Raw genomic sequence first — 114344 nt, 5'->3', positions numbered from 1 at the left:
AGTGCCGTCAGGAGCATAGCACCCCTGACGCGAAATCACTTCCTCAACGCGCACGACGCAAGCCTTGCAGCCATACGCCAGAAGTGAAAATGCCAGCCGAAGCGAAGCAAACGGCTGGCATTTAGATAACATTTGGTGCCGACGGCGAGACTCGAACTCGCACAGCTTTCGCCACTACCCCCTCAAGATAGCGTGTCTACCAATTTCACCACGTCGGCACTATATGCAATCCGGGAAAACAACTTGTAAAACCCGCGAATCGCTTCAAGACTTGAATTGTAACTTGTTTAAGCGGATTGTTCAACGCACAAGAGCACGTCTACCGAAAATTTATTTCGGCACGCCCGTCGCCGGAACCGACGCAGGCGAAGCCGGCGCTGCTACCGCCGGAGCCGAGCTCGCGGCTGGCACGGAAGCAGGCGAAGCCGCGACCGGAGCAGTAGCTGCCACGCCCAGCACGCCTGCCGACGGCTTCACGTGATACGCGCCAAGGTAAGTGAGCGCCAGCGTCGTTGCAAAAAACAGAGCTGCGAGCACCGCCGTGGTACGCGAGAGGAAGTTCGCCGAACCCGTCGCACCGAACAGACTACCCGACGCGCCGCTGCCAAAAGCAGCGCCCATGTCGGCACCTTTGCCGTGCTGCAGCAACACGAGTCCGATGACCCCGAGCGCCGACAACAACTGAACGACGATAATCAATGTTTTCAAATACAGCATCACACTCACCTGAGTCTTTATTTAACTGCGCCGCACACGGTGTGTTGCGCAAAATGGAGTCATCCTCGCCGAGACGCCCTGCTCAACCGGCCACGCTGGTCGCGGCGGCCGCTTTGCAGATCGCCAGGAAATCCTGATCTTTCAACGACGCGCCGCCGATCAGGCCGCCGTCGATATCGAGCTGACGGAACAGTTCTTCCGCGTTCTCCGGCTTCACGCTGCCGCCGTACAGCAACGGCACGTCCGCCGCGCCCTTTGCCGCGAGACGTGCGCGCAGGAACGCATGCACGGCCTGCGCCTGTGCCGCCGATGCGCTCTTGCCGGTGCCAATTGCCCACACCGGCTCATACGCTACGACAAGGCGTGCCGCCTCCTGAGCCGACACCTTCGCGAGCACTTCGTCGAGCTGGCCGCCGACGACCTGCTCGGTCGAACCAGCTTCGCGTTCTTCGAGCGTTTCGCCGACGCACACGATCGGCGTCAAACCCGCTTCGAGCACGCGCTGCGTTTTCACCGCGACCAGTTCGGCGCTTTCGCGGTGATACGCGCGACGCTCCGAGTGTCCGACGATCGCAAACGTGGCGCCGAAGTCGGTCACCATCGGCGCAGCCACTTCGCCGGTATAGGCACCGTGCGTGAACGCGGACACGTCCTGCACGCCCCACACGACCGGACTGCCTTTGAGTAGCGACTGCGCCTGCGCGAGATAAAGGCTCGGCACGCACACACCGACGCGCACATCGGCCGGCAATTCACCGGAGCCCTGCGCCACGGCCTGCAACAACGCGGCGTTCGCGGCGAGCCGCCCATGCATCTTCCAGTTACCGACTACCAGTTTGCCTCGTTGTTGATTCGACATCGTCTCGTGTTGTCCTGTCTTGCCAGTCCTGCCTGCTCTGCCGGCGGACTTCGGTTGCGCCTCGCTGCGGCTCGTTGCCCGTCCGGCGGATTGATCCGGCGCACGCAAAACGCGCAATTTTACTGCGTGGGGTGGATCGGGTCAAACCGACGACGTCAAGCCTCCTGACCCCACGTCAACACGATCTTGCCCACGTGCGTGCTGCTTTCCATCAGCGTGTGCGCCTCGGCGGCCTGAGCGGCCGGAAACACGCGATGCACGACGGGCTTGATGCGCCCAGCTTCCAGATGGGGCCACACGCGCTCCTTCAGTTGCGCGGCGATCTGCGCCTTGAACTCGATCGGCCGCGGCCGCAGTGTCGAACCGGTAACCGTCAGACGGCGGCGCAACACTTCGTTCAGGTTCAGTTCCGCCTTTGCGCCGCCGAGCAGCGCAATCAGCACGATGCGACCGCCATCGGCGAGCGCCGACAATTCGCGCGGCACGTAGCTGCCCGCCACCATGTCGAGGATCACGTCGACGCCGCGATCATTGGTCAGCGACTTGATGACTTCGACGAAATCTTCAGTCTTGTAGTTGATCGCCCGTTCGGCGCCGAGCGCTTCGCACGCTCGGCACTTTTCGTCCGAGCCCGCGGTGGCGAACACGCGGAAGCCGAGCGCGTGCGCAATCTGGATCGCGGTCACGCCGATGCCGCTCGAACCGCCCTGTACGAGCAGCGTTTCGTTCGCGCCGCCTTCGCCCTGGCCGAGTTGCGCGCGATTGAAGACGTTGCTCCACACCGTGAAAAACGTCTCGGGCAGCGAAGCCGCTTCAACATCCGACATGCCCGCCGGCACCGGCAGACATTGCAGCAACGGCGCGGCCGCATACTCCGCGTAACCGCCGCCCGCGAGCAGCGCGCACACGCGATCGCCGATCTTCAGACCGAACGGGTTGTTCTTCCCGTCGATGGTGCCGCCGACGATCTCGCCCGCCACCTCCAGCCCCGGCAGATCCGAAGCCCCCGGCGGCGGCGCATAGCCGCCCTTGCGCTGAAACACGTCCGGACGATTGATGCCTGATGCCGCCACCTTGATCAGCACCTCGCCCGCCTTGAGCTGCGGCGTCGGACGCTCCGCCAGCTTGAGGACTTCCGGCGCACCGAATTCAGTGATTTCGATCGCTTTCATCTGCGTCAACTCCAAGATTGGATTGCGTTGCCTACCCGTTGCAGCCGTCTGCCTTAGCGCCGCGCTGCGATTCGAATTCGCAACGCAATCCATCCTGCATGAAAAACGGCCGGCGTGCATGACACGGCCGGCCGTTTGTCCGTTACCGCATTACTGCGGTGTCGGTTCGCCTTGCGGCGCGTCGTTCAGCAATGCCTTCGCCGACAGACGCACACGACCCTTCTCGTCCGTCTGGATGACCTTGACCTTCACTTGCTGGCCATCCTTCAGATAGTCGTTGATGTCCTTGATGCGCTCGTTGGCGATTTCGGAGATATGCAGCAGACCGTCCTTACCCGGCAGGATGTTCACGATCGCGCCGAAGTCGAGCAGCTTGAGCACGGTGCCTTCGTACACCTGACCCACTTCGACTTCCAGCGTGATGTTCTCGATACGCTTCTTCGCTTCGGCCATCCCTTCGCTGCTCGTGCTCGCGATGGTGACGACGCCGTCGTCCGAAATGTCGATCGTCGTGCCGGTTTCTTCGGTCAGCGCACGGATCACCGAGCCGCCCTTGCCGATCACGTCGCGGATCTTTTCCGGGTTGATCTTGATCGTGATCATGCGCGGTGCGAACTCCGACAACTGGGTGTTCGCGCCCGACACCGCCGAGGTCATCTTGCCGAGGATGTGCATGCGGCCTTCCTTCGCCTGCGCAAGCGCGACCTGCATGATTTCCTTCGTGATGCCCTGGATCTTGATGTCCATCTGCAGCGCGGTCACGCCTTGCTCCGTACCCGCGACCTTGAAGTCCATGTCGCCGAGGTGATCTTCGTCGCCGAGGATGTCGGTCAGCACCGCGAAGCGGTTGCCTTCGAGGATCAGGCCCATCGCGATACCGGCGACGTGCGCCTTCATCGGCACGCCGGCGTCCATCAGCGCGAGGCAGCCGCCGCACACCGAAGCCATTGACGACGAACCGTTCGACTCGGTGATTTCCGACACGACGCGGATCGAGTAGCCGAATTCGTCGGCGCTCGGCAGGCACGCGACGAGCGCGCGCTTGGCGAGACGGCCGTGACCGATTTCACGGCGCTTCGGCGAACCGACGCGGCCCGTTTCGCCGGTCGCGAACGGAGGCATGTTGTAGTGGAGCATGAAGCGCTCGCGGTACTCGCCTTCGAGCGCGTCGATGTTTTGCTCGTCGCCCTTCGTGCCGAGCGTCGCGACCACCAGCGCCTGCGTCTCGCCGCGCGTGAAAAGCGCCGAGCCGTGGGTACGCGGCAGCACGCCGGTGCGGATTTCGATCGGGCGCACGGTGCGCGTGTCGCGGCCGTCGATACGCGGCTCGCCGTTCAGGATCTGCGTACGGACGATCTTCGCTTCGATGTCGAACAGCACGTTGCCGACCGACGCCTTGTCGGCCGCCACGGTGCCCGCTGCCGCAGCTTCTTCCTCGAGCTTCGCCGAGGTTGCCGCGTAGACTTCCTTCAGCTTGGTCGAGCGAGCCTGCTTGTCGCGGATCTGGTAAGCGGCGAGCAGATTGGCTTGCGCGAGTTCGGTCACGCGCGAGATCAGTGCTTCGTTCTTCGCGGCCGGCTGCCAGTCCCACTCGGGCTTGCCGCCTTCGCGGACCAGTTCGTGGATCGCGTCGATCGCGGTCTGCATCTGCTCATGACCGAACACGACGGCGCCGAGCATCACTTCTTCGCTCAGTTGCTGCGCTTCCGATTCGACCATCAGCACCGCGCGTTCCGTACCGGCGACGACGAGGTCGAGGGCCGACTCCTTCATCTGCGGACGCGTCGGGTTCAGCACGTATTCGTTGTTGATGTAGGCCACGCGTGCCGCGCCGACCGGGCCGTTGAACGGCAGACCCGACACTGCGAGCGCCGCCGACGCGCCGATCAGCGCGGGGATGTCGGCGGGGATTTCCGGATTCAGCGACAGCACGTGAATCACGACCTGCACTTCGTTGTAGAAGCCTTCCGGGAACAGCGGACGCAGCGGGCGATCGATCAGGCGCGAGATCAGCGTCTCGCCTTCCGACGGACGGCCTTCGCGGCGGAAGAAGCCACCCGGAATCTTGCCCGCGGCGTAGGTCTTTTCGATGTAATCGACGGTGAGGGGGAAGAAGTCCTGGCCCGGCTTCGCGGTCTTCGCGCCGACCACGGTGGCGAGCACCACGGTGTCTTCGACGTCGACGATCACCGCGCCGCCCGCCTGGCGAGCGATTTCACCGGTTTCGAGGCGAACGTTGTGCTGCCCCCACTTAAACTCTTTGACGATCTTGTTGAACATAGTCATTGCTTTTCCTCATCGTAATGCCGCGCGGACCGGAAGCGGCGCGGCAACGCCGGGGCCGGCGCCGCATGGGAAGAGTCGTGCTATGCCATTCCAGAGAGCCACGCGCTGCGTGTGCGCGCAAACCGCTGGAATGACACAAAACTCTGCCCTGAAGCCCGGCCATGTTTCTGTTACTGCCTGTTCTACTGCTATTTTGCTACTGCTACTGCGTTGCCCGTAGACGCCGCGCGAACCGGCATACGCCGCGGATCACAGGCGGTGCACGTGATACGAAGCGCGCCGCGCAAAAACAAAATGCCTGTATCAGCGAAACTGACACAGGCATCTTGCTGAACGACTGGCCGATTACTTACGCAGACCCAGCTTCTCGATCAGGCTGCGGTAACGGTCCGCGTCCTTACCCTTCAGGTAGTCGAGCAGCTTGCGACGGCGGCTCACCATGCGCAGCAGACCGCGGCGGCTGTGGTGATCCTTCGTGTGCTCCTTGAAGTGGGAGGTCAGTTCGTTGATGCGGGTCGTGAGCAGCGCGACCTGAACTTCGGGGGAGCCGGTGTCGTTAGCTGCGCGTGCGAATTGCGCGACGACTTCGGACTTCTTGCTTGCTTCAACTGCGGACATGTCGATTTCCTTGATAACTGGACAGGCGGTCACGGAAGAAAGGCCGTGCCGTGGGATACCCGTTTCACAAATTTACTGAGTCCCGTTCGTGGCTGAATTAGCTGAATCCGAACCCAGCCCAACAACGGGACGCGTATTGTAGCACAGCGCGCCCCGGCCGCGAACCCTGACCGGCAAGGCGAATCGAGCGTCGCTCGCGCTCGCTCAGGGCCGCCGCATGCGGCAGACCGACGGCAATACCGTGCGCTCGGCCGGTAGCGCCAGCACCGTGCGGAAGCCATAGCCAGAGCCTTCGTTATCGAAATGCACGCCCGGCGTACCGGCTTTGTCCATCTGCATCACATAAAGGGGCTGGATCAGCTGGTGATCATCGGCGCGCATCCACGATGCGTGGAAGCCGTTGTCGAAGCGGATGCCCTCGAGCGCTTTCGCGACCGCCGTCGGATCGGCACTGCCGGCGCGGTTCATCGCGGCGGCGAGCGTCTCGATCATCAGTGGCATGCGCAGCACCGGATAGTCGTCCTGCGCGGCCGGAAAGCGCGCGCGGAACGCCGCGTACCACGCGTCGGAGGCCGCGCCGCCGACGTTCGGATGCCACTCGGCCACCGCGATCACGTGACCCACGCCCGCGTCGCCGAGCGCGGCGGGCGCGCCGAGGCTGTTGCCGTAGAACGTGTAGAACTTCGTGTCGAGGCCCTGCTCGCGCGCGGCCTTTACCAGCAACGTCAGATCGTTGCCCCAGTTACCCGTAATCACGGCGTCCGCGCCGCTCGCGCGAATCTTTGCGATATACGGCGCGAAATCCTTCACGCGGCCGATCGGGTGAAATTCGTCGCCGACTACCGCGACGTCGGGGCGCTTCGCCGCGAGCGTCGAGCGCGCGAGGCTGCTCACGTCGTGGCCGAAGCTGTAATCCTGGTTCAGCAGATAGACCTTTTTCACCGCCTTGTCGTGCTCGATCACATCGGCGAGCGCGGCCATCCGCATGCCCGCGTGCGCGTCGAAGCGGAAGTGCCAGAAGCTGCAATCGGAGTTGGTGAGGGCGGGATCGTCCGCCGAGTAGTTGAGGAACAGTTCGCGGTTGTCGGGCTCGCGGCTGTTCTGCTTGTCGATCGCGCCGATCAGTGCCGCGGCGACCGCCGAGCTATTGCCCTGCAGGATGTAGCCGATATGGCGATCCGCGGCCGCCCGCAATTGCGTCAGCGCTTCCTCCGTGCTGCCCTTGCTGTCGAGCACGATAAGTTCGAACGGATGCGCGCCGTCCGCGAGCTTCACGCCGCCGTGCGCGTTGACCTGCTCGACACCGAAGCGCAGATTGCGCTCGACCGCCGCGCCCGCGTTCGCGAACGGGCCGGACATGCCTTCGATCAGCGCGAGCTGAATTGGCGTGCCGCTGGGCATGCCGGCCGGCAGGCTCGCGGGCTTGCTTGCGACCTTGCTTGCGGGGCTACCGGCCTGGCTTGCGGCCAGCGTGGCCGGGCGGCTCTCCAGCTTGCCGGTGGCCGGTTGCGCTGACGTTTGATTCCCGCCCGTCGCCGCCGGATTCGTCGCGGAACTCGCCGCCTCCGCAACGCCAACTCCCGCAGCCGCCATCGAAATTGCCGTCAGCGCAAGCGCCGCCGTCCGTTGCCACATCGCCGTCATGGTCGTCCCGCCTGAATCTTTGAAGCGCGGATCATAGGACGACGCGCAAGGAATAGGCAAGCCGGCGCATTCGTTACCGTTCGGAGGCGACGCGCGCTCAGGCAGCGCAATTGTTCGCCACAGCGCGTGTCAAAATAGCGCGTCTCGATGATAAGAACCGCTATTCAAACGCCATCGGAGGAATACATGTCGAACCGCCACCACCGCACGGCGGCCTCTTTCACGGGCCCGGCCGGCGCCAGTCTGCGCCGTGCCGCGCTCGTTTGCCTGAGCGCGCTCGCGCTCGCCGGCTGCGCGCAGCCGTGGCAACAGTATCAACCGGGAGCGGACGCATCGACGGTGATCGCGCGACTTGGTCCGCCGCGCGAAACCTATGACTTGCCCGACGGCGGCAAGCGTCTGATGTGGCCGACCCAACCGATGGGCGAGACCACCACCGCCGCCGACATCGACGCGGCCGGCAAGATCGTCGACATGCGCCAGGTGCTGCAGCCCACCGAGTTCTATCGCGCCGAGATCGGCAAATGGACGCGCAGCGACGTGCTGGTGAACTTCGGACGTCCGGTCGAAACGTCGTACTTCCCGCTGATGCGGCGCGAAGTCTGGACCTATCGCTATCTCGAAGACAACGTCTGGTACATGCTGTACAGCTTCTACTTCGACGACCAGGGCATCTTGCGCCTCACGCAGAAGACCCCCGACCCGCTGCACGACCCCGACCGCCGCAGCCTGTTCTGAGCGTTGAGCGCCGTCTTCGGCAGAAGCGCCAAATCTCAAAAAGCCGCCTTCCGTAGGCGGCTTTTTTATTCTCAAAGCATAAGGAAGAATTTTATCCTGTTTACGTCAACCATCCGACCAAAGAAAGGTTATTGTAAACACCCGTTCGGGCACCGGCTCGCGATCAACCGCGCAGTCGCGACTCAGTCGGATGCCTGGTCAATTGCCTTTACTACGGAGTTGCTACGATGAACCGACCCAAACACCTGCTGGTCGCCAACGTCGCGTGGGCGCATGAAACCGCGGCGGGCAATCCGGCATTTTTTCGCGACCTCGTGCGCGGACAGAACCCGCACATTCTGTGGATCGGCTGCGCGGACAGTCGCGTGCCTGCCGAAACGATCACGCGTTGCGAGCCCGGCGATCTTTTCGTCCATCGCAACATCGCCAACCTGTTTCATCCCGAAGACGACAACGCCGCGAGCGTCCTCGAATACGCGGTGCGCGTGCTCAAGGTCGGCCATGTGATCGTCTGCGGCCACTATGGCTGCGGTGGCGTGCGCGCCGCGCTGCTGCCCCCGGACCCGGCGCTGCCCCATGTGAATCGGCGGATCGCGCCGCTCTGCGCACTCGCGAAAACGCATCACGCGGAACTGGACGGCGCGGCAACCGGGCCGGATCGCATCAACCGCCTTGCCGAGCTGAACGTGCTCGAACAGGTGCGGCAGTTGCGGGCGAGCCCGATCGTGCGCGAGGCTGATCCGGCGCCGCTCGTGCACGGCTGGATCTTTGCGCTCGACGACGGACGCATCAAGGTTCTCACCTCCGGCTACACCTCCGACGACGCGATGACCTGCACGACCGCCGCGCACAGCGCGGCCTAGCAAAGCGCGATGCCGCCCCACTTGAACCGCGGACGAGCGCAAAGCGGACTTGCCTTCGAGCCACGCCCCGTTCGGCGCCCCACCTTTCGCTTTTCGACACCATGAATCCTCAAATCTCTTTCTCCGCACTCCAGCGCGACGTGCTCGCCGGCACGGCCGTTTTCCTGGTGGCCCTGCCGCTTTGCCTCGGCATCGCTCACGCATCGGGCGTCGACCCGTTCGCGGGGCTGGTGTCCGGCATCATAGGCGGGCTCGTCGTTGCCGCGCTGAGCGGCTCGCGCCTGAGCGTTAGTGGCCCGGCCGCGGGCCTCGTCGTGATCGTCGTCGACGGCATCGCGCGGCTTGGCGGCTTTCCCGCTTTCCTGCTGGCCGTACTGCTGTCGGGCGTCATCCAGTTCGGCTTCGGCATGCTCAAGGCCGGCCGCTTCGCCGCCTACGTGCCGTCGCCGGTGATCAAGGGAATGCTCGCGGCCATCGGCGTGCTGCTGATCCTCAAGCAGTTTCCCGTCGCGCTGGGCTTGTCCGGCATCGATCACGCCGTCCAGTCGGCGACCGTGGTCGCAACGCCGTTCGGCGCGATCTCGCTGACCGCCGTGCTGATCACGCTGCTGTCGCTCGCGATACTCGCCGGCTGGGAAACGCGCGCGCTGCGCCGCTTCGCTGTCGTGCGGATCATGCCTGCGCCGCTCGCGGTGGTGCTGCTCGGCATCGGCGCGACGCTCGCGCTGAATCTCGTCGCGCCATCGCTCGCACCGGCCGCCGAGCGACGGGTCGCGTTGCCGTCGCTCGAATCGTTCGCGGCACTGCAAGCCGCGCTCGCGTCGGCCGACTTCGGCCCAGGGTTCGCCCAGCTCATCAATCCCGACATTTGGCGCATTGCTATCACGATCGCGATCGTCGCCAGCCTCGAAACGCTACTGAGCCTCGAAGCGGTCGAGCAGATCGATCCGGAGCGCCGCCGCGCGCCTCCCGATCGCGAACTGAAGGCGCAGGGGGTGGGCAATCTGATCGCGGGTGCGATCGGCGGCCTGCCGATCACCGCGGTGATCGTGCGGAGCTCCGCGAACGTGCATGCCGGCGCAAAAAGCCGGCTCTCGGCAATCGTTCACGGCGTGCTGCTTCTCGTCAGCGTGTTCGCGCTCACGAGCGTGATCAACCTGATTCCGCTCGCCTGCCTGGGCGCGATCCTGATCTTCACCGGGTTCAAACTCGCCAAGCCGTCGTTGTTCGCCGGGCTCGCGCGGCAGGGATTCGCGCCGTTCGCGCCGTTCGTCGTCACACTCGTCGGTGTGCTCGTCACCGATCTGCTGATCGGTATCGTGCTCGGCATCCTGTGCAGCATGCTGTTTGCGCTATACGCAAACCTGCGCGGCCCGATCGTGCTCGCGCAGCATGGCGATCACTACCTGCTGTCGTTTCGCAAGGACGTGTCGTTTCTCGGCAAGGTGCCGCTCAAGCACTATCTGCAGCAGATTCCGGATGGCGCCACCGTGATCGTCGACGCAACACGCGCCGATTTTGTCGATCACGACGTGCGCGAGCTGCTGGACGCGTTCGCCGCCGATGCGCCCCGCCGCGAGATCAGCGTCGACGTCAGGTATCAGGTCCGGGAGCAGGCGCGCGCAACTCGCGGCTGGTCGCTGCGGCGCCCGACGGCGGAGTAGTTCCGCAGCATCTCGCCACCGCCCATGCGCGATGAAGGCGAAAAAAAGCCCCGCGTGTCAGCCACAGCGGGGCTTCTCCTTTCGATCCACAGTCGAGCTTGCGCGCTACTCCGAGCGTTGCGGATTCAGCTTGTCCGCATTCGAGTAGAGCTTGTTGAGCGCCGAGAAATACGCCTTCGCGGACGCCGCGACGATATCCGGATCCGTGCCTGTTCCGTTGACGATGCGCCCGGCCTTCGACAGCCGCACGGTCACTTCGCCCTGCGCCTGCGTGCCGGTCGTAATCGCGTTGACCGAGTACAGCAGCAGTTCGGAGCCGCTGCCCACTTCCGTTTCGATCGCATTGAGGGTGGCGTCGACCGGGCCGTTGCCGCGCGCTTCGCCGGTGATCTCTTTACCCTCTACCGAGAACACGACCTTCGCGTGCGGCGGCTCGCCGGTTTCCGAATGCTGCGACATCGACAGAAACTTGTAGTGCTCCTTCTCGTGCGCTTCCGCCGATTCCTCGTTGACGATCGCGATGATGTCTTCGTCGAAGATCTCCGCCTTGCGGTCGGCGAGTTCCTTGAAGCGCGCGAACGCGGCATTCAGTTCGGCTTCGCTGTCCAGCGCGATGCCGAGTTCCTGCAGACGCTGCTTGAACGCGTTGCGGCCCGACAGCTTGCCCAGCACGATCTTGTTCGCGGTCCAGCCCACGTCTTCCGCGCGCATGATTTCGTAGGTGTCGCGCGCCTTCAGCACGCCGTCCTGGTGGATGCCCGATGCGTGAGCAAAGGCGTTCGCGCCGACCACGGCCTTGTTCGGTTGCACGACGAAGCCGGTGATCTGCGACACGAGCTTCGAAGCCGGCACGATCTGCGTCGTATCGAGGCCGACGTCGAGTCCGAAGTAATCCTTGCGGGTCTTCACCGCCATCACGATCTCTTCGAGCGACGTATTGCCCGCGCGCTCGCCGAGACCGTTGATCGTGCATTCGACCTGGCGCGCACCGCCAATCTGCACGCCGGCGAGCGAATTCGCGACCGCCATGCCGAGGTCGTTGTGGCAATGCACGGAGAACACCGCCTTGTGCGAGTTCGGAATGCGCTCGCGCAGCGTTTTCACGAGTTGGCCATAGAGCTCCGGCACGCCGTAGCCGACCGTGTCGGCGATGTTAATCGTGGTCGCGCCTTCGGCGATCACCGCTTCCAGCACGCGGCACAGGAAGTCCATATCCGAGCGGCTGCCGTCTTCCGGCGAGAATTCGACGTCGTCGGTGAACTTGCGCGCGAAACGCACCGCCAGCTTGGCCTGCTCGAATACCTGCTCGGGCGTCATCCGCAGTTTCTTCTCCATGTGCAGCGGCGACGTCGCGATAAACGTGTGGATGCGGAAATGGTCGGCCGGTTTCAGCGCGTCGGCGGCCTTCTGAATGTCCTTGTCGTTCGCGCGCGCAAGCGAGCAGATCGTGCTGTCCTTCACGAGGCCCGCGATCGTATGGATCGCGTCGAAGTCGCCGTTCGAGCTGGCCGCGAAGCCCGCTTCGATCACGTCGACTCTCATCCGCTCGAGTTGCCTGGCGATGCGGATCTTCTCTTCCTTCGTCATCGACGCGCCGGGCGATTGCTCGCCGTCACGCAGCGTGGTGTCGAAAATGATCAGTTTGTCGGACATGTCGGGCCTCCTCGGGAGTCGTTCAGATGTGGGACTTGGTGTTGGAATGGGACGGTGGGCGCCGCCGCTGGCGAGGTAGGGCGATCGCGATGATCGCGGCCGGTGCGGACGGAACGCAAAAAGGCATAAAGGCGTGAACGAAGCATGTTGGCGCGGCGCAGCGAACGGTCTCGGCGACCCGGCAAAATCGGCCACGCCAACGCACTGATCCGACGACTATAGCGGCATTCCAGCCACCGCGCAATGCACGCCGGGTCGGCCTGGGGCGCGGTCCGAAGCGACCTCGTAATGGCACGCACCAACGAAAAACGGCAGCCCGTGGGCTGCCGTTTTTCGTACATCGCTGCGATGCAGCGCGGCTCAAATCGTCAACGGTCGTGCGACATCGAACGCGCCGGATTGGCCCTGCCGCGCACCGCCTGATACGCCCAGAACACGTAGCCGGACAGACCGTACAGCACGAATAGACCGAACAGCATCAACGGCGGATCGGACGACACGAGCACGAACGCGACCACCACCAGCAGGATCACGCCGAACGGCACGCGATGCCGTACGTCGAGCGCCTTGCCGCTATAGAAAGGCGCGTTCGACACCATCGTCACGCCCGCATAGATGGTCAGCACGAACGCGACCCACGGCAGCCAGACGAGCTTCAGCGGCACGCGGTTGTCGGTGGCGAGCCACACGAATCCGGCGATCAGCGCCGCCGCGGCCGGACTCGGCATGCCCTGGAAAAAACGCTTGTCGACTACGCCGATGTTCGTATTGAAACGCGCGAGCCGCAGCGCCGCGCCCGAGCAATAGACGAACGCCGCGAGCCAGCCCCATCGGCCGAGGTCTTTCAGGATCCACTCGTACATCACGAGCGCCGGCGCGACACCGAACGACACCATGTCCGACAGGCTATCGAACTGCTCGCCGAACGCGCTTTGCGTATGCGTCATGCGCGCGACGCGGCCGTCCATGCCATCGAGCACCATCGCGACGAAGATCGCGATCGCCGCGATCTCGAAGCGCACGTTCATCGCCTGCACGACGGCGAAGAAGCCGCAGAACAGCGCGGCCGTGGTAAACGCGTTCGGCAGCAGGTAGATGCCGCGTTTTCTGAGGAACTGCTGACGCTGCGCGCGCCGGCTGTCGGCGACCGGCGACTCCGTGACCACCGGCTTGTTGCGGCGAAACGGACGCGGCAGGGGTCCGCTGGTGCGGGGTCGACGCGGTTTGAATGCGGCCATTCGGACAACCTCCTGTATGCCGCTTTACAGCTCGGCGAGGATCGTGGACGACGCCGACACCTTCTCGCCGATCGACACGCGCGGACGGCTGCCCACCGGCAGATACACGTCGACGCGCGAACCGAAGCGGATGAAACCGTAACGCTGGCCGCGGGTCAACGGCTCGCCTGCACGGACGTAGCAAAGAATGCGCCGCGCGATCAGGCCGGCAATCTGCACCGACGTGACCGTCTGGCCGCCGGCCATTTCGATGACGACCGCATTGCGCTCGTTTTCGAGCGAGGCCTTATCGACCGCCGCGTTCAGATATGCGCCGGGGAAGTATTCGACCTTCGAGATCGCGCCGTCGACCGGCGAGCGCTGCGAGTGCACGTTGAACACGTTCATGAACACGCTGATCTTCAGCGCTTCACGATTCGCATAAGGGTCATGCGCGGTTTCCACCGCGACGATGCGACCGTCGGCGGGACACAGTACCGCGTTGGCCTGGGTCGGAATCGGACGCGCCGGATCACGGAAGAACTGCACGACGAAGATCAGGATCAGCCAGAAGAGCCACGCAATGCCGAACCCCGCGAAGGCGTGAACCAGTAATGCAACGACGGCCGCGATGGCGATAAACGGCCAGCCTTCTCGCGCGATGATCGGATGAGGGTAATTCATGGATGGCTTCTGTGTTTTTGTAAAACCGTAGGATAGCAAAAGCCGCCCAGGGTTCAGCACCCTTGGACGGCTTTTTGACTGGCCCGGCCGCCGCGCCGAAGCGCCGCGCCGGACCTCGTTACGTCGAGACGCTTAGTTCTTCGACTGGTCGACGAGCTTGTTCTTCGCGATCCACGGCATCATCGCGCGCAGCTTCGAGCCAACTTGCTCGATCTGGTGCTCGGCCGTCAGACGGCGACGCGATTGCAGCGTCGGCGCGCCAGCCTTGTTCTCGAGGATGAAGCTCTTCGCGTATTCGCCGGTCTGGATGTCGGTCAGCACGGCCTTCATCGCCTTCTTCGTTTCAGCGGTCACGATGCGCGGACCCGTCACGTACTCGCCGTACTCGGCGTTGTTCGAGATCGAGTAGTTCATGTTCGCGATGCCGCCTTCGTAGATCAGGTCGACGATCAGCTTCAGTTCGTGCAGGCACTCGAAGTACGCCATTTCCGGCGCGTAGCCCGCTTCGACCAGCGTTTCGAAGCCAGCCTTGATCAGATCGACGGTACCGCCGCACAGCACGGCCTGCTCGCCGAACAGGTCGGTTTCGGTTTCTTCGCGGAAGTTCGTTTCGATGATGCCGGCACGGCCGCCGCCGTTAGCCGCTGCGTACGACAGCGCGATGTCGCGCGCCGCGCCCGACTTGTCTTGCGCAACCGCGATCAGGTGCGGCACGCCGCCACCTTGCGAGTACGTGCCGCGAACCGTGTGGCCCGGTGCCTTCGGCGCGATCATGATCACGTCGAGGTCGGCGCGCGGGATCACCTGGCCGTAGTGAACGTTGAAGCCGTGCGCGAACGCGAGCGCGGCGCCCTGCTTGATGTTTGCGTGGACTTCCTTCGCGTACACGTCGGCGATCTGCTCGTCCGGCAGCAGCATCATGACGACGTCCGCGCCCTTCACCGCTTCCGCGACTTCCTTCACTTGCAGGCCAGCGTTTTCAGCCTTGCTCCACGATGCGCCGCCCTTGCGCAGACCGACCGTGATGTTCACGCCGCTTTCCTTCAGGTTCAGCGCGTGCGCATGGCCTTGCGAGCCATAGCCGATGATGGTGACCTGCTTGCCCTTGATGAGGGAGAGATCGGCGTCCTTGTCGTAGAAAACTTTCATGTCGGTTCCTTGGCTAGATTCGATGATTCAGAGAAATTCAGATACTGCGAATGTTGTTATTGCCGGCCGGGCGATGCCGCGTTGCCCGGCCTTTCGATCGTGACGTCAGACCTTCAGAATGCGCTCGCCGCGACCGATGCCCGAGCTGCCCGTACGGACCGTCTCGAGAATCGCCGTGGAATCGAGCCCCTCGATGAAGGCGTCGAGCTTGTCGCTCGCCCCCGTCAGTTCGATCGTGTAGGTCTTTTCGGTGACGTCGATGATGCGGCCGCGGAAAATGTCCGACATCCGCTTCATCTCCTCACGTTCCTTGCCGACCGCCCTCACCTTGATCAGCATCAGCTCGCGTTCGATGTGGGCGCCCTCGGTAAGGTCGACCACTTTCACCACCTCGATCAGGCGGTTCAGATGCTTCGTGATCTGTTCGATCACGTCGTCCGAGCCAACGGAGACGATGGTCATGCGCGACAGCGAACGGTCTTCGGTCGGAGCCACCGTCAAGGTTTCAATGTTGTAGCCGCGTGCCGAGAACAGACCCACCACGCGCGACAGCGCGCCCGGTTCGTTTTCCAGCAGGACGGAAATGATGTGTCTCATGTTTCGCTTCTTCCAGATGTAGTGTCGATGTCTGCGAGCGGAGCGGCGCCGCTTCGTCTGCCCTCGCCTTTTGTGAAGGCGCGCATCACGAAGCCAGCGCTGGATTTAACCAAACGCCCCGTCGTTAAAGATCTTCCGAACCCATGAGCATCTCGGTGATGCCCTTGCCGGCCTGAACCATCGGCCAGACGTTTTCGGTCGGGTCGGTCTGGAAGTCGAGAAACACCGTGCGATCCTTCAGGCGCAGCGCTTCCTTCAGCGCCGGTTCCACATCGGCCGTGCGCTCGATGCGCATGCCCACGTGACCGTACGCTTCGGCGAGCTTCACGAAGTCCGGCAGCGCATCCATGTACGAATGCGAATAGCGCTTGCTGTATTCGATCTGCTGCCACTGGCGCACCATGCCCAGATAGCGGTTATTCAGCGAAATGATCTTGATCGGCAGATCGTACTGCTTGCAGGTCGACAGCTCCTGAATGCACATCTGGATCGAGCCTTCGCCCGTGATGCACAGCACGTCGTCGTCCGGATGGGCCATCTTCACGCCCATCGCGGCCGGCAAGCCGAAGCCCATCGTGCCGAGGCCACCGGAGTTGATCCAGCGACGCGGCTTGTTGAACTTGTAGAACTGCGCGGCCCACATCTGGTGCTGGCCGACGTCGGAGCAGACGAACGCGTTGCCGTCGGTCAGCTCCCACGCCTTTTCGACCACGTACTGCGGCTTGATGATCTCGCTCTTGCGGTCGAACTTGAGGCAGTCTTTCGAGCGCCAGCCTTCGATATCCTTCCACCAGTCGGCGAGCGCCGCGGTGTCGGGGCCATGCTCGGCCGTCTGCAACTGCTCGATCAGTTCTTTCAGCACTTCCTTCACGTCGCCGACGATCGGAATGTCGACCTTGACGCGCTTGGAAATGGAGGAAGGATCGATGTCGATATGGATGATCTTGCGCGGCCGCGACGCGAAGTGAGTCGGATCGCCGATCACGCGGTCGTCAAAGCGTGCGCCGATGGCGATCAGCACGTCGCAGTGCTGCATCGCCATGTTGGCTTCGTACGTACCGTGCATGCCGAGCATGCCGAGGAATTTCTTGTCGCTCGAGCGGTAGCCGCCCAGACCCATCAGCGTGTTGGTGACCGGATAGCCGAGCAGATCGACAAACTGGTTCAGCTCACGCGACGCATCCGCGAGCACGATGCCGCCGCCGGTGTAGATATACGGGCGCTTCGCCGACAGCAGCAGCGATACCGCCTTGCGGATCTGACCGGAGTGGCCCTTCGTGACGGGGTTGTACGAGCGCAGCGACACGCTCTTGATCGGCTCGTATTGGCACGGTGCCTTCGACACGTCCTTCGGAATGTCGATCAGGACCGGACCGGGACGGCCGGTACGGGCGATGTAGAAAGCTTTCTTGACGGTGGCGGCGAGATCGCGCACGTCCTTCACGAGGAAGTTGTGCTTCACGCAGGGACGCGTGATGCCGACCGTGTCGCATTCCTGGAATGCATCCTGACCGATCGCGGCAGTCGGCACCTGGCCGCTGATCACCACCATCGGGATCGAATCCATATAGGCGGTGGCGATGCCGGTCACCGCATTGGTGACGCCGGGGCCGGAGGTCACGAGACACACGCCGACCTTGCCGGTGGAGCGGGCATAGGCGTCGGCAGCATGCACGGCGGCCTGTTCGTGGCGCACGAGCACGTGCTCGAACTTGTCCTGCTTGTACAGCTCGTCGTAAATGTAGAGTACCGAGCCGCCGGGATAGCCCCAGATGAACTCGACGTCTTCGTCGGCCAGTGCCTTCATGAGCACGGTGGCGCCGATAGAGTCTGCTTCGTGATGGGGGGTCGTATCCGACGTGGAGAATTCCGCGCTGGGCATATTCATTGATTCACCTTTCGAATTTTCGGCAAAAAATTGATCGGGTGCTCTCTGCCGGGCTCGTGACTCGGGTTCAAGCGGCGCGTCCAGTTGACAGGCGGGCTTCTTGGGCCGCACCTCAATTGAGACAACTCACTTATGTTGCGAACCAGCGACGATAGCTGCTGGCGCGCTCGCGGTCAAGAAAATATTGCCAGCGGCTCGCGCGTAGGAGCGGGCGATCGGACGGAATGTCAACCGTCAGAAAAATGCAAGCTCGCGCAGGTTTCGCCCCTATCGGAGCAAAAGTTTGTTAGCATCCGCCGAGTTTTACGACATTTTTCGACCGATTACGCGCACGCTTGCTGCGCCGACCCCACACGGATGGCATCAGACAAGGAACTCGCCGATTTTCTGGCGGGCGTCGAAAGGCGCGCGTTCAAGCAGACGGTCTACGCCGTGCGGGACGACGATGCGTCCCTCGACATCGTGCAGGACGCGATGATCAAGCTCGCCGAGAAATACGGCGATCGTCCGGCGGCAGAGCTACCGCTGCTGTTTCAGCGTATTCTGCAGAATGCGACGCACGACTATTTCCGTCGTGCCAAAGTACGCAATACGTGGGTCAGTCTGTTCTCGTCGCTCGGCAATGCCGACGACGACGAATTCGATCCGCTGGAAACCTTCGAGGCCGAGGCGGGTTCGGCTGGCTCCGAGAGCAACGAACAGAAGCTCGAACGCGAGCAGGTCCTTCAGTTGATCGACGACGAGATCCAGAAATTACCGGCACGTCAACGGGAGGCGTTTCTCATGCGTTATTGGGAGGATATGGATGTCGCCGAGACTGCCGCCGCAATGGGCTGCTCCGAAGGCAGTGTGAAAACGCACTGCTCCCGGGCCACCCACACGCTCGCGCAAGCGCTCAAGGCGAAAGGAATTACGCTATGAGCTCCCTCGAAAACACAGAAGTCGAGTTTGCGCGTCAACTGCGCCGCGCGCTCGACGAAAACACCGCCAGCCTCCCTTCCGCCACCGTCGACCGGCTCGCCGCTGCACGTCGCGCCGCGTTGGCGCGCAAAAAGCCCGAAACCGCCACCGCGCCGGTGTTCGTGCCCGCGTTCGCCGGCATGCCGGCCGGGATGGCGGCGCTGCCACAGGGAGGCCTCGAGCCGCGCCGCCGCTGGCCGCTGCGCCGCTTCGCGCTCGCGTGGCCGCTCGCCGCGCTGGTCGTGAGCCTGATCGGCATCGCCTACTGGGAAGACCACCAGCGCACCGCCGAGCTCGCCGATATCGATGCCGCCATGCTAAGCGACGACCTGCCGCTCAATGCCTATCTCGACCACGGCTTCAACGCGTATCTTTCACGCGCCCACTGAGCGGGAGATTCCTCGGGTGAGTTACAAGCGCGGCCTGGCCGTTGTTTTCGGATGCACGATCGCGGCCCTGGTGTCGTTTGTCGCGACCTATCCGCGCTTTCATCCGAGCCCATCGTCGGTGGGCAATCCGTCGCCCGGCGTCAACGTCGCCGCGCCCACGCCCGCTCCCGCACTTTCCGTCGATTTGCCCGGCCTGCCGGGCAGCAACAGCCCGCTCGCATGGTCGCGCCTGAGTGCGGCTGATCATGTCGCGCTCGCGCCATTCGAATCCCAGTGGGATTCGTTTAGCGACGAACGCAAGCGCAAATGGATCAAGATCGCGTCGCGATACGCAAAGATGTCGCCGGATGCGCAAAAACGTCTGCATGAGCGCATGAGCGAATGGGTGCGGATGACGCCCGATCAGCGCCGTGTCGCGCGAGAGAACTACCAGGTTTCGAAGGAGTTGCCGCGCGAAGCTCGCCAGAACGCGTGGAAAGCGTACCAGCAGCTGCCCGAAGAAACGAAGGAGCGGCTCGCCGCGAGCGAGCACAAGCGCCGCCCCAGCGTCGTCAGCGCGCCGCCGTCGGCTCGCAACGAGATCAGGGGCATCGACCGCCTTGTGAACGCGCGCGAGCACGGTGCCAGCGCTACCGCGGCGGCGAGCGCCGCGCCGGCTGCCTCCGCGCCGGCCGCGGCCTCGCTGCCGGCGCCGCCCGCGATTCCGGCGGCGGGCAGCTTCGTGCCGGCGACGCCGGTGCCGGTGTCGCCAGCCGAGGCGCCGGCGATCTTCCACGGCTCCTGATTCCGATCCCGAGCCCGTTACATGGCCCAGCCGCTCGTCCCCCCTGCTCTGCCCGCCGCCGTACCTGGCGGCACGGCGCCCACCGTCCGGCGGCGGCTGGCGGCATTGCTGTACGAAGCAGTTATTCTGTTCGGCGTCGTGTTTCTCGCCGGTTATCTGTTCAGCACGCTTACGCAGCAGCGCAACGGGCTTGCGCATCACAACCTGCTAGCCGCCTGGATCGGCCTCGTGGTTGGCGTGTATTTCGTCTGGTTCTGGACCCACGGCGGCCAGACGCTGCCGATGAAAACCTGGCGGTTACGGGTTGTTGGCGCTGATGGCGCGCCGATTTCTGGTGGGCGCGCGATTGGGCGGTATGTGCTCGCCTGGTTGTGGTTTTTGCCGCCGCTGGCGTTGCATCCGATGCTTGGGTTGCGGGTGCCGCAGACGCTCGTTATCGCGGGTGTCTGGTTCGTGGCGTGGGCCGCTAGTGGGCGTTTGGATCCGCAGCGGCAGTTTTTGCATGACCGGCTTGCGGGCACGCGGGTGGTAACGGTTGTGCGCTGAGCGCGCGGGGTTGTTGGCCCCCTTGGGCCGGGTCGGGCTCCTTTCGTTGTTCCGGCTTTCTTGGCCTTTCCTTGTTGTCTTATGGGTCTATTAGCGTTGCCCCTGTGCGGGGCGGCACCTACTTTCTTTGCTGCTGCAAAGAAAGTAGGCAAGGAAGACAGCTCAAACCGCTAACTCTTAAGCGGGTCCCTCGGTCTGCGCGAGGTAGTGGTGCATCTGGAATCCGTGCTCCCGCACATTCAGCACCCGTGACAAGGCCGTCATTCCTCCGGCGGCGCTACGCGCGCCGAATCCCCGTTCAAAAACCATCGGTTGTTCCGGCGCATCGCCGAGGCGTAGCCGACGGCCCCCGCTGCGCGGGCCAAATCACTGGTTTCCCTCGCGGACCCGTCCGCGACCCACGCAGTGCGGAGTGGGAGGGATGATGGCCTGGTCACGAACGGGGAATGTGCGGGGGCACGGATTCCAGATGCACCACTGCCTCATGCGGACCACGGGACCCACTTATGAGCTGGCGGTTTGAGCTGTCTTCTTTGCCTACTTTCTTTGCAGCAGCAAAGAAAGTAGGTGCCGCCCCGCACAGGGGCAACGCCAATAGACCGATAACAAAACAAGGAAAGGCCAACGCCGCAGGAACACAGACAAAAAAGAGGCGCCGCCCTGCCCAAGGGCAACGCCAATAGCCCGACAACCCAGCAAGGAAAGGCCAACCAAGCCAGAACAACGAAAAAACAGGCCCCACCAAGGCCCCTTGGTAATAAGAACTTCTCATGACTGTCACGCCGAAGTCACGCGCGCCCGGCCCAATACGGGCACCGCCACTCGACGCGTGAGCCATGGACCCAAATACGTCCGCGACTTCCCTGTTTCGTCAAACCGGTCCGAGCGTCGACTCCGTCGCGTTCCGGCCCGCCCCGGGTTCTACTCATCACGGCCTGCCGCTGCCGGCGACGCCATCTCTCGATGCCAACGCCGACCATCACGACGACGGCCACGACAATCCGCACCGCTATCGCACGATCTGGCTCTCGGATATCCACCTCGGTTCGAGCGGCTGCCAGGCAGGTTATCTGCTCGACTTCCTGCGCCACAACGAATCGGAGTACCTGTACCTCGTCGGCGACATCATCGACGGCTGGCAGTTGAAGAAAGGCTGGTACTGGCCGCAGGCGCACAACGACGTCGTGCAGAAAGTGCTGCGCAAAGCGCGCAAAGGCACCCAGGTCATCTACGTGCCCGGCAATCACGACGAAGCCGCGCGCCAGTTCTGCGACCTCGCGTTCGGCGACATTCACGTGCGCGGCGAAGCGTTCCACACGACGCTCGCCGGCAAGCGCCTGTGGATCGTGCACGGCGATCTGTTCGACGGCGTGATCCAGCACGCGAAGTGGCTCGCCTACCTCGGCGACACGCTGTACACGATGATCCTTGTGCTGAACCGCTGGTTCAACCGCATCCGCAGCAAGCTCGGCTTCCCGTACTGGTCGCTGTCGCAATACCTGAAGCATCAGGTCAAGAACGCGGTCAACTTCATCTCGTCGTTCGAACGCGTGATGACCGACGAAGCGCGTCGCCGCGGTTGCGACGGCGTCGTCTGCGGGCACATCCACAAGGCCGAGATGCGCGAGATCGACGGCGTGCTCTATTGCAACGACGGCGATTGGGTCGAGAGTCTGTCGGCGCTCGTCGAGACCTATGAAGGCGAGCTCAAGGTGATCTTCTGGACCGCGCTGCGCGCGCCCCAGGCGGGCACGCAAAAAGCCCGCGCCACTGCCTGAGCAGTTCCACTCTTCAATTCCAAAGGGCCCGCAGCGATGAACAACGCGATGAAGATCATGATCGTCACCGACGCATGGGAGCCGCAAGTCAACGGCGTCGTGCGCACGCTGAAGAACACCCGGCGCGAACTCACCGCGCTCGGCCATCAGGTCGATCTGCTGACGCCGCTCGAATTCCGCACCATTCCGTGCCCGACGTATCCGGAGATTCGCCTGTCGCTGCTGCCGCGCCGCCGGCTGCACGAGCGTATCGACCGTTTCGCGCCCGACGCGTTGCACATCGCGACCGAAGGTCCGCTCGGCATGGCCGCGCGCGCGTATGCGCTGAAGCACAAACTGCCGTTCACGACCGCGTATCACACGCGCTTTCCCGAGTACGTGCAGGCGCGCTTTCGCATCCCGCTCGCGGCCACCTACAAATTTCTGCACTGGTTCCATGGGCCGTCGCTCGCGGTGATGGCGCCGACGCCCGTCGTCAAGCAGGACCTCGAAAAGTTCGGCTTCACCAACGTCGTGCTATGGACGCGCGGCGTCGATCTCGAGATCTTCCGTCCGATGGACTCGAAGGTGCTCAACAGCGCGCGGCCGATCTTCCTGTACGTGGGACGCGTGGCGGTCGAGAAGAACGTCGAGGCATTCCTGCAGCTCGATCTGCCCGGCTCGAAGTGGGTCGCGGGTGAAGGTCCGGCGCTCGCCGAACTGAAGTCGCGCTATCCGCAGGTCAACTATCTGGGCGTGCTGTCGCAGGCCGAGCTCGCGAAGGTCTACGCGGCCGCCGACGTCTTCGTGTTTCCGAGCCGCACCGACACGTTCGGGCTCGTGCTGCTCGAAGCGCTCGCATGCGGCACGCCGGTGGCCGCCTATCCGGTCACCGGTCCGATCGACGTGCTCGGCGACGGCGGCGCCGGTGCGATGCACGAGGAGCTGCGCGAAGCCTGTCTCGAAGCACTGAAGATCGATCGATCGCATGCGCGCGCGTGGGCCGAGCGCTTCTCGTGGGCGGCGGCGTCCGCACAATTCGCCGCGCATCTGAAGCCGCTGCGCGGCCCGGCGTATCGTGAGGAAAGCGCCGCCGCGTGATGCGGCGCGCGCGGAGCTATCCATGCGAAGCAGTCGATCCAGCGCCGAAGGCGCGTCGAACGGCGCACTGCGCGCCGTCGAGTCCACCAGCGACACCACGAGCATCGAACCGTTCGACGACGTCCGCGAGCCGGGTGTGGCCGAGCATGCGGATACCGCGCATCGCGTGAACGGCGCGAGAACCATGAACGGCGGCGCCAACGTCGCGGGCGGCGCGCAACACGACGCCACCCACGACACCCATCGCGAGTCGACTCGCGACTCAACTCGCGACGCCCCCCACGAGCCGCTCAGCCCCGACGACCCGCTCGCCCCGCTGCCTTTCAACCCCTATAAAGGCAACCGCGGCCTCACGCGAGCATGGCACGCGATGAAAAACTCGCTGGCCGGTTTTCGCGTCGCGATTCGCGAGGAGAGCGCGTTCCGGCAGGAACTCACGCTGGCCGCGATCCTGATCCCGTGCGGCCTCGTGGTGCCCGTCGACCCCGTGTCGCGCGTGCTGCTGCTCGGCTCGGTGCTGCTCGTGCTGATCGTCGAGCTGCTCAATTCGAGCGTCGAGGCGGCAATCGACCGGATCTCGCTCGAGCGTCACGAGCTGTCGCGCCGCGCGAAAGATCTCGGCAGCGCGGCCGTGATGGTCGCGCTCGGCATGTGTCTGATGACGTGGGGGTTGATCGTCGGGCCGCTAGTGGTCGGCTGGATTCGCGCGTGGCTTTGAGGTTCGACGCGGGTTGAAGCGCGCGTATCGGCGCACGCTCCATGCGCGGCCAACGCGCTCGCGCCGGCACCTCCGCCGGAATGAAAATCCGCACAGCCGGTTGGGTATTAGAACGCTCGGTTTATAATCGTTTGACGGTCTCACAGGAAAACCGCTCGCGCAGTCGTTGCCGCGCCTCGCGTCATCCTGCCCTTTCGGGGGGCCCGCCGCATCGCAGCGGGTTCGGGAGAGCTCAAAATACCAACCGCATCCGGGTGGAACACGCAGCAGCGGCACGCCGCCGCGCGATCAGCCCGGCATAACCAGGGCCGGACGACATGGAAGCCAAACCTCCCCGCCGCACGCGCGAACGGATTCTCGAACTGTCGTTGAAGCTATTCAACGAAATCGGCGAGCCGAACGTCACGACGACGACGATCGCCGAGGAAATGGAAATCAGTCCAGGCAACCTGTACTACCACTTCCGCAACAAAGACGACATCATCAACAGCATCTTCAGCCAGTTCGAGCAGGAGATCGAAAAGCGTCTGCGTTTCCCCGACGACCATCGCGCGACCATCGACGAAATGTGGTCGTATCTGCAGTACATGGTCGATTTCACGTGGCGCTACCGCTTCCTGTACCGCGACCTGAACGACCTGCTCGCCCGTAACCGCACGCTCGAGACGCACTTCAAGCAGATCATCAGTCACAAGGTGCGCTTCGCGAGCCAGTTCTGCGAGCAGCTCGTCGCCGATGGCGAAATGGTCGCGACGCCGCAGGAAATGCAGGTGATCGCGACCAACGTGGGCGTGATCGGCACCTACTGGCTGTCCTATCAGTTCGTGATGAATCCGCGCAAATACAACGAGCAGGAAGCGATCCGCGAGGAGCTGCATCAGGTGAGCGTGCAGATCGTCTCGCTGATGGCGCCCTACCTGCGCGGCCGCTCGCGGCAGCTGTTCGACGACCTCGTATCGGGCACGCTGCCCAAGCGCGAGTTCTACGACTACCTGCCGCCGCGTGAAGGCGCCGCGCCTCGCAACGAATCGAAGGACAGTTGAGCATGAAGTCGGTGTGTGTCTATTGCGGCTCCTCGATGGGGGCCAAACCGTTGTATGCGCAGGCGGCGCGCGCGTTCGGCCGCGCGCTGGTCGAGGCCGATCTCGCGCTCGTCTACGGCGGCGGCAAGGTGGGGTTGATGGGCGTGATCGCCGATACCGTGATGGCCGAAGGCGGCCGCGCGGTCGGCGTGATTCCCGAGCTGCTGGTCAGCAAGGAAGTGGGTCATAACGGCCTGACGGAGCTGCACGTGGTGCCCGACATGCATCATCGCAAGAAGATGATGGCCGAGCTGGCCGACGCGTTCGTCGCGATGCCGGGCGGCGCGGGCACGCTCGAGGAGCTGTTCGAGGTCTTCACGTGGGCGCAGTTGGGCTACCACGGCAAACCGGTTGCACTCCTGAACACCGGCGGCTTCTACGAGCCGCTGATCCACCTGCTTCAGCACACGATCGACGAAGGCTTCTTGCGCAAGACCTATCTCGACATGCTGCAGATCGACGCCGATCCGGCCACGCTGATCGGCAAGCTGCAACGCTACGCGCCGCCCGCGCGCGACAAATGGGCGGCGGTGCAAAGCGACGCGATTTAACCCCCTGTCCGCCGAACCCGAGCGCGGCGCGCCGCGCGCGCATCACCCCAACCATGAGGATGCGATGACGAAAGCTGTTCTGATTACCGGCGGCAGCCGCGGCATCGGCCGCGCCACCGCGCGGCTGCTGGGCGCGCGCGGCTGGTGCGTCGGCGTGAACTACGTGCGTGATATCGCCGCCGCGCAGCAGACGGTCGCCGAGGTCGAACACGCGGGCGGCCGCGCCGTGCCGATCGCCGGTGATGTCGCGAACGAAGCCGACGTGATCGCCATGTTCGATACGCTGCAGCAAAGCTTCGGCGGCATCGATGCGCTCGTCAACAACGCCGGCATCGTCGCGCCGTCGAGCCAGCTCGCCGACATGGACTTCGCGCGTCTGAAGCGCGTGTTCGACGTCAACGTGCTCGGCGCGTATCTGTGCGCGCGCGAAGCGGCGCGGCGCATGTCGACCGAGCGCGGCGGCAAGGGCGGCGCCATCGTCAATGTTTCGTCGGCGGCGGCGCGGCTCGGTTCGCCGAACGAATACGTCGATTATGCGGGCTCGAAAGGCGCAATCGACACGATGACGCTCGGCCTCGCGAAAGAGCTCGGCCCGCAGGGCGTGCGCGTGAATGCGGTGCGTCCGGGCCTGATCGATACTGAGATCCATGCGAGCGGCGGCAAGCCCGAGCGCGCCGCGCAGCTGGGCGTGACCACGCCGCTCGGCCGCCCCGGCCGCGCCGACGAAGTCGCCGAGGCCATCGTGTGGCTGCTCAGCGATGCATCGTCGTATGTAACGGGCGCGCTGTTCGACGTCGCCGGCGGCCGCTGAGCGCATGTCGCCACCAAGTCTTGAACGCCAGGCGCGGCCCGCCACGGCCGCGCCGTTTTCAGCGTATTCCCCTCTCTCCTCTGCCGCCGCGAATCGCCGTCGATCCGTCATGAAACCGGCACAGCCGCGCATCAACTGCGCGCGCCTCTCTTCACCTGTAATCTTCAGTAATAATGCGGCGCTACAATCATGCGAATCCTATGCATCCGCAACCAATGTAAGCAAAACATAAGTACGAGGCCAACGCCGCCGCGTACGATGACCAGAGACTTCCATGCAAGACAAGCAGTCCGCGCGCTGGCGCACGCACGATGCCTACGCGACGGCCTCGAGCTCCTCCGCTCCCGCAGGCGGCGGGCATCAGGCCGCGCTTTCCGCCAGCAGAGCGGGCCCATTTAGCGGCCCGCAGACCCAGCCAGCCATCGGGGACACCGCAGCTTCGGCACCGGCGATCTACAACGCCGACTCCGCTCACGCGCCGGGCTCCCCCGTTTCCGCAGACCGCGCCACGCGCGGCCTGCAGCGTTGGCGCGCGCTCGCGGCGATCCGCCCACTGCTGTGGCTGGTCGCGCTGGCGATCCTGTGCGCGTGGCTGATGCCTGGCATTCTCGGCCACGAGCCGTGGAAGCAGGACGAAACCTACACGTTCGGCATCATCCAGCACATGCTCGATACCGGCGACCTCGTCGTGCCGACCAATGCCGGTCAGCCCTTCGTCGAAAAGCCGCCGATCTACGACTGGGTCGCCGCCGGCTTCGCGTGGATGTTCGGCCGCTATCTGCCGCTGCACGACGCGGCACGGCTCGCGAGCGCGCTGTTCGCGGGCCTGACGGTGTACTACACCGCGCGAGTCGCGCGTCGCGCGGTCGCTGCGTCGAGCTGGTTCGACCTGCGCGTGATCGGCACGCTCGCGCTGTTCGGCGGCACGCTGGTCGTCGTCAAACACGTGCACGACATGATGACCGACGTCGCGCTGATGGGCGGCGCCGCGCTCGGCTTTTGCGGACTATTCGAACTCGTGCTCGTGCATCTTCGCGACGACCCGCGCGCCGCGTCGTATTTTCCGCTGTATGCGCAACCGGCGACACAAGGCAAACCACTCGATGCCCGCGAGCGGCGCAACGCGATCATCAGCGGCGCGACGATGTTCGGCGCGGGCATCGGCGTGTCGCTGCTCGCCAAGGGCCTGTTCGTACCGCTCGTGTTCGGCGCCACCACCTGCGCGGCGCTGCTGCTCTATCCCGCATGCCGCAGCCGCAGCTTCGCCGGCGCGCTCTGCGTCGCCGCGCTCGTCTGCGCGCCGTTCGCGCTGATCTGGCCGATCTGCTTCTACCTGCGCTCCGAGGCACTCTTCAAGGTCTGGCTGTGGGACAACAACGTCGGGCGCTTCTTCGGTTTTTCGGTCGCCGAGCTCGGCTCCGAAAACGAGAGCCGCCTGTTCGTGCTGCGCACCGTGCTGAGCGTCGGCTTTCCGGTCGTGCCGCTCGCGCTGGCCGCGCTCGCAGGGGGTGCATGGCGGCGCTGGCGCGATCCGCGCGTCGCGTTGCCGCTGCTGTTCGCGGGCATCGGTTTCGCGGTGCTGCAAAGCTCGGCGACGGTCCGCGAGCTGTACATCCTGCCGTTCATCGCGCCGCTCGCGCTGGTCGCGATGCAGGGCGTCGAACGCTTGCCGGCGCGCCTGCATACCGGCTGGGACATGACGAGCCGCGTGCTGTTCGGCAGCGCGGCCGCGCTCGTGTGGATCGTCTGGTCGACCATGACGAGCCCCGCGAGCAACCGTGCATCGCTGCATCTGCTCGGCCGCTGGCTGCCGCTCGACTGGGTGCTGCCGATCTCGCCCGCGCTGATCGTCGGCGCGCTGCTGCTGACGATCGGCTGGCTGTGGCTGCTGCCGTCGTTCAAGCACGCAGGCAAATGGCGCGGCGCGCTCAGCTGGTGCGCGGGCGCGATGCTCGCCTGGGGGCTCGTCAGCACGCTGCTGCTGCCGTGGCTCGACTACGCGAAGAGCTACCGCTCGGTGTTCCGGGACCTCGGCGAGAAGATGAATATCGAATGGAACGACGGCGACTGCATGGCGAGCTCCGGACTCGGCGAATCCGAAGCGCCGATGCTCTTCTACTACACGGGCATCGTGCATCAGCCGAGCGAAGATCCGCGCACCACCGCCTGCACGTGGCTGATCCAGGAAAGCCGCCGCGACAAAGCGCGGCCGCCGGCCGGCGAATGGCGGCTGTTCTGGTCCGGCGCGCGGCCGGGCGATTCGGATGAGCTGTTGCGCGTATTCGTGCGCACGCCGGTGGCGGGCAAGACGCAAGGCGACGAGTAGCGCCGCGCAACGCGCCGCGCCGGCCGAGTGCCGCCCGCGCGCGTCCGCGTTGATTCAGAACGACGAACCAGGCTCGCGCAGAAACGCGATCTCCTCGTCGCTCGATTCACGCCCGAGCCAAACGTTGCGATGTGGATAGCGGCCAAACCGCTCGATCACTTTCGCGTGCAGCAGCGCGTATTGATAGTAGCCCTCGCCGCCCGGCTCCTGATCGAGCTGTTTGAACAGACGCAGCGACTCCTGCTGGCTCGCGAGCGTTTCATCGTGCTCGAACGGCAAATACGCGAACGCGCGATGGTGTACGTCCGGCAACAACCGATCGGCGCCGCTCGCGATCATCCGTTGCGCGGTTTGCAGCGCCTTGCCGTCGGTCGCGAAGGCGCGCGCCGTATGTCGGTGGCAGTTACGCGAAAACTGGTCCAGCACGATGACGAGCGCCAACGCGCCCAATGGCGTGGCCTGCCACGCGTCGAGCTCACCCGCGTACGCCGCATCGATCAGATCGCCGAAACGCTCGCGCAGCATCGTATCGAAGGCGTCGTCGCGCTTGAACCAGAGCTTGCGTTCCGTGCCGTGCTCCGCGGTGCCCGGCGCGCCGAACCAGCAGTCGAGAATCTCGCGCGCCCGCGGTGCGAGCGCCGCACGGTCGGCTTCGAGCGAGTACGGCGCCGGTGTGGCGTGCTGCGGCAGGTCAGCCATTGCGGTTGCGCATCCAGTCGGCGGTTTCGAAGAACGAGCCGAGCAGGCGCTCGCGCAGCGGCTCGGGCAAGCCGACATCCTCCATCGCCCACGCCATGCACCTGAGCCACTGGTCGCGCTCGCTCGACGCGATCGCGAACGGCAGATGCCGCGCGCGCAGACGTGGATGGCCAAAGCGGCTGATGTAGTGATCGGGGCCACCGAGCCAGCCGCACAAAAACCAGAACAGCTTGTCGCGCGAACCTTCGAGCGACGCCGGATGCAGCGAGCGAATCCCGGCGAAATCCGCCTCGAGATCCATCAGGTCGTAAAACCGGTCGACCAGTTCGCGCACGCGCGCCTCGCCGCCCACCAGTTCGAAGGCCGTCGGCTTGTCCGAGGACGCTTCGTCGTTCAAATCGCTCATACCCTGCTCAACAACAAAAAAGATCGGAAAGAAAACTCACGCGTCGCGCAGCGATTGCAGCGCGGGCCGCGCCAACACATGCCGCAGACTCAGCCATCCGCCGACGCCCGCACAGGCGACCCCGGCGGCTATGCCCGCAGGCAGCAGCCACGGATCGAAGTCCAGATAGAACTCGAACACGTGCGTGGCCAGCATCGAGCCGACGATCTGCGCGCCGACCGCCGCCATCAGGCCGGCCAGCGCGCCGACCGCGACGAATTCGGCCACCTGCACCGAGCGCACCTGACGATGCGATGCGCCCAGCGCGCGCAGCAGCGCGGATTCTCGCATACGCTCGTCGCGCGTGCCGGCGAGCGCCGCGTACAGCACCAGCACGCCGGCCGCGAGCGTGAACGCGAACAGGAACTGCACCGCGCCGATCACCTGCTGCAACACGCGCTGCACCTGCGCGAGGATCGGACCGGTATCGATCGCGGTCAGATTGGGATACGCGGCGATCAGGCTGTCGATCGTCGACTGTTTGTCCGCCGGCAGATGGAAGCTCGTAATGAACGTCGCCGGAAAATCCTGCAGCGAGACCGGCGGCATCAGCACGAAGAAGTTGACCTTGAACGACCCCCAGTCGAGCTTGCGCACGCTCGTGACCGGCGCCTCGACCGTGAGGCCCGTCACGTCGAAGCGCAGCACGTCGCCGGGCTTCACGTTGATCAGCTTCGCGAGACCCTGCTCGATCGAGATCTGCGGCTTCGTCGTATCGCCGAACCAGCTGCCCGCGGCGATCCGGTTGTCGTCGGGCAACTGCGTCGTGTACGACAGGTTGAATTCGCGGTCCACCAGTCGCCGCGCGTCCTCGCCCTTGAACGAGTCCGGGTTGACAGCCTTGCCGTTGATCGCGACGAGCCGCCCGCGCACCATCGGCGACAGCGCCGCGCCGGCGATGCCGTGCGAATCCAGATACTGCGTGACCGCGTCGCGCTGATCGGGCTGGATGTCGATGATGAACTCGTTGGGCGCATCGGGCGGCGTCGATTTGCGCCAGCCCTGCACGAGGTCGTTGCGCGTCATCGCGATCAGCAGCAGGCACATCAGGCCGATGCCGAGCGCGGTGATCTGCAGCGCGCTGGTGCTGCTGCGCCGCTCGAGCGACGCGAGCGCATAGCGCCAGCCGATGCCCGCATTGACACGCTCGCTGCGCACCACGCGCGCCGCGCCCCACAACGCGAGCCGCGCGATGCCGGCGAATACCAGCAGCCCGCCCGCGAAGCCGCCCGCAACGATGCCGCCGAGCTTCAACTCGCCGGCGGCGAGAATCAGCAGCCCCGCGAACAGTACGATGCCGAACGCGTAGGCGGCCCAAGCGGTGCGTCCCTCCTCGCCCCATTCACGCCGCAGCACGCGCACCGGCGGCACGCGCGTGAGCGGCAACAGCGGCGGCAGCGCGAAGCCGAGCAGCAGCACGAGGCCGGCCGCGACGCCTTCGAGCGCGGGCCACGGCGTCGGCTGCGGCAGCACCACGTCGATCAGGCCGCCGAGCCATGTCAGCAGCGCGAGATGGCCGAGGTAGCCGAGCGCCACGCCGAGCACGCCGCCGAGCCCGCCGAGCCCGACGAATTCGAGCGTGAACAGCGCGCGCAGCGCGGCATGGCTCACGCCCAGGCAGCGCATCGCCGCGCAGCCGTCGAGATGCCGGCGCATGTAGCGGTGCGCGGCCATCGCGATCGCGACCGCCGCGAGCAGCGCGGTCAACAGCGATACGAGCGTCAGGAAGTGCCCCGCGCGATCGAGCGTCTGACGCACCTGCGGCTGGCCGTCCTGCAGCGATTCGAGCGCGACGCCGCGCATCTTGCCGCCGTCGACGTGGTCATGCGCGAACCGCGCGAAGCGCGCGACCGTGTCGTCTGAACCGGCGACCAGCAGCCGGTACGTGACGCGGCTGCCGTACGCGATCAGGCCGGTCGACTGCACGTCGTCGGCGCGCAGCATCAGACGCGGCGAAAAGTTGACGAACGAGAAGCCGCGATCGAGTTCGCGCGTGATCAGCGCGGCGACCGTGAAGTTGCGACTGCCGACCTTCACCGCATCGCCGATCTTCAGCTTCAGCGCGTCGAGCAATTCCTGGTCGACCCACACGGTGCCCGGCGCCGGAATCGAGGTCGCCGGATGATCGGCCGCACCCGGTGCCGCCGCGATGCGCAACGCGCCGCGCAACGGATAACCCGTCGACACCGCCTTGACGGCGGCGAGCCGCGACGCCGGCTGCGCGCCGGTCGAATTGATCATGCTGGGAAAGATCGCCGTGGTGGCGGTGCGCAGGCCCAAGGCATGCGCCTCGGCGGCGAATTGCGGGTCGACCGGATGATCGGCGCGCACGATGAAGTCGGCGGCGATCATGCGCCGCGCATCGCGCTCGAGCCCCTGATGCAGCCTATCGCCCAGAAAGCCGACGCTCGACAACGCCGCGACCGCCAGCACGAGCGCGAGCAGCAGCATCGTCAGTTCGCCCGCGCGCCAGTCGCGCGCCGTCATCCGCATGGCCTGGCGCACCAGATCGATGCCGCCGAGCCGACGCGCCGGTCTCGTGTCGGCGCGCGTTCTTGAACCCGCGTCGGATCCTGGTAGTGCTTCGCTCAATCGTGCCTGCTCCTCGCAAATCGCGACACCATGTGCGTGGCCATGCCGCGGAAACCGCCCTGCACGCCGCGCCACAATCGCGGCAACGCCCATGCCGCGAGCAGCAGAAAGCCTACCATCAAGACCAGAAACGCGAGCGGCGCGAACAGCGAGAGCAGCACGCCGCCGGTGACAAGGCCGTCCTCGGCGGTCGACGTGACGACGTTCGACACCGGCTCCGGCGACAGATTGATCAGCGCGCGGGTGCCCGCCTTCGTCAGATGCGCGGTGCCGGCGAGCGTGCCGCCCGCGAGCGCGGCGACGGTCAGCAACGCCGGATCGGCGTGGCCGAGCGCGCCGGCGGCCAACACGGCGCCGGCCGGAATGCGGATGAAGGTATGGATCGCGTCCCACAGCGAATCGAACGCGGGGATCTTGTCGGCGAGAAATTCGGCCAGCGTCAGCACCGCCGCGGCGCCGATCACCCATGGCGACGACAGCGCGGACAACGTGTTCGGCAAATGAATCAGGCCCAGACGTTCGAACACGCCGGCCAGCAGGACCGTCAGGTAGAGGCGCAGACCGCTGCCCCACGAAAGGCCCGCTGCAAGCGAAAGTGATTCAAGCATGGCCGCCTCCACGCGCTTTGTGCGTGCCGGGCGCCGCGGCGGGTACGAGCGGGCGTTCCGCGCCGAAGCCGTCAGGCTCGCCAGGCCGGCCAACCAGGCCGCGCCAGCCTGGCCGGGGGCAATCTCAAGGTCGTTTCTGTCTCATTATAGCTACGTCAATTCGCAGAACGTAGAGCGGCGAAGCCTCGCTGTGGCTTTCCGGCAAAGGCCGTCGCTACCTGAGCGGCCCGGGCCGCGGGGTCAATGCCCCGACGACAGTTTCAGCCCGACCAGACCGATCACGATCAGCGACGCGCTGGCGACGCGCGCGACCGTCAACGCTTCGCCCATCATCACGACACCGAAGATGAACGCACCGACCGCGCCGATCCCTGTCCAGACGGCATAGGCCGTGCCGAGCGGCAACTGGCGCATCGCGAGCGCGAGCAGCACGAAGCTGCCGAGCGCGGTCACGACCGTGAAGACGGACGGCCAGAAGCGGGTGAAACTTTCGGAAGTTTTGAGACCGGCCGCCCACGCGACTTCGAGCAAACCGGCAATCAATAGAAGAAACCAGGACATCGAAACAGCTCCATGAAAAATGGGGCCGTCCCCGATGATTGATGCACGCGTAAGGTCGTCCTTACGTCGGGAGATTATAGCGGAGCGGCATCGCGGACGCGCTCACACCGCCCCCACCAGCCGGTACCCGACGCCCGTCTCCGTGACGATGTGCTCGGGCTGCGCCGGATCGCGTTCGAGCTTGCCGCGCAGATGCGCCATGTAGATCCGCAAATAGTGGTGGCTCTCGACATGCGACGGCCCCCACACGTCGCGCAGCAACTGCCGATGCGTGAGCACGCGGCCGGCGTGGCGCACGAGCGTCGCCAGCAGCCGGTATTCGATCGGCGTCAGATGGATCGCGGCGCCGTCGCGCGTGACCTGGCGCAGCGCGAGGTCGACGGTGACCGCGCCGAAGCGCACCTGCGGCGATTCGTTCGCGCCGCCGTGATTGCGCCGCCGCAGATGCGCGCGGATCCGCGCGAGCAACTCGGACACGCCGAACGGCTTGGTCAGGTAGTCGTCGGCGCCGGCGTCGAGCGCGGCGACCTTTTCGCTTTCCTGGGTGCGCGCCGACAGCACGATCACCGGCAGCTCGCTCCAGCCGCGCAGCTCGCGGATCACGTCGAGGCCGTCGGTGTCGGGCAGGCCCAGATCGACGATCACGAGATCGGGCTTGCGCGTCGCCGCTTCGACGAGCCCCTGCTTGCCGGTCTCGGCGTCGTACACGGCGATGCCCTCGCCTTCGAGCGCCGTGCGCACGAAGCGGCGAATCTGCTTCTCGTCTTCGATCAGAACGACGGTGATGCTCAGGTCACTCATGGGTGGGTCGGGTGAGCGGGTTGAGGTCGGCGGTGGCGCCGGTTGCGGCGCTGCCGGACTGGATGGCGGTATGCGCTTCGGGTTGCGCAGTGCCGGGCTCGACTGGCTCGGCAACTCGCGACGGCTCGACTTGCTGCGACGGCTCCCCGCCCGGATGCGGCTGCGCCTCGACCGCACCTTCGTCTTCGAGCGTATCGAGCGTATCGAGCGTATCGGGCGCCTCGGGCGGCGTCTTGACCGGCAACGTGAACCAGAAGCGCGCGCCCTCGACATGGCCATTCGCGCCGATCCGGTTGAGCGCGCCGATTGTACCGCCGTGTGCCTCGACGATCGCGCGGCAGATCGCGAGCCCAAGGCCAATGCCCGGTTTCGCCGACTCCTTCTCGCCGCGCGTGAACTTCTCGAACACGCGCGCTTCCATGCCGGCGGGCAGGCCGGGGCCGTTGTCGTCGATCGTGATGCGCACGAACGGCGCGCCGTCCGCGTCGATCTGCTGCGCGCCGATCGCGAGCGGCGTGCCGGACGCCGTGTATTTGGCCGCGTTCTCGAACAGGTTCGAGAACAGCCGCTCCATCAGCACCGCGTCGAGATGCAACAGCGGCAGATCGGCGGGCAGCGTGACCTGCACCGGACGCTCGGCGAGCACGCGCTTGCACGCGCGCAGCGCGGCGCCGACGGTCTCCTCGAGCAGCGTCCATTGCTGGTTCAGTTGCAGGCTGCCGGCCTGCAGGCGCGCCATGTCGAGCAGGTTCGTGACGATGCCGGTCATGCGCAGCGCTTCTTCGTGGATTGCGTCGACGAGTTCGTCGTCGCGGTGCGCGCTGGATTGCGCGTCGGGTTGCAGGTTCGACGCCGCTTCGCTTCGTGCGGCGGGCGGCGCCAGGGTCTCGCCCTCCACCCGCGCCCTCTGCCGCCCCTGCGCGAGCATCGACGAAAACCCGACGATCGTCGTCAGCGGCGTGCGCAGATCGTGCGAAATCGCCGACAGCAGCGAATTGCGCAGCCGCTCCGACTCCATGTTGACGAGCGCATCGCGCGCGATATCGACGTAATGCACGCGTTCGAGCGCGAGCGCGATCTGCGCGGCGAACGCATCGAGCATGCGCCGCTGTTCGGGCACGGTCAGCTCGCGCTCGTCACGCACGACCACCGCGAGCACGCCGCGCGTGCGCATCGGCGCCTTCAGCGGTAGATACAGCGCCGCGGCGGCCGGCAGCGTGTCGGTGCCGTGGCCGGCCGGCTTCTGCTGATCGTAGACCCACTGGCCGACGTCGAGATCGAGCGCGTCGCCCTCGAGCGTGATCGCCGCGTCGGGGTCCTCGATCTTCTGTTTGACCTGATCGACGCTGTCGGGCAGCAGAATCGCGACGCGCGCGCCGAACACCTCGCTCACGTGCCGACTGCCGATGCCGACGATCTGCTCGGTCGCGAGCGCCGCGGCAAGCTCGCGCGCCATCTCGTACATCGCGCCGGTGCGTTGTTCGCGGCGTTGCGCGACGCTCGCCTCGTGGCGCAGGCTCGACGTCAGATGGCTGATCACGAGCGACGTCAGCAGCATGCCGAAGAACGTCAGCAGGTACTGCGTATCGGAGACCGACAGTGACATGCGCGGCGGCACGAAGAAAAAATCGAACGCGGCGACGCTCGCGAACGACAGCACGACACCCGGCCCGCGCCCGAGCTTCACCGCGGTGAAGATCACGCCGAGCAGATACAGCATCACGAGGTTGGTCAGATCGATGCGGTCGATCAGCTGGCTCGACAGCAGCGTGATCGCCGCGCCGATCGCGAGCGCGAACGCGTACGCGCGCGGCGGCGAACGACGCTCGCGCGCCGCGCTCAACGCCTCGCGCCACGCGTTCGCGGTCGTGTTCAACAGCCGCCGCTGCTCGCCGCCGTCGCGCTCCGACGCGACGCGAATCAGCGTGAGATCGAGATCGCCGCTTTTCTCCGCGATGCGCTCGCCAAGCGGCCGGCGCAACCAGCGCCTGACGCCCGCGCGCGACGATGCGCCCGCCACCAGCTTCGATACGTTGCGCGCCTGCGCGTAACCGATCAATGCATCGAGCGCATCGGCGGCGGCGAGCGTTGCGGTCTCGGCGCCGAGTTCGGCGGCGAGCTTCAACGCGTTCAGCGTGCGTTCGCGTCGTGCGTCGGGCAGGCGCTGCAACGCCGGCGTTTCGACATAAACCGCCAGCCAGTCGGCCTTCAGGCTCGCGGCGAGGCGCGCCGCCGAGCGCACCAGCGCCGGCGCTTCGGGACCCGGACCGACGCACACCAGCAGCCGCTCGCGCGCCTGCCAGATGCGCTGGATCGAACGATCGGCGCGGTACTCGCGCATCTGCGCGTCGACGCGATCGGCGGTGCGGCGCAGCGCCAGCTCACGCAGCGCGATCAGGTTGCCCTTGCGAAAGAAGTTACGCACCGCGCGCTCGGCCTGCTGCGCCATGTACACCTTGCCGTCGCGCATGCGGTCGAGCAGTTCCTCGGCCGGCAGATCGACGAGCGTGACTTCGTCGGCATGATCGAACACGCGATCGGGCACGGTCTCCCACACGCGGATGCCGGTGATCTGGCCGACCACGTCGTTCAGGCTCTCCAGGTGCTGCACGTTGACGGTCGTGTAGACGCCGATGCCCGCGTCGAGCAGTTCGTAGACGTCCTGCCAACGCTTCAGATGACGGGCGCCCTGCACGTTCGAATGCGCGAGTTCGTCGACGAGGATCAGCTGCGGCTTGCGCGCGAGCGCGGCGTCGAGATCGAACTCGCCGAGCTTGCGGCCGCGATACTCAATCTGCGCGAGCGGCAGCACGTCGAGCCCCGCGAGCAGCGCGGCGGTTTCGCTGCGCCCGTGCGTTTCGGCGATGCCGACCAGCACGTCGACACCTTCTTCCATGCGGCGGCGCGCGGCCTGCAGCATCGCATAGGTCTTGCCGACGCCGGCCGACGCGCCGAAGAAGATTTTCAGCCGGCCGCGCTGGCGTTTCTCTTCGTCGCGCTGCAGTTTGTCGAGCAGTTCGTCAGGATCGGGGCGGTTCATGCTCAGTGATTGTCATGGTCGTGCGAGCGGCGGTGCCTGCATGGTGGCACGGCCCGTGCCGCTCCGCAAATGACGGCGCGGCGCCACGCGGACGCCGCTGTTCGTCGATGAGCCGCGAGCGCGGCCGGAGCTTTGCCGTGGCGTTCAGTGTCAACCGCGCTTCATTTCATCGAGCGCCAGATTGAGCTTCAGCACATTCACGCGCGGCTCGCCGAACACGCCGAACTGGCGGCCCGTCGTGTAGCGCTCGACGAGCGCCTGCACATCGCTCGGCGCGAGGTGGCGCGCCTGCGCGACCCGCGCGAGCTGGTACTCGGCGGCCGCCGGACTGATCTCCGGATCGAGCCCGCTGCCCGACGACGTGACGAGATCGACCGGCACCGGCTTCGACATGTCGGTGCCCGCGGCCTTCAGCGCGTCGAGACGGCCCTTGATCTCGTCGAGCAGCGCCGGGTTGTTCGGCCCGAGGTTCGAACCGCCGGAGCTCTGCGGGTTGTACGGCATCGGGCTCGTCGCCGACAGCCGGCCCCAGAAATACTGGGGCGCGTCGAACTGCTGGCCGATCAGCGCCGAGCCGACCACCTTGCCGTTCTGCTCGATCAGGCTGCCGTTGGCCTGTTCATGGAACGCCGCCTGGCCGAACGCGGTCATCACGGCGGGATAAGCGAGTCCGGTGAGCGCGGTCAGCACCGCGAAGATCACGATCAGCGGACGGAACAGATTTTTCATGATGGGTCTCTTTCCCTTTTCCTCAATCTCAAACCCAGCCGAACGCGGCCAGCACCATATCGATCAGCTTGATGCCGATGAACGGCACGATGATCCCGCCGAGGCCGTAGATCAGCAGATTGCGGCGCAGCAGGATCGCGGCGCCTAGCGCGCGATAGCGCACGCCCTTCAGCGCGAGCGGAATCAGCAGCACGATGATCAGCGCGTTGAAGATCACCGCCGACATGATTGCCGAGGTCGGCGTCGCCAGATGCATCACGTTCAGCGCATTCAACGCCGGATACGTCGACGCGAACGCTGCCGGGATGATCGCGAAGTACTTGGCGACGTCGTTGGCGATCGAGAACGTGGTCAGCGAGCCGCGCGTCATCAGCATCTGTTTGCCGATCTCGACGATCTCGATCAGCTTGGTCGGATTCGAATCGAGGTCGACCATGTTGCCGGCCTCTTTCGCCGCCTGCGTGCCGGTGTTCATCGCGACCGCGACGTCGGCCTGCGCGAGCGCGGGCGCGTCGTTGGTGCCGTCGCCGGTCATCGCGACCAGACGCCCTTCGGCCTGATGCGCGCGGATCGTCGCGAGCTTCGTTTCGGGCGTCGCTTCGGCGAGGAAGTCGTCGACGCCCGCTTCGGCCGCGATCGCCGCGGCGGTCAGGCGGTTGTCGCCCGTCACCATCACGGTCTTGATGCCCATCTTGCGCAACTCGGCGAAGCGCTCCTTGATGCCGCCCTTCACGACGTCCTTCAACTCGATCACGCCGAGCACGCGCGCGCCCTGCTCGCCCTTCTCGGCGACCACGAGCGGCGTGCTGCCGCGGCGCGCGACATCGGCGACCGCATTGCTGACGTCGGTCGGGAAACGGCCGCCGTTCGCTTCGACGTAGTGCTTGACCGCATCGGCCGCGCCCTTGCGGATTTCACGGCCATGCGTGCCGGCGGGAGTGCCCGGGGGAGACAGATCGACGCCGCTCATGCGGGTCTGCGCGGTGAACGCGAGAAACACCGCGTGCAACGAGCCCATATCGCGCTGACGGATATTGAAGCGCTGCTTCGCGAGCACGACGATGCTGCGGCCTTCCGGCGTTTCGTCGGCGAGCGACGACAGCTGCGCGGCATCGGCGAGCGCTTCTTCGCTCAGACCCGGCGCGGGAATGAACTGCGACGCCTGGCGGTTGCCGAGCGTGATCGTGCCGGTCTTGTCGAGCAGCAGCACGTCGACGTCGCCGGCCGCTTCGACCGCGCGGCCCGAGGTCGCGATCACGTTCGCCTGCATCATGCGGCTCATGCCGGCCACGCCGATCGCCGACAGCAAACCGCCGATCGTGGTCGGGATCAGGCACACGAGCAGCGCGGCAAGCGCCGTGATCGTCACCACGTGGCCCGCTTTCGCGGCTTCGACCGAGAAGATCGAGAACGGCAGCAGCGTCGCGGTGGCGAGCAGCATCACGATGGTCAGCGCGACGAGCAGGATGGTCAGCGCGATTTCGTTCGGCGTCTTCTGACGCTTCGCGCCTTCGACCATCGCAATCATGCGGTCGAGGAACGCCTCGCCCGGGTTCGCCGTAACACGCACGACGATCCAGTCCGACAGCACGCGCGTGCCGCCCGTCACCGACGAAAAGTCGCCGCCCGACTCGCGGATCACCGGCGCCGATTCACCGGTGATCGCCGATTCGTCGACCGACGCGACGCCGTCGATCACTTCGCCGTCGGCCGGAATCACGTCGCCGGTCTCGACCAGCACGACGTCGCCTTTGCGCAGATCGGTCGCGGTCGTGATGCGGATCGGCGACTTCGGATGCGGCTCGTTGAGCTTCTTGGCCATCACGTCTTTCTTCGCGCTGCGCAGCGACGCGGCTTGCGCTTTCGAGCGGCCTTCGGCGAGCGCCTCCGCGAAGTTCGCGAACAGCACCGTGAACCACAGCCACAGCGTGACCGCGAGAATGAAGCCCGCGGGCGCCTCCGCCTGACCGCCGAGCGCGGCGATCCACAGAATGGTGGTCAGAATGCTGCCGACGTACACGCAGAACATCACCGGGTTGCGAAACTGCGTGCGCGGCGTCAGCTTTTTAAAGGAGTCCACGATCGCCGGGCGCAGCAGCGCCGGGTCGAACATGGACCTCGTAGCGTTATGTTCAGTCATTGAATCCTCGAATATCCTTGTGCGCTTGCAGGCTTGCCGCGTGCAAGCGCCGGTTCGGTCGTTGGTGTCGTTGATCGAGGTCGCGCGTCAATGCACGCCGATCATCATCAGATGCTCGACGCCGGGACCGAGCGCGAGCGCCGGGACATAGGTCAGCGCGCCGACCAGCAGCACCGTGCCGAGCAGCAGCACGACGAACAGCGGTCCGTGCGTCGGCAGCGTGCCGCCGGTGACGCCGATACGTTTCTTCGCGGCGAGCGAGCCCGCGATCGCGAGCACCGGCACGATCGTGCCGAAGCGACCGAACCACATCGCGATCGCGGTGAGCCAGTTGTAGAACGGCGTATTCACCGAGAGCCCCGCGAACGCGCTGCCGTTGTTGTTCGCGGCCGAGCTGAACGCGTAGAGAATCTCGGAGAAGCCATGCGCGCCCGGGTTCGCGATGCCGGCCTTGCCCGCATCCGTGAGCACCGCGATCGAGGTGCCCACCAGCACGAGCAGCGGCGTGAGCAGCACCACGATCGACACCATCTTCATCTCGTAGGCCTCGATCTTCTTGCCGACATATTCAGGAGTCCGCCCGATCATCAGTCCCGCGACGAACACCGCGAGCAAAGCGAACACCAGCATCCCGTACATGCCGGAACCGACGCCGCCGAAGATCACTTCGCCGAGTTGCATCAGCAGCATCGGGTACAGGCCGCCGATCGGCGTCAGCGAATCGTGCGTGTTGGCGACTGCGCCGCACGAAGCCGCCGTGGTCGCGACCGTGAAGATGCCCGACTGCGCGATACCGAAGCGCGTTTCCTTGCCTTCGGCATTGCCGCCCGCCTGCAGCGCGTTGGCCGACTGATCGACGTTGAGCGCCGTGAACGCGGGGTTGCCGCTTTGCTCGGCGCTGATCTCGCCGAACACGCAGACACCGAACGCGATCGTCATCGCCGCGAGCACGGCCACGCCTTGCCGGCGGTCGCCGATCACGCGGCCGAACACGAGCGCGAGCGCCGCCGGGATGATCAGGATCGAGAAGATCTGCACGAAGTTCGAGAACGGCGTCGGGTTTTCGTACGGATGGGCGGAGTTGCCGTTGAAGAAGCCGCCGCCGTTGGTGCCGAGCATCTTGATCGCTTCCTGCGATGCGACCGGGCCCATTGCGATGGTCTGCGTCTTCACGGGCGTATCGACCGTCACCGGATTGCCCTTCGCGTCCTTCACCGGATTGCCTTGCGCGTCGAGTTTCGGCGCGGCGTAGGTGGTGGTCTGCAGCGTCGGCACGTCCTGATAGGCCTTGAAGTTCTGGATCACGCCCTGGCTCATCAGCAGCGCGGCGATGATCATCGACATCGGAATCAGCACGTACATCGTCACGCGCGTGATGTCGACCCAGAAGTTGCCGATCGTCTGCGCGGTATGACGCGCGAAGCCGCGGATCAGCGCGATCACGACGACGATGCCGGTTGCCGCCGAAAAGAAGTTCTGCACGGTCAGGCCGAGCATCTGCGTCAGATAGCTGACCGTTTGCTCGGGCGTGTAGTCCTGCCAGTTCGTGTTGGTCACGAAGCTGACCGCGGTGTTGAACGCGCTGTCGACCGACATCGCGCCGAACTGCTGCGGATTGCCCGGCAGCCACCCTTGCACACGCAGCAGCACATACAGGAATGTCATGCCGAACACGTTGAACGCGACCGTGGCGATCGCGTAGTGCTTCCAGCCCATTTCCTGCGATGGATCGACGCCGGCGATACGGTACAGCAGCCGTTCGAGCGGCGCGCCGAAGCGCACCACGCGCGAGCTGCCGTCCATCACGGCGCCGAGATAGCTCGCTACCGGCACGGCAGCGGCCAGTAGCACGACGATAAAAAGGCTCGCCTGCAGGACATCGTTCGTATTCATTCAATGTCCTCCGCGCGCAGCAGCGCATACACCAGATAAACGAACAGCAGCGCGGTGGACGCGCCGGCCAGCCATAGCATCCAGGTCATCAGCGCGCTCCCTGTCCGCGACGGAACTGCATCAGCTTCTCGCAGCCGCCGATCAGCCCAAAGGTCAGCACGGCAAACAGCGCCAGGCCCCCGACATACAGCACATCCATTTTTGTTCCCCATTTACGGATTTTGGATAGATAGAACGGTATGCCGATCCGCCTAAAGGGCTGGTCAAAGATCACGGGGCGCGCGTAAAAATCGCGTAAACGGACAAGGCCGTTTCATCTCGCGATGAAACGGCCTTGACTGGATGGATGGCGGTTAGCGCAGTCTGGGGCCGCGCTGTGATTTTTTACGGCAGCAGGATCGTCGAGCCCGTCGTGCGGCGCCCTTCGAGGTCCGCATGGGCCTGCCCGACGTCCGGTAACGCATAGCGCTGATTGATGCTGGTCTTGACCTTGCCCGAACTCAGCACGTCGAACAGTTCGGCCGACATCGCCTCGTAGTCGCTGCGTTTGGCCATATAGGTGAACAGCGTCGGGCGCGTAAAGAATAGCGAGCCGCGTCCCGCGAATTCCGACGAATCGATCGGCGGCAGCGGACCCGACGCGTTGCCGAAGCTCACGAACAGGCCGAGCGGCGCAAGACAGTCGAGCGACTTCTCGAAGGTGTCCTTGCCGATCGAATCGTAGACGACCGGCACGCCCGCGCCGTTGGTGATCTCGCGTACGCGCTTCGTGAAGTTTTCGCGCGTATAGACGATCGCGTGATCGCAGCCGTGCGCTTTCGCGATCTCGGCTTTTTCGTCGGAGCCGACCGTGCCGATCACCGTCGCGCCGAGCGCCTTCGCCCACTGGCACACCAGCAGACCGACACCGCCCGCCGCGGCCTGAATCAGGATCGTGTCGCCGGCCTTCACCCGATACGTGCGGCGCAGCAGATACTGCGCGGTCAAGCCTTGCAGCATCACCGACGCGGCCTGCTCGTCGCTGATCGCGTCGGGCAGCTTCACGACCTGCGCGGCCGGCAGCACGCGCTCCTGCGCATACGCGCCGGGCGGCCGCGCGACATAGGCAACCCGATCGCCGAGCTTCAGACCGGTCACGCCCGAACCGAGCGCGCTGACCTCGCCGGCCGCCTCCATGCCGAGACCACCCGGCAGCGGCAACGGATACAGACCGGTGCGGAAATACACGTCGATGTAGTTGAGGCCGACCGCCGTCTGGCGGATGCGGATCTCGCCCGCGCCGGGCTCGCCCACCTCGACGTCGACCCATTTCATGACTTCGGGGCCGCCGGTTTTGTCGAAACGGATTGCCTTGACCATCATGTCTCCTTGTTCTGTACGGATAGGGGCGCGGCGACCCGCGTGCTCACGCGTCGCCGGACAGGCGCAGCCTCAGCGCGTCGAGCACCATGCGCGCGGTCGAAATGTTCGTCGCGCACGGAATGTTGTGCACATCGCACGCGCGCACGAGCGCATTGATGTCCGGCTCGTGCGGCTGCGGCGTCATCGGGTCGCGCAGGAAGATCACCATGTCGACGCGCCCTTCGGCAAGCTGCGCGCCGATCTGCAGGTCGCCGCCGTGCGGGCCCGACAGCATGCGCTCGACCTTGAGGCCGTGCGCATCGCTGATGCGTCCGCCGGTCGTGCCGGTCGCGACGATCTCGCAGCGCGCGAGCGTGTCGACGAATTCGCCGGCCAGTTTGACGATGTCGTCCTTCTTGTGATCGTGCGCGATCAGCGCAATGCGGGTGCTCATGACGTAAGACTCCTCAAACCGTTGTGACTATCGTTGTTGTGGTGGGACGCGTGTCGTTTGCGAGCGGCGGATCGGTACTTCGTGCCCCGTGCTCAGTACGTGCCCGGATAGGCGCCGCCGTCGATCAGCCAGTTCTGCCCGGTGATGTAGCCCGCGTGCGTGCTGCACAGGAACGCGCAGGCGCGGCCGAATTCTTCGCGATTGCCGAAGCGCCCGGCGGGGATCGTCTTCATGCGCTGCTTGCGCGCTTCGTCGATCGAAATGTTGTGGGTCTTCGCCTGCGCCTCGAACGTGACCGCGATGCGGTCGGTGTCGAACAGGCCCGGCAGCAGGTTGTTGATCGTCACGCCGGTCGGCGCGACCTTGCGCGCGAGACCCGCGACGAAACCGGTCAGCCCGGAGCGCGCGCCGTTCGACAGACCGAGCACGTCGATCGGCGCTTTCACCGCGGAGCTCGTGATGTTGACGATGCGCCCGAAGCCGCGCGCGCTCATCGTGTCGATGGTCTGACGGATCAGCTCGATCGGCGTCAGCATGTTGGCTTCGAGCGCGCGGATCCAGTCCTCGTGCGTGAAATTGCGGAAATCGCCCGGCGGCGGGCCGCCCGCGTTGTTGACGAGGATGTCCGGCTGCGGGCAGGCGGCGAGCGCGGCGGCGCGTCCTTCGGGCGTGGTGATGTCGCATGCGACGGTCTTCACCTCGACGCCGCTTTGCTTGCGGATCGCCTCGGCGGTTGCTTCGAGCGTTTCGGCGGTGCGCGCGACGATCGTCAGGTTGACGCCCTCGGCGGCGAGCGCTTCGGCGCAGCCGCGTCCCAGACCCTTGCTGGCCGCGCAAACGAGCGCGGTACGTCCTGCGATTCCCAGATCCATGTGTATGCCCTCGTGGCGAAGTTTCCCCAGATTCTAGAAGAATCGGTGCCGGACTGTGGGGCGCCGCTGCAATCTCAGGTATCGCCGGGCGGCACTCTTTCGGTAAACTTGCGCGGTGGCGCGCTTTTCCGACCCTCCGCCCGGTTTCCGGCGGCGGACGAACCGACGGATGAGCGCGCCGAACCGATCCACCTTGCCGCCCCGCGCGAGCCCGCCATGACCCAGGACAGCCGTTTCCCCAATCTCTTCATCCTCGATCACCCGCTGATCCAGCACAAGCTGTCGCACATGCGCGACCGGGACACGTCGACGCGCACGTTCCGCGAACTGCTGCGCGAAATCACGCTGCTGATGGGCTACGAAATCACCCGCAACCTGCCGATGACCACACGTCGCATCACCACCCCGCTCGTCGAGATCGACGCGCCGGTGATCGCCGGCAAGAAGCTCGCGATCGTGCCGGTGCTGCGCGCGGGCGTCGGCATGTCGGACGGTCTGCTCGAGCTGGTGCCGTCGGCGCGGGTCGGCCACATCGGCGTGTATCGCGCGGAGGACCATCGGCCGGTCGAATACCTGGTGCGTCTGCCGGACCTCGAAGACCGCGTGTTCATCCTCTGCGATCCGATGGTCGCGACCGGCTACTCGGCCGTGCACGCCGTCGATGTGCTCAAGCGCCGCAACGTGGCCGCCGAGAACATCATGTTCCTCGCGCTCGTCGCCGCGCCCGAGGGCGTGCAGGTGTTCCAGGACGCGCACCCGGACGTCAAGCTGTTCGTCGCGTCGCTCGATTCGCATCTGAACGAGCATGCGTACATCGTGCCGGGTCTCGGCGACGCGGGCGACCGCCTGTTCGGCACCAAGAACTGATATGGCGCGGGCGGCCCGGCGGCGCCGCTGGCCCAAAGCCGGCCCCGCCCGGGACCGCATCCGGCCGTCGCGGCGACGCATCCGCGCCGCATCCATTTCAATTTCGCTTCGATTTCGCTGCATTTGCGGCCGGTTTCGCGCCGTGGCCCCCTCTGCCGCACCCACGCGGCGTGATAAAATTCGAATCCGCTCGACGAGCGGCTCGACCCGCACGATCACTCGCACCCACTGTCTGCAATTTCGACTGGCGGCCCGCGCCTTCGCATCAGGTCATGCGGCGCCTGGCCGCGCAAGCTGTCCGCCCCCCACCGCGCTGCCGCCCTGCGGCCCCGCCTGGGCAGCGGTCATGCATGAACCGGGACGAACGCCTGGCGACGGGCAAGCATGGAGCGACGGGCGGGAACGGCCAGACCGAGATCGGCGGCACAGGCGGCCGCCCAGACGGGCCCACCCGAGCAACGAGCACGAGCGGCCGGCAGCCTTTCACCTGACGGTTTGGGATCGGCACACAACAGGCGAGGCGCAACACGCGAGGCGCCCGACATTGCAACGACAATTGCACTATGCGTGCGCCCCGCTGGCGCGCGCGACGGAGAAAAGTATGGCGGGTCATTCGAAATGGGCCAACATCAAGCATAAGAAAGCAGCGGCCGATGCCAAGCGCGGCAAGGTCTGGACGCGGCTCATCAAGGAAATCCAGGTCGCGGCCCGTCTGGGCGGCGGCGAAATCGACTCGAACCCGCGTCTGCGGCTCGCGGTCGACAAGGCGTACGACGCCAACATGCCGAAAGACAACATCAACCGCGCGATCCAGCGCGGTGTCGGCGGCGCGGACGGCGCGAACTACGAAGAAATCCGCTACGAAGGCTACGGCATCGGCGGCGCGGCGGTGATCGTCGACACGATGACCGACAACCGCACGCGCACGGTCGCGGAAGTGCGCCACGCGTTCTCGAAGAACGGCGGCAACATGGGCACGGACGGCTCGGTGTCGTTCATGTTCGATCACGTCGGCCAGTTCCTGTTCGCGCCCGGCACCGCCGAAGACGCGCTGATGGAAGCCGCGCTCGAAGCGGGTGCCGACGACGTCCAGACGAACGACGACGGCAGTATCGAAGTGCTGTGTCCGCCGCACGATTTTTCGAAGGTGAAGGCTGCGCTCGAAGCAGCGGGCTTCAAGGCCGAACTGGCCGAAGTCACGATGAAGCCGCAGAACGAAGTGGAATTCACCGGCGACGACGCCGTGAAAATGCAGAAGCTGCTCGACGCGCTGGAAAATCTGGACGACGTGCAGGAAGTCTATACAAACGCGTCGATCGCCGGCGAGTGATAGCGCGCCGGACTCTGGCCTCGTTTGTCCTTGCTGTTGATGGTTTATTGCACGGCCGGGTACACCGCTCGGCCGTTTATGGTTTTTAAGTCTCGGGGATTCACATGAAGTTACTCGTCGTCGGTTCCGGCGGTCGCGAACATGCGCTCGCATGGAAGCTCGCGCAATCGCCGCGGGTCCAGCTCGTCTACGTCGCGCCGGGCAACGGCGGCACCGCTCAGGATGAGCGTCTGCTCAACATCGACATCACCGAGCCGGCCGCGCTCGCGGATTTCGTCGAAAAAGAACAGATCGCGTTCACGCTGGTCGGGCCGGAAGCGCCGCTCGCGGCAGGCATCGTCAACCTGTTCCGCTCGCGCGGTCTGAAGATCTTCGGGCCGACCAAAGAGGCCGCCCAGCTCGAAAGCTCGAAAGATTTCGCCAAGGCGTTCATGAAGCGCCACGGCATCCCGACCGCCGAATACGAAACCTTCGCCGACGTCGCCGCCGCGCACGCGTATCTGGACGCCAAGGGCGCGCCGATCGTGATCAAGGCCGACGGCCTCGCCGCCGGCAAGGGCGTGGTGGTCGCGCAAACGCTGGAAGAAGCGCACGCCGCGGTCGACATGATGCTGTCGGACAACAAGCTCGGCGACGCCGGCGCGCGCGTCGTGATCGAGGAATTCCTCGCCGGCGAGGAAGCGAGCTTCATCGTGATGGTCGACGGCAAGCACGTGCTCGCGCTCGCGTCGAGCCAGGATCACAAGCGTCTGCTCGACGGCGACCAGGGCCCGAACACGGGCGGCATGGGCGCCTACTCGCCCGCGCCGATCGTCACGCCGCAGCTGCATGCGCGCGTGATGCGCGAAATCATCCTGCCGACCGTGCGCGGCATGGAGAAGGAAGGTATCCGCTACACCGGCTTCCTGTACGCGGGCCTGATGATCGACGCGCAAGGCAACCCGAAGACGCTCGAATTCAACTGCCGGATGGGCGACCCCGAAACGCAGCCGATCATGGCGCGCCTGAAGGGCGACTATTCGAAGGTGGTCGAACACGCGATCGCCGGCACGCTGGATACGGTCGAACTCGAATGGGACCGCCGCACCGCGCTCGGCGTCGTGCTCGCCGCGCACAACTATCCGGACACGCCGAGGAAGGGCGACCGCATCAACGGCATCCCCGCCGAAACCGCGGATTCGGTCACGTTCCACGCCGGCACCACGCTGGCGGACGGCAAGCTGACCACCTCGGGCGGGCGCGTGCTGTGCGTCGTCGGTCTCGCGGATTCGGTGCGCAGCGCGCAATCGGCCGCATACGGCACGATCAACCAGATCGCGTTCGACGGCATGCAGTATCGCCGCGACATCGGCTATCGCGCGCTCAATCGCAAGCACGACGGCAAGTAAGCGGCGCTTGCGCCGGCCGCCGTGCGAACGGCGCCGCGCGCGCCGCGGGCTGCGCACTGCCGGGGCCACAGGCGCCGCATTGCGGGTCCGCGGGTCCGTTGTACGACGCGCGCTACACTGAATCTTTCGCGCTCGGCGCGGCAGACGGGCCCGGAGCCCGCGAATCGACCGAAGCGGCACGCCGCCTCCCACATTCGCCTTCGGCACCCACGCAATCCGAATGAGCGGTCCGGACACGAAGGCAGCCAGCCAGCCTGAGGCGAACGCGGCCATCACCCTCTTTCGAAGAACCCGCGGCACGACGAGCGTGCCGCCCTCAGCACCTGCATTCATGAGCAATTCGAGCTACGACGCACAAGCCGTGCGCAGCTGGCTGCAAGGCCTGCAATCGCATATCGCGGACACGCTCGGCGCCTTCGACGGCACCGCGTTCGCGACCGACGCGTGGCAGCGCGCGCCCGGCGAGAAGCTGCGTGGCGGCGGCGTCACGCGGATTCTCGAAGGCGGGCAGTTCTTCGAGCGCGCGGGCATCGGCTTCTCCGACGTCGCCGGCGACGCGCTGCCGGGCTCGGCGAGCGCCGCGCGGCCGCAACTGGCCGGGCGCGGTTTCGAGGCGATGGGGGTGTCGCTCGTGCTGCACCCGCACAATCCGCACTGCCCGACCGTACACATGAACGTGCGCCTGCTCATCGCGACGAAGGAAGGCGAAGAGCCGGTGTTCTGGTTCGGCGGTGGCATGGACCTGACGCCCTACTATGGCTACGAAGAGGACGCACGGCATTTCCATCAGGTGTGCCGCGACGCGCTCGCGCCGTACGGCGCGGACCTGTACCCGCGCTTCAAGCGCTGGTGCGACGAGTACTTCTTCCTGAAGCACCGCAACGAGCCGCGCGGCATCGGCGGGATTTTCTTCGACGATTTCTCGGCGCCGGGCTTCGACGAGTCGTTCGCGATGCTCAAAAGCGTCGGCGAGGGTTTTCTGAAAGCGTACATGCCGATCATCGAGCGGCGCCGCGACACGCCGTACGGCGAAGCCGAGCGCACGTTCCAGGCCTACCGGCGCGGCCGCTACGTCGAGTTCAATCTGGTCTTCGACCGTGGCACACTGTTTGGACTGCAGAGCGGCGGACGCACCGAATCGATCCTGATGTCGATGCCGCCCGTGGTGAACTGGCGCTATGACTGGCAGCCCGAGCCGGGCACGCCGGAAGCGCGTTTGTACAGCGACTTCCTCGTGCCGCGCGAGTGGGTATGACGCGCCCGGTCACGACAAAGGATCCTCACCTGAAGCCGAACGCTCATCCTGTCGCCCTGCCTCGCCGGATCGGTCTGCTGGGCGGCACTTTCGATCCGATCCACGACGGCCATCTCGCGCTCGCGCGGCGCTTCGCCGACGTGCTGCGGCTGACCGAACTGGTGCTGCTGCCGGCCGGCCAGCCGTGGCAGAAGACCGACGTGTCGCCCGCCGAGCATCGCCTCGCGATGACGCGCGCGGCGGCCGCATCGCTCGCGATTCCCGGCGTGACGGTGCGCGTCGCGACCGACGAAATCGAGCACGAAGGTGCGACCTACACGGTCGACACGCTGCAACGCTGGCGCGAGCGCGAAGGCGACGACGCATCGATCACGCTGCTGATCGGCGCGGATCAACTGGTGCATCTCGACACATGGCGCGACTGGCGGCGCCTGTTCGAGCTTGCGCATATCGGCGCGGCCACGCGGCCTGGCTTCGACCTCGGGTCGGTCGCCCCCGCGGTCGCCAAGGAAATCGCCGCGCGCCGTGCCCGCGCCGAGGTGCTGCAGGCTACGCCCTGCGGCCATCTGCTGATCGACACGACCCTCGCGTTCAACGTATCGGCCACCGACATTCGCGCGCATCTGCGCGAGCAGGTCAACCAGCGGCTCGCCCACGCGGGTGCGGGCAGCGCAACACAGGATCAGTCCGCGAGTCACGTCCCCGCCGCGGTGTGGGACTATATTCTTCAACATCATCTGTACCACCGGTAACTCCATGGATATTCGCAAACTGCAGCGCGTAATCGTCGACGCTCTCGAAGACGTCAAGGCGCAAGACATCAAGGTGTTCAACACCAGCCATCTCACCTCGCTGTTCGATCGCGTGATCGTCGCGAGCGGCACCTCGAACCGGCAAACCAAGGCGCTCGCGTCGAGCGTGCGCGAAGGCGTGAAGGAAGCCGGCGGCGAGATCATCAGCACCGAGGGCGAGGACATCGGCGAATGGGTGCTGGTCGATTGCGGCGACGCGATCGTCCACATCCTGCAGCCGGCGCTGCGCCAGTACTACAACCTCGAGGAAATCTGGGGCGACAAGCCGGTGCGCATCAAGCTGTCGACGCCGAATCCGTTCGGCGGCGCGCACGCCAGCGACGACGACGAGGAAGAAGAGGAAGCGCCGGCCGCAAAGCCCGCGCGCAAGACCTCGGCGCGCCGCAAGTAAGCGGGCGTGTCAGCCACACCGCTTCTTTCCTCGCGATGAAACTGCATATCCTCGCCGTCGGCCACAAGATGCCGGACTGGATCGCGACCGGCTTCGACGAATACGCGAAGCGCATGCCGCCCGAGCTGCGCATCGAGCTGCGCGAGATCAAGCCGGAGCAGCGCTCGTCGGGCCGTTCGGCCGAAAGCGTGATGGCCGCCGAGCGGCAGAAGATCGAAGCCGCGTTGCCGAAGAACGCGCGCATCGTCGCGCTCGACGAACGCGGCAAGGACTGGACCACGATGCAGCTTGCTGGCGCTTTGCCGGGCTGGCAGCAGGACGGCCGCGACGTCGCCTTTCTGATCGGCGGCGCGGACGGGCTCGATCCCGAGCTGAAGTCACGGGCCGATATGATGCTGCGCGTGTCGAGCCTCACGCTGCCGCACGCGATGGTGCGCGTGCTGCTGGCCGAACAGCTTTACCGCGCGTGGACCATCACGCAGAATCATCCGTATCATCGCGCGTGAGTGCTGGAGCCGGGCACGGCGACGCCTGGCATCCGTTCCCTGCTGAGCGCGCATCGCGGCTGCTCTGCTCGATGCGCGTGAACGTATCGCCGCGACTTCATGCGATGATGCGCCGCATCCATTGATCGCATCGATGCGATCGCGTCGCCGGGTCGACATCGCCCTGCCCACTCCTGCACGCCCCCACGCCATCCGTTTCCCGCTCGATCGAGACCCGTTCATGCTCACGCCCTCCGCTTCGCTGCATCCGTTCGTCTACCTCGCCTCGCAAAGTCCGCGCCGTCAGGAGCTGCTGCAACAGCTCGGCGTGCGTTTCGAGTTGCTGCTGCCGCGCCCCGATGAAGACGCCGAAGCACTCGAAGCCGAACGGCCCGGCGAAACCGCGCACGACTACGTGCAGCGCGTGTGCATCGCCAAGGCGCATGCGGCGCGCGAGCGGCTCGTCGCCGGCGGCCACGCCGCTCGGCCGATCCTCGTCGCCGACACCACCGTCACGATCGACGACGCGATTCTCGGCAAGCCAATCGATGCCGACGATGCGGTCGCCATGCTCACACGCCTCGCGGGCCGCACGCACGAAGTGCTGACCGCGCTCGCCGTCATCGATGCCGATGGCGCGCTGCTGCCCGCGGCGTTGTCGGTCTCGAAGGTGCGTTTTGCTGCAGTGCACGCAGACGCGCTGCGTCGCTACGCGGCGAGCGGCGAGCCGCTCGGCAAGGCGGGCGCTTATGGCGTGCAGGGACGCGCGGCGGAGTTTATCGAGCATATAGACGGGTCCTATTCGGGTATCATGGGTTTGCCGCTTTTTGAAACCGCTGCCCTCCTGCGTGCAGCGCGCATCGACTTCTAGAACAACACCATGAATGAAGAAATCCTGATCAATGTCACGCCGCAGGAAACGCGCGTCGCGCTCGTTCAACAGGGCGCCGTCCAGGAACTTCATGTCGAACGAACGCTGTCCCGCGGGCGCGTCGGCAATGTCTATCTCGGCAAGGTCGTGCGCGTGCTGCCGGGCATGCAATCGGCGTTCATCGACATCGGCCTCGAACGCGCCGCGTTCCTTCATGTCGCCGACATCTGGCATCCGCGCATCGCCGGCGAAGCGCCGCATCAAGCACCGCATCAGCCGATCGAAAAGATCGTCTTCGAAGGTCAGACGCTGATGGTTCAGGTCGTCAAGGACCCGATCGGCACGAAGGGCGCGCGGCTGTCCACGCAAGTGAGCATCGCCGGGCGCACGCTCGTGTATCTGCCGCAGGAGCCGCACATCGGCATCTCGCAGAAGATCGAAAGCGAGGCCGAACGCGAGGCCGTGCGCGCGCGTCTGACCGCCGTGTTGCCTACCGACGAGAAAGGCGGCTACATCGTGCGCACGATCGCCGAGGATGCGACGAGCGAAGAGCTCGCGGCCGACGTCGCGTATCTGCGCAAGACGTGGGCGACGATTCTGTCGCAAGGGCAGCGCATGCCGCCCACCAGCCTGCTCTACCAGGATCTGAATCTCGCGCAGCGCGTGCTGCGCGATTTCGTCAACGATGAAACGTCACGCATCCAGGTCGATTCGCGCGAGACGCATCAGATGCTCGCCGACTTCGCGGCCGAGTTCACGCCGGCGGTGTCGTCGAAGCTGCACCACTACACCGGCGAGCGGCCGCTGTTCGACCTGTACAACATCGAGGCCGAGATTCAGCGTGCGCTGTCGCGTCGCGTGGACCTGAAGTCGGGCGGCTATCTCGTGATCGACCAGACCGAAGCGATGACGACGATCGACGTGAACACCGGCGGCTACGTCGGCGCACGCAACTTCGACGACACGATCTTCAAGACCAACCTCGAAGCCGCGCACACGATCGCGCGGCAGCTGCGGCTAAGGAATCTTGGCGGCGTGATCATCATCGATTTCATCGATATGGAAAACGTCGAGCATCGCGACCAGGTGCTCGGTGAACTGAAGAAGGCATTGTCGCGCGATCGCACGCGGGTGACCGTCAATGGCTTCTCGCAACTCGGTCTCGTGGAGATGACGCGCAAGCGTACGCGTGAGTCGCTCGCGCATGTGCTGTGCGAGCCATGCCCGGTCTGCCAGGGCAAGGGGCAAGTGAAGACCGCGCGCACGGTTTGCTATGACGTGTTGCGCGAGATCCTGCGCGAGTCGCGGCAGTTCAATCCGCGCGAGTTTCGCGTGGTCGCTTCGCAGCAGGTGATCGATCTGTTTCTCGAGGAAGAGTCGCAGCATCTGGCGATGCTGATCGATTTCATCGGCAAGCCGGTGTCGTTGCAGGTGGAGTCGAATTTGAGTCAGGAGCAGTATGACATCGTGCTGATGTGAGGAGCTGGCTGCATTGGCGAGTTTCTGGTCCCGGCACGATGACGGGGCTATGACGGCACAGCCGTCTGCGAGACAAGGAAAGCCGACCCGTGAGGGTCGGTTTTTTTCTGTCTGTAACGTTTCAGCACGAGGGCACGCAACCGCAGTCTTTCCGATGCAGAAAGCCTTTCGTTCCAAAGGGCATTCCATTTGCTTCGGTTTTCGAAACACATTCGATCGTCAGACTGGTAGCGCATATCTAGAATCGGGCATCCGTCACGCTACGGGGTTACGCGTGCACACATGCACAGCACATCGATACCAACAACGTGAATAAGATGTCATGCAGAAATGTGCGAACCGACGCTGTCCAACCTGTTATCCAAACTGGAAAGTAGAGGAAGCCGCCGCGAAAAAGCGGGCCGACGACGATCGTCAAAACTGTATCGATTGCTGGCAACACTTTCAGCGGCAGGCTGAAGCAACTGTCGGAGCAGATGATCCCATTGCGCGCAATCGGCGCATCAATGCCGCCTATGCCGGCCTGTGGCTCGATGATCGTCGCTTTCAGTGGGCCGGGCTAGCGGCGTTTGCTTCAAAGCAGGTAGGCTGCGGGTTGCTCAACGCGGCTGACGTGATTCGCAAATCGAACCAGCAACGTAATGACTACCAGCAATGGGACAGAAGCAGTTCACCACTCGAGCGGCTATCGCCGTACGCGTCGCCGCGCATGTCGATACCGGGTTAGGCAATGGGCGAAAGCGCTGCCAAGGTTCATCAGATGCTGGCGATGGGGAACACCTGCCTCTTCCTGGATGTTTGGCCGCTTCATATGTTCTACAGGGAGTTTGGTCTGCAGCGGTTCGAGAGGTGTCTCGATGAGCGGACGCAGCTACGCGGCTCGGTTCTCTGGCCGATCGGCGATCGCATTCTGTTCGCCGAGAAGAAACCGGAGGTATTACTCGCGTTCAGGGCAATTGATGCAGGCAGCATCTCCGAAGGAGTAAGCCTGCTTGCTCGCCATGAACAGATCAATATCCTGCAACCGGCTATGTACAACGATCCGGCATTTGAAATACTGATGCGCGCCAACCAGTTCGCGTGGGCGTTGCACATTCCGACCGGTTCGGCACGCGAGATCCAACTGGCATTTGCGAACCCATGCACGGTAACTGGGGCCAACGCGACGAACGAACGGTTCAGCAACCAACCGCTCGCCAACCTCGCAGACGCTAACCAGCGAATGGCGTTCGTGATGCGAGCAGCACAGCGTTTCGATGATTTGCTGCGCGATCCGATTGAGAAATACTCTGTCGAAAATCTTCCGGTTCAAGGATCCTCAATTCGGCTTCGTGACGCCGCCCGCGAAGTTTCTGAGCCTCTATGCCGATCACTTCGGAGATGTGACGCTTGTGACGCTATCGCCGCAAGTCGAAACATTGCGGCTTGACGAGTCAATGGCTATTCTCACCGACCTGCAAGATCAATTCAGAAGGGCGGGATGGACACCGTTCGAGGCTCGCCACAGCCGTCCCATCGAAGACACTCAGGCGACTCGAAATGCAGTCCACTCGTGCGCGGACCCAACGACGCGCTGGCAAGCCGCCGACAAATATCAGGTTGCGCTCAATATACGGTGCTTCCGGACAGATGATCGCCCAAACGACGAGCGTTACCTGATTACTCTGGATCTCGGCGCTCCACTGTTTCAAGATCATCCAAACGACTGATACCCACACAGATAGGCCCCCTCTTGCACAGTAGCGAAGACCTGCCTTTTCTCGCGCCAAGCGCTCGAATTATCGCGAAACAAATTCAAAGGGAAGACATCCAATGCAGCTTCTCGACCACGTCTCGATCGGCGTACCCGACATCGACGCAGCACGCCGTTTCTACGACGCCATCATGACGGCCCTCGGCGCGAGCAAAGTCTACGACCGCCCCACCGCCATAGGCTATGGCGAGCGTTGCACGGGCGACGACACCTCGTCGACCTATCTGGCCGTGTATCACGACCCAAGCGAAATCAAAGAGAACAAACGGCACTGGTGCTTCAAAGCGCCGTCCCGAGATCATGTCGATGCATTCTTCAAAGCGGGACTCTCGACTGGTGGCACATCCGACGGACAGCCTGGCCTGAGGCCTCACTATCACCCCGACTACTACGCGGCATTTCTGCTCGACCCGGCTGGCAATCGCGTCGAGGCAGTATGTCATGCCCCGAACCCCCAAACCGCAAACCCTAACCCCTAAGCCGCAACCTCGCACCCCGCCTGCTCCAACACCACCTGCGCCCTCTGATGCAGGTCGCCGCCAGCCAACGATGCATCCGGCGACCTGACCCACGCGGCGATCCGCAACGTCGCGCCGCCATCCGCCGGATAATCCGCCACCGACACCACCGGTGCCAGCGTCGAGCCGCTCAGCACGCGAGGCTCGTCGGCCACGAGTTTCTGCAGTTGCCCGATCGCCGCATCCACGTCCTTGCGCTGCGCGAGTTCCAGTTCGACCTCGATGCGCTGCGTGCCGCCACAACTGTAGTTAATCACCGGATTGCTCCAGATCTGACTGTTCGGCACGAACACGAGGTTGCCGTCGCCGCGTTCGATCCGCGTCGTGAAGAGCCCCACCTCGCGCACGATGCCAGCCGCGGCGCCGCTGCCTTCGATCACGTCGCCGACGCGAAACGGCCGCAGCAACAGCAGCATCATGCCGGCCGCGATGTTCTGCAACGTGCCTTGCAGCGCGAGGCCGATCGCGAGGCCAGCCGCGCCGAGCACGGCCAACACGCTCGCGGTCGCGATGCCCACCTCACCGAGCGCCGCGATGAAGACGAGTACGCGCACGGCCCACGTGCCCATCGCGGCGAGCATCGGCGCGAGGGTCGGGTCCGCGTGGGTGCGCGCGAGCGCCTTCGCGAACATCGCGCCGACGCGGTTCGACAACCACCAGCCGATCACGACGATCAGCACGGCAATGGCGATATGAACGACGTCGTGCGTCAGCGTGACGAGCAGCGACGGCTGTAGATGAAAGAGACGGTAGAGGGAGTCGTTCATCGGCGGCTTGATTCGTGTGGTTAATCCCAACGCAGATAAAGCACGACGCGTTCCCGTCCATCGGTTACCCGGCGCGGTACGCGACTTGCTCATCGGATGTCGATATCGTCGCCGTCGCCCGCGCTCCCGATGGAACCATCCATGTCCGCTCATCTGAAACTTCACGATCGCGTCAGTTGGAACACCCCGCAAGGCGCCACACATGGCCGGATCGTGCGTGTCATTTCTACGCGCGAGACGGTAGATGGCAGGGCCGTCGCCGCATCGAAATCGGACCCGCACTACGAAGTGGAAAGCGAGAAAAGCGGCAAACGCGCCGTGCATCGCGGCGATGCGCTCGAGCGTCTGAGAGATTGAAAGGGACGAACCGCACTGAAGCGCGGCGCCCCAAGAAATTACTCCGGACAACTAGCCGACCACATCTCCCGCTAAAGGCTTCAACACATTGCGCAGCGTCGCAATCGTCAGCGGACGCGAAAACCAGAAGCCCTGCGCCTCATCGCAGCCCAGCGCTTCGAGCTGTGCCGCCTGTTCGGCCGTTTCGACACCCTCGGCGGTCACGCGCAGTTGCAACGCATGCGCCATCGCGATGATCGCGCCGACGAGCGCCGCGCTTTGCGGATCGCGGCTCATGCCGGTCACAAACGAGCGGTCGATTTTCAGGCGATTGAGCGGAAAGCGCGTCAGATACGCGAGGCTCGAATAGCCGGTGCCGAAGTCGTCGACCGCGACTTCGACGCCGAGCGCGCGCAATGCATGCAGCGTTTGCAACGCCTGTTCGATGTCGCCGAGCAGCACGCCCTCGGTGATTTCGACCTCGAGATACGCGGGGTCGAGCGCGGCATCCGCCAGCGCGTCGCGGATCGTGTGGAACAGGTCCTGATGGGCGAACTGTTGCGGCGACACGTTGACCGCGAACCGCGGCAACGTGCCGATCTGTCGCAGCAGCTTGCCCGCGTCGCGGCACGCGGTGCGGATCACCCATTCGCCGATCCGTTCGATCAGCCCCGCCTCTTCCGCGATCGGCACGAATTCGACCGGACTGATCATGCCGCGCTGCGGATGATTCCAGCGCAGCAGCGCCTCGACCTGCGCGATGCGTCCGGTCGCGAGCGTAATCTGCGGCTGATACACGAGGTGGAGTTGCTGGCGCTCGAGCGCTTCGCGCAGCATCGTCTCGAGTTCGAAGCGGCGCGCGGCCTGTCCTTCGAGCGCGGTCGAAAAGCGCCGCACCGCGTTGCCGCTCACCGCCGACAACGCGACGCCCGCGCGGCGCATCAGCGTCGGCGCATCGGCGCCGTCGGCGGGATACGCGGCGAGACCGATGCTCGCGGCAAGGTTCAGCGACGTGCCGGCGTAATCGATCGCTTCGGCAAGGCGGCCGAGCGCTTCGGCGGCGAATGCATCGGCGCCCGCGCCGGTTTCATTGACGAGCAGCGCGAACTGCGTGCCGCCGATCGACGCGATCGTGCCATCGTGCGGAAACATGCCGCGCAGCCGTTCGCCGACGATCTGCAGCACGAGCTCCGCCGCATGAAGCCCGAGCGCGTCGCGCAGTTTGCGCAGGTGATCGAGCTCGACGATCATCACGGCAAAGCCGCCGCCGCTGCGCTGACAGCGCGCGATCGTCAGTTCGAGACGTTCGATGAACAGGGTTTGATTCGGCAGACGCGTGACGCCGTCGTGATGCGCGACGTACCACAGGCGCGCTTCGGATTGCGCATAGCGGGTCATGTCGACCGCGATGCCGACATAGCGCAGCGCCGGAAACGTCGCCTGCGCGCCTTCGGCGTTCAGCGGCGCGAGCGCAAACGCGACGCGCAGCGGCGAGCCGTTGCGCCGCAGATAGGTCCATTCGCCTTCGTAGCGCGCGTTCAGCGCCGCGAGCGAGGGCAACTCCGCGCGACGTTTGACCAGTTCGGCGGGATCGTGCAGCGACTCGAACGAACGGATGCCGACCAGTTCTTGCGCGCTATAACCGGTCAGCTTTTCGAAAGCGGCGTTGACGGTCTCGAAGATGCCGTCCGCCGTGCAGATGAACATGCCGTAGGGCGCGGCTGCCAACGCGGCATCGCGCATGCGCGCTTCGACGTGAATGGAATGATGCATCGCGCCGGCCTTTGTCCCCGGTAATCGAAGCGAATCCGCGTGTTCCCGACGCATGGCGCGCGGACGTCACAGCGGCGCATTGCGCTGCGCTGCGTCGCGCGTGGCGAGTGTGCCTATGATATCGACTTTCGCTCGCGATCCGGCGGCCTGACGGGTCGAGACAAACCTCGAAAAAAGCCGCGAAAACCTACAGCGAACGCTACACGCCGCGCGGCAGCGCCGCCTCGATGAACACCGCGCAGAGCGCTTCCATGCCCTTCGCGTCCTCCTCGTCGAAGCGGGCGACGACCGGGCTATCGACATCCCACACGCCGATCAGCGTACCGTCGGGCGCGACGAGCGGCACCACGATCTCCGATTGCGACGCCGAATCGCACGCGATATGGCCGGGAAACTCGTGCACGTCGCGCACGACCTGGGTCTGACGGGTTTGTGCGGCCGTACCGCAGACGCCCTTGCCGAGCGCAATGCGCACGCACGCGGGCTTGCCCTGGAACGGGCCGACCACCAGTTCGCGGCCGTCGTGAAAGTAAAAGCCGGCCCAGTTCAGATCGCTCAACGAATGAAACACGAACGACGAGAAATTCGCCGCGTTGGCGATCCAGTCGGTTTCGCCGGCGAGCAGCGCGCGCGCCTGCGCGACCAGTTCTTCGTATTGCGCGGCTTTGGGCAGATGCGAGGCGGAGGAAACTTCGAACATGACGGCGTCCGTGATCAGAGCGGGATGGAATGCGGGAAGGGGTGCAGTGTAAAGCAAGCGCAATCCCCGCGCGCCCTGCGCGGGTATTCACGTTAGAGCCTGCTACTGATCGACACCGATAATCACGCTCGACGCCTTGAAAATCGCCGTCGCCGGCTTGCCGCTGGCGAGGCCGAGGCGCGCGACGCTGTCGTTGGTGATGATCGCGGCGATCTGCGCGCTGCCCGCGCTGATCGTCACCTCAGAATTGACCGCGCCCTTCGTCACGGCCGCGACGGTCCCCTCGATGCAGTTGCGCGCCGATACCTGTTGCCTCGCGACGTCGACCATCACGATCACCGACGATGCCTTCACGAGCGCAAATGCCTGCTTGCCGGGCGCAAGCCCGAGCGACTTCGCGCTGCCGTGCGTGATGATCGCGACGACCTCCAGACCGTCCGACGTGCGCAGCGTGACATCGTCGTTGACCGCACCGTGCGTGACGTCGGTAACTTCGCCGCTGAACTGATTGCGTGCGCTGGTTTTCATGGCTGACTCCCTGCGATTGAAGCGCGTCGCAACGCGCGAGTGGACAGATCGAGCGAGTGTAATGGAAGCCGCGTGGAAGCCGCGTGGGCCGCCGGCAAAATCCAATGCGCCGTGGACATCCCCGACACCGTATCATCGTGGCCTTGGACCTCCTACGCCGGATCTTTATGCCCGTCGCCGTACTCTCCCGCCGTGCCTGCCGCGCCGTCTTACTGTGCGCCGCCGTCACGACGCTCGTCGCATGCGGCACGCCGACGCCGCCGCGCGACACGCACGCGTTCGTCGACAACGTCACGCTGTTTCCGCTCGACCACTACGACCAGAACGTCGATCACTGGCTCGATCCGAACAGCCCCGACTACGATCGGCCGTTTCTGAGCGCCGCCGAGCAGCGCGCGCATTTCGACGCGCTGTTCGCGCGCTACTTCGGCACGGGCGAGAACGCGCCGTCGCCGTGGAATCCCGCGTGGGTCACCACCCGCGTGTTTCGCGAACAGGGCGAGGACATTGCCGCACTGCAACAGCGCCGCATCGACAAGTTCGACAACACCGGCAAGCATGGCAGCGTCATCGGTTACGGCGAAAACTTCCGGCCGCACGACAAGGCGTGGATCGACGCGATCGCGCGCAACATCAACCTAGCGCAGTTCACGCAAACGCCGGTCTACCAGCCCGAGCGGCGCGCGATCGCAACGGGCAACCTGATGGTGCGCGAGCTGCCGACCACCGATCCGTCGTTTTACGACCATCACCTGGCCGGCGAAGGTTATCCGTTCGACAACCTGCAGATCTCGGCGGTGCGGCCAGGCACGCCGCTCTACGTGCTCGGCAGCAGCGTCGACGGTGCGTGGCATTACGTGCAGACGCCCGACGTGCAGGGCTGGGTGCGCAGCGACGGCGTCGCGTTCGCCGACGAGCGTTTCATCGATCAATGGCGCGCGGCGGCCGGAAAGTCGCTGGGGGCGGTGATCGTCGCGTCGGCGGCGATCAGCGACAGTCATGGCGTGTTCCGCTTCGCTGCCCCGGCCGGGACGATGCTGCCGCTGGTGGCGGGTGCCCCGGCATCGTCAGCCACGGCCAGCACCAACCCGGTCACGCGCGAGCTGCTCGTTCCCGCGCGCGACGTCGACGGCCGCGCGCTGATCCGCAGCGCGTCGCTCGACGCCACGCAGATCACGCCGATGCCGCTCGCCGCGACACCGCGCCATCTCGCGATGCTATTGAAGGCGCTGATCGGCCGGCCGTACGGCTGGGGCAACAGCGGGCTCTACAACGACTGCTCGTCGGAACTGCAAAGCATCTTCGCCGCGTTCGGCGTGTGGCTGCCGCGCCATTCGTCGACGCAGATGAGCGCCGGCCGCATGGTCGATCTGTCGGAGTCGTCGCCCGCCGAGCGGCTCGACTATCTGGCGCGTCATGGGGTGCCGCTGCGCACGCTGATCTATATCGGCGGCCACGTGATGCTGTACCTCGGCAACACGACACGCGACGGCGTCACGGTCCCCGTCGTCTATCAGGACGTGTGGGGCCTGCGTCCGGCCGACAACAGCCGGCGCGCGGTGATCGGCGGCTCGGTGATCCTGCCGCTCGACGAGCACGTCCCCGAAGACGCGACGCTGCAGTCGCTTGCCGCGACCCATACGTTCCAGATCAGCATCCTCGGCGCACCGGCGGGCAGCGCGGCGCCATCGTCCGCGCCGCCCGCGGACGAGGACAATCCGGCGGGTTGAATGGCGAGGGCCCCCGCCCTCGCCCTCCCCCAAAAAATATTTTTCTCGGAGTGTCGATCCGACAGTCACAAACTCGTCGTAACGTTGAAGACCCAGCTCACGCAGCCGGTCTTTCCACTGAGGAACCGTTACTTCAAGGAGTCACTGTCATGTCCAGCGCCGCAGTCAAACCGATCCCGGACGGGATGCACTCGCTCACGCCGTACCTGATCTGCAAGAACGCCGCCGAAGCGATCGCGTTCTATACGAAAGCCTTCAACGCCGTCGAACAGATCCGTCTGCCGGGCCCCGACGGCAAGGTGATGCACGCGACCTTGAAAATCGGCGACTCGATGCTAATGCTGACCGACGAATGGCCCGAGCATCAGAGCTTCGGCCCCAACACGCTGAAGGGCACGCCGGTCACGATTCACTACTACGTCCCGGACGTCGACGCGAGTTTCAAACAGGCGGTCGACGCGGGCGCGACCGTCACGATGCCCGTCACCGACATGTTCTGGGGCGACCGCTACGGCCAGGTCAAGGATCCGTTCGGCCACAGCTGGTCGCTCGCGACGCACAAGCGCGACCTGAGCGCCGAGGAAATCCAGCAGGCGATGGCAGCAATGAACTGCGCGCCCGAAGAGAAGAAGTGAGAGGCCGGTGGGCGTCGGGCGAACGCACGCCCGCGCCCACCGTCGGCACATCACGAAGGAGCAACGTCATGCAGAAAATCGCGCCGTGCCTGTGGTTCGACGGCAACGCGGAAGAAGCCGCGGAGTTCTACACATCGGTGTTTCCGGCTTCGCGCATCGCCACCACGCTGCACTACACGGATGCCGGTCCAGGACCGGAAGGCGAAGTCCTGGCCATCACGTTCGAGATCGAAGGCCAGCAGTTCATGGCTCTGAACGGTGGCCCTCAATATCAATTCACACCGGCGATCTCGCTGCTGGTGCACTGCGACTCGCAGGAAGAAGTCGACCGCTACTGGTCGAAGCTGCTGGACGGCGGCGGCGAGCCGGTGGCCTGCGGCTGGCTGCGGGACCGCTTCGGCGTGTCGTGGCAGATCACCCCCAGCGTGCTGCTGGAGATGGTGCTCGACCCGGATCGCAAGAAGGCAAGCCGCGTGATGGCGGCGATGATGAAGATGGTCAAGCTCGATATCGCGCTCCTCGAACACGCGTATCGCGGCGAGTAAGACGGCGCACGCGCGATCTTTTGATAGGATCGCTCTCGACCCCAACACGGCGAGACAACCACGGTGCGCGTCAACCATCAGGCCTTCTTCTGCTCGCTGTTCATCGCGCGTCTCGCCGATCAGATCCTGCTCTTTCTGGTGCCGCTCGTGGTGTTTCAAACGACGCGCCAGGTCTCGTGGTCGGGCCTCGCGTTCTTCATCGAAACGCTGCCGCGTTACCTCGTGTTCCCGTTCTTCGGCGCGCTCTGCGACCGCTTCCCGCCGCTGCGTCTGATGCGGCTGAGCCAGGCGGTGCGTGCGCTCGCATGCTTCGGTGGTATCGCCGCGTATGCGCTGTTCGGCGGCATCGGCTGGCTGATCGCGCTGTCGGCCGCGTGCGGCGTGCTGACGAGCCAGGGGCTCGTCGCGCGCGAGGTGATGCTGCCGCAGATCTTCAGCACGCAGCAGATCCAGAAGGTGCTCGCGTATTCGCAACTGGCCGATCAGCTCGGCTTCGTGCTCGGGCCGATGCTCGCCGCGCTGCTGCTCGGTGTGTGGCGTTGGGAATGGGTGGTCGCCGCGACCGGCGTGCTGTTTCTGTGCGCCGACGCCGCGCTGTTCGTCTGGCAGCGACTGAGCGGCTTTCGCGCGCCCGCTCAAAGGTCCGCTGATTCGCCCGCTGAATCGTTCGCGCCCACCGCTCACTGGACCACACCGCTGCGCATCGCGCTCAATCACGTGTGGACGCTGCCGGGACTGAAGAAGGTCATCATGCTGGCGGCCGCGGAGAACCTCGTGATCGGCGTCACGCTCGCGACATCGGCGGCGATGGTGACGGGCTTGCATGCGCAATCGAACCGCTACTACGCGGGTCTGCAAACGGCCGGCGCAATCGCCACGGTGCTGGTGCTGCTGACGGTCGCGCGCGCCGGCTGGCCCGCGCGCGTGCTCGGTCTCGTCGCGTTCGTGACGATCTGCGCGGGCGGCGTGATCGCGGGCGCGAGCGCGTCGCCGTGGGGCTATGCGCTCGGCTTTCTGCTGATCGTCGGCTTCGACAAGATGTTCAACGTCTACATCCGCAGCGCGCGTTTGCAAATCATTCCGCCCGAGGACTACGGCAAGACGATCGGCGTCGCGATTCTGCTGAACAACCTGACGCAGCCGCTCGCCGGCCTGCTCGTCGGCGTGTTCTCCGCGCGCACGCAAACCGGCCCGCTGATCGTCGCGCTGTCGCTGACGATGGGCGGCATCGGCGCGGCAGTATCGATCGGCTCGGCGCTGCTACGCCGCAAGCGCGCGTGGGCGCTCGAAGACTGACGCGCTTCGATGCGCGACGCAGCGCGGCACGCGTGATAGCAAACGCAGTTCCTTGCGCGACGACACGCGCAAAGTTACCCACAGTTTTTGTTGGCAAATCTGTGCATAACTTCCCGGAAAAATCCGCAAGCCTTTGATACGGCGGTCGTTTTTTCGTCTGCATCGAAGGTGCGGCAGCGCACGGAGTTTTACCGGGGTTCATGCGTGGCGGGATATTCATACATGGCCTTGCCGACGTAATGGCCCTGCGCATAGACCGTAGGCAGCGTCGCGAGCCACGCCATCTGCGCAGCATTCTCTACACCTTGGACGACGGCGCGCATGCCGAGCCGCTCGACGATGTCGATCACGCCGCGGATCACGCAGGCGGCGCGCGAATCGGCGTGCTGCGGCCCAAGACGGAAGAACTCGCGGGCGAGCTTCACCGCATCGACCCGCGCGCCGGCGAGTGTCGCAAGCGACGAATAGCCGGTGCCGAAGTCGTCGAGCGCGAGCTGCACGCCGAGCGAGCGCAGCGGCGCGGTGAACTCGCGCGTCGCGACGACGGCAAGCGTCTCCTCGTTCTCGACCAGTTCGAGTTCGGTACGCGAAGCAAGCACGCCATCACGGCGCGTGAGCTCGTCGATCGTCCGCACGAGCGAGTCGTCCAACAGTTGGCACGGTTGAACCTTGATCGCAACGAGTGGCGGCGCGCCCCCGGCTCGCAGTCTGTCGCGCAGCCGCTGGAATGCGACGTCTAGCACGAAGCGCGTCGCCTCGTGCGCGACCGCCGGATCGTGCAGAGCCGACTCGAATGCGCCGGGCAGCAGCAACCCGTACTGCGGATGCCGCCAGCGCAACAGACACTCGACGCCAGACAGCGCGCGTGTTTGCACATGCACGACCGGTTGAAACGCGACGGTGAACTCGCCCGCGTGCAGCCCGGCGATGATCCGCGCGCCGAGCGATGCGCGCTTGCACGCGTCAATGACTTTTTCTTCACCCACAGTCCGCCTCCTCGATGACCCGGCGAATAGTTTCATCAGGCTTCACACGCCCGTCAGCTAAACCCGGCACACTGCAATTCGTGACAAAAAGGCAGCGTTCGCTTGTGACGCAATTAGCCGTATTTCATGAAAAGCATTCGTGAAAAAATAATAGGCATACGCGTGGCGTAATTTTTTTGTATCAATGACAATGCGTTATCCCGCTCAGAAATGACTGAACGTACGCACCATTCTGGTGATTTCGACCCTACTCAGCAAAGGAGAAATCGGTTGAGCGAGTCGCTTCCGCTTAGGATAAACGTATTGCTTAAATCCGCTGCGAACTCCGGTCGGATTTTCACCGAGAATAGCTAATTCAACAGACAGGAATTGTTAAATGTGATTTGTTAAATTCAATTTTTAAATCACATTTGTCAAATGCGTTTCGGCGTACCGCGCATTTAACAAAAATGTTTCGCGAAAAACGAATACGGAATAACAGGCCAATCATGACCAGCACGTCCGCTGTTGACCGACAGATCCGGAGCCAGGCGGCGCGTCTGCTGGTTCGGCTGAACTCGGCGCACGCGAGCGCGGCGGACCACGCGGCCTGCGAGCGTTGGCGCGAGCAGAGCGACACGCATCGACGCGCCTGGCTGCTCGCTCAGCAATTGCGGCACGAGACCGGCACCCCGCCCGCGTACGGCGGCCCCGCACTACGCGAAGACGCGGATATCGCCGGCGTGTCGACGGGACGGCGGCGCGCGCTGAAAACGCTGTCGTGGCTCGCCATCGGCGCGCCCGCAGGCTGGCTCGCGAGCCGCCTGCCGTGGCGCACGTGGAGCGCCGACTTTCGCACCGCGACCGGCGAACTGCATGATGTGCTGCTTGCGGATGGCTCCCAGATCACGCTGGGCAGCGCGAGCGCGATCAACGTCGCGTTCGCGCCGAACGTTCGGCGCATTCATCTGCTCGCGGGGGAAATCATGGTGCGGCCCGTCAGCGACGTGCGGGGCCCAGCAGGCGCCGCGACGACTGCTACACCTTTGCTCGTGCAGACCGCCGAAGGTGTCGTCGAAGCGCGCGGCGCACAGTTCAGCGTGAGGCAACGGGATGGTTTCACACGCGTGGCCGCGTTTCGCGGTGACGCGTTGGCGACGCCGGCCGAGGGCTCGGCGCTGATGCTGACGCAGAGCCAATGGAGCAGGCTCACACGCGACGGCATCGCGGCACCGCAGGCGCTCGACCCGCGCGAGGCGATGTGGACGCGTGGCCTGCTCTACGCGAACGACATGCGTATCGCGGACCTCGTCGACGAACTCGCGCGCTATCACGCCGGCGTGTTGCGCTATGCCGACGACGTCGCCGATCTGCGCGTGTCCGGCATCTATCAGCTCACCGATACCGACGCGACGCTCGCGCTGCTGCAGCGGACCTACCCGATCCGCTTGCGCTCGATCACGCCGTACTGGACCCTGATCGAAGCGCTGGCCAGCGCGAGAATCTGACGCTCAGGCCGCCACGGCCTGCGGCAATGCGAACCCTTCGATGCCATCCTGCTCGCCGCCCAGCGCGTCGATCAGATCGCGCAGCATGCGATCGAGCTCGGCCGTCATCAGTGCGACATCGGAATCGAAGCGTTCGTCGTCGTTCTGCGCGGTCGGGTCGCTCGCTTCCTTGAGCACGTCGAGCGGCGTGATGCGCTTGATCGTCAGCGACGGCGTCAGCACGAACGACACGCGATCGTTCCACGTCATCGCAAGCCGCATGCATTGCTTGCCCGCCTCGATGTGGCGGCGCATGTCTTCGGCGTCCAGCGCATGGCCGACATAGCGCACCGTCGCGTTGCCCTCGGCGGGCGAACGCAGCTCGGTGTCCTGATCGAGCGTGAAACCCGCCGGCCCATCGCCGTCGAGCAGCCAGCCGGTCATCGCCGCGACCGGCGACTGCGCGACGCGCACCGTCATCAGCGGCAACTGGTCGATCGACTTCACGAGCAGTCCGCGCACGTCGTCGGCGACCGCCTGCGACGCCGCGTCGATCACGAGCCAGCCATTCGCGCAATCGATCCACACACGCGTATCGCGGCGGATGCTGAACGCGCGCGGCCGCAGCTCGTCGGTGACCTGCTCCTTCAGCTCGCGCATCTGCTTGCGGCCCGGCTTGAAGCCCTGCTGATCTTCGAGCTCGGCCGCGCGCTCGCGCGTGATCTGGGTGACGACCGACGCGGGCAGCAGCTTCTTCTCGGCACGGAACGTCAGCAGCATCTGACCGTTCATCGCGTAGACGAGCGAGTCGCCGTCGCGCGGCGGCGCCCAGCCTTGGGCTTGCATCTCGACGCTCTGGCCGGGCGCGAACGCGTACGGCGCGAGCCACTTCTGCATCTGTTCAGGGGTGACGGACCACGGAGCGGGCAAACGGTGCAGCTGAAGGTTTTTGAACCACATGAGCGAAGTCGGATTTAGGCAAAGCGCAGCATTTTATCCGACGAGAAGCGGCCGGGGCGTTCTGACGGACGCGATCCTGGCGATGAGTTATTTTCAAAAATAAGATGAAAATCTTTCCAGCTTCAGGCCAATTATCAAATGCGGCCGATGTCAGCAGAATGCGCTTCATCAACCCACCTCCCAGGAGCGCATCATGAGCAACGCAACGATTTCCCGTCTTGCCCGTCAGGTTCTCGTCGCCGTCGGCCTCGCCAGTGCAATCGGCGCAAGCGGCGCAATCAACGCATACGCCGCGGATTCCGCGCCAGCCGCGAACGACGCCGCGCTGCCCACGCCGCACCATCTCGCGCTCGACAGCAATTCCCCGCAAGGCGCCGCGGTCGTGCTCGCCGCGCGCCGCTACGCCGGGTTCTGGAACACCGGTGACGAAGCGTATGCGCGGCTCGCGCTGTCACCCGCGTTCATCGACAGGACGCTGCCGGACGGTCGCCCGCAGGGCCCGAACGGTCCGTTGCAGGCGTCGAAGGGATTCCGCGCGGCGGTGCCCGACCTGCACGCGGAGATCGACGATCTGGTCGTGGCCGGCGACCGCGCATCGGTGCATCTGCACTTTCATGGCCACTTCACCGGCCAGTTCCAGAACCTGAAGGGCAACGGCCAGACTGTCGACTTCCAGGCGTTCGACCTGTATCGCGTGGAGGACGGCCGGATCGTCGAAAACTGGCATCTCGAGGACAACCTGACGCTGCTGAAGCAACTCGGCGCGATCAAACCGTAGCCGGGCGCCCGCGCGTTTTGGCGGCAAATCACCTAGACTTTTTGGACAGAACAGACCCAGACGGAGGCGGTCATGGCCGACGAAACCGCAAACTGGCAGACGGTGCAATATGAGGGCTTCGAGATACACGTGTCACCCGTCGAGAAGGACCCGCCCGACCCCGCGCGTGCGGCCGATGCGGCCGCGCATAAGAGCCGCTACACGTACCTCGGCTACGTCTGCCATCCGGGGGCCAACCCCCACCTTCCGGGCCATGCCGTGCCGTTTCACGCGGACGGCGAGGAGAGCTTCGCGAGCCTCGACGACGCGCTATACGAAGCGGTGCACGTGGGGCGCAGCATCGTCGACGGCACGCATCCGGATCTGACGGTGCTTCCGCTCGTGACGGGCGGCGTTTGACAGGCGGCGTTCGACACACGCGATGCGTCGAGCAGCCGCTTGCGGCTCGACGCCGGTCAGCCCAACGCGCGCTTGATGCGCGACTTCAGCAGCGCCCGACGCAGCCGGCCGGTGCGCTCGGGCTCGCTGACCTCGAGCGCGCCGTCGATGGCGGTGCCGCGGCGCAGGTAATAGCGGTCGAAGGTCGCCTGCGTCATCCCCCACTTGTTGAGGAACTGGCGACGCCCGTCGTTCTTCACGACCTTGCCGGTGCTCTTCTGCTGGAAGTGATAGACGAGACTGTCGCCGACGCCGACGAACACGCGGCAGCCGGCGTCCCACAGTTTCATCGAGAAATCGTTGTCACTGCTCATGCCGGGGCTCAGCTCGCTGCTGTAGCCGCCCACCTTGAACCACCAGTCGCGATGCACGAGCGTCGGCGGCCATGTCGCGCCGCGCCAGTCGGCGCGCACGAGGCTGGGGGTTGCCGCGATCAGCTCGTCGGCGCGAAACACCTGCGCGTCGCGGCCGAAGTCGCGCACGACCACGCACGGATTGCCGGAATCGACCGGCTCGATCATCGTGCCCGACAGCATGAACAGGTTGTCGGCCGGCATCTGCGGGAGACGCTTGACGAGCGCTTCATCCCAGCCGGGACAGCAGTACATGTCGTCGTTCATGTAGACGATGTAGTCTCGCGTCGCGCGCGCCGCCGCGATATTGACCGCGTGGCAGATGCCGATATTGCCGGGCGACGCCGTGTGCTCGATGCCCTCGTCGCGCACCCACGCGAGCGTGCCGTCCGAGCCGTCGTTGACGTGCACGATGATCTGGTGCGGATGCGTCGAATGACGTCGCAGGCTTTTGATCACGAGGCGCAGATAAGGCAGGTTGTTCCAGGTCGGGATGATGATTGAGAACATCGAGTCGGTCCGTTGAGCTGGGCACGGGGCGCGGCATGCGCCGCGCGCCGGCCATGAATGTCGCGCGATTGTACCGCCCCCGCCTGCCCGCACGACAGACGGCGCCCGCCCCCGCCCCGGCCGCATCCCGCGGGCCAGCGACACCTTACCGCGTGCGGCAGCAAGCATTTCGCAAGGAAGCGCATGGTTATAATCCGGATCGCTCTACCGTATTGAAGGACTCGAATGGTCCGGCGCCCCCTGCAATTTTCACCACCGCAACGGTAGTGTGTTCATCGATAACGTAGACCTATGATTTTTGCTTCCAGCCTGGTCTGGCTCACGTCGGCTCTGCTGTTTCTCGCGCCCGCCGTCAATCTGATGTGGCGCGGCGGAACCGGCTACTGCTTTTTCGCGCTCGTCGCGCTCGCGCTCGGCGCGGCCATCGTCAACCGGCGCGTGCCGGGCTATTTCTCCGCGTTGCGCACCTATCGCTGGTTCACGATCGGCATGCTCGCGTTCGCCGTCGGGATCGGCACGCAGCAGCTGGTGCTCGGCTACTGGCTGCCACGCGAGTTCGACAACGCGTCGCGGTTCCTGCTCGCGCTACTGGTGTTCCTGCTGCTGCGGCAATTGCCGTCGCGCAATCTGCGCATGATCGGCTGGGGCTGCGCGGCCGGCGCGCTCGCGGTCGGCGCATGGGCGATCATCACCCAGCCGCCCGGCGGCTGGACCGACGCGAATCGCCTGAACAACTCGTACACGAACGCGATTCCGTTCGGCGATACCGCGCTGCTGCTCGCGTTCCTGTCCGTGTTCACGCTCGGCTGGGACAATCCGCGCGACTGGCGCGTGCTCGTGCCGCGCGTGCTCGCGCTGGTGTCGGGCGGCTATGCGTCGTTTCTGTCGGGCTCGCGCGGCGGCTGGCTCGCGGTGCCGGTGTTCGTCGTGCTGCTCGGCATGCAGTACGGCTGGTTCACGCAGAAGAAGCGCCTGCTGATCGCGACGCTCGCGATTCTGATCGTGGCGGGCGGGGTGCTGTCGACCGAGCGGGTGCAGAAGCGCTTTGCCGAGGTGCCGAACGACGTGTCGATGATGCACAAGGGTGAGGACGACACGGCCACCGGCCTGCGCCTGCAACTGTGGAACGCGTCGCGGATGATGTTCGAGCGGCATCCGGTCTGGGGCGTCGGCAAGGGCCATCTGGTCGACGAGCTCGGCGCGATGGCGAGGCGCGGCGAAGTGAAGGCCGAGATCGTCAACGAGCGCGCGCACAGCGACTTTTTCTCGACGCTCGCCGAGATGGGCACGATCGGCGTGATCTGCCTGCTGCTGTTCTACTACGGGATCACGGTGTATTTCTGGCGACACCGGCATGCGACCGATCCGGCGATCCGCGCCGCGTCGTACGCGGGCCTCGGGGTCGCGACGAGCACGGTGATCTTCGGGCTCACGATCGACGTGCTGGTGCCGATGATGGTGACGGTGCTGCTCGCCTCGCTGGTGGCGACGCTGCTGGCGGTGATCGATGCGCGCCAACGCGAGCTGCGCGATGAAGCGCGGGCTGCGCCGACGCCAGCCGCGGTCGTGCGCGAGACGCAGCCGGGCGATTGATTCTGCCTTGACGGCAAGCGGCGAGCCGCGCGCGGCGCCGCCGTCATCCTCGCGTGAACACCTCGTAAAGCGCCGCGACGTGCGCGTCGACGCTCGGGTCGTACACGAGGTTCTCGCGCGGCGCCGCGATGCGCGCGCCGCCGCTCTTCACGCGCTCAAGCGCCTGCCCGATCGCGCGCTCGAAACTCCCCACGGACTGCCGCGAGAACTCGATCTTCGCGGCGCCGGTCACAGTCTCCGCCGAGCCGACGTTGTCGGCGATCACGAGCGGCGTGCCGCACATCACCGACTCCACGCCGACCAGCCCGAACGGCTCGTACGCCGACGCGACGACCGTGAAATCGGCGGCCGCAAACAGTTTCTCGATGTCCTTGCTGTAACCCGCGTAACGAATTGTGTCGCCGGTTTTCGGCACCGGGCGGCCGGCGACGACGAGGCAGACCGGCAGCGTCGTGCGCGAGAAAAACGCTTCGAGCAGCGGATAGCCCTTGCGCTCGTGACTCGTCGACGAGAACACGAACATCACGCGATCGTCGGGCACACCGAGCTGGCGGCGCACCGCCGCGCGCGCGGCGGCGTCGAGCGGCCTGAAGCGTTCGGTGTCGACCGGCGGATAAAGCACGTCGATGCGCTCGGCCGGCACGTCGTAGAAACGCTGCAACTCGCGGCTCATCAATTGCGAATGCGCGACGATCGAGCGCGCCCGCGTGTAGACGCGGCGCTCGAGCTCGATCTGCCATGCGTCGCTGCGGCGCGGCGCGCGGCCCGCGGCTTCGAGCGAGCCCGGGTGCGTGCCGCCGCACAACGCGACGTCGGCATGCGTCGAGTGATTGATCGAGAACACGCAGTCCGGACGATGCCGCTTTAAACGCTGCTTCAGACGCCAGTCGAACGCGAGGTTGCGCAGCTTGCGCGGCGCCCAGCGCACATTGAGCGGCTGCGCATCGATCCACGCGGCCTCCGGCAGCGCGCGGTCGATCTCGCGCGCGAACAGCGTCGGGCGCAGTCCCAGCCGATGCAGGCCCGCGATCACGTCGCGCGTGTAGCGCTCGGCGCCGCCGCTGTTCTTCAGCGCCTGGGCGGTCAGTGCGAGGTCGGTGAGGGGACGGCGGCTCGGGTCGCGGGTTGGCTCTGACAAGGACTGGTCTCGGTGAGATGCACGCGCGGATCAAGCCGTGCGCGCAGTTGCGGGGCAGCGGCAATTGTAAAGGATGGGTTTCGCGGAACTCAGGTCGCTGCGCTCAGATTTCGCGCGTGGGTCGAGCGGCGCGGCGCGGTCGCGAGCGGCTAGAATCTAGGCCAATCGCCTTCGCCCCGACTCCATGACCGATAGCTTGCCGCCCGCCGACACCACCCGCCCGCTCGTCTCGATGCTGGTGATCGCCTACAACCAGGCAGAGCAGATCGGCGACGCCGTGCGCAGCGCGCTCGCGCAAACCTATCAGCCGCTCGAAATCATCGTCTCCGACGACGCGTCCAGTGACGCCACCTACGCCGCGATCGAAGCGGCGCTTGCCGGCTACGCAGGGCCGCATCGCGTGATCGCGCGGCGCAATTCCGTGAACCAGGGTATCAGCGCGCACCTGTCGCAACTCGCGCAGCTCGCGCACGGCGAGCTGCTGTTCGTCGCCGCCGGCGACGACATGTCGGCACCCGAGCGCTGCGAGCGTGTGGTCGACTGCTGGCTCGCGCATGGGCGCCGCCCCGACCTGATCGCGACCGACCTCGCCGACATGGACGAAACGGGTCACGTGCACGAGCGCGTGAGCCCGACCGGGCTCGACCGCTATCGCAGCTTCGACGACTGGCTCGTCGAGCGTCCGTGGCTGATCGGCGCGGCGCACACGTGGTCGCGACGCCTGATCGAGCGCTTTGGGCCGATGCTGCCGGGAGCCGCAGCCGAGGATCAGATCATGGTGCTACGCGCGATCCTGTCGGGTGGCGCGATCAGTCTGCGCGAGCCGCTGGTGCGCTACCGGCGCGGCGGGCTTTCGCGCAAGCGTCGCTATCAGTCGGTCGACGAGCTGATCGCGCGGATGCGGCAGAGCAATCGCTATGGGCTCGCGGAGCTCGCGCAGCTGCAGCGCGACGCCGAGATCGTCGGGGTCGGCGAACGCATGCGCTCGGCGATGGCGCCGAAGCTCGCGCGCGAGCAGTTCATCCACGCGATGTTCGAAGCCGGCAGCCTCGGCGAACGCATCGGGCTGGTGACGCGCAGCGCCGGCGTGAAACTCGGGCTGCGGATTCGGATGTTTCTGTATGCGAGTTGCCCGGTGGTCTATGCGCCGGGCATCTGGATCAAGCGGGTCGTGCGGCGCGGCAAGGCCTGAAGACGACGGTGCAATCTGGTGGTGCTTTGCGACCCGACACCGGTCACGAAAGTCTGCGCGACGCACCGCGCCGCTGCCGCAAGCGTCGCACGAGACTCGGCCGTCGCGTCTCGACGCCAAAGCTCAGCACGCTCGCTCGCAAGCGCCGCAGCATCTTCACCGAGCGCATGAACGTCTCGCCGGTGTGGCTGATCATCACGAACTCGAACGCACCGCGCCAGCTCGCGACGCCACGCGAAAACGCATGCATGTCGTGGCGCGCGTCGACGGGCAGCTCGGCGCCGAAGCGTCGCGCGAACACCCGCACCTGATCCGCGATCGCTTCGATCTGCCGCCGCCGGCTCGCGCCGCGCCGGCGGGCCGCTTCGGCGCCGCATTCTTCGCGCGCCGCGCCGCGCTCGTTGGTCGCGCTCGCGCCGACCGCGTTCCTTTCGTGCTGCCGATACTTCAGATGCGGTACCGCGACGTGGCGAATCTCGCCGAACGACGCGACCACCATCGCGAGCCACCAGTCGTGCATCACGATGCCGGGCGGGAACGGCAGCGCGCGTTCGAGCGTCGCTCGATTGACGAGCATCGCGCAGCCGGGCACATGGTTGCTCAGCAGAAAATCGCGCAATCGCGTCGCGCAGCGCGACTTCGCGGTGATATCGAACAGCGAGTGCGACAGACGACGCAGCGTCGAGTCGACGAGCTCGATATCGCAGAATGCGAGCGCCGGCGTCGCCGCGCAGCCGCCGGCACTTTCCGCGCGCCGCAGCTCGTGCATCAGATCGGTGATTTTCTCGGGCGCCCAGACGTCGTCCTGGTCGGCGAGCGCGATGTAGTCGCCGCGGCAGCCGGCGAGCGCGCGCTCGAAATTGCCGACGATGCCGGCCCGCGTGCCATCGCCGACGAGCCGCACCGGCACGCGTCCCGCATGGGACGCGAGCAGTTCGCGGGTGCCGTCGCAGGAGGCGTCGTCGGATACCACGACTTCGAGATGGGGCCAGCTCTGCGCGTCGAGTGAAGCCAGCAGTTCGGGCAGATAAGTGCGGCCGTTGTAGGTCGCGAGCGCGATGGAGACGAGCGGTTTGCTCGGATCGTCGTGAGACATGGGCAGTCGATTTCCCCGAGACGGACTGTCATTGCCCGCCAGCATGTGTTAGTGCTGAAAAAGAGCGCAACAAATTGAGACTTAAGCACAAAGCTGTCTCGAAAATGGGCCAAAAAAAACAAGGGCGCGGCCGCGGCAAGGCGCGCTAGCCCCCGCCCGCCGTGTGCCGGATCAAACCGCGCTTTGCTGGAACTGGATCCGATGCAGATGCGCGTACAGGCCATCGTGCTCCAGCAACTCGCGATGGCTGCCGCGCTCGACGATCCGCCCCGCTTCCATCACGAGGATGCGGTCGGCGCGCTCGATCGTCGACAGCCGGTGCGCGATCACGAGCGTGGTGCGGCCCTTCATCAGCGTTTCGAGCGCCGCCTGCACGTGGCGCTCGGACTCGGAATCGAGCGCCGAGGTCGCTTCGTCGAGAATCAGGATCGGCGCGTCCTTGTAGATCGCGCGCGCGATCGCGAGACGCTGGCGCTGGCCGCCCGACAGCATCATGCCGTTGTCGCCGACGAGCGTCTCGATGCCCTGCGGCATCGCCTGCACGGTGTCCCACAGGTTCGCCGCGCGCAGCGCCGCCTTGACCTTCTCGGCGTCGGCGGTCTGCCCGTACGCGACGTTGTTCGCGATCGTATCGTTGAACAGCACCACGTCCTGGCTCACCATCGCGATCTGGCTGCGCAGCGCATGCAGGTCGTATTCGGGCAGCGCGACGCCGTCGACCAGAATCGCGCCGCCGGTTGGGTCGAAGAAGCGCGGCAGCAGGTTCACGAGCGTGGTCTTGCCGCTGCCCGACGGACCCGCGAGCGCGACCATCTCGCCCGGTGCGACCTTGAACGACACCTGGTCGAGCGTGTGCCGGTTGTGCGCGGAGTTGGTGCCGTAGGCGAACGACACGTCGCGGAACTCGACCTCGCCGCGCGCCCGCGCGAGCGGCTTGCCGCCGCCTTCCGGCTCGGCCGGCTCGTCGATCAGGCCGAAGATCAGCTCGGCCGCGGTCATGCCGCGCTGCAACGGCTGGTTCACGTCCATCAGATGCTTGAGCGGCGAGATGATCAGCAGCATCGACGTGACGAACGCGACGAAGCCGCCGACCGTCGTCTGATCCGACGACGACTGCACCACCGCGATCGTGATCACGACCGCGAGCGCGATCGACGCGAGGAACTGCGTCAACGGCTGCGCGAGGCCGCCGGACACCGTCATGCGCATCGCGTAGCCGCGCAGGCGCCGGCTCATCTCGGTGAAGCGATCCATCTCGTACTGCTCGCCGTTGTGCACCTTGACGACCTTGTAGCCGCCCACCGTCTCCTCGACGATGTACGACAGCTCGTTCGTCAGCAGTTGGTGCTCGCGGTTAAGGCGCCGCAGCCGGCGGTTGATCTTGCCGACCAGCCAGCCGATACCCGGCAGCAGCACCGCGACGATCAGCGTCAGGCGCCAGTTCAGATAGAACAGATAGCCGAGCAGGAAAATCACCGTCAGCGAGTCGCGCACGAGCGTGACCATCACGCTCAGCAGCACGTTCAGAATCTGGTTGACCTCGAAGACGATCGCGTTGATCACCGTGCTCGCGGTTTCGCGCTGGAAGAACGCGACGCTCGTGTGGATCATGCGATCGAACATTTTCAGACGCAGTTTGAGCAGGATCTTGTTCGACACGTACGCGAGCAGATAGCCGGACGCGTACTGCGACACGCCGCGAATCAACGCGAGGCCGATCACCGCGACCGGCACGAGCCACTTGGTCTTGTCGACTGCGTGCGAGCCGAAGCCCTTGTCGAGCAGCGGCTTGAGCAGCGCGGGAATGGCGGCGTCGGTGCCGGCGCTCACCGCCATCGCGACGATCGCGCCGACCACGACCCACAGCAGCGGCTTGATGAATGGCCACAGGCGCCGCAGGACGACGGCCGGCGACGACGCATCGCCTGAACCCATGGGTTTGCTTAACGTTGGCTTCGCGCTCAAGGAATCCTCTGGAAATGCGGAACGGCGAGCACGCGGAACATGGCCGGGCCGCCGCGTGAAATATCGAAAAAGAGCATTGTAATCGGTTGCAGATGACGGCCGACGCTCGGCGCGCGACGGCATGCGCGCGACACCTGGCGGATCGAGGCTGTGGTGTGGGGCCGGATGGGGTGTGTATACTCGCTGCTCGATTGCCGGGTCGCGGCCCGCTCCGTCACTTCGTCCTCCACGCAACTCAGGTATGCAAGAAACCACTCTTGGCGTTGCCATCATCACCCGGAACGCGGCGGCGCGGCTCGCCGAATGCCTGCAAGCCGTGGCCTTTGCCGACCAGATCGTCGTGATCGACGGCGGCAGCACCGACGGCACCGCCGACATCGCCCGCGCGCACGGCGCTCGCGTCATCGAACAAACGGACTGGCCGGGCTTCGGCCCGCAAAAGAACCGCGCTGTCGAGGCCCTGACGACCAGCTGGATCCTGTCGCTCGACGCCGACGAAATCGTCACGCCGGAGCTTGCCGCATCGATTCGCGCGACGCTCGCCGCGCCCGCCGCCGACGTCTACGCGGTGGACCGTCTGTCGAGCTTCTGCGGCCAGTGGGTCCACCACAGCGGCTGGTATCCGGACTGGATTCCGCGCCTCTTCAAACGCGGCACCGCGCGTTTCTCCGACGACCTCGTGCACGAGCGCCTCGTGTTCGATACGCCCGCGCAACGCCTGAGCGGCAAGCTGATGCACTACTCGTACGAGGACTACGAGGGGGTGCTGCGCAAGCTCGACGCGTATTCGACAGCCGGCGCGCGGCAGCGCTACGAGGCCGGGCAGAAAGGCAGCGTTCGCCTCGCGATCGGACGAGGCCTGTGGGCCTTCGTGCGGACCTATTTGCTGCGGCGCGGTTTTCTGGATGGCCGCGCCGGGCTGATGATCGCGTTGTTCAACGCGGAGACGGTGTACTACCGGTTTCTGAAGCTGGCGCGTCTGGAAAAAACGGGCGGGCGGTAAGCTGAGCTGAGGTCGGGTTAGCCGGTACACGCGGCACCGGCCGACCACAGCATCGGCATCGGCATCGCTCAATACACGATTTCGATCGAGCTTCCCGCAAACTCGCCGCGCAGCGCGGCGAGCAGTTCATCGGTCGGCTTCACGCGCCACGCGTCGCCCAGACGCATTTCGCCTTGCGCATGCTCGCTGCGATAAACGACCTGCACCGCGAGCCCGTTCGGAATCTGCACCGGCTGACGCTGACGGTCGCCGCCGAAGCCGCCGCGCCCGCCGCCATTGCCGCCGCCGTTGCCGCGTGAGGCGGCCGCCGGCGCGACTGCCGAGGCAGGCTCGTCCTTGCCGGCGGTGTGCGCTTCGAGCACCCGGCGCAGTGCCTGCGCGTCCGCGTTGCCGTTCATCTGCACTTTCAGCGAGTCCGCGTAGCGGCAGCGCGCGCGGCCGAGATCCATCACCGTTTCGACCGTGAAGCGGATGCCGCCCGTGAACGCGTCGTTACGCGCCTGGCCCTGCACGACCAGCAGTTCGTCTTCCTTGAACAGCTGCTTGTGCTCTTCGAAAACCTCGTTGAAGACGGTCACTTCGCATTGGCCGGTGCCGTCGTCGAGCAGCGCGATCAGCATCTTGCCGCGCTGGGTCATCTGCGTGCGCAGCGACACGATCACACCCGCGACCAGCTTGTCGCGCCCTTCCTTCAGCTCGCCGATCTTCTGGCGCACGAAGCGGCGCACTTCGTCCTTGTAGGCATCGAACAGATGGCCCGACAGATAGAAACCGAGCGCAGCCTTTTCTTCCTGCAGCTTGCGCTTTTCCGGCCACTCGGGCTCGTCGACGAGTTCGTGGCCTTGCGAAGGCGCGTCGCCCATGTCGAACAGACCCGCCTGCAGCGCATTGGCCGCCGCCTGCTCGGCCGCTTCCATCGCGAGCGACACCGACGCAATCAGTTGCGCGCGGTTCGCATGCAGCGTGTCGAACGCGCCGGCGCGAATCAGCGCCTCGATCGTGCGGCGATTGACGATGCGGCGATCGACGCGATTGCAGAAATCGAAGATGTCGATGAAGCGACCCTCTTCGCGCGCGCGCAGGATTTCTTCGATGGCGTTCTGGCCGCTGCCCTTGATCGCGCCGAGACCGTAGCGGATCGTACGCGAGCGCTTGCCGTCGGCTTCGGCAACCGGCTCGAAGCGGTACGCGGACATATTCACGTCCGGCGGCAGCACGGCCATCTTGTTCGCGAGGCAGTCCTCGAACAGGATCTTGACCTTGTCCGTGTCGTCCATCGCGAGCGACATGTTGGCCGCCATGAACTCGGCCGGATGGTGCGCCTTCAGCCACGCGGTGTGGTACGCGAGCAGCGCATACGCGGCCGCGTGCGACTTGTTGAAGCCGTAGCCCGCGAACTTCTCCATCAGGTCGAAGGTCTCGTCCGCCTTCTCCCGCGTGAGGCCGTTCTTTGCCGCGCCTTCCGCGAAAATTTCGCGGTGCTTGGCCATTTCCTCGGGCTTTTTCTTACCCATCGCGCGACGCAGCAGGTCGGCGCCGCCGAGCGAGTAGCCGCCGATGATCTGCGCCATCTGCATCACCTGCTCCTGGTAGACCATGATGCCGTAGGTCTCTTTCAGAACAGGTTCGACGCGCGGATCCGGATATTCGACCACTTCGCGGCCGTGCTTACGCGCGCAGAAGCTCGGGATCAGGTCCATCGGGCCCGGACGGTACAACGCGACGAGCGCGATGATGTCCTCGAAGCGGTCAGGCTGCGCGTCCTTCAGCATGCCCTGCATGCCGCGGCTTTCCAGCTGGAACACGGCGACCGTATTCGCTTTCTTCAGGATCGAGAACGACGCGGGGTCGTCGAGCGGCACCTGGCCTAGCGACCAGTCCTGCTTCGACGGATCGAGGCGGCGGATATAGCGCTCGGCCCAATCCAGAATGGTCAGCGTGGTCAGGCCCAGAAAGTCGAACTTCACGAGGCCGACCGCTTCGACGTCGTCCTTGTCGTACTGGCTGACGACGCCGCTTTCGTCGCCCTGCGTGTACAACGGGCAGAAATCGGTCAGCTTGCCGGGCGCGATCAGCACGCCGCCCGCGTGCATACCGACGTTGCGCGTCAAGCCTTCGACGCGCTGCGCGAGTTCGAGCAGCTGGTGCACTTCGTCTTCGTTGTCGAAGCGCTCCTGCAACAGCGGCTCTTCCTTCATCGCGTCGGCGATCGTCACGTGCTTGCCCGGCTTGAACGGGATCAGCTTCGCGATGCCGTCCGTGAACATGTAGCCGAGATCGAGCACGCGGCCGATGTCGCGCACCGCCGCCTTCGCCGCCATCGTGCCGAACGTCGCGATCTGCGACACCGCGTTCGCGCCGTACTTCTCCTTCACGTACTGGATCACGCGATCGCGGCCGTGCTGGCAGAAGTCGATATCGAAGTCGGGCATCGACACCCGCTCCGGATTCAGGAAGCGCTCGAACAGCAGGTTGTAGCGCAGCGGATCGAGATCGGTCACGCCGAGCGCATAAGCGACCAGCGAGCCCGCGCCCGAACCGCGGCCCGGACCGACCGGCACGCCGTTGTTCTTGGCCCAGTTGATGAAGTCCGCAACGATCAGGAAGTAGCCCGGAAAGCCCATCTTGATGATCGTGCCGCACTCGAATTCGAGGCGCTGGTAATACGTGGGGCGTTGCGCGTCGCGCTCGGCTTCGTCCGGAAACAGCTGTTCGAGCCGCTTTTCGAGGCCCTCTTTCGACAACTGCACGAGATAGTCGTCGAGCGACATGCCGTCGGGCGTCGGAAAGAGCGGCAGCTTCGGCTTGCCGAGTTCGAGCGTCAGATTGCAGCGCTTCGCGATCTGCACGGTGTTGGCGAGCGCCGAAGGAATGTCCGCGAACAGCGTGGCCATTTCCTGTTGCGAGCGGAAATACTGCTCGGCCGTAAAGCGCCTCTGGCGACGCGGATTCGCGAGAATATCGCCTTCGGAAATACAGACGCGCGCTTCGTGCGCGGTGAAGTCGTCCGGCGTCATGAACTGCATCGGGTGCGTCGCGACGACCGGCAGTTTCAGCGCTGCCGCGAGCGCGACCGCCTGCTGCACATACTGCTCGCCGCCGGGCTGACCGCAGCGTTGCAGCTCGATATAGAAGCCGCCAGGGAACACCTTCGCCCAATGCTGCGCGTTGCGTTTGGCCGCCTCTTCGTTGCCGGCCGCCAGTGCGAGACCGATATCGCCCTGCTGCGCGCCCGACAGCGCGAGCAGCCCTTCGCCCAAACCGGTTTCGAGCCAGCCGGCTTCGATTTCCGCGCGGCCGCGATACTGGTTCGTGAGCGACGCCTTGCTGAGCAATTCGCAGAGGTTCAGGTAACCGCCGCGGTCCTTGACCAGCAGCAGCAGACGCGAAGGCTTGTCGCGGTCGTCCGGATTGGTGATCCAGACGTCGCAGCCGGCAATGGGTTTGACCCCTTTGCCACGCGCTTCCTTGTAAAAACGGACGAGGCCGAATGCGTTGCCGAGGTCGGTGAGCGCGAGCGCGCCCTGACCGTCTTTGGCCGCCGCCGCGACGATGTCGTCGAGACGCACGATGCCGTCGGCAATCGAGAATTCGGAGTGAACGCGGAGATGAACGAAGCGGGGATCTGACATGGGCGACATTGTAACCCCACCCTTCCGCAGTTTTCAGGTCAAAACGGCACGTTGGCCATCCGGCCAGGACGGGGTCGGCACGCGCGCTGTTTGCGCTAGCGCAAACCGTTGGCCATTCGGCCAGGTCGGGGGAAATGCCGGGTTGAGGGATAATAGAGGTTTCGTCTGTTTCGACGTGGCCGCCTAGCCTGGAAACGCGCGGGAAACCGCGCAGGAAACCGTGCGGCAAACCGCGGGTCTGATACGGGGCACGACAGCGGCGGCACAACGCGCCACCCGCCGCCCCTCGCCACGCTGGCCATCTTTACCGCTGAACACACATGAGTATCGTCAATCTCTCCGCGTATCAATTCGCGACCATCGAAGACACCGCCGCGTGGCGCCCGCTCGTCACCGAGCGCTGCAACGCGCTCGGCCTGCGCGGCACGATCCTGCTCGCGCCGGAAGGCATCAACCTGTTTACTGCCGGCACGCGCGAGAACACCGACGCGTTCATCGACTACATCCGCCACGATCCGCTGTTCGAAGGCAAGTTCGCGAATCTGCAGTTCAAGGAAAGCCTGTCGGACAAGCAGCCGTTCACGCGCATGCTGGTCAAGCTCAAGCGCGAAATCATCACGATGAAAAAGCCGGCGATCCGCCCCGAGCTCGGTCGCGCGCCGTTCGTCGACGCGCCCACGCTGAAGAGCTGGCTCGACCGCGGTCACGACGACGAGGGCCGTCCGGTCGTGATGCTCGACACGCGCAATGCGTTCGAAGTCGACGTCGGCACCTTCGAGAACGCGCTCGACTATCGGATCACGAAGTTCAGCGAATTCCCCGCGGTGATCGAGAACAACCGCGCGGATCTCGAAGGCAAGACGGTCGTGTCGTTCTGCACGGGCGGCATCCGCTGCGAGAAGGCGGCGATCCATATGAAGGACGTCGGCATCGAGAACGTGTATCAGCTCGAAGGCGGCATCCTCAAATACTTCGAGGAAGTGGGCGGCGCGCATTATCACGGCGACTGCTTCGTGTTCGACTATCGCACCGCGCTGAATCCGCAACTCGAACCGACCGCGACCCGGCAATGTTTCGGCTGCCGCGCGGTGGTCACGCCCGAGCAACAGCAATCGCCAATGTATGTCGCGGGCAAGACCTGTCCGGCGTGCCATCCGGACAGCAACGCCGCGTGCGCCGCCTAACGTCGACCGGGGCGGCCTGGGCGGCAACCCGCGCCGGCGTCGCCTCCACACCATGACCTATCGCGGACGCTTCGCACCGTCGCCGACCGGCCCGCTGCATTTCGGCTCGCTGGTCAGCGCGCTCGCGAGCTGGCTCGATGCGCGCGCGCAGTGCGGCGCATGGCTCGTGCGCGTCGAAGATATCGACGGGCCGCGCACGGTGCCCGGTGCCGCCGAGGACATCCTCGCGACCCTCGAACGCTTCGGCATGCGTGCCGACGAAGCGCCGGTCTGGCAAAGCCAGCGCATCGCGCGCTATCAGCAGGCGCTCGAGCAGTTGAAATCGACCGGTCTGGTTTATCCGTGCGGCTGCACCCGCAAGGAAATCGCCGATTCGCTGTTGAACGCGCACGCGCGCAACACCACGCTCGCCTACCCCGGCACATGCCGCAAGGGGCTGCATGGCAAGCCGGCGCGCGCGTGGCGCCTGCGCGTGCCCGACGGCGACGCGGCCGTGATCACGTTCGACGACCGCTGGCAGGGTCCGCAGACGCAAAACCTCGCGACCGAGGTCGGCGATTTCGTGCTGCGCCGGGCGGACGATCAGTGGGCGTATCAGCTCGCAGTGGTGGTGGACGATGCGGACGCGGGCATCACGCACATCGTGCGCGGCGCGGATCTGATGGATTCGACGGCGCGGCAGATTTATCTGCAGCGTTGTCTCGGCGTGGCGACGCCCGCGTATCTGCATGTACCGGTCGTCACGAACGAGCACGGCGAGAAACTGAGCAAGCAGAACGGCGCGACCGCGCTCGACAGCGACAAACCGCTGGAGGCACTGGGCGCGGCGGCACGGCATCTGGGACTGGAGCTGGGAAGCGAGCCGCCTGCGACGCTGGAGCAGTTCTACAGCGTCGCGACCGCGGCCTGGGCGAAACGGATGAACCTTCGCGCATCGGCATGATGCGCACGCGTAGAGCCTGCTGCGCCGTCGAAAACATCGAACTGCGCGGCTCCGCGCCATTTACGCCCGAGGCGTTGCACCCCGAGCGCTGAACCCGACAGCCCGTCTTACGACGACGAAGGCGTCTTCCTCGGCATCCCGAACCCACCGAGCAACGCGGCCAGCTGCCGCTTCGGCGTCGCCTTTTGCGGTGCGGAGTTCGCCGTGGCCGACTCCTCGACCTTGCGCACCGATGCCGGCGACGGCTCGTACGGCTTGAGGAAGAAATCGTCGATCGGCTGCGCGCGATGATGATGATGCGGACGGTCATACGAACCCGACGCCCCACCCGGGCGACGGCGGCTGCGCTCGTCGCGCGATTCGCTGCGCTCGCGGCGCAGCGAACGATCCTCGTGATGATGGCGCACCGGCGCTTCGACGGTCAGGCGCTGCAAGTCGAGCGGACGCTTGATCAGCTTCTCGATGTCGGCCAGCTGCTTGCGCTCGTTCGGGCTGCACAGCGACAGCGCGTCGCCCGATGCGCCCGCGCGGCCCGTACGGCCGATCCGGTGCACGTAGTCTTCGGCGTTGAACGGCAGATCGAAGTTGATCACCGCCGGCAGCTCGGCGATATCGAGACCGCGTGCGGCGACGTCCGTCGCGACCAGCGCCTCGACTTCGCCGCGCTTGAACGCGTCGAGCGCCTGCATCCGCTCGCTTTGCGAGCGGTCGCCGTGAATCGCGGTCGCGACCACGCCATCACGTTCGAGGCTGCGCGCGAGTCGGCTCGCGCCGATCTTGCTGTTGCAGAACACGATCACCTGCTTCAGGCCGCGCTCGCGGATCAGCTGCACGACCGCGCCGGTCTTGTCGCCCTCGGCGACTTCGTAGACGACTTGCGTGACATTGGTCGCGGTCGAGTTGCTGCGCGCGACTTCGATGGTCTGCGGGTTGCGCAGATAGGTCGCGGCGAGCTTCTTGATTTCGCCCGAGAACGTGGCGGAGAAGAGCAGCGTCTGGCGCTCTTTCGGCAGCAGGTTCAGGATGCGCTGCAGGTCGGGCAGGAAGCCCATGTCGAGCATGCGGTCGGCTTCGTCGAGCACGAGCATCTGCACCTGGCCCAGGTTCGCGGTTTTCTGCTGCACGTGATCGAGCAGACGGCCCGGCGTCGCGATCAGGATTTCGACGCCGCGGCGCAGCTGGTCGGACTGCGGATTCATGTCGACGCCACCGAACACGACCGCGCTGCGCAGCGCCGTGTGCTTCGCGTACGCCTGCACGTTCGCGGCAACCTGGTCGGCGAGTTCGCGGGTGGGGGTGAGAATCAGCGCGCGCACCGGATGGCGCGCCGGCGACGCGCTCGTACTGGCCTGCGGCAGCAGACGCTGGATGATCGGCAGCGCGAAGCTCGCGGTCTTGCCGGTGCCGGTCTGCGCGGCGCCCATCACGTCACGGCCCGCCAGCAAGACTGGGATCGCCTTCGCCTGGATCGGCGTGGGCGACGTGTAGCCCGATTCCTTGATGGCCTTCAGGATGTCGGGCGCGAGGCCGAATTGATCAAAAGTCTCGGTGCTGGGCGTGACGGCGGTGTCGGACATGGTGGCTTTCGCTAAAAAGGCGCGTGGCGCGATGCGCGCGGCAGCGGTCGGGACCGCGGAGGGCATCAGGATGAAGGCGGAGCCACGTCGTTCCGCGCGAGACCCGTCTGAGTTCGGATAATGCGGCCGGCTCCGGCTGGCGGAAACACCCGCCGAAAGCCCAGCATTGTAACACTTCAGCAAAAACGCTCGTGACGGCCGGCTGGCGGCCCGCGGCCGGCGCTTCGCTCGCAGCGTAGTGCGCACAGACGACAGTGGCGTGACAGCCGGGCGCTTTGGCGCGCGGCGGCCCGGGACGCCTTCCGCGGGCAACCTCGGGCCCGCACTGGCGCCATCGCGAGCCGCCGGGGCGCGCCCGCTCACGTCAGATCGATCGCTTCACCAGGTCTCGCGCATCACCATCAGCCGCAGCTCGGTCATATCCTCGATCGCGTAGCGCACGCCCTCGCGCCCGAGCCCCGAATCCTTGACGCCGCCGTACGGCATGTTGTCGACGCGGAACGACGGCACGTCGTTGATCACGACGCCGCCCACTTCGAGCGCATCCCACGCGCGATGCGCATGCGCGAGCGAATCGGTGAATATGCCGGCCTGCAGACCGAAGTCGCTGTCGTTGACCTGCGCGAGCGCAGCCTCGAAATCGTCGAAACGCTCGAGGATCGCGACCGGCCCGAACGCCTCCTTGCGATACAGATCGGTGTCGCGCTTCACGCCTTCGAGCAGCGTCGCCTCGAACATCGCGCCGTCGACCTTGCCGCCCGCGACGATCTTCGCGCCCGCCTGCACCGCCCCTTCCATCCAGCCGGCGAGCCGTTTCGCCTCCGATTCGGAGATCATCGGCCCGACGAAGGTCTTTTCGTCCTTCGGATCGCCCATCACGAGCGACTTCGTCTTCGCGATCAGCTTCTCGCGCAGCGCGTCGTAGACGCTCGCATGCGCGAGAATCCGCTGCACGCCGATGCAGCTCTGTCCCGACTGATAGAACGCGCCGAACGCGAGCCGCTCGACCACGTAGTCGAGCTTGCCGCCCTGATCGCCATCGACGAGCGCCGCCGCGTTGCCGCCCAATTCCAGAATCACCTTCTTCTTGCCGGCCTTGCGCTTCAGCTTCCAGCCGACCGCGGGCGACCCCGTGAACGACAGCAGCTTGAAGCGCTCGTCGGTCGTGAACAGGTCGGCGCCGTCGCGATGCGCGGGCAAAATCGAAAACGCGCCCTTCGGCAGATCGGTTTCCGCGAGGATTTCGCCCATGATCAGCGCACCGACCGGCGTGCGGCTCGCGGGTTTCAGTACGAACGGCACGCCCGCCGCGATCGCCGGCGCGACCTTGTGCGCGGTCAGGTTCAGCGGGAAATTGAACGGCGAGATGAACGAGCACGGCCCGATCGGCACGCGCTTCACGTACCCGTGGTAACCGTTCGCGCGCGGCGAAATCTCCAGATTGATGATCTCGCCGTCGATCCGCACGCTCTCCTCCGCGGCGACCTTGAACGTATCGATCAGGCGCGTGACTTCGCCCTTCGAATCGTTGATCGGCTTGCCCGCCTCGATGCACAGCGCAAGCGCGAGTTCGTCGTAGCGCTCGCGAAAGCGCTTCACGCAGTGTTCGAGCACCGCCTCGCGCTTGAACGGCGGGTAGGCGCGCATCGCGGGCATCGCATCGACCGCGTGGCCGATCGCCTTGTCGATCGCGGCCGCGTCGGCCATCGCGACGCGCGTCGCGACTTCGCCGCTGAATTTGTCGGTGACTTCGAGATCGGTGTTGGCGGCCACCGCTTCGTTGGCCAGGTAGTACGGATAGGTTTTCTGCAACATGTCGAGTTCTCCTCGTTTCGCTGCACAGAGGCTCAAAGCCGCGCGGACAAGCGCTTGATCTCACGATTGAGCACGCGCTCGTTGTCCGAATAGTCGATCGGCAGGTCGATCACGTGCACGCCGGGCGTCGCGAAGCACTCGCGCAACAGCGGCGCGAACTGCTCGGCCGCCTCGACCCGATGCCCGTGTGCGCCATAGCTCTGCGCATAGGCGACGAAATCCGGGTTCGCAAGCGTCATGCCGTAGTCAGGGAAATTCATGTTCTCCTGCTTCCAGCGGATCATGCCGAACGCGTCATCGCGCAGGATCAGGATCACCAGATCGAGCTTCAAACGCACCGCCGTTTCGAGCTCCTGCGAGTTCATCATGAAGCCGCCGTCGCCGCACACGGCGATCACTTTGCGCTCCGGATGCACGATCTTGCTCGCGAGCGCGGACGGCAGCCCCGCGCCCATCGACGCCAATGCGTTGTCGAGCAGCAGCGAATTCGGCTCGTGCGCGCGGTAGTAGCGCGCGAACCAGATCTTGTACATGCCGTTGTCCAGACACACGATGCCGTCGGCCGGCGTGGTCTCGTACACGTCGTTGACGATCCGCACCGGGTACATCGGAAAGCGGTCGTCGTGCTGGCCCTTCACCAGATGTGCCTCGAAGTGCTCCTTGATCTCCTTGAAGCGCGTGAAGTCCCAATGCTCCTTGCGGGTCTTCAGGCTCTCCTTCAACTGCCACACCGCGTTGGCGATATCGCCGACCACTTCGATCTGCGGGAAATACACCGTGTCGACTTCGGCGCCGAGGAAGTTCACGTGGATCACGGTCTTCTCGCCCGCCTCGCCGCTGCGCATGAAGAACGGCGGCTTTTCGATCACGTCGTGACCGACGTTGATGATGCAGTCCGCGTGCTCGATCGCGCGGTGCACGAAGTCGCCGTCGGAGAGCGTCGCGTTGCCGAGCCACATCGGATGCGATTCGTCGATCACGCCCTTGCCCATCTGCGTCGTGAAGAACGGAATGCCGATCTGGTCGACGAACTCGCGCAGCATCTTGGTCGTGGTCTTGCGGTTGCCGCCCGCGCCGATCATCAGCAGCGGATGCTTCGCGGCGGTGATTGCCTCGACCGCACGCGCGACCGCCTTCTCCTCGGCGACCGGACGGCGGCTGTAGCTCTTCGGAATCGGCTTGCCGTCGCCCTCCTCATGCGCGACGTCCTCGGGCAGTTCGAGATGCGTGGCGCCCGGGCGCTCCTCCTCGGCGCGGCGCACCGCCTCGCGCACCGCCGCCGGAATGTTGCCGATCGACACGATCTGCCGCGTGTACTTGGTGAGCGGCTCCATCATCCGCACCACGTCGACGATCTGGAAGTGACCCTGCTTGCTCGACTTGATCGGCTTCTGGCCGGTGACCATCAGCATCGGCATGCCGCCCAGTTGCGCATAGGCGGCCGCGGTCACGAAGTTGGTCGCGCCGGGGCCGAGCGTCGCCAGACACACTCCCGTGCGGCCGGTGAGCCGCCCGTAGGTGGCGGCCATGAAGCCGGCCGCCTGTTCGTGGCGCGTGAGGATCAGACGGATTTTCGAGCGGCGCAGCGACTCGAGCAGATCGAGATTTTCTTCACCGGGGATGCCAAACACATACTCGACACCTTCGGCTTCCAGCGATTTGACGAACAGGTCCGATGCTTTCATTGAGGGTCTCGCTTGATGACGCGGGGACAGACAGCGGACCCAAGCGGCGGATTCGGCTCGCTGCCTGAACCCGTCGTTGCACCCGAGGTTGCACCACTAGGGTCCGGAACCGGACGATCGAAGACGACAACGACGGCCGCACGCGGAACACGACACTGCGCGCGCGGCATGGCAAACGGCATGGCGAACGCCATGCCGGACAGCTTACTACTCGAACGGAAACGCTGCGCGCGAGCGGACGAGGCGGCGCGGAGAACCAAGAAGCCGGGCAGAGGAAGAAGCCGCCGCAGGAGGTCCATGTGGGGCCGATCGGCGAATCAGCGGATCACGGTCACGCAGTCGGAGAGGATCGGCGGCGCGTTCTCGCCGGCCGTCAGGTCATACAGATTGGCGCGCGGACCCTTGGTCCACCACGTATAGCTGCCGGCCTGGTACTTCGCGCCGGACGCCGAGATCGTGTTGACGAACAGCATCGACGTGCCTTTCACCGGCAGCACGGCGAAGCTCTGTCCGTTCTGCGCGTTCCAATAGGTGACCTGCAGGATCTTGCCGGTCGCGCAGGTGTATTTGCGCGTCTGGTGGTTCTTGCCCTCGATGTGCTTGAACTGAAGCGGCGCGGCCGATGCGAAGCCGGAAGATGCCGCCAGCCAGGCCACTACCGATGCGGCCGCCGTCAGGATTGCAACACGCCATGTCTTCATCGAACACCTCGATCGTTGCGGGGGTCAGGCAGGGAAGGCAGACCGGCCGCCACGCCGGTCACGGACGGGTCACAGGCAATTCGTGGACAGCTCGACGACAGTTCAAGGATCGATCACGCCGGCGCACGCATCGGTCGGCGCGGCAGCGACGTGGCCGACGACCGGCACGATCTTCAGTCCCGCCGACGCGATCCGGCACGGCGCGGCCGCGAGCCCGCAGCCGCTGATGCCGGCACACAGCGCGAACACCACACCGAGCGCGCCGGCACGGCCTAGCGCGCCGCGCCACAGATTGCTGCGCGATTCAGGCGCCATACGATCCTCTGCTCCGATTGCTTTGCTTCGATAAGGCAAAACGAAGGCGGCGAGCGCGGCCGTGTGCGTCCCGCACACTGCCACGCCGCGCGGCGCCGCTTATCTGTTACTTGCCCGACACCGGCCGTACCGCCGACGCGGCCTGCTTCGCGCGCGAGCGCGCTTCGTCGATGTTCTCGCCGGTCGCGAGCGCGACGCCCATGCGTCGTTTGACGAAGCTCTCCGGCTTGCCGAACAGGCGCAGATCCGCGTTCGGTACAGCCAACGCCGCGGCGACGCCCTCGAACGCGATGCCAGCCTCGTCGCAGCCACCGTAGATCACCGCCGACGCGCCCGGCGCACGCAGCGAAGTATCCACCGGCAGGCCGAGGATCGCGCGCGCATGCAGTTCGAACTCCGAGAAGCGCTGCGAGCACAGCGTGACGAGTCCGGTGTCGTGCGGACGCGGGCTGACTTCCGAAAACCATACGTCGTCGCCGCGCACGAAAAGTTCCACGCCGAACAGGCCGCGGCCGCCGAGCGCCGCCGTCACCTTGTGCGCGATCTCGCGCGAACGCTCGAGCGCGAGCGGGCTCATCGGCTGCGGCTGCCACGATTCGACATAGTCTCCCGCGACCTGCACGTGGCCGATCGGATCGCAGAAGTACGTGCTGACCGCGCCGCTCGCCGGGTCGATCGCACGCACGGTGAGCTGCGTGATTTCGTATTCGAAGTCGATGAAACCCTCGACGATCACGCGCCCGAAATTCACCCGGCCGCCCGCCATCGCGTACTGCCATGCGGGTTCGACGTCGGCGTCGCGGCGCAATACCGACTGCCCCTTGCCCGACGACGACATCACCGGCTTCACGACACACGGATAGCCGACCTTCGCGATGCCCGCGCGCAGTTCGTCGAGCGAATCGGCGAACGCGTACGGCGAGGTCGCGAGGCCGAGTTCTTCGGCGGCGAGGCGGCGGATGCCTTCGCGGTTCATCGTCAGCTGGGTGGCGCGCGCGGTCGGGATCACCTCGGCGAGCGCCTCGGTCTCGATCGCGGCGAGCTCGTCGGTGGCGATCGCCTCGATTTCAGGGACGATCAGATGCGGGCGCTCCTGCTCGACCAGCGCGCGCAGCGCGGCGCGGTCGGTCATGTCGATCACGTGCGCGCGATGCGCGACCTGATGGCCCGGCGCGTTCGGGTAACGGTCGACGGCGATCACTTCGACGCCCAGCCGTTGCAGCGCGATGATCACTTCCTTGCCGAGCTCGCCGGCGCCGAGCAGCATCACGCGCGTCGCGGATTCAGAAAGGGGCGTGCCGATCCGTTGGCCGATCTGCATGGGAACTCCAGATAAAAGTCGGGATGAGGGTGGGATTGGGTAGACCGCGATGTTAACATGCGGCCCCCTTGCCGCGCGGCGCTGGCGGGTGCGCTCGCGAGGCCATGGCGGTCGATCGGAACCGCGTCCCCGCTTCGATGTTCGCACCCGCGATCACATCGCCGCGTGCATCGCTCGCGCACGACAAGCTTAGTACGTTACCCTTACGCCTTCGCCAGTTTGAACAGGAACGACGCCATGCTCATCCGCTCCCGCCCGCGACGTCTTGCGCGCATCACTCCGTGCCTGCGCACGGCCGTCGCCGCGTTGAGCATCGCCGCGCTGCTCGGTGCCTGCGCGATCCCGAAGCATCCGGACGCGTCGGCGCCGCCGCCCGACCCGTTCAATCCCGCCGCCGCGCAACTGCTCGACGACACCAGCTGGGTGCTGAGCTCGTGGAAGAACGCCGACGGTACCGCACGCGCGGTGCCGGCGCAGGATCAGGGGCCGCTCACGCTGACGCTGTCGACCGAAGGCGGCCAGCGGCACGCGAGCGGCTTTTCCGGCTGCAACCGCTTCATGGGTTCGTACATGCTGAAGGACGGCAAGCTGAGCTTCGGTACCCTCGCCGGCACGCGCAAGGCATGCGTATCGCCGGGCGGCGACATCGAGAAGCCGTTCCTCGCGGCGCTCGAGCGCATCGATCGCACCGGCGTGCAGATGCGGCCGCCGCAGCAGATGCAGCTGATCCTCGACAACGGCGACGCGTTGACGTTCGATCGCAGCGACAAATGATGCGAGCTTGCGCTGCGTTCGCGATCCGCGCCGGCCTTCGAAGCCGCGCGCCGCGCCGTTTAAACTCGACGGGTTGCGCCTCTCGCGCGCTCCGTCATTCGTAGATGTCTGGTATGCACACGGTAGTTTTCGGCTGGTTCGGCGGGTCGGCCGTCTGGTTCATTCCTCTTTTGTGGCGCCTCGTGAAGTCGATGCTGCCGGGCGGTGCGGGTCTGCGCGGCCCCGGCACGATCCGGCTGTGGCTCGGCTTCGTCTGCGTGCTGATCGCGAGCTGCACGCTCGAGGGCTCGCTGATCGGCATTGCCGGCGTCAATGGTTTCGGTCATGCGCTCGCCGCGGGGCTGGGTCATCTGCTCGGCCATATCGGCACGCCGTTCGCGGCACTCGCGCTGCTCGCGATCAGCCTGCCCTGGCTGATCGAGTTCCGCTGGAGCGAGGTCGCCGTCTGGGCCGACGGCGCGTTCGGCCTCGGTCTGTCGCGCGGACTCGCGAAGCGCGACGAGGATGCGCGCCGCCACCGCACCGTCGACGACGGCGCGCCGGCGCATCTTTCACCTGCTACCAACACGATGGCGCCGCGCAACAGCAAGGGTCGCTATGCGCGGCCGACGGTCTGGCGTCCGCCCGCGAGCGGGCGCGCCGCGAGCTCCGCCGCTGCTGCGGGCGCCGCGGCGGCTGGCATCGCGGGTAGCAAGGAGGCTTCCGCCCGTAGTGGTGCCGCAAGCTGGCGCGCCGATGCGGCCGCTGGCGCGGCGCGCGGGCCGGTCAAGCAGATCGAGCCGGTGATGCGCACGGGGTCGGGCGCGTCGCCGCGTCCGGCAGCGTCGACGTCAATGCAGGCGCTGCAGCTCGACAAAGCTGCGGACAGATCCGCCGCTCCGTTCGTGCCAACCGAGCCGGTCGCGCCGGCCGGCTGGCTGCGCACGGCAGAGCCGCGTGCGGCGATGGCGGCGGGATCGCTGGGTGCAACGGGTGCATCGGTCACATCGGCTCGTGATGGCGCGGCGCAGGTCGGCCGGCGCTCGGTCGGCGAACAGCGCTCGACCGCGCCGTTCGGCTCCAGTGCCGCGTTGGCGGCGACGGCCGCCGCCGCGTCCGGCGTGTCGGCGCGAGCGGCACAGGCGATGGCGGGTCGCTCCGCCGCGTCGGGACCCGGAATCGGCATGACGGCGGGATCGATGAATGCCGCGGGCCGCGGCAGCCGTCCGGTGTCGCTGCAGCGTCCGGCCGACGGCAGCGTGCCGCTCAATCGCGGCGCCACTTCGCGTCAACCGTTCCCGGCCGCTGCGCGCGCCAACGGCGTGACATTGCCGTCGACCGTGCGCGGGTCTGTACCGAACTTCACGCGCACGATGGCGAACACGTCGGCGGCTGCGCCGCCCGCGAGCGTCGAGGAAACGCTGCGCAGCATCGCGGAAAACACCGCGCGCTGGACCGACATGGCCGGCGTGAGCCTCGCGCGCAGCCGTGGCGCCGAGAGTGCGAGGATCGGCGATGTGGAGCGTGCGGCAACGGCGTTCGATGCGCCGCCGGCGCAGCGGGACGTGCTGCCTGGCGAAGCCGGCGAGACGGTTGCGGTGGCTCATGCGCCGAGCGCGGAGAGTTCGGCGCGGATGGTGTCGCCGGCGCAGTCGGAGCAAGTAGGCGCACTGGTCGAGTTACCGGCTGAGCGTGCAGAGGCCGAGTACGTGACGCCTGCCGAGGACGGCAACGAAGCGGTTGCGCAATGGCCGACCGAACCACCGGTCATTCATGCGCCGCGTACGGCTGCGATCGGGTCGGTGGCCGACGTGACGGTCGAAGCTGTCGAAACCGAGTTTGTAGAGTCGGTTGCCGTTGCCGAAATGCCGGCCGAAGCCGCGTCTGCGGATCCCGGACCCGCCACGCCCGCAGCTGTCGAGCCGTCGGTATCTGCTGCAAGCGCGCCGCAACATGAGACGCGGACGGCGACGCCGTTCCAGCGCTTCGCAGCCAGCCTGCAGGACGACGCCCAGCACGAAGACGTGCCGGCGATCGAAAGCGATTCGACGCAGACGGCGCCTCAGGTCGACAGCCAGGCGCAAATCGAGGTCACCACCGCGCAAACGACGACGCCCATAGCCACGAACACCCGCATCCCCGCATCGCAGGAGGACGAATCCGCGCGCTCCGCCGAACCAGCCCCCGCCGACACCGCGACGCCGCTGCAAGCGCTGGCGCCGGTCGCCGAAATCGTCATCGACAAAACGCTCGTACCTTGGGAAAGCAAGCTCGGCCCCGCGGCGGCTCAACGCGCTGCGGCGCCGTCGCACTCGCCGCAGTCCGGGACAGCCGCACCGTCGAGCGCAACCATGCCGCCGTGGTCTGGCGCGTCGGCATTGGACGCCGCGGCCGCAAGCACGCTCCCGGACGAGGCCGCAACGCCGCCGACGCACGCAACTCTGCACGCCGTTGCCGTGCCCGCTGCAACAGAACCCGTGACTCCGCAGGCCCCTGCCCTGCACGCGGCGACCGAGCCGGCGAACGCCTCGCCATCGTCAATCTCATCCAGCGCGGCGAACTCCGCCGCGCCGGCATCCGCACCGGCGGTCGTCTCGAACGTAGTCCGTTTCCCAAACTTCGCCGCGCCGGCGGCCGGCAGCGAGCCTCCGGTAGGCGCAAACGCAACGCCCGTCGCGAACCTGCCGGCCACCGAACCGTCGCCCGCTCAGACACTTTCACCCGCGCCGGCACCGCAACCGCAGGCCGAACCCGCGGACCAACCCACCACCGAGCCCGCCGCCCGCGCGCCGATCCGAGGTCACGTGCCGGTCAACGGCTTCGAGTTCCATGCGCCGGCCGCATCGATGGTCGAACTGCCGACGCTCGATCTGCTCGCCCCCGCCGACGCCGACATCGAACCGATCTCGGAGGACAAGCTCCGCGAGACCGGCCAGCTGATCGAGCAGCGCCTGCAGGAATTCAAGGTGCCGGTGACGGTGGTCGGCGCGTCGGCGGGTCCGGTCATCACGCGCTTCGAAGTCGAGCCGGCGCTCGGCGTGCGCGGCAGCCAGATCGTCGGTCTGATGAAGGACCTGTCGCGTGGTCTCGGTCTCACGTCGATCCGCGTGGTCGAAACGATTCCGGGCAAGACCTGCATGGGCCTCGAACTGCCGAACGCGAAGCGTCAGACGATCCGCCTGTCGGAAATTCTCGAAGCAGGCGTCTACCAGAATTCGCACTCGCAATTGACGCTAGCGATGGGCAAGGACATCACCGGACACCCGGTCGTCGCCGATCTCGCGAAGGCGCCGCACATGCTGGTGGCCGGCACGACCGGTTCCGGCAAGTCGGTCGCGATCAACGCGATGATCTGCTCGCTGCTGTTCAAGGCGACGCCCGAGGAAGTGCGCCTGATCATGATCGACCCGAAGATGCTCGAGCTTTCGGTCTACGAAGGCATTCCGCATCTGCTCGCGCCGGTCGTCACCGACATGAAGCTCGCGGCCAACGCGCTGAACTGGTGCGTCGGCGAAATGGAGAAGCGCTACCGGCTGATGTCGGCGGTCGGCGTGCGCAATCTCGCGGGCTTCAACCAGAAGATCCGCGACACCGAGGCGAAGGGCAAGAAGCTCGGCAACCCGTTCTCGCTGACGCCCGATGCACCCGAGCCGCTCGCGCCGCTGCCGCTGATCGTCGTCGTGATCGACGAGCTCGCCGACCTGATGATGGTCGCCGGCAAGAAGATCGAGGAACTGATCGCGCGGCTCGCGCAGAAGGCGCGTGCGGCCGGCATCCACCTGATCCTCGCGACGCAGCGGCCATCCGTCGACGTGATCACCGGTCTCATCAAGGCGAACATTCCGACGCGCGTCGCGTTCCAGGTGTCGTCGAAGATCGACTCGCGCACGATTCTCGACCAGATGGGCGCCGAGTCGCTGCTCGGCCAGGGCGACATGCTGTTCCTGCCGCCGGGCACCGGCTACCCGCAGCGCGTGCACGGCGCGTTCGTCGCCGACGAGGAAGTGCATGCGATCGTCGAGTATCTGAAGCAGTTCGGCGAGCCGCAATACGAGGAAGGCATTCTCGACGGCCCGGCCGCCGACGGCGGCGCGGCCCAGGACCTGTTCGGCGAGGCGCCGGATGCGGAAGCCGATCCGCTGTACGACGAAGCGGTCGCGTTCGTCGTGCGCACGCGGCGCGCGTCGATTTCGTCGGTGCAACGGCAATTGCGGATTGGCTATAACCGCGCGGCGCGGCTCGTCGAGCAAATGGAGACAGCCGGACTCGTGTCGGCGATGAGCATCAACGGCAGCCGCGAAGTGCTGGCGCCGGGGCCGGCGGAATGAGCGCCCGGCGCAGCGGCGAGACGGGTCGTGATTGACACGACGACAAGCCAGCCGCCACGGATGAAAAAGACGGACAGCCTCACGACGTGAGCTGTCCGTTTTTATTTACCCGCGCGTGCCGCGCATCACGACGGTGATACCAGCTTGAAATCCACCGGTGAGCCGAGTTCGAAGTGCTGCTTCGGATTCGGATCGAGCAGCCCCGTCTGCGGATCGCGCTTGAACACATAGACCGTGTCGCTCAACTGATTGCCGACGATCAGCCAGTTGCCGGTCGGATCGATGGTGAACTCGCGCGGCGATTTGCCGAGGCTCGACTGCCGGCCGATCTGTTTCAGATGCCCATTGGCGGGATCGACCGAGAAGATCACGATTTCGTTCGCGTCGCCACGATTGGACGCATACACGAAGCGTCCATCCGGCGACATATGGATCGCCGCCGCGCCCACTTTTCCCTTGAAGCCGGGCTCGCTCATTGGCAGCGTCTGCACGAGCTTCAGCCTGCCGTCGTGGTAATCGAACGTGCTGACGGTCGCCGCGAGTTCGCTCGTCAGATACGCGTGCCTGCCGTCCGCGCTGAAAACGAGGTGGCGCGGACCCGTGCCGGCCTTCTGCTGCGCGTAGCCCCAGTCCGTCGCGACGAATGGGCCCGCGCCGGCGCTGCTCAGCGGTGCGTAGCGGTACGAGTACAGCTTGTCGGCGCCGAGGTCCTGCGAGAACAGATAGCGGCCGTCCGGCGAGAACACGGTCGAATGCACGTGCGAGTTGTCCTGCCGCCCTTTCACCGGACCGCCGCCCTCGTGATACACGGTCTGCACCGAAGTGCCGACCTGGCCGTTGCCCTGCAGCGGAAACACCGCGAAGCTGCCGCCCGGATCGGGCGCGACCGAATAGTTCGCGGTCAGCAGAAACTTGCCGTCCGGCGAGATGCTCAGGTAGCACGGATCATTGCCATCGGACGACACCTTGTTCAGGAACGTCAGCCGCCCGCGCGCGGCATCGAAGCCGAACGCGCTGATGCCGCCGCGCTGCGTGGCCGGGCCGTCGTCGCCGGGCAGCTCGTTGACCGAATAGACGAAGCGGCGGTCGCGGCTCACCACGAGATAGGACGGATTGACCGTCTGCGCGACCGACACCTGGGTCGCTGCTCCAGTCTTCGTATCGAATCGAAAGACGTAGATGCCCTCGCTCTTGCCGCCGGTGTATGTACCGACCAGCATCGTATAGACCCCGTCCGCGGGGGCCGGGCCAGAATCTTGCGAATACGCGTGCGAAGCAACAATCGAAACCATGAGCACGAAACCTCTTATTATCGAATGGGTGGCCCGCAACGGCGCTGGCCGCCTCGCGCGCCGCACGGTGCTTTGCGCCGTGCAATCCGCGGCAGAGGAAGCGGCGTGATCAGCGCCATGCGGACGGGAACACTGATCGGCAACACCGGCAAGAACAGAAGTAAAAACGGAAGTCGGCACTGGGCGCACGGCAGCAGGCCCAACGCCACGGCGACTGTGAAGCATGAGACCTCCTCGACATCGGTTGTCTGGTACGGGCTCGCGTACGAGCCGGGGTACGAACGGTGGTAACGGTGTCTGGTCTGCCGCGCCGCGAATCGAGCGTCGTTCCGCGTTGTTGTTGTCGAAGTGAGTATAAGAGCGTTACGTCGGATCATGCAGTGAATCCGCCGCTGCCGCGCGGCCTGCGACAGCGGCTTTGGTCTCGCGCGCCGGGGCTTTTTTCAATCGTTTTCTCAATCGCGCATCACGCGTCTCAACCACGGAGTCTCCATGAACGTCACTCTCAGTCTGGGCCCGCTCGTTTCGCTGATCGCCGGCATCCTGATCCTGGTCATGCCGCGCCTGTTGAACTACATCGTCGCGCTTTACCTGATCATCATCGGCATCATCGGCATCTTCGGTGTGGGCTCGTCGCATCTGTGAGCGACAGGCGGCGCGATGCCGGGCGCAAGCGTTGCGTCCGGTATCGAGGTGGATTCGCACGAAGGGAAAGTTCGCGGGAATGCCCGCGCCACTCGCAAATGCGAAAGCGAGGCAAATGTCACGTCGTGACATACGCGGGCAGAGACATCGCGCGCAGATGGTTGCGCGCGACCGCACCGCGCCACACGAACCATCGACGTGTCGCGACGCAGCACAAAGTAGGGATACGGAATGCGAAGGCGCGCTATGAAGTAATGCGTCGACTGCGCGGCGCGGAGATACGAGGAACCTGCGCTACGAACGCCCGACGCTAGCTGTCAACCGTTCGCCAGCTGGTCGAGCCGCAGCCGCCCCTGCAGCGACAGCGCGCCGACCGCATAATGGTCGGCATTCTGCTGATAGCGCCGGAAGCAGGCCCGCTCGACCAGAAAGGACGCGGCGGCCAGCATACCGTTGCGGCTCAGGCCGAGCCGGTCATGGTCGAGTGGCAACATGGAGTCGCCGGCAAGCTGGCTGGCGGCCGAGAGAATCGTGATGCAATCGGATTTCGAAGGGTTCAGCATGGCTTTCGTCCTCGGAAACGGCGTCTGCATACGCCATGAGCAAGGCCAATTAGCAGTCCGGCAAGTCGCCGAACATCGGCATGAAGTTTGATTGTATGCATGGATTTGACAATTTTCCAACCAGCGTTTTGCCGCAGTGTGCGGTGAACCAAACAATGCTGATCGTAGTCCGGTAATAACACCCACTCGAAGCGCGGCTGCTGTCGCCGTCCGTAATAACGACTCGTTTTCCGACACGCTTTCCATGCCTGCACACATCGAAGACTACGCACTCATCGGCGACGGCCATACCGCCGCGCTCATCTCCCGCGAGGGTTCCATCGACTGGCTCTGCTGGCCGCGCTTCGACTCGGGCGCCTGCTTCGCCGCGCTGCTCGGCACGCCCGGGAACGGCCGCTGGCTGATCACCCCCGCCACCCAGGGCGAGGACGCCGCGCCGACCACCACGCGGCGCTATCGCGGCGAAACGCTGATCCTCGAAACCGACTTCGAAACGCCCGACGGCGCCGTCACGCTGATCGATTTCATGCCGCCCGGCAACGGCTGGTCGGAACTGATCCGCATCGTCGTCGGCAAGCGCGGCACCGTGCGCATGAAGATGGAACTGGTGCTGCGCTTCGACTACGGCTTTTCGATTCCGTGGGTCGACAAGCTCGAGCACGACAGCGGCATCAAGGCGATCGTCGGCCCCGACAACGCGGTGCTGCGCACACCGGTCGAGCTGCGCGGCGAAGACATGAAGACCGTCGCGGAATTCACCGTGACCGAAGGCGAGCGCGTGCCGTTCTCGCTCTCGTACGCGGCATCGCATCTGCGCATTCCGCCCGCGCGCGATCCGCACACGGCGCTCGCGCGCACCGAGAACCACTGGCTCGAATGGGCGGCGCGCGGCACCGTCGAAGGACGCTGGGCCGAGCCGATCCGCCGCTCGCTGATCACGCTGCGCGCGCTCGCCTACGAGCCGACCGGCGGCATCGTCGCGGCGCCCACCACGTCGCTGCCCGAGCAGCTCGGCGGCACGCGCAACTGGGACTACCGCTACTGCTGGCTGCGCGACGCGACCATCACGCTGCTCGCGATGATGCGCGGCGGCTACTACGACGAAGCGCGCGCCTGGCGCAGCTGGCTCGGCCGCGTGATGGCGGGCGCGCCGGACCAGTTGCAGATCATGTACGGCATCGGCGGCGAGCGGCGCCTGCCCGAATCCGAAATCGACTGGCTGCCAGGCTACGAGGGCGCGAAACCGGTGCGCATCGGCAACAACGCGGTCGGGCAGCGTCAGCTCGACGTCTACGGCGAAGTGATGAACGCGCTGCATCTCGCGCGCGTCGGCGGCCTGCAGGCCGATGTCACCGCGTGGAGCGTGCAGTGCGCGATGCTCGAGCATCTGACCACGATCTGGCGCGAACCCGACGAGGGCATCTGGGAGACGCGCGGCGGCCGCCAGCATTTCACGTTCTCGAAGGTGATGGCCTGGGTCGCGTTCGACCGCGCGATTCGCTCGGCCGAAATGTTCAAGCTCGACGGCCCGCTCGACGACTGGCGCGCGACGCGCGACACGATCCACGCCGAAGTCTGCGAGAAGGCGTGGAATCCGCAGCTCAACGCGTTCTCGCAGTTCTACGGCAGCGACCAGCTCGACGCGAGCGTGCTGCTGATGCCGCTGGTCGGCTTCTTGCGGCCGCAGGACCCGCGCATCAAGGGGACCGTCGAGGCGATCGAGCGGGATCTGATGCACGGCGGCTTCGTGATGCGCTACCGCACCACCGAATTCGACGACGGCTTGCCGCCAGGCGAAGGCACCTTTCTTGCGTGTTCGTTCTGGATGGTGGATAACCTCGCGCTGCAGGGGCGCGTGCAGGAAGCAATCGAAATGTACGAGCGGCTGCTGGCGCTGTGCAACGACGTCGGCCTGCTATCCGAGGAGTATGATCCGGCTGCGCAACGGCTGGTCGGCAACTTTCCGCAGGCGTTTTCGCACGTGGCGCTGGTGCACACCGGCCTGAACCTGATGAAGCACGAGCAGGAAATGGCGCAGGCGACCGGCCATCCTGTGCATAACGGCATCCACGCGATGGAGCTTGAGGTTCAGGCAAGCCCTGATAGCGGCGGAGCAGCATCGCCTCTAGCATGACGCCGTGACAGTTTGCGTACACTGAATGCGAGAATTGTTGCATTGCACAAATTTGCTTTGTTCGATATTATCGAATCCGACTGTCGGCCAACAACAATGTGCCCACAACCACAATGGCCCGCCGCAACGCCTCACGCGTGTTTGCGAAGCCCAATGCGAACCGCTTAAAACGGAGCAAACATGCTCTATCAATTTCACGAATTCCAGCGGGCGATGTTGAGCCCCCTCACCGCCTGGGCTCAGGCCGCATCGAAGTCATTTGCGAATCCGGCCAGTCCGTTAGCCTATGTGCCGGGCGCCACGCGCCTTTCCGCCGGCTACGAACTGCTCTACCGGCTCGGCAAGGATTACGAAAAGCCCGAGTTCAACATTCACCAGATTGTCAAAGACGGACATAACATTCCGATCGTCGAGCAGACGTTCATCGAGAAGCCGTTCTGCCGTCTGATGCGCTTCAAGCGCTTCGCGGACGACAGCGACGCTGTCAACCAATTGAAAGACGAGCCGGTCGTGCTCGTCTGCGCACCGTTGTCAGGACACCACGCCACGCTGCTGCGCGACACCGTGCGCACGTTGCTGCAAGACCACAAGGTCTACATCACCGACTGGATCGACGCGCGCATGGTGCCGTTCGAGGCCGGCGAGTTCGGTCTGAACGACTACATCGCGTATATCCAGGAATTCATTCGCCATATCGGCGCGAAGAATCTGCACGTGATCTCGGTATGCCAGCCGACCGTGCCGGTGCTCGCCGCCATTTCGCTGCTTGCGAGCCGCGGCGAGGACACGCCGCGCACGATGACGATGATGGGCGGGCCGATCGACGCACGAAAGAGCCCGACTTCGGTCAATTCGCTTGCCACGCAGCACTCGTACGAGTGGTTCGAGAACAACGTGATCTTCACGGTGCCGCCGAACTATCCGGGCGCGGGCCGCAAGGTCTATCCGGGCTTCCTGCAGCACACCGGTTTCGTCGCGATGAATCCGGAGCGTCACGCGGCGTCGCATTGGGATTACTACCAGAGCCTGCTGCGCGGCGACGAAGACGACGCCGAAGCGCACCGTCGCTTCTACGACGAGTACAACGCGGTGCTCGACATGGACGCCGACTACTACCTCGACACGATCCGCGTCGTATTCCAGGAATTCCGTCTTGCCGAGGGCACCTGGGTCGTCAACGGCGAGCCGGTGCGGCCGCAGGACATCAAGACGACCGCGCTGTTTACGATCGAAGGCGAGCTCGACGACATTTCCGGCGACGGCCAGACCTACGCCGCGCACGACCTGTGCAGCGGCATTCCGACGAAGAACAAGCGTCACTTCACCGCGGAAAAATGCGGCCACTACGGCATTTTCTCGGGCCGCCGCTGGCGCACGATCATTTACCCGCAATTGCGCGACTTCATTCTCGAGCACAACAAGGCAGCAAGGCCGACGAAAGAAAAAGTCGAAGCCTGAGCATTAAACTTGCAATAGCATTTAAAAAGCCAACGGTCTCCTTCGAGGCCGTTGGCTTTTCTATCGTGCTTTGTTCGTGATACTGATCTTTTACCGCATCAACATCGCGGCACCGGCCGTTACTTTCTCAACAGATACGCGAGCAGCAATTCGGTATTCATCTGGATCACCTCGCTGCGTTCGGCGGCGCTGCTGAAATCGCGGCCGAGCGTCGCCTCGAGCGTGAAACGGTTCGATACGATGTAGTAGCCCATGCCCGACAGCGTGACGTAAAAGCGCAGCGGGTCGACGTTGGTGCGAAACAGCCCCGCGCGTTGCCCACGTTCGAGAATGCCGCCGAGCGTGGCGACGATCGGCGAGATCATTTCACGTATCCGCGTCGACTTCTGCATATAGCGTGCTTCATGCAGATTCTCGTTGTTGATGAGTCGCAGCAACTCGGGATGATCGCGGTAGTAGTCCCACACGAAATGCGCGAGACGCGTAACCGCCTCGACCGGCGCGATTCCATTGAGTTCGAGCGTACGTTCCGCTTCGTTGAGCGCGCTGAACGCGTGCTCGAGTACCGCGGTGAATAGCTGCTCCTTGCTACCGAAGTAGTAATAGAGCATCCGTTCATTGGTTTCCGCGCGACGGGCGATCTGATCGACTCGCGCGCCGAACAGTCCTCCATTTGCAAACTCTTCCGCCGCCGCAAGCAGAATGCGGCGCCTCGTGCCTTCAGGATCTCTTTTGATTTTCGGCTGATTCATGGTGGCATCGTCTTCGTGAGCCGCGTTATCCGGATCGCGCCGCCGGCCTCTCCTCGAGCCTTTTCGTGGCGGCGTTTAGCGGGCGCGTCGTGGTTGGGAAACACACCCTTTTCTGCGGTCTTTCGAATGAAGCGCTTCGATTATGGCACATGGATTGCGAATGGCAATCCGGGAAATCGGCGATAATGTGGCATTTAGTTCAGGTCGTGCGATCGCACGGCAAACCCCCGCGCCGTAACCGTGACACACGTCAAAACACTCGCGGATCGCATCGAAGATCTGCTGCCCCAAACGCAATGCACGAAGTGCGGTTATCCCGCATGCCGTCCGTATGCCGAAGCCGTCGCCAGCGGCGAGGCGAACTATAACCAGTGCCCGCCTGGCGGTGCCGAGGGCATCGCGCGTCTTGCCACGCTGCTCGGCAAACCGGTGATTCCGCTCAATTCCGCCAATGGCATCGAACGTCCGCGTCCGTTGGCGGTTATCGACGAACAGGTGTGTATCGGCTGCACGCTGTGCATGCAGGCGTGTCCGGTCGACGCGATAGTTGGCGCACCGAAACAGATGCACACCGTGATCGCCGAGCTATGCACCGGTTGCGACCTGTGCGTGCCGCCCTGTCCGGTCGACTGCATCGCGATGCTGCCCATGACCGGCGAGGCTACCGGCTGGGACGCCTGGAACCAGAGCCTGGCCGACGCGGCGCGGGCGCGTCACAACCGCCACGAGACCCGTCTCGCGCGCGAGCGCGACGCCGCCGAAGCGCGTGCTGCGGCGCGGCGAGCCGCGAGCGCGAGCGTGCCGACGGCTGCGCCGGGCGCGGTGCCGGCCGCCGGCGCAACAGCGCCGTCCGACATCTCTGCCGCCCCGGTTGCGGACGATGCCGCGGCGAAGAAGCGCGCGATCATCCAGGCCGCGCTCGAACGCGCGCGCCAGAAGAAGGAAGAGCTGGCCGCGAAAGGCCAGGGACCGCTGAATACGGAGAACGTCAGCGCCGACGTGCAGGCACAGATCGACGCCGCCGAAGCGCGCCGCCACCGTCTCGGTCTTGCCAGCGGCGAGAATACGCGCGGCTTAGAGCAATCGTCCAACGAGTCCAGCGAGTCGAAGCCGCCGTCCAACTCGCCGCCGACCGCGCGCTGAGCACGCCGGCGCAGCCCGCCCACCCCACACGGACCCGCTCCGCATGAACGCGAACAAACGCCGCGCGATCTACGAAACGCTCCAGAGCCTGAATCCGCATCCGACCACCGAGCTCGAGTACACGACGCCGTTCGAACTGCTGATCGCGGTGCTGCTGTCGGCGCAGGCGACCGACGTGTCGGTCAACAAGGCGATGCGCAGGATGTTCCCGGTCGCGAACACGCCGCAGAAGGTGTTCGACCTCGGCGAGGAAGGTGTCGCGAGCTACATCAAGACGATCGGTCTGTATCGCACGAAGGCGAAGAACGTGATCGCGACCTGCCGCATCCTGCTCGACCGGTATGGCGGCGAGGTGCCCGAAGATCGCGAGGCGCTCGAAGGACTGCCGGGCGTCGGCCGCAAGACCGCCAACGTGATTTTGAACACCGCGTTCGGCCATCCGACCATCGCGGTCGACACGCACATTTTCCGCGTCGCCAACCGCACCGGCCTCGCGCCCGGCAAGGACGTGCGCGCGGTCGAAGCGGCCCTCGAAAAATTCACGCCCGCCGAGTTCAGACAGGATGCGCATCACTGGCTGATCCTGCATGGGCGCTACGTGTGCAAGGCGCGGCGCCCCGAATGCTGGCATTGCGTGATCGAGCCGCTGTGCGAGTTCCGGCCGAAGACGCCGCCTCCCGATCTCTAAGCTTAGACCAGGTCAAACCCCGAGCTCGAAGCCCGAGGCTGAGGCCACCGTCTGCAGCCCGCGCGGCCGCCGCGTAAAATAACGGTTTCGCGCAGTGCGCACTGCGTACACGCACCGACGCGCTCCGCACGCGCCCCACTCCCACGCACCGGTTCCACGATGTTCAATCCCAGCCGCGACGAAGTTCGCCTCTTTTTCACCGACACTTGGCGCAAACAGCGCCAGGGCGAGATTCTGACACCGCTCGAGGCGATCGCCGCCGACTGGATCGTCGAGCATCCGGAATATCACGCCGACCTCTCAGACGGCCCCGCCGCCCAGGCGCAGGACTATTCGCCGGAGCGCGGCCAGACCAATCCTTTCCTGCACCTGTCGATGCATCTGGCGATCTCCGAGCAGTTGTCGATCGACCAGCCGCCCGGCATTCGCGCCGCGCACGACCGGCTCGCCGCGCGCCTCGGCTCGACGCACGAGGCGCAGCACGCGATCATGGACTGTCTCGGCGAGACCATCTGGGAAGCGCAGCGCACCGGCACGCCACCGGACACGGACGCGTATCTGCAGCGCATCGAACGGCGCGCGACACGCGACTAAAGCGCGACTGAAGCGACTGGCGCGGATCACAAGCCCAGCGCCGCGCCACCCGCGGCACGCCCGGGTACGATGCCGCAAAGCAAAACACCCCGCCGAGGCGGGGTGTTTTGCTTTTGAAGCTTTGGCGCGAAAAACCGCGGCCGACGCTTACTTCTTCTGCACGAGGTCGCCGTCCAGCGATTCGACGTAAGCGGCGATGTCCTTCATATCGCTCAGCGACAGGCTCTGCACCTGTGCCTGCATGATCGCGTTGTTGCGGCCGAAGTGCGGGTTGCCCGTGCCCATCTGGTACTGACGCAGCGCCCAGAACACGTAGTCAGCGTGCTGACCGGCCAGCTTCGGATACTCCGGGCTCACCGGCTTGTTCAGGTTGATACCGTGGCAGGCCGAGCAGTTGTGGCTCTCGGCGAGCACCTTGCCGTTGCCGGCGTCGGCCGCGTGCGCCGCGTTGGCCATGGCCAGACCGATTACCGCCGCCGCGCCGACCGCCTTGAATACCGTGTGGAGTGCCTGTTGGGGCTTGATCATGAAATCTCCTATCCCGCGAATTGGATGTGCTGGTGACCGACGCCGATCACTTGTCGGGATTGTTTTTCGAAGCGGCATTTTGCGCTGCGTAGTACGCGGCGACGTCGGCAATGTCCTGATCCGACAGCGTCACCGCGATCGCGTGCATCGTGTCGAAATGGCGGTCGCCCTTCTTGTAGGCGTGCAGCGCGTTTTCGAGGTACTGCTGATTCTGGCCGCCGAGCTTCGGCACGCGGAAAACCTCTGGGTAAGCCGTGCGGTATTCAGGGATGCCGTGGCAGCCGATACACATCGCGACCTTGCCCTGGCCCGCCTTGGCGTTGCCTACGACATCCGCTGCCTGCGCACTGGCCACATACCCCGCAAGCACCGACAGCGCTGCGATCACGACGTGTTTGCCGACGAATTTATTCATAGATGTAACCTGGCTTGAGGGGAAACGGGTGCCCACAAAGGCAGCGGTCCGCGCCGTTCTTCTTGTAGGGTAGCCACGCAGGCCAAAAAAATCGGGCTCATTGTACCGCGACGCCGCGCCGAACGTCCACCAGACACGGGGGCCGCGCAACGCCCACCGGGACGGGCCCCACGCCGTGCCTGCGGCGGCTTCGCAACACCGTCGCCGCGGCACCATGGCAACGCCGTCGCGCCACCACAGCGGCACCATCGCCGCATCACGGCGCGGCTGACACCATACGTGAGCGGGATTCAGGCCAACAGGCCTTCTGACTTATACTGGGTTTTTTCAGCACAAGAGCATCTCGCCATGCGTTTCGAAGGCTCATCGCAGTACGTCGCCACCGACGACCTCAAGCTCGCGGTCAATGCCGCGATGACGCTCCGGCGTCCGCTGCTGATCAAGGGCGAACCCGGCACCGGCAAGACCATGCTCGCCGAGGAAGTCGCCGCCGCGCTCGGTATGCCGCTCTTGCAATGGCACATCAAGTCGACCACCAAGGCGCAGCAGGGGCTGTACGAATACGACGCGGTGTCGCGTCTGCGCGATTCGCAGCTCGGCGACGAGCGCGTGAAGGACATCCGCAACTACATCGTCAAGGGCGTGCTGTGGCAGGCGTTCGAATCGGACGAGCAGAGCGTGCTGCTGATCGACGAGATCGACAAGGCCGACATCGAATTCCCGAACGACCTGCTGCGCGAACTCGACCGCATGGAGTTCTACGTGTACGAGACGCGCGAGCTGGTGCGCGCGAAGCATCGCCCGCTCGTGATCATCACGTCGAACAACGAGAAGGAGTTGCCCGACGCGTTCCTGCGCCGCTGCTTCTTCCACTACATCAAGTTTCCCGATGCGACGACGATGCAGCAGATCGTCGACGTGCACTACCCGGGCATCAAGAAGGAACTGCTCGCCGCGGCGCTGCAGAGCTTCTTCGAACTGCGCAACGTCGCGGGGCTGAAGAAGAAGCCGTCCACGTCCGAACTGCTCGACTGGCTCAAGCTGCTGCTCGCCGAAGACATTCCGCCCGAAGCACTGCGCTCGGCCGATCAGAAGCAGATCGTGCCGCCGCTGCACGGCGCGCTGCTGAAGAACGAACAGGACGTGAGCCTGTTCGAGCGGCTGCTGTTCATGAACCGCAACAACCGTTGAGCGGGCGAGCCGCAGGACATCCAGCATGCTGATCGACTTCTTCTACTCGCTGCGCGCCGCCAGACTGCCGGTCTCGGTGAAGGAATACCTGACGCTGCTCGAAGCGCTGAAGGCCAATGTGATCGCGCCGTCGCTCGACGAGTTTTACTACCTGTCGCGCATCACGCTCGTGAAGGACGAACAGTACTTCGACAAGTTCGACCAGGCGTTCGGCGCCTTTTTCAACGGTGTCGCGGCGACCTCCGAACTCGGGTTCGACATCCCGCTGGACTGGCTGAAGAAGAAGCTGCAACGCGATCTGTCGCCCGAGGAAAAGGCGCAGATCGAGGCGATGGGCGGCATCGACAAGCTGATGGAGCGCCTGAAGGAACTGTTCGACGAGCAGAAGGAGCGCCACCAGGGCGGCAACAAATGGATCGGCACGGGCGGCACGTCGCCGTTCGGTAACGGCGGCTATAACCCCGAGGGCGTGCGCATCGGCGGGGACGCGGCCGGCAATCGCACGGCCGTCAAGGTCTGGGAAGCGCGCGCGTATCGCGACTACGACGACCAGGTCGAAATCGGCACGCGCAACATCAAGGTGGCGCTGCGGCGCTTGCGCCGTTTCGCCCGCGAAGGCGCCGCGGAAGAGCTCGACCTGCCCGACACGATCCGTAGCACCGCCGCGAATGCCGGCTGGCTCGATCTGAAGATGGTGCCCGAGCGGCACAACAACGTGAAAGTGCTGATGCTGCTCGACGTCGGCGGCTCGATGGACGATCACGTGAAGCGCACCGAAGAGCTGTTCTCCGCCGCGAAGGCCGAGTTCAAGCACCTCGAGTTCTACTACTTCCACAACTGCGTGTACGACTTCCTGTGGAAGAACAACCGCCGCCGCCACGCCGAGCGCACCCCGACGTGGGACGTGCTGCACAAGTTCACGCCCGACTACAAGCTGATCTTCGTCGGCGACGCGACGATGAGCCCGTACGAAGTGTTGCAGCCGGGCGGCTCGGTCGAGTACAACAATGCCGAGGCCGGCGCGGTGTGGCTGCGCCGGCTCGCCGATCATTTCCCGCACTTCGCGTGGCTGAACCCCGAACCGGAAGCGCTATGGCCGTATCGGCAGTCGGTCAGCGCGATCCGCGAAGTGCTGGGCCACCGCATGTATCCGCTGACGCTCGCGGGCCTGGAGACGGCCATGCGGGTGCTGAGCAAGTAACGCCCGCCGTTCCAGCCTCCACGTCCTGACGCTTCAACTTCCACAACAACAAAGTCTTCGCATGAGTTCGTCCCCGTCTCCCCAGTTGTCCCCCGCCACCACGTCGCAGCGGCGCTTCAATCCGCTCGCCGATACGTCGCTGTCGACGATCGTCGCCGGCTTCGTCGCCGCGATGACCGGCTATACGAGCTCGCTCGTGCTGATGTTCCAGGCGGGCCAGGCCGCGCATCTGAGCGACGCGCAGATTTCCTCGTGGATCTGGGCGCTGTCGATCGGCATGGGCCTCTGCACGATCGGCCTGTCGCTGCGCTTTCGCGCGCCGATCGTGATCGCGTGGTCGACGCCGGGTGCGGCGCTGCTGGTGTCGTCGCTGCCGCATGTCGAATACGCGCAGGCGATCGGCGCGTTCATCTTCTGCGCGGCGCTGCTGACGCTGGTCGGCATCACCGGCTGGTTCGACGCGCTGATGAAGCGAATTCCGTCCGGCCTCGCAGCAGCGCTGCTCGCGGGCATCCTGTTCGAGATCGGCATCGAGATTTTCCGCGCCGCGCAGTTCCAGACCGCGCTCGTGCTGACGATGTTCTTCACCTACCTGATCGTCAAACGGTTCGTGCCGCGTTACGCGATTCCGACCACTCTCGTGGCCGGCACGGCCGCCGCCGGCGGCCTCGGCCTGCTCGATTTCAGCCACTTTCACGTCGCGCTCGCGCATCCGGTGCTGACGATGCCGTCGTTTTCGGTGGCGGCGTGCGTGAGCATCGGGATTCCGCTGTTCGTGGTCGCGATGGCCTCGCAGAACGTCCCCGGCATCGCGGTGCTGCGCGCCGACGGCTATACGACCCCGTCCGCGCCGCTGATCGCGACGACCGGCGTCGCGTCGCTGCTGCTCGCGCCGTTCGGCTCGCACGGCATCAATCTTGCGGCGATCACGGCGGCGATCTGCACCGGCCCCGAGGCGCACGAAAACCCCGCGAGGCGCTACACGGCGGCCGTATGGGGCGGCATTTTCTATCTGCTCGCGGGGGTGTTCGGCGCGACGATCGCCGCGCTGTTCGCGGCGTTCCCGAAGGAGCTGGTCGTATCCGTCGCGGCGCTCGCGCTGTTCGGCTCGATCATGAGCGGGCTCGCCAATGCGATGCAGGACACCCGGCAGCGCGAGGCGGCGCTCGTCACGTTCATGGTAACCGCCTCGGGGCTCACGCTGCTGTCGATCGGCTCGGCGTTCTGGGGGCTGGTCGCCGGCGTGGTGACGCAAGTCGTGCTGAACGCGCGGCGCACGTGAACGAATCGCCGCGCGCTGGTGTCGATAGCCGGTGTTCGCACCGTCCCCGGCGATCCGCCATAGAATAGATGTATCCGGCAGCGTTTCCCGGCGCCATCGCGGGACGCGCTGCGGCTTGACCCGCGGCCGCCGGCGCCGGCTGATTCCTCTGCTTTGTCCAGCCGGCGCGGCGGCGTCCTCATTTCTCCTGAACCATCGCGCACACGCGCCTTGAAGGCCCGAACATGACAACCGCACTCGACCAACTGAAGCAATACACCACCGTGGTGGCCGACACTGGAGACTTCCAGCAGCTCGCGCAGTACAAGCCGCGCGACGCGACCACCAATCCGTCGCTGATTCTGAAGGCCGTGCAGAAAGACGACTACCGGCCGCTGCTCGAAAAGACCGTGAAGGCGCATGCGTCGAAGCCGGTCGGTGCGATCATCGACCAGCTGCTGATCGCGTTCGGCACCGAAATCCTGCAGATCATCCCGGGGCGGGTGTCGACCGAGGTCGACGCGCGCCTGTCGTTCGACATCGAAGGCTCGATCGCCAAAGGCCGCGAGCTGATCGCGCTGTACAAGGAACACGGCATCGAGCGCGACCGCGTGCTGATCAAGCTCGCGTCGACGTGGGAAGGCGTGCGCGCGGCCGAAGTGCTGCAGAAGGATGGCATCCACTGCAACATGACGCTGCTGTTCTCGCTCGCGCAAGCGGCGGCCTGCGCCGAAGCCGGCGCGCAGCTGATCTCGCCGTTCGTCGGCCGCATCTACGACTGGTACAAGAAGAGCGCCGGCAGCGCGTGGGACGAAGCGAAAGACGGCGGCGCCAACGATCCGGGCGTCAAGTCGGTGCGCCGCATCTACGGGTACTACAAGAAGTTCGGCTACAAGACCGAGGTGATGGGCGCGAGCTTCCGTTCGACCTCGCAGATTCTGGAACTGGCCGGCTGCGATCTGCTGACGATCAGCCCCGACCTGCTGCAGAAGCTGCAAGACAGCACCGACAAGATCGAGCGCAAGCTGTCGCCGGAGGCATCGCACGATGCGGACATCGAGCGCGTGCCGGTCGACGAGAAGTCGTTCCGCTTCCTCGTCAACGAAGACGCGATGGCGACCGAGAAGCTCGCCGAAGGTATCCGCACGTTCGCCGCGGACGCGGTGAAGCTGGAAAAGCTGATCGACACGCTGCGCTGAGGTGCCGCAGGCGGCGGGCGTCACTTGCTGAGTGACGCTCACGCTCGCTGCGCTCATCCGCGCAAAAGCCATCCATGACAGGCGGCGCTGAATCTCACGATGCAGCGCCGCTTCCCGTTTACACCGTGCCGCCGCTGACGACATAGCGTCACAATCGACGCGCCGCCGCCGACTACAATCGACTCCACGCCCCTCCCCGCCTGCGCTGGCGAGGAACGATGGCGCCCGCTCAACGCCTGCCCCAGGAGACGATCATGTACGTTCAGCCCTACGTGTTCTTCAACGGCCGTTGCCAGGAAGCGCTCGACTACTACACCGACAAGCTCGGCGCCCAGGTGACCTTCAAGATGCTGTTCAAGGATGCGCCACCCGACGCGCACAACCCGCCGCGCCCCGAACTCGCCGACAAGATCATGCACGCGAACGTGCAGTTGGGCTCGAGCACGTGGATGGCTTCCGACGGCAACTGCGATCCGGCGGCCGGCCCGTTCAATGGCTTCAGCCTGTCGCTGACCGTCGAAGACGGCGCGTCGGCGGAAAAATGCTTCAACGCGCTCGCCGATGGCGGCCAGGTCGTGATGCCGTTCCAGCAAACGTTCTGGAGCAAGGGCTTCGGCATGGTGGTGGACCGCTTCGGCCTGATGTGGATGATCACGCTGCCGCCGCAGGTTTGAGGCTCAGGGGCCCGCGCCGGCCCCACCACCTAGCCACCACGCGTCGCCCGCTCGTGCCGCTCGATATTCCAGTTCGGCTCGGTCTCCAGCAAGATCGCGCGCAACCGGTCCACCTGCTCCGCGAGCCGCTGACCGAGCCAGTACGGCCCCTGCCAGTCGGGCGACAACGCGGTGGCCACGTCGCCATGCCCCTTTGCGAGCGGTGCCGCGGACGGAATGCCGAAGCGCGACGGACGGCCAAACCGCAGCCCGCGCGCGGTGGACAGCAGGATCGCCCGCACGGCGCGCACCTCGGTGCCGCAATACGTCGCATATGCGGTGCGCGCGGCGGCGTCGGCGTTCATCAGCGGGCCCGTCGCCAGCAGTTCGAGCGAACTGAGCACCGAGCGATGCAGCCGCTGGATCTCTTCGAGCTTCGTCTGCGGCACGTCGATTTCCTTCGCGACCGACGGCATCAGCGAGCGCAGTTGCACGAGCCGCTTGTTGATCTGCAGGAAGTGCTTGACCTGCTCCTCCTCGGGGACCGTCTCGCCGCCGAGCAGCCGCGCGTAGATGCCCGCGCATTCGCGCAGATTGGCCGCGAGTCCGTAGCGCCACGAATACGTCGCATGCAGCGGAAACGCGAACGAAAACGCCAGCGCGATCACGATACCGATCAGCACGTTCAGCGTGCGCCACAGCCCGACGTCGATCAGATTGTCGCCGTGTCCCGCGACGATGCACATCGTGATCGCGGTCAGCAGCCCGATATACCCGGACGAGCCAATCGCGAACCACGCGCAGATCGACGCGATGATCGCCATCAGCACATAGGTGAGCGGCAGCGAGCCGATGAAGTTCTGCTGCACGATCAGCAGGAGGCCGATCGATGCGCCGAGCAGCGTGCCGGCCGCGCGTTCGGCCGCTTTCTTGCGGATATTGCCGTGATGCTGCAGGCCGCCGATCACGACCAGCAGCGTCACCGATGACCAGATGCCGTGCGGGATATCGATGCCGGTCGTCGCGAGAATCGACGTAAGCATCGCGAGGCCGACCCGCAAGCTATGCAGCACCTTCGCGTGGCGGTAGCGGTAATACGGCGAAGTGAACGCGCGCACCATCCTGCTGAGCGCCGCGCGGCGGGAGATCACGGTGGGGGTATCGGCAGCAGCCATGGCGGCGCGCGGCGAACGCGTGAAAGGACGGTTCCGCTATCCTGCCCTGGAGTGCCCCGATCGGCATAGGGGGCAGCCATTGGGCTGCGCCCCTGCCACACCACCCGGCATGCGGGTCCGCACCGGGCGGTTCGGGAAGTTGAGGTCATGAGAGACGGGGCAAGCCCAACCGGTCGAACCACGCCACCGTGAACAGGCCGCTCAGCAGCCTGCCGCTGTTGCGCCACCAGCGACGGCCGTTGGCCGCCACCCGTCGCGCCACATCGACCGCGGCGCCCATCGCGCGCAGTTCGCGGTAGATGGTCGGACCGCGGCGCCATTGTTTAAGCTGGATGACACGCAACCGGTGACGCATCCACTTGTCCAGCTCACGCCAGACCTTCGGTGTCTGCGCCAGACGGAAGTACGCCTTCCAGCCCAGCAGGTACGCGCGTACCTGTTGCACCACTTCCCGCAGGCTGCGCCCGCATGAACGAGCGCTCAGTTCCCGGATACGTTGCCGGAACGTCGCCAGCGGTTTGTCCGCCACGCGGCGCTTGACCTCGCGCCCGGGTGCCCCCCAGAAGCTGTAGCCCAGGAACTTGCGTCCAAACACGCTGGCCACTGCGCTTTTGGCCTCGTTGACCTTCAGCCGCAAGCGTCCGTACAGACGACGCAGCAGCGCCATTACCCGTTCGCCCGCACGGCGGCTGCGAACGTAGACATTCGCATCGTCGGCATAGCGCGCGAAGCAGTGGCCTCGCCGCTCCAGTTCCCTGTCCACCTCATCGAGCAACACGTTGGCCAGCAACGGCGATAGCGGCCCGCCTTGCGGCGTGCCCTGTTCGCGCTGCTGAACCATGCCGCCATCCATGATGCCGCTGTTCAGATACGCCCGGATCAGCCGGATTACCCCGGCGTCCCCGATACGTTTCTGTAGACGGTCGATCAGAATGTCGTGGTTGACCCGGTCGAAGAACTTCTCCAGATCAACGTCCACTACCACTCGCCGGCCCGACTGCACGTACGACTGCGCGGCCAACACCGCGTCGTGTGCACGCCGTCCAGGCCGGAAGCCGTAGCTGTTCTCGCTGAAGCCAGGGTCCAGAACCGGTTGCAGCACCTGCAGCAGCGCCTGCTGGATCAGCCGGTCCGTCACCGTCGGGATGCCAAGCTCCCGCTCGCCTCCGTCCGGTTTCGGGATCGTCACCCGCCGTACCGGACTGGGCCGGTACGTCCCCTTCAGCAACTGTTCACGGATCGCCGGCCACGCCGTCACCAGATGGCGCGACGTCTGGTCAATGTCCAGACCGTCCACGCCAGCGGCTCCCTT

102 protein-coding genes, 1 tRNA gene and 1 pseudogene are annotated in these 114344 nt (G+C 65.4%); 52 read left to right on the top strand and 52 right to left on the bottom strand.

Annotated features, from left to right (window positions below):
• Positions 1-133 precede the first annotated feature (133 nt).
• From EVC45_RS19270 to EVC45_RS19240, 7 genes are all read right to left on the bottom strand, one after another.
• Positions 134-218 (bottom strand) — tRNA-Leu (locus EVC45_RS19270).
• A gap of 112 nt (positions 219-330) precedes the next feature.
• A complete protein-coding gene (secG, locus tag EVC45_RS19265) occupies positions 331-717 on the bottom strand; it encodes a preprotein translocase subunit SecG (protein WP_129959652.1) in 387 nt (128 codons plus the stop codon).
• Positions 718-799: 82 nt separating this feature from the next.
• Complete coding sequence (tpiA, locus tag EVC45_RS19260; protein ID WP_129959650.1) at positions 800-1576, bottom strand: triose-phosphate isomerase; 777 nt, start codon at positions 1574-1576, stop codon at positions 800-802.
• A gap of 155 nt (positions 1577-1731) precedes the next feature.
• Positions 1732-2748 (bottom strand): NAD(P)H-quinone oxidoreductase, encoded by a 1017-nt coding sequence (locus EVC45_RS19255; RefSeq protein WP_129959648.1) that lies wholly within the window; start codon positions 2746-2748, stop codon positions 1732-1734.
• A gap of 150 nt (positions 2749-2898) precedes the next feature.
• The gene (gene pnp / locus EVC45_RS19250; protein ID WP_211193441.1) at positions 2899-5034 is read right to left on the bottom strand and encodes a polyribonucleotide nucleotidyltransferase; all 2136 of its coding nucleotides are present in this window, start codon (positions 5032-5034) and stop codon (positions 2899-2901) included.
• 345 nt (positions 5035-5379) lie between these two features.
• Entirely contained in the window at positions 5380-5652 is a 273-nt protein-coding gene (gene rpsO, locus EVC45_RS19245) for a 30S ribosomal protein S15 (RefSeq protein WP_008920609.1), read from the bottom strand.
• A gap of 204 nt (positions 5653-5856) precedes the next feature.
• The gene (locus tag EVC45_RS19240; RefSeq protein ID WP_129959646.1) at positions 5857-7296 is read right to left on the bottom strand and encodes a branched-chain amino acid ABC transporter substrate-binding protein; all 1440 of its coding nucleotides are present in this window, start codon (positions 7294-7296) and stop codon (positions 5857-5859) included.
• 186 nt (positions 7297-7482) lie between these two features.
• Between EVC45_RS19240 and EVC45_RS19235 the strand changes: the two genes are divergently transcribed.
• From EVC45_RS19235 to EVC45_RS19225, 3 genes are all read left to right on the top strand, one after another.
• Entirely contained in the window at positions 7483-8034 is a 552-nt protein-coding gene (locus EVC45_RS19235; RefSeq protein WP_129959644.1) for a hypothetical protein, read from the top strand.
• 227 nt (positions 8035-8261) lie between these two features.
• Complete coding sequence (locus tag EVC45_RS19230; RefSeq protein ID WP_129959642.1) at positions 8262-8897, top strand: carbonic anhydrase; 636 nt, start codon at positions 8262-8264, stop codon at positions 8895-8897.
• A 101-nt stretch (positions 8898-8998) separates the two neighbouring features.
• Complete coding sequence (locus tag EVC45_RS19225) at positions 8999-10561, top strand: SulP family inorganic anion transporter (RefSeq protein WP_129959640.1); 1563 nt, start codon at positions 8999-9001, stop codon at positions 10559-10561.
• Between the two features lie 105 nt (positions 10562-10666).
• Here the strand turns inward: EVC45_RS19225 and EVC45_RS19220 are convergent, their stop codons facing one another.
• From EVC45_RS19220 to EVC45_RS19195, 6 genes are all read right to left on the bottom strand, one after another.
• On the bottom strand, positions 10667-12214 hold the full coding sequence (locus EVC45_RS19220; protein WP_129959638.1) for a 2-isopropylmalate synthase: 1548 nt from the start codon (positions 12212-12214) through the stop codon (positions 10667-10669).
• 368 nt (positions 12215-12582) lie between these two features.
• Entirely contained in the window at positions 12583-13452 is an 870-nt protein-coding gene (gene pssA, locus EVC45_RS19215; RefSeq protein ID WP_129959636.1) for a CDP-diacylglycerol--serine O-phosphatidyltransferase, read from the bottom strand.
• 24 nt (positions 13453-13476) lie between these two features.
• Complete coding sequence (locus tag EVC45_RS19210) at positions 13477-14115, bottom strand: phosphatidylserine decarboxylase (RefSeq protein ID WP_129959634.1); 639 nt, start codon at positions 14113-14115, stop codon at positions 13477-13479.
• A 132-nt stretch (positions 14116-14247) separates the two neighbouring features.
• The gene (gene ilvC / locus EVC45_RS19205; protein ID WP_075296448.1) at positions 14248-15264 is read right to left on the bottom strand and encodes a ketol-acid reductoisomerase; all 1017 of its coding nucleotides are present in this window, start codon (positions 15262-15264) and stop codon (positions 14248-14250) included.
• A gap of 105 nt (positions 15265-15369) precedes the next feature.
• A complete protein-coding gene (ilvN, locus tag EVC45_RS19200) occupies positions 15370-15861 on the bottom strand; it encodes an acetolactate synthase small subunit (protein ID WP_008920618.1) in 492 nt (163 codons plus the stop codon).
• A gap of 124 nt (positions 15862-15985) precedes the next feature.
• Positions 15986-17749: an acetolactate synthase 3 catalytic subunit gene (locus EVC45_RS19195; protein WP_129959632.1), complete on the bottom strand. Its 1764-nt coding sequence runs from the start codon at positions 17747-17749 to the stop codon at positions 15986-15988.
• Between the two features lie 357 nt (positions 17750-18106).
• Here EVC45_RS19195 and EVC45_RS19190 point away from each other — a divergent pair, with 357 nt between their 5' ends.
• From EVC45_RS19190 to EVC45_RS19135, 11 genes are all read left to right on the top strand, one after another.
• Positions 18107-18670, top strand: coding sequence for an RNA polymerase sigma factor (locus EVC45_RS19190; protein ID WP_129959729.1), 564 nt, complete (start codon positions 18107-18109; stop codon positions 18668-18670).
• A complete protein-coding gene (locus EVC45_RS19185) occupies positions 18667-19098 on the top strand; it encodes a DUF3619 family protein (RefSeq protein ID WP_129959630.1) in 432 nt (143 codons plus the stop codon). Before EVC45_RS19190 ends, EVC45_RS19185 begins: the two co-directional genes overlap by 4 nt.
• Positions 19099-19114: 16 nt before the next feature.
• A complete protein-coding gene (locus EVC45_RS19180; protein WP_129959628.1) occupies positions 19115-19882 on the top strand; it encodes a DUF3106 domain-containing protein in 768 nt (255 codons plus the stop codon).
• 21 nt (positions 19883-19903) lie between these two features.
• A complete protein-coding gene (locus EVC45_RS19175) occupies positions 19904-20428 on the top strand; it encodes an RDD family protein (protein WP_129959626.1) in 525 nt (174 codons plus the stop codon).
• Between the two features lie 836 nt (positions 20429-21264).
• Positions 21265-22206: a UDP-2,3-diacylglucosamine diphosphatase gene (locus tag EVC45_RS19165; protein ID WP_129959622.1), complete on the top strand. Its 942-nt coding sequence runs from the start codon at positions 21265-21267 to the stop codon at positions 22204-22206.
• 48 nt (positions 22207-22254) lie between these two features.
• Positions 22255-23286, top strand: coding sequence for a glycosyltransferase family 1 protein (locus tag EVC45_RS19160; protein ID WP_129959727.1), 1032 nt, complete (start codon positions 22255-22257; stop codon positions 23284-23286).
• A 22-nt stretch (positions 23287-23308) separates the two neighbouring features.
• Complete coding sequence (locus tag EVC45_RS19155; RefSeq protein ID WP_129959620.1) at positions 23309-24004, top strand: diacylglycerol kinase; 696 nt, start codon at positions 23309-23311, stop codon at positions 24002-24004.
• A gap of 317 nt (positions 24005-24321) precedes the next feature.
• Positions 24322-25047: a TetR/AcrR family transcriptional regulator gene (locus tag EVC45_RS19150; protein ID WP_018419991.1), complete on the top strand. Its 726-nt coding sequence runs from the start codon at positions 24322-24324 to the stop codon at positions 25045-25047.
• Positions 25048-25049: 2 nt separating this feature from the next.
• Complete coding sequence (locus tag EVC45_RS19145) at positions 25050-25637, top strand: TIGR00730 family Rossman fold protein (protein ID WP_129959618.1); 588 nt, start codon at positions 25050-25052, stop codon at positions 25635-25637.
• Between the two features lie 64 nt (positions 25638-25701).
• The gene (locus EVC45_RS19140) at positions 25702-26448 is read left to right on the top strand and encodes an SDR family oxidoreductase (protein ID WP_129959616.1); all 747 of its coding nucleotides are present in this window, start codon (positions 25702-25704) and stop codon (positions 26446-26448) included.
• A gap of 274 nt (positions 26449-26722) precedes the next feature.
• Positions 26723-28774, top strand: coding sequence for a glycosyltransferase family 39 protein (locus EVC45_RS19135; protein WP_129959614.1), 2052 nt, complete (start codon positions 26723-26725; stop codon positions 28772-28774).
• Positions 28775-28828: 54 nt separating this feature from the next.
• On the opposite strand, the gene EVC45_RS19130 is transcribed toward EVC45_RS19135, so the two are convergent.
• The 15 genes from EVC45_RS19130 to EVC45_RS19060 form a co-directional block, all read right to left on the bottom strand.
• Entirely contained in the window at positions 28829-29473 is a 645-nt protein-coding gene (locus tag EVC45_RS19130) for a DUF924 family protein (protein ID WP_129959612.1), read from the bottom strand.
• Positions 29466-29879, bottom strand: coding sequence for a group II truncated hemoglobin (locus EVC45_RS19125; RefSeq protein ID WP_129959610.1), 414 nt, complete (start codon positions 29877-29879; stop codon positions 29466-29468). The genes EVC45_RS19130 and EVC45_RS19125 overlap by 8 nt, the downstream gene beginning before the upstream one ends.
• A 36-nt stretch (positions 29880-29915) precedes the next feature.
• Entirely contained in the window at positions 29916-32405 is a 2490-nt protein-coding gene (locus tag EVC45_RS19120) for an ABC transporter permease (RefSeq protein ID WP_129959725.1), read from the bottom strand.
• 101 nt (positions 32406-32506) lie between these two features.
• Entirely contained in the window at positions 32507-33118 is a 612-nt protein-coding gene (locus tag EVC45_RS19115; protein WP_129959608.1) for a DUF4126 domain-containing protein, read from the bottom strand.
• 240 nt (positions 33119-33358) lie between these two features.
• A complete protein-coding gene (sugE, locus tag EVC45_RS19110; protein WP_129959606.1) occupies positions 33359-33679 on the bottom strand; it encodes a quaternary ammonium compound efflux SMR transporter SugE in 321 nt (106 codons plus the stop codon).
• Positions 33680-33781: 102 nt separating this feature from the next.
• Entirely contained in the window at positions 33782-34480 is a 699-nt protein-coding gene (gene kdpE, locus EVC45_RS19105) for a two-component system response regulator KdpE (RefSeq protein ID WP_129959604.1), read from the bottom strand.
• Positions 34473-37520 (bottom strand): DUF4118 domain-containing protein, encoded by a 3048-nt coding sequence (locus tag EVC45_RS19100; RefSeq protein WP_248295185.1) that lies wholly within the window; start codon positions 37518-37520, stop codon positions 34473-34475. Before EVC45_RS19100 ends, kdpE begins: the two co-directional genes overlap by 8 nt.
• A gap of 150 nt (positions 37521-37670) precedes the next feature.
• Positions 37671-38249 (bottom strand): potassium-transporting ATPase subunit KdpC, encoded by a 579-nt coding sequence (gene kdpC / locus EVC45_RS19095; protein WP_129959602.1) that lies wholly within the window; start codon positions 38247-38249, stop codon positions 37671-37673.
• Between the two features lie 28 nt (positions 38250-38277).
• A complete protein-coding gene (kdpB, locus tag EVC45_RS19090) occupies positions 38278-40389 on the bottom strand; it encodes a potassium-transporting ATPase subunit KdpB (protein WP_129959601.1) in 2112 nt (703 codons plus the stop codon).
• An 87-nt stretch (positions 40390-40476) separates the two neighbouring features.
• Positions 40477-42282, bottom strand: coding sequence for a potassium-transporting ATPase subunit KdpA (kdpA, locus tag EVC45_RS19085; RefSeq protein ID WP_129959599.1), 1806 nt, complete (start codon positions 42280-42282; stop codon positions 40477-40479).
• Positions 42279-42371 carry a K(+)-transporting ATPase subunit F gene (kdpF, locus tag EVC45_RS19080; protein WP_013088901.1) on the bottom strand — a complete coding sequence of 31 codons (93 nt, stop codon included), beginning with the start codon at positions 42369-42371 and terminating at the stop codon, positions 42279-42281. The genes kdpA and kdpF overlap by 4 nt, the downstream gene beginning before the upstream one ends.
• Entirely contained in the window at positions 42371-42481 is a 111-nt protein-coding gene (locus EVC45_RS19075) for a potassium ABC transporter ATPase (protein ID WP_129959723.1), read from the bottom strand. Before EVC45_RS19075 ends, kdpF begins: the two co-directional genes overlap by 1 nt.
• A 185-nt stretch (positions 42482-42666) precedes the next feature.
• Complete coding sequence (locus EVC45_RS19070) at positions 42667-43641, bottom strand: quinone oxidoreductase (RefSeq protein ID WP_129959721.1); 975 nt, start codon at positions 43639-43641, stop codon at positions 42667-42669.
• A 46-nt stretch (positions 43642-43687) separates the two neighbouring features.
• Positions 43688-44077 (bottom strand): methylglyoxal synthase, encoded by a 390-nt coding sequence (locus EVC45_RS19065; protein WP_129959597.1) that lies wholly within the window; start codon positions 44075-44077, stop codon positions 43688-43690.
• A gap of 92 nt (positions 44078-44169) precedes the next feature.
• A complete protein-coding gene (locus tag EVC45_RS19060; protein ID WP_129959595.1) occupies positions 44170-44949 on the bottom strand; it encodes an SDR family oxidoreductase in 780 nt (259 codons plus the stop codon).
• Between the two features lie 216 nt (positions 44950-45165).
• Here EVC45_RS19060 and upp point away from each other — a divergent pair, with 216 nt between their 5' ends.
• From upp to EVC45_RS19000, 12 genes and pseudogenes are all read left to right on the top strand, one after another.
• The gene (gene upp / locus EVC45_RS19055) at positions 45166-45816 is read left to right on the top strand and encodes a uracil phosphoribosyltransferase (protein WP_062126416.1); all 651 of its coding nucleotides are present in this window, start codon (positions 45166-45168) and stop codon (positions 45814-45816) included.
• Positions 45817-46417: 601 nt separating this feature from the next.
• Positions 46418-47146 carry a YebC/PmpR family DNA-binding transcriptional regulator gene (locus tag EVC45_RS19050; RefSeq protein ID WP_129959593.1) on the top strand — a complete coding sequence of 243 codons (729 nt, stop codon included), beginning with the start codon at positions 46418-46420 and terminating at the stop codon, positions 47144-47146.
• A 104-nt stretch (positions 47147-47250) separates the two neighbouring features.
• On the top strand, positions 47251-48534 hold the full coding sequence (purD, locus tag EVC45_RS19045; RefSeq protein WP_129959591.1) for a phosphoribosylamine--glycine ligase: 1284 nt from the start codon (positions 47251-47253) through the stop codon (positions 48532-48534).
• Between the two features lie 331 nt (positions 48535-48865).
• On the top strand, positions 48866-49789 hold the full coding sequence (gene hemF / locus EVC45_RS19040; protein WP_129959589.1) for an oxygen-dependent coproporphyrinogen oxidase: 924 nt from the start codon (positions 48866-48868) through the stop codon (positions 49787-49789).
• A complete protein-coding gene (locus EVC45_RS19035) occupies positions 49786-50541 on the top strand; it encodes a nicotinate-nucleotide adenylyltransferase (protein ID WP_129959587.1) in 756 nt (251 codons plus the stop codon). The genes hemF and EVC45_RS19035 overlap by 4 nt, the downstream gene beginning before the upstream one ends.
• A gap of 4 nt (positions 50542-50545) precedes the next feature.
• Positions 50546-50992, top strand: a complete 447-nt coding sequence (gene rsfS, locus EVC45_RS19030; protein WP_129959585.1) for a ribosome silencing factor — start codon at positions 50546-50548, stop codon at positions 50990-50992.
• A 35-nt stretch (positions 50993-51027) separates the two neighbouring features.
• Positions 51028-51498, top strand: a complete 471-nt coding sequence (gene rlmH, locus EVC45_RS19025; protein WP_129959583.1) for a 23S rRNA (pseudouridine(1915)-N(3))-methyltransferase RlmH — start codon at positions 51028-51030, stop codon at positions 51496-51498.
• Positions 51499-51718: 220 nt separating this feature from the next.
• Positions 51719-52348: a nucleoside triphosphate pyrophosphatase gene (locus EVC45_RS19020; RefSeq protein ID WP_129959581.1), complete on the top strand. Its 630-nt coding sequence runs from the start codon at positions 51719-51721 to the stop codon at positions 52346-52348.
• A 9-nt stretch (positions 52349-52357) separates the two neighbouring features.
• Positions 52358-53827 (top strand): ribonuclease G, encoded by a 1470-nt coding sequence (gene rng / locus EVC45_RS19015; protein ID WP_129959580.1) that lies wholly within the window; start codon positions 52358-52360, stop codon positions 53825-53827.
• A gap of 322 nt (positions 53828-54149) precedes the next feature.
• Positions 54150-55256: pseudogene (locus EVC45_RS47940) on the top strand (DUF2515 family protein).
• 7 nt (positions 55257-55263) lie between these two features.
• Positions 55264-55536, top strand: coding sequence for a hypothetical protein (locus EVC45_RS19005; RefSeq protein WP_211193439.1), 273 nt, complete (start codon positions 55264-55266; stop codon positions 55534-55536).
• A gap of 103 nt (positions 55537-55639) precedes the next feature.
• The gene (locus EVC45_RS19000; protein ID WP_129959578.1) at positions 55640-56059 is read left to right on the top strand and encodes a VOC family protein; all 420 of its coding nucleotides are present in this window, start codon (positions 55640-55642) and stop codon (positions 56057-56059) included.
• Here EVC45_RS19000 and EVC45_RS18995 read toward each other — a convergent pair.
• Entirely contained in the window at positions 56056-56865 is an 810-nt protein-coding gene (locus tag EVC45_RS18995) for a mechanosensitive ion channel family protein (RefSeq protein WP_129959576.1), read from the bottom strand. The genes EVC45_RS19000 and EVC45_RS18995 overlap by 4 nt on opposite strands.
• A 141-nt stretch (positions 56866-57006) precedes the next feature.
• On the opposite strand from EVC45_RS18995, the gene EVC45_RS18990 reads away from it, so the two are divergent.
• The gene (locus EVC45_RS18990; protein WP_129959574.1) at positions 57007-57222 is read left to right on the top strand and encodes a DUF2945 domain-containing protein; all 216 of its coding nucleotides are present in this window, start codon (positions 57007-57009) and stop codon (positions 57220-57222) included.
• Between the two features lie 51 nt (positions 57223-57273).
• Here the strand turns inward: EVC45_RS18990 and EVC45_RS18985 are convergent, their stop codons facing one another.
• From EVC45_RS18985 to EVC45_RS18975, 3 genes are all read right to left on the bottom strand, one after another.
• Positions 57274-58974, bottom strand: coding sequence for a bifunctional diguanylate cyclase/phosphodiesterase (locus tag EVC45_RS18985; protein WP_129959572.1), 1701 nt, complete (start codon positions 58972-58974; stop codon positions 57274-57276).
• Between the two features lie 199 nt (positions 58975-59173).
• Positions 59174-59674 carry a GAF domain-containing protein gene (locus EVC45_RS18980; RefSeq protein WP_129959570.1) on the bottom strand — a complete coding sequence of 167 codons (501 nt, stop codon included), beginning with the start codon at positions 59672-59674 and terminating at the stop codon, positions 59174-59176.
• A 102-nt stretch (positions 59675-59776) separates the two neighbouring features.
• Positions 59777-60202: a molybdopterin-binding protein gene (locus EVC45_RS18975; RefSeq protein ID WP_129959567.1), complete on the bottom strand. Its 426-nt coding sequence runs from the start codon at positions 60200-60202 to the stop codon at positions 59777-59779.
• A gap of 167 nt (positions 60203-60369) precedes the next feature.
• On the opposite strand from EVC45_RS18975, the gene EVC45_RS18970 reads away from it, so the two are divergent.
• From EVC45_RS18970 to EVC45_RS18955, 4 genes are all read left to right on the top strand, one after another.
• A complete protein-coding gene (locus tag EVC45_RS18970) occupies positions 60370-61932 on the top strand; it encodes an SH3 domain-containing C40 family peptidase (RefSeq protein WP_129959565.1) in 1563 nt (520 codons plus the stop codon).
• A 149-nt stretch (positions 61933-62081) separates the two neighbouring features.
• Complete coding sequence (locus EVC45_RS18965; protein ID WP_129959563.1) at positions 62082-62567, top strand: VOC family protein; 486 nt, start codon at positions 62082-62084, stop codon at positions 62565-62567.
• Positions 62568-62635: 68 nt separating this feature from the next.
• A complete protein-coding gene (locus EVC45_RS18960; protein WP_129959561.1) occupies positions 62636-63112 on the top strand; it encodes a VOC family protein in 477 nt (158 codons plus the stop codon).
• A gap of 63 nt (positions 63113-63175) precedes the next feature.
• Complete coding sequence (locus EVC45_RS18955; protein WP_129959559.1) at positions 63176-64408, top strand: MFS transporter; 1233 nt, start codon at positions 63176-63178, stop codon at positions 64406-64408.
• A 188-nt stretch (positions 64409-64596) separates the two neighbouring features.
• On the opposite strand, the gene EVC45_RS18950 is transcribed toward EVC45_RS18955, so the two are convergent.
• Positions 64597-65394, bottom strand: coding sequence for an EAL domain-containing protein (locus tag EVC45_RS18950; RefSeq protein ID WP_168991501.1), 798 nt, complete (start codon positions 65392-65394; stop codon positions 64597-64599).
• 488 nt (positions 65395-65882) lie between these two features.
• Here EVC45_RS18950 and EVC45_RS18945 point away from each other — a divergent pair, with 488 nt between their 5' ends.
• Positions 65883-66881 carry a FecR domain-containing protein gene (locus EVC45_RS18945; protein WP_129959556.1) on the top strand — a complete coding sequence of 333 codons (999 nt, stop codon included), beginning with the start codon at positions 65883-65885 and terminating at the stop codon, positions 66879-66881.
• Between the two features lie 3 nt (positions 66882-66884).
• On the opposite strand, the gene EVC45_RS18940 is transcribed toward EVC45_RS18945, so the two are convergent.
• Positions 66885-67820, bottom strand: coding sequence for a recombination-associated protein RdgC (locus EVC45_RS18940; protein WP_129959554.1), 936 nt, complete (start codon positions 67818-67820; stop codon positions 66885-66887).
• A gap of 193 nt (positions 67821-68013) precedes the next feature.
• Here EVC45_RS18940 and EVC45_RS18935 point away from each other — a divergent pair, with 193 nt between their 5' ends.
• The gene (locus EVC45_RS18935; RefSeq protein ID WP_129959552.1) at positions 68014-68598 is read left to right on the top strand and encodes an ester cyclase; all 585 of its coding nucleotides are present in this window, start codon (positions 68014-68016) and stop codon (positions 68596-68598) included.
• 72 nt (positions 68599-68670) lie between these two features.
• The gene (locus tag EVC45_RS18930; protein ID WP_129959550.1) at positions 68671-68997 is read left to right on the top strand and encodes a hypothetical protein; all 327 of its coding nucleotides are present in this window, start codon (positions 68671-68673) and stop codon (positions 68995-68997) included.
• Positions 68998-69053: 56 nt separating this feature from the next.
• Here EVC45_RS18930 and EVC45_RS18925 read toward each other — a convergent pair whose 3' ends face one another.
• On the bottom strand, positions 69054-69899 hold the full coding sequence (locus EVC45_RS18925; RefSeq protein WP_129959548.1) for a glycosyltransferase family 2 protein: 846 nt from the start codon (positions 69897-69899) through the stop codon (positions 69054-69056).
• Between the two features lie 291 nt (positions 69900-70190).
• On the opposite strand from EVC45_RS18925, the gene EVC45_RS18920 reads away from it, so the two are divergent.
• A complete protein-coding gene (locus tag EVC45_RS18920) occupies positions 70191-71492 on the top strand; it encodes an O-antigen ligase (RefSeq protein WP_129959546.1) in 1302 nt (433 codons plus the stop codon).
• A 43-nt stretch (positions 71493-71535) separates the two neighbouring features.
• Here the strand turns inward: EVC45_RS18920 and EVC45_RS18915 are convergent, their stop codons facing one another.
• A complete protein-coding gene (locus tag EVC45_RS18915) occupies positions 71536-72630 on the bottom strand; it encodes a glycosyltransferase family 4 protein (RefSeq protein WP_129959544.1) in 1095 nt (364 codons plus the stop codon).
• Between the two features lie 184 nt (positions 72631-72814).
• Here EVC45_RS18915 and EVC45_RS18910 point away from each other — a divergent pair, with 184 nt between their 5' ends.
• The gene (locus EVC45_RS18910; protein ID WP_129959542.1) at positions 72815-73822 is read left to right on the top strand and encodes a glycosyltransferase; all 1008 of its coding nucleotides are present in this window, start codon (positions 72815-72817) and stop codon (positions 73820-73822) included.
• Between the two features lie 43 nt (positions 73823-73865).
• On the opposite strand, the gene EVC45_RS18905 is transcribed toward EVC45_RS18910, so the two are convergent.
• Both EVC45_RS18905 and msbA read right to left on the bottom strand, forming a co-directional pair.
• Positions 73866-74918, bottom strand: a complete 1053-nt coding sequence (locus EVC45_RS18905; RefSeq protein ID WP_129959540.1) for a glycosyltransferase family 2 protein — start codon at positions 74916-74918, stop codon at positions 73866-73868.
• 171 nt (positions 74919-75089) lie between these two features.
• Positions 75090-76883 carry a lipid A export permease/ATP-binding protein MsbA gene (gene msbA, locus EVC45_RS18900; protein WP_129959538.1) on the bottom strand — a complete coding sequence of 598 codons (1794 nt, stop codon included), beginning with the start codon at positions 76881-76883 and terminating at the stop codon, positions 75090-75092.
• A gap of 241 nt (positions 76884-77124) precedes the next feature.
• On the opposite strand from msbA, the gene EVC45_RS18895 reads away from it, so the two are divergent.
• On the top strand, positions 77125-77886 hold the full coding sequence (locus tag EVC45_RS18895; protein WP_129959536.1) for a glycosyltransferase family 2 protein: 762 nt from the start codon (positions 77125-77127) through the stop codon (positions 77884-77886).
• 68 nt (positions 77887-77954) lie between these two features.
• Here EVC45_RS18895 and dnaE read toward each other — a convergent pair whose 3' ends face one another.
• A complete protein-coding gene (gene dnaE / locus EVC45_RS18890; protein WP_129959534.1) occupies positions 77955-81527 on the bottom strand; it encodes a DNA polymerase III subunit alpha in 3573 nt (1190 codons plus the stop codon).
• Between the two features lie 311 nt (positions 81528-81838).
• Here dnaE and EVC45_RS18885 point away from each other — a divergent pair, with 311 nt between their 5' ends.
• Positions 81839-82702 (top strand): sulfurtransferase, encoded by an 864-nt coding sequence (locus EVC45_RS18885; RefSeq protein ID WP_129959532.1) that lies wholly within the window; start codon positions 81839-81841, stop codon positions 82700-82702.
• 52 nt (positions 82703-82754) lie between these two features.
• On the top strand, positions 82755-83645 hold the full coding sequence (gene gluQRS, locus EVC45_RS18880) for a tRNA glutamyl-Q(34) synthetase GluQRS (protein ID WP_129959530.1): 891 nt from the start codon (positions 82755-82757) through the stop codon (positions 83643-83645).
• Positions 83646-83752: 107 nt separating this feature from the next.
• Here the strand turns inward: gluQRS and EVC45_RS18875 are convergent, their stop codons facing one another.
• The 6 genes from EVC45_RS18875 to purT form a co-directional block, all read right to left on the bottom strand.
• Positions 83753-85222: a DEAD/DEAH box helicase gene (locus tag EVC45_RS18875; RefSeq protein ID WP_129959528.1), complete on the bottom strand. Its 1470-nt coding sequence runs from the start codon at positions 85220-85222 to the stop codon at positions 83753-83755.
• A 378-nt stretch (positions 85223-85600) separates the two neighbouring features.
• Complete coding sequence (locus EVC45_RS18870; RefSeq protein ID WP_129959527.1) at positions 85601-87037, bottom strand: aldehyde dehydrogenase family protein; 1437 nt, start codon at positions 87035-87037, stop codon at positions 85601-85603.
• A gap of 32 nt (positions 87038-87069) precedes the next feature.
• Entirely contained in the window at positions 87070-88722 is a 1653-nt protein-coding gene (locus tag EVC45_RS18865; protein ID WP_129959525.1) for an acetolactate synthase large subunit, read from the bottom strand.
• A gap of 317 nt (positions 88723-89039) precedes the next feature.
• Positions 89040-89423: an MliC family protein gene (locus EVC45_RS18860; RefSeq protein ID WP_129959523.1), complete on the bottom strand. Its 384-nt coding sequence runs from the start codon at positions 89421-89423 to the stop codon at positions 89040-89042.
• A 102-nt stretch (positions 89424-89525) separates the two neighbouring features.
• Complete coding sequence (locus tag EVC45_RS18855) at positions 89526-89738, bottom strand: DUF6726 family protein (RefSeq protein ID WP_129959521.1); 213 nt, start codon at positions 89736-89738, stop codon at positions 89526-89528.
• Positions 89739-89844: 106 nt separating this feature from the next.
• Entirely contained in the window at positions 89845-91059 is a 1215-nt protein-coding gene (gene purT / locus EVC45_RS18850) for a formate-dependent phosphoribosylglycinamide formyltransferase (protein WP_129959519.1), read from the bottom strand.
• 237 nt (positions 91060-91296) lie between these two features.
• Here purT and EVC45_RS18845 point away from each other — a divergent pair, with 237 nt between their 5' ends.
• A complete protein-coding gene (locus tag EVC45_RS18845; RefSeq protein ID WP_129959517.1) occupies positions 91297-91833 on the top strand; it encodes an META domain-containing protein in 537 nt (178 codons plus the stop codon).
• A gap of 113 nt (positions 91834-91946) precedes the next feature.
• Positions 91947-96140, top strand: a complete 4194-nt coding sequence (locus EVC45_RS18840) for a DNA translocase FtsK (protein WP_129959515.1) — start codon at positions 91947-91949, stop codon at positions 96138-96140.
• A gap of 125 nt (positions 96141-96265) precedes the next feature.
• On the opposite strand, the gene EVC45_RS18835 is transcribed toward EVC45_RS18840, so the two are convergent.
• Positions 96266-97432, bottom strand: coding sequence for a lactonase family protein (locus tag EVC45_RS18835; protein ID WP_129959513.1), 1167 nt, complete (start codon positions 97430-97432; stop codon positions 96266-96268).
• 492 nt (positions 97433-97924) lie between these two features.
• Here EVC45_RS18835 and EVC45_RS18830 point away from each other — a divergent pair, with 492 nt between their 5' ends.
• Positions 97925-98077 carry a DUF3096 domain-containing protein gene (locus tag EVC45_RS18830; protein ID WP_082194614.1) on the top strand — a complete coding sequence of 51 codons (153 nt, stop codon included), beginning with the start codon at positions 97925-97927 and terminating at the stop codon, positions 98075-98077.
• A 317-nt stretch (positions 98078-98394) separates the two neighbouring features.
• Here the strand turns inward: EVC45_RS18830 and EVC45_RS18825 are convergent, their stop codons facing one another.
• Entirely contained in the window at positions 98395-98640 is a 246-nt protein-coding gene (locus tag EVC45_RS18825; protein ID WP_129959511.1) for a hypothetical protein, read from the bottom strand.
• A gap of 244 nt (positions 98641-98884) precedes the next feature.
• Between EVC45_RS18825 and EVC45_RS18820 the strand changes: the two genes are divergently transcribed.
• On the top strand, positions 98885-100774 hold the full coding sequence (locus tag EVC45_RS18820; protein ID WP_129959509.1) for a glycoside hydrolase family 15 protein: 1890 nt from the start codon (positions 98885-98887) through the stop codon (positions 100772-100774).
• Between the two features lie 180 nt (positions 100775-100954).
• On the top strand, positions 100955-102232 hold the full coding sequence (locus tag EVC45_RS18815) for a polyhydroxyalkanoate depolymerase (RefSeq protein ID WP_129959507.1): 1278 nt from the start codon (positions 100955-100957) through the stop codon (positions 102230-102232).
• A gap of 119 nt (positions 102233-102351) precedes the next feature.
• On the opposite strand, the gene EVC45_RS18810 is transcribed toward EVC45_RS18815, so the two are convergent.
• Positions 102352-102984, bottom strand: a complete 633-nt coding sequence (locus tag EVC45_RS18810) for a TetR/AcrR family transcriptional regulator (protein WP_129959505.1) — start codon at positions 102982-102984, stop codon at positions 102352-102354.
• A gap of 240 nt (positions 102985-103224) precedes the next feature.
• Between EVC45_RS18810 and rsxB the strand changes: the two genes are divergently transcribed.
• The 3 genes from rsxB (at position 103225) to EVC45_RS18795 (ending at position 105409) form a co-directional block, all read left to right on the top strand.
• Positions 103225-104127, top strand: a complete 903-nt coding sequence (gene rsxB, locus EVC45_RS18805; protein WP_129959503.1) for an electron transport complex subunit RsxB — start codon at positions 103225-103227, stop codon at positions 104125-104127.
• 43 nt (positions 104128-104170) lie between these two features.
• A complete protein-coding gene (gene nth / locus EVC45_RS18800; RefSeq protein WP_129959501.1) occupies positions 104171-104815 on the top strand; it encodes an endonuclease III in 645 nt (214 codons plus the stop codon).
• A gap of 159 nt (positions 104816-104974) precedes the next feature.
• Complete coding sequence (locus EVC45_RS18795; protein ID WP_129959499.1) at positions 104975-105409, top strand: DUF1841 family protein; 435 nt, start codon at positions 104975-104977, stop codon at positions 105407-105409.
• Positions 105410-105556: 147 nt separating this feature from the next.
• Here the strand turns inward: EVC45_RS18795 and EVC45_RS18790 are convergent, their stop codons facing one another.
• Positions 105557-105937 carry a c-type cytochrome gene (locus EVC45_RS18790; RefSeq protein ID WP_129959497.1) on the bottom strand — a complete coding sequence of 127 codons (381 nt, stop codon included), beginning with the start codon at positions 105935-105937 and terminating at the stop codon, positions 105557-105559.
• A gap of 46 nt (positions 105938-105983) precedes the next feature.
• On the bottom strand, positions 105984-106352 hold the full coding sequence (locus EVC45_RS18785; protein ID WP_129959495.1) for a c-type cytochrome: 369 nt from the start codon (positions 106350-106352) through the stop codon (positions 105984-105986).
• A 348-nt stretch (positions 106353-106700) separates the two neighbouring features.
• Between EVC45_RS18785 and EVC45_RS18780 the strand changes: the two genes are divergently transcribed.
• From EVC45_RS18780 to EVC45_RS18760, 5 genes are all read left to right on the top strand, one after another.
• Positions 106701-107543: a MoxR family ATPase gene (locus tag EVC45_RS18780; protein WP_129959493.1), complete on the top strand. Its 843-nt coding sequence runs from the start codon at positions 106701-106703 to the stop codon at positions 107541-107543.
• Between the two features lie 25 nt (positions 107544-107568).
• A complete protein-coding gene (locus EVC45_RS18775; RefSeq protein WP_129959492.1) occupies positions 107569-108744 on the top strand; it encodes a VWA domain-containing protein in 1176 nt (391 codons plus the stop codon).
• Positions 108745-108805: 61 nt separating this feature from the next.
• On the top strand, positions 108806-110026 hold the full coding sequence (locus tag EVC45_RS18770) for a benzoate/H(+) symporter BenE family transporter (RefSeq protein ID WP_129959490.1): 1221 nt from the start codon (positions 108806-108808) through the stop codon (positions 110024-110026).
• A 224-nt stretch (positions 110027-110250) separates the two neighbouring features.
• Entirely contained in the window at positions 110251-111204 is a 954-nt protein-coding gene (tal, locus tag EVC45_RS18765; protein ID WP_129959488.1) for a transaldolase, read from the top strand.
• A 254-nt stretch (positions 111205-111458) separates the two neighbouring features.
• The gene (locus tag EVC45_RS18760; RefSeq protein WP_129959486.1) at positions 111459-111878 is read left to right on the top strand and encodes a VOC family protein; all 420 of its coding nucleotides are present in this window, start codon (positions 111459-111461) and stop codon (positions 111876-111878) included.
• A 29-nt stretch (positions 111879-111907) separates the two neighbouring features.
• On the opposite strand, the gene EVC45_RS18755 is transcribed toward EVC45_RS18760, so the two are convergent.
• Both EVC45_RS18755 and ltrA read right to left on the bottom strand, forming a co-directional pair.
• Positions 111908-113032 carry an FUSC family protein gene (locus EVC45_RS18755; RefSeq protein WP_211193438.1) on the bottom strand — a complete coding sequence of 375 codons (1125 nt, stop codon included), beginning with the start codon at positions 113030-113032 and terminating at the stop codon, positions 111908-111910.
• A gap of 145 nt (positions 113033-113177) precedes the next feature.
• Positions 113178-114344 (bottom strand): group II intron reverse transcriptase/maturase (ltrA, locus tag EVC45_RS18745; protein ID WP_129959480.1); only part of this gene is annotated, 1167 nt, incomplete at its 5' end.

Source organism: Paraburkholderia sp. UYCP14C (assembly GCF_004197395.1).
Taxonomy (GTDB): Bacteria; Pseudomonadota; Gammaproteobacteria; order Burkholderiales; family Burkholderiaceae; genus Paraburkholderia.
Note: the sequence above shows the minus strand (reverse complement) of the source record. Positions and strands in the feature narration are given on the sequence as shown.

Excerpts from the sequence above, each read along its gene's own strand:
- sugE (WP_129959606.1), bottom strand. The coding sequence starts at position 33,679 with ATGTCCTGGTTTCTTCTATTGATTGCCGGTTTGCTCGAAGTCGCGTGG.
- EVC45_RS18825 (WP_129959511.1), bottom strand. The coding sequence starts at position 98,640 with ATGCTGAACCCTTCGAAATCCGATTGCATCACGATTCTCTCGGCCGCC.
- EVC45_RS19240 (WP_129959646.1), bottom strand. The coding sequence starts at position 7,296 with ATGACGGCGATGTGGCAACGGACGGCGGCGCTTGCGCTGACGGCAATT.
- EVC45_RS18965 (WP_129959563.1), top strand. The coding sequence starts at position 62,082 with ATGTCCAGCGCCGCAGTCAAACCGATCCCGGACGGGATGCACTCGCTC.
- dnaE (WP_129959534.1), bottom strand. The coding sequence starts at position 81,527 with ATGTCGCCCATGTCAGATCCCCGCTTCGTTCATCTCCGCGTTCACTCC.
- EVC45_RS19065 (WP_129959597.1), bottom strand. The coding sequence starts at position 44,077 with ATGAGCACCCGCATTGCGCTGATCGCGCACGATCACAAGAAGGACGAC.
- EVC45_RS19130 (WP_129959612.1), bottom strand. The coding sequence starts at position 29,473 with ATGGCTGACCTGCCGCAGCACGCCACACCGGCGCCGTACTCGCTCGAA.
- EVC45_RS18895 (WP_129959536.1), top strand. The coding sequence starts at position 77,125 with ATGCAAGAAACCACTCTTGGCGTTGCCATCATCACCCGGAACGCGGCG.
- secG (WP_129959652.1), bottom strand. The coding sequence starts at position 717 with ATGCTGTATTTGAAAACATTGATTATCGTCGTTCAGTTGTTGTCGGCG.
- EVC45_RS19075 (WP_129959723.1), bottom strand. The coding sequence starts at position 42,481 with ATGGATGTGCTGTATGTCGGGGGCCTGGCGCTGTTTGCCGTGCTGACC.
- EVC45_RS19235 (WP_129959644.1), top strand. The coding sequence starts at position 7,483 with ATGTCGAACCGCCACCACCGCACGGCGGCCTCTTTCACGGGCCCGGCC.
- kdpC (WP_129959602.1), bottom strand. The coding sequence starts at position 38,249 with ATGAAAAATCTGTTCCGTCCGCTGATCGTGATCTTCGCGGTGCTGACC.
- EVC45_RS19145 (WP_129959618.1), top strand. The coding sequence starts at position 25,050 with ATGAAGTCGGTGTGTGTCTATTGCGGCTCCTCGATGGGGGCCAAACCG.
- EVC45_RS18910 (WP_129959542.1), top strand. The coding sequence starts at position 72,815 with ATGACCGATAGCTTGCCGCCCGCCGACACCACCCGCCCGCTCGTCTCG.
- EVC45_RS18940 (WP_129959554.1), bottom strand. The coding sequence starts at position 67,820 with ATGTGGTTCAAAAACCTTCAGCTGCACCGTTTGCCCGCTCCGTGGTCC.
- EVC45_RS18990 (WP_129959574.1), top strand. The coding sequence starts at position 57,007 with ATGTCCGCTCATCTGAAACTTCACGATCGCGTCAGTTGGAACACCCCG.
- EVC45_RS19225 (WP_129959640.1), top strand. The coding sequence starts at position 8,999 with ATGAATCCTCAAATCTCTTTCTCCGCACTCCAGCGCGACGTGCTCGCC.
- EVC45_RS18810 (WP_129959505.1), bottom strand. The coding sequence starts at position 102,984 with ATGAATCAGCCGAAAATCAAAAGAGATCCTGAAGGCACGAGGCGCCGC.
- EVC45_RS18935 (WP_129959552.1), top strand. The coding sequence starts at position 68,014 with ATGAGCAACGCAACGATTTCCCGTCTTGCCCGTCAGGTTCTCGTCGCC.
- pnp (WP_211193441.1), bottom strand. The coding sequence starts at position 5,034 with ATGACTATGTTCAACAAGATCGTCAAAGAGTTTAAGTGGGGGCAGCAC.
- EVC45_RS18830 (WP_082194614.1), top strand. The coding sequence starts at position 97,925 with ATGAACGTCACTCTCAGTCTGGGCCCGCTCGTTTCGCTGATCGCCGGC.
- EVC45_RS18885 (WP_129959532.1), top strand. The coding sequence starts at position 81,839 with ATGAGTATCGTCAATCTCTCCGCGTATCAATTCGCGACCATCGAAGAC.
- EVC45_RS18855 (WP_129959521.1), bottom strand. The coding sequence starts at position 89,738 with ATGGCGCCTGAATCGCGCAGCAATCTGTGGCGCGGCGCGCTAGGCCGT.
- EVC45_RS18865 (WP_129959525.1), bottom strand. The coding sequence starts at position 88,722 with ATGAAAGCATCGGACCTGTTCGTCAAATCGCTGGAAGCCGAAGGTGTC.
- EVC45_RS18945 (WP_129959556.1), top strand. The coding sequence starts at position 65,883 with ATGACCAGCACGTCCGCTGTTGACCGACAGATCCGGAGCCAGGCGGCG.
- EVC45_RS18970 (WP_129959565.1), top strand. The coding sequence starts at position 60,370 with ATGCCCGTCGCCGTACTCTCCCGCCGTGCCTGCCGCGCCGTCTTACTG.
- kdpA (WP_129959599.1), bottom strand. The coding sequence starts at position 42,282 with ATGAATACGAACGATGTCCTGCAGGCGAGCCTTTTTATCGTCGTGCTA.
- hemF (WP_129959589.1), top strand. The coding sequence starts at position 48,866 with ATGAGCAATTCGAGCTACGACGCACAAGCCGTGCGCAGCTGGCTGCAA.
- EVC45_RS19135 (WP_129959614.1), top strand. The coding sequence starts at position 26,723 with ATGCAAGACAAGCAGTCCGCGCGCTGGCGCACGCACGATGCCTACGCG.
- ilvN (WP_008920618.1), bottom strand. The coding sequence starts at position 15,861 with ATGAGACACATCATTTCCGTCCTGCTGGAAAACGAACCGGGCGCGCTG.
- EVC45_RS18920 (WP_129959546.1), top strand. The coding sequence starts at position 70,191 with ATGATTTTTGCTTCCAGCCTGGTCTGGCTCACGTCGGCTCTGCTGTTT.
- EVC45_RS19160 (WP_129959727.1), top strand. The coding sequence starts at position 22,255 with ATGAAGATCATGATCGTCACCGACGCATGGGAGCCGCAAGTCAACGGC.
- EVC45_RS19005 (WP_211193439.1), top strand. The coding sequence starts at position 55,264 with ATGGCTATTCTCACCGACCTGCAAGATCAATTCAGAAGGGCGGGATGG.
- EVC45_RS19000 (WP_129959578.1), top strand. The coding sequence starts at position 55,640 with ATGCAGCTTCTCGACCACGTCTCGATCGGCGTACCCGACATCGACGCA.
- EVC45_RS18770 (WP_129959490.1), top strand. The coding sequence starts at position 108,806 with ATGAGTTCGTCCCCGTCTCCCCAGTTGTCCCCCGCCACCACGTCGCAG.
- EVC45_RS18795 (WP_129959499.1), top strand. The coding sequence starts at position 104,975 with ATGTTCAATCCCAGCCGCGACGAAGTTCGCCTCTTTTTCACCGACACT.
- EVC45_RS18775 (WP_129959492.1), top strand. The coding sequence starts at position 107,569 with ATGCTGATCGACTTCTTCTACTCGCTGCGCGCCGCCAGACTGCCGGTC.
- EVC45_RS18780 (WP_129959493.1), top strand. The coding sequence starts at position 106,701 with ATGCGTTTCGAAGGCTCATCGCAGTACGTCGCCACCGACGACCTCAAG.
- EVC45_RS19155 (WP_129959620.1), top strand. The coding sequence starts at position 23,309 with ATGCGAAGCAGTCGATCCAGCGCCGAAGGCGCGTCGAACGGCGCACTG.
- EVC45_RS18815 (WP_129959507.1), top strand. The coding sequence starts at position 100,955 with ATGCTCTATCAATTTCACGAATTCCAGCGGGCGATGTTGAGCCCCCTC.
- EVC45_RS18760 (WP_129959486.1), top strand. The coding sequence starts at position 111,459 with ATGTACGTTCAGCCCTACGTGTTCTTCAACGGCCGTTGCCAGGAAGCG.
- EVC45_RS18845 (WP_129959517.1), top strand. The coding sequence starts at position 91,297 with ATGCTCATCCGCTCCCGCCCGCGACGTCTTGCGCGCATCACTCCGTGC.
- EVC45_RS19230 (WP_129959642.1), top strand. The coding sequence starts at position 8,262 with ATGAACCGACCCAAACACCTGCTGGTCGCCAACGTCGCGTGGGCGCAT.
- EVC45_RS19140 (WP_129959616.1), top strand. The coding sequence starts at position 25,702 with ATGACGAAAGCTGTTCTGATTACCGGCGGCAGCCGCGGCATCGGCCGC.
- tpiA (WP_129959650.1), bottom strand. The coding sequence starts at position 1,576 with ATGTCGAATCAACAACGAGGCAAACTGGTAGTCGGTAACTGGAAGATG.
- pssA (WP_129959636.1), bottom strand. The coding sequence starts at position 13,452 with ATGGCCGCATTCAAACCGCGTCGACCCCGCACCAGCGGACCCCTGCCG.
- EVC45_RS18860 (WP_129959523.1), bottom strand. The coding sequence starts at position 89,423 with ATGAAGACATGGCGTGTTGCAATCCTGACGGCGGCCGCATCGGTAGTG.
- EVC45_RS19185 (WP_129959630.1), top strand. The coding sequence starts at position 18,667 with ATGAGCTCCCTCGAAAACACAGAAGTCGAGTTTGCGCGTCAACTGCGC.
- EVC45_RS19175 (WP_129959626.1), top strand. The coding sequence starts at position 19,904 with ATGGCCCAGCCGCTCGTCCCCCCTGCTCTGCCCGCCGCCGTACCTGGC.
- EVC45_RS18985 (WP_129959572.1), bottom strand. The coding sequence starts at position 58,974 with ATGCATCATTCCATTCACGTCGAAGCGCGCATGCGCGATGCCGCGTTG.
- rsfS (WP_129959585.1), top strand. The coding sequence starts at position 50,546 with ATGGATATTCGCAAACTGCAGCGCGTAATCGTCGACGCTCTCGAAGAC.
- EVC45_RS18905 (WP_129959540.1), bottom strand. The coding sequence starts at position 74,918 with ATGTCTCACGACGATCCGAGCAAACCGCTCGTCTCCATCGCGCTCGCG.
- EVC45_RS19255 (WP_129959648.1), bottom strand. The coding sequence starts at position 2,748 with ATGAAAGCGATCGAAATCACTGAATTCGGTGCGCCGGAAGTCCTCAAG.
- nth (WP_129959501.1), top strand. The coding sequence starts at position 104,171 with ATGAACGCGAACAAACGCCGCGCGATCTACGAAACGCTCCAGAGCCTG.
- EVC45_RS19120 (WP_129959725.1), bottom strand. The coding sequence starts at position 32,405 with ATGACGGCGCGCGACTGGCGCGCGGGCGAACTGACGATGCTGCTGCTC.
- EVC45_RS18790 (WP_129959497.1), bottom strand. The coding sequence starts at position 105,937 with ATGATCAAGCCCCAACAGGCACTCCACACGGTATTCAAGGCGGTCGGC.
- kdpF (WP_013088901.1), bottom strand. The coding sequence starts at position 42,371 with ATGACCTGGATGCTATGGCTGGCCGGCGCGTCCACCGCGCTGCTGTTC.
- EVC45_RS18785 (WP_129959495.1), bottom strand. The coding sequence starts at position 106,352 with ATGAATAAATTCGTCGGCAAACACGTCGTGATCGCAGCGCTGTCGGTG.
- EVC45_RS19125 (WP_129959610.1), bottom strand. The coding sequence starts at position 29,879 with ATGAGCGATTTGAACGACGAAGCGTCCTCGGACAAGCCGACGGCCTTC.
- ilvC (WP_075296448.1), bottom strand. The coding sequence starts at position 15,264 with ATGAAAGTTTTCTACGACAAGGACGCCGATCTCTCCCTCATCAAGGGC.
- EVC45_RS19150 (WP_018419991.1), top strand. The coding sequence starts at position 24,322 with ATGGAAGCCAAACCTCCCCGCCGCACGCGCGAACGGATTCTCGAACTG.
- gluQRS (WP_129959530.1), top strand. The coding sequence starts at position 82,755 with ATGACCTATCGCGGACGCTTCGCACCGTCGCCGACCGGCCCGCTGCAT.
- EVC45_RS19100 (WP_248295185.1), bottom strand. The coding sequence starts at position 37,520 with ATGAACCGCCCCGATCCTGACGAACTGCTCGACAAACTGCAGCGCGAC.
- purT (WP_129959519.1), bottom strand. The coding sequence starts at position 91,059 with ATGCAGATCGGCCAACGGATCGGCACGCCCCTTTCTGAATCCGCGACG.
- EVC45_RS19220 (WP_129959638.1), bottom strand. The coding sequence starts at position 12,214 with ATGTCCGACAAACTGATCATTTTCGACACCACGCTGCGTGACGGCGAG.
- EVC45_RS19115 (WP_129959608.1), bottom strand. The coding sequence starts at position 33,118 with ATGCTTGAATCACTTTCGCTTGCAGCGGGCCTTTCGTGGGGCAGCGGT.
- EVC45_RS18930 (WP_129959550.1), top strand. The coding sequence starts at position 68,671 with ATGGCCGACGAAACCGCAAACTGGCAGACGGTGCAATATGAGGGCTTC.
- EVC45_RS18980 (WP_129959570.1), bottom strand. The coding sequence starts at position 59,674 with ATGTTCGAAGTTTCCTCCGCCTCGCATCTGCCCAAAGCCGCGCAATAC.
- EVC45_RS18995 (WP_129959576.1), bottom strand. The coding sequence starts at position 56,865 with ATGAACGACTCCCTCTACCGTCTCTTTCATCTACAGCCGTCGCTGCTC.
- EVC45_RS19060 (WP_129959595.1), bottom strand. The coding sequence starts at position 44,949 with ATGGATCTGGGAATCGCAGGACGTACCGCGCTCGTTTGCGCGGCCAGC.
- kdpB (WP_129959601.1), bottom strand. The coding sequence starts at position 40,389 with ATGACTGAACATAACGCTACGAGGTCCATGTTCGACCCGGCGCTGCTG.
- kdpE (WP_129959604.1), bottom strand. The coding sequence starts at position 34,480 with ATGAGTGACCTGAGCATCACCGTCGTTCTGATCGAAGACGAGAAGCAG.
- EVC45_RS19020 (WP_129959581.1), top strand. The coding sequence starts at position 51,719 with ATGCTCACGCCCTCCGCTTCGCTGCATCCGTTCGTCTACCTCGCCTCG.
- EVC45_RS19210 (WP_129959634.1), bottom strand. The coding sequence starts at position 14,115 with ATGAATTACCCTCATCCGATCATCGCGCGAGAAGGCTGGCCGTTTATC.
- rpsO (WP_008920609.1), bottom strand. The coding sequence starts at position 5,652 with ATGTCCGCAGTTGAAGCAAGCAAGAAGTCCGAAGTCGTCGCGCAATTC.
- EVC45_RS18835 (WP_129959513.1), bottom strand. The coding sequence starts at position 97,432 with ATGGTTTCGATTGTTGCTTCGCACGCGTATTCGCAAGATTCTGGCCCG.
- EVC45_RS18755 (WP_211193438.1), bottom strand. The coding sequence starts at position 113,032 with ATGGCTGCTGCCGATACCCCCACCGTGATCTCCCGCCGCGCGGCGCTC.
- rlmH (WP_129959583.1), top strand. The coding sequence starts at position 51,028 with ATGAAACTGCATATCCTCGCCGTCGGCCACAAGATGCCGGACTGGATC.
- EVC45_RS18875 (WP_129959528.1), bottom strand. The coding sequence starts at position 85,222 with ATGTCCGACACCGCCGTCACGCCCAGCACCGAGACTTTTGATCAATTC.
- tal (WP_129959488.1), top strand. The coding sequence starts at position 110,251 with ATGACAACCGCACTCGACCAACTGAAGCAATACACCACCGTGGTGGCC.
- EVC45_RS19070 (WP_129959721.1), bottom strand. The coding sequence starts at position 43,641 with ATGGTCAAGGCAATCCGTTTCGACAAAACCGGCGGCCCCGAAGTCATG.
- EVC45_RS19035 (WP_129959587.1), top strand. The coding sequence starts at position 49,786 with ATGACGCGCCCGGTCACGACAAAGGATCCTCACCTGAAGCCGAACGCT.
- EVC45_RS18820 (WP_129959509.1), top strand. The coding sequence starts at position 98,885 with ATGCCTGCACACATCGAAGACTACGCACTCATCGGCGACGGCCATACC.
- purD (WP_129959591.1), top strand. The coding sequence starts at position 47,251 with ATGAAGTTACTCGTCGTCGGTTCCGGCGGTCGCGAACATGCGCTCGCA.
- EVC45_RS19050 (WP_129959593.1), top strand. The coding sequence starts at position 46,418 with ATGGCGGGTCATTCGAAATGGGCCAACATCAAGCATAAGAAAGCAGCG.
- EVC45_RS18975 (WP_129959567.1), bottom strand. The coding sequence starts at position 60,202 with ATGAAAACCAGCGCACGCAATCAGTTCAGCGGCGAAGTTACCGACGTC.
- EVC45_RS19190 (WP_129959729.1), top strand. The coding sequence starts at position 18,107 with ATGGCATCAGACAAGGAACTCGCCGATTTTCTGGCGGGCGTCGAAAGG.
- EVC45_RS18870 (WP_129959527.1), bottom strand. The coding sequence starts at position 87,037 with ATGTTGCAGAAAACCTATCCGTACTACCTGGCCAACGAAGCGGTGGCC.
- rng (WP_129959580.1), top strand. The coding sequence starts at position 52,358 with ATGAATGAAGAAATCCTGATCAATGTCACGCCGCAGGAAACGCGCGTC.
- upp (WP_062126416.1), top strand. The coding sequence starts at position 45,166 with ATGACCCAGGACAGCCGTTTCCCCAATCTCTTCATCCTCGATCACCCG.
- EVC45_RS18840 (WP_129959515.1), top strand. The coding sequence starts at position 91,947 with ATGCACACGGTAGTTTTCGGCTGGTTCGGCGGGTCGGCCGTCTGGTTC.
- EVC45_RS19165 (WP_129959622.1), top strand. The coding sequence starts at position 21,265 with ATGGACCCAAATACGTCCGCGACTTCCCTGTTTCGTCAAACCGGTCCG.
- EVC45_RS18925 (WP_129959548.1), bottom strand. The coding sequence starts at position 69,899 with ATGTTCTCAATCATCATCCCGACCTGGAACAACCTGCCTTATCTGCGC.
- EVC45_RS18960 (WP_129959561.1), top strand. The coding sequence starts at position 62,636 with ATGCAGAAAATCGCGCCGTGCCTGTGGTTCGACGGCAACGCGGAAGAA.
- EVC45_RS19195 (WP_129959632.1), bottom strand. The coding sequence starts at position 17,749 with ATGAATATGCCCAGCGCGGAATTCTCCACGTCGGATACGACCCCCCAT.